Origin of the sequence: Campylobacter concisus (genome assembly GCF_002913745.1) — a bacterium.
Classification (GTDB): Bacteria; Campylobacterota; Campylobacteria; order Campylobacterales; family Campylobacteraceae; genus Campylobacter_A; species Campylobacter_A concisus_R.
Genome location: NZ_PPCG01000020.1, coordinates 1 through 86,640, shown reverse-complemented (window position 1 = coordinate 86,640; position 86,640 = coordinate 1). Strand labels below are relative to the sequence as shown.

The window sequence follows — 86,640 nt, the reverse complement described above, 5'->3', positions numbered from 1 at the left end:
CCAAAAATGGTGTCCTGCGTTGGATTCGAACCAACGGCCCCCTCATTAAAAGTGAGATGCTCTACCGACTGAGCTAGCAAGACATGATTATTTAAAAAAGAATTGAGATTATACAAAAAACATTATTATATGTCAAGAAAAGAGCATTTGAATTTTAAAATAAGTTTTTGATTTTATTTAGTTACATTATTTTAAAATAAAAAATAAATTCTAAAAAATTTATTTTATATAATTGTCTATTTTTTACAAAATTTTGAGTTATAATCCATTTTAGCAACAAATAAGGAGCAAGTATGATCATTATAAATTCACGCCTACCTACTCAAAATTTAAAAATAGCAAAGTCTTTATCTAAGCTCATACAAGGCTATATTTATAGCTATTTGCCAAAAGCTGAACATGACGGATACACACATAAAGAGAGTGGAAAAAATTTTAAAAGATCAAATTTTGATTTTAGATTAAATGGCTTAAGTTTAGAAATAAGATTTAGCTCGTTTGTGCCAGAATTTGAAAAAACGATCGCTTTTGCTGTACTAAAAGATGGATTAAAACTTGGCAATATTTGTTTGCTTGACACGTCTGTGTCAGTAAAAGAGCATAGAATTTCACAAAATGAGGCTACTTTTCAAGGATGCGTAGTGTGTTCGGTTGTTGGACTTTTGGGATACAAAGTACATCTTGAGCCGCAAGACTCTAGACATCTTGAAATGATGAAAACAAACGCGCTACAAAGATTTGAAACACTTATTGGGTATAAATATGAGGGCGAGTTTGAGCTAAATTTGCTTTGGCAAAATTTACAAAAACCTTTTTATTTTTACTATGGCAACAACAATATGCCAGTCAAAGCTTGGCCTGCAAAATGGCATATCAAAGCAAGGCCAGAGCTTATAAATTTGATCCTTGATGTGGGAGTTGGTAGTGGATGTATGAACTATGGAGTAGGTTTTATAGAGATAACAAAAGAAAAAGAATAAGGTTACAAACCATTAAAACAATAATTTCAAATCCCAGCGGGAACCTTATTCTTTAATATGTATTATAGTACATTTTTTGTCAAAACAAAAATCATTTTAACCGTTAAAACAATATAACTTGAAATATATTTTATTCTGTATTATAATGATATGCAAATAAAAAAGATTTGGGAGGGTTATATTTGAAAATTAAAAAGCTTTTTAATCGCACAAGAAAATATATATTGTGCTTTTTGTTTATATTTTTTAGTCTTATCGTAGACATTAAAATTTTTGACATAAATTTAGAATGGATAGAGTTCAGTATTTACTGTAGCTAATACAAGCATAATAAAAAATACTTGATTTATATTTTTATTTTTTAAACTTGCAAAATAAGCTTAAATTTAGAGATATTTAAGTCGAGCATGCATAAAATTAAAAAATATTTAAAATTTTAAGTTAAATAAAATAAGGAAAATATTTTGGCTGATATAGTTAAAATTCTTGCTGACATAGGTGAAGTATATGAAAAAGAAGAGCTTAAGCTCAAAAATGGCGCTCACAAATACGACAAGATCAAAGTCTATCTCTGCGACATAGCGACCAAGCAGATCGAGCCAAATTTCAATATAAGTAAATATGACTTAATAATATGTAGATTTGGCGTTGGAGCAAATTCTGGCAATCTTTTCCCAAATTCTCAATTTTTATCCAAAGAAATAAATAAAGACGAAGCTAAATTTATAAGAGGCATTTTGAAATCTATTTCAAATTTGCTCTCCCTTTTTGAGCCAAGCATTATAGAAAAAGACGCTATTTTATCCATACTATCAAGCATAAATGAAGAGTATTTTGTTGGTATTATAGATGAGATCAAAGGTCTAGATGAGCTAAAAAACGAAAAAGGTAAAAAAGTCGCTACTTTTTTCTCGCTCTCATATAATGGCAAGCCGGTTTCTGCATATTTTAAGCAAATTTTTGAAAATCATATCAGCGTAAAAGAGCAAAAATCATCTTACGGGTACGATATTTTGACAAATGAAAAGGGTATCGGCGGCGATGCAAATTTAGCATTTTGCTCGGTATATGAGATGCCTGCTAATATGCAATTTATCAAATCAAAGCTCCTGCCACTGAGCGCCAATAGTGCAAAAAAGGTAGAAAATGGCTTTAAAGCGATAAAAGATAAGCTATCGCATAATTTTTATGGTATGAAAATGGCGATTTTACCGACTATTTTGAGTAGCTCAGTAAATTTAGAAGAGATTGTAAAAATACTTGAAGAGACTTCAAAGAGCGACATAAAAAATATTGAAATCGCCGAGGAAGCCATAAAATTTAGCATAGATTATTATCTCGAGACAACAGCTAAAAAGCAGGAAAATTTACCTGTTTTAAATACGATTTTATTTTACACGCAAAGCAACGCTGCTATCGATTTGAAGCTTGCGATAGACGATGTTTTACCATCTTTTATCTCTCGCATCTCAAATTTAATGAGCCGTTTTAACATAAAAGCCTTCTATGAAAAAAATAGCGGCACAGATGAGACGATCTATCTGCAAAATTTATTTGAAAGCAGGCTTGGTGTGATGAGCTTTTTGCTATCAAGAAATAAATTTGATTTAGAGATTATGATAGAAAGATATAGCGATCTGATTTATTATGGTAGCGTCAATAAAAGTTACGCAAAAAAGTTGGAATGGAGCAAATACTTTAACGATTTTTATAAAGAAAGAAAGTTTGAAAATATTGCAAAATATCAAAATTTCTTTAATGAGACCAATGTCTTAAACAAAAAACTAGTCTTTCAAAAGGAGTGCGATTTGGAAAATTTAACCGATAAAAAAGAACTGATCAAAGAGCTAATCAAAAATAGCGAGTTTTTACATCAAAACGATGCGCTCATTAGCGCTTATTTGCTCGGTATGCTAAGCGCGGCCATGATAAACTGGCAGCTTGGCGTGAACGGCGGCGTATCTTTTAGCAACTGGCTCAATGACTGCGAATCAATAAGTATGGAAAATTTGGAGCGAATTTGGACAAAGTGCGATGAGATGATTAGAAAGCTTAAGGCTGCTTCTGGCAAGCCAAATGCTAACATTGAAAATATAAAAGAGTGTTTGATCGAAATTTTACCGCAGGTCTTTTCTAAGGAGAGAAAGATAGTAAAAACCTCACATACTACGCTTGCCTTTGCTATGGGTGGAAGCGACTATCGTAAATTTATAAAAGAAAAAACAAAATAAGGAGAATAAAATGCAAAAAAAAGAGATACTTTTTTTATGGGACGGAGAGAACTGGAACCCAAATGGCGACATGCTAAAGGATAACGCTCCTAGGCGAGATGATGAGACCGGCATAGCCGAGGTGACGGACGTGCGTATAAAAAGGACTATTAGAGATGAGATCATGAAAAAAGATGAGGCGTCGATTTTTATAAAGGAGTATAGGATAGAGGATGCCCTGCTAGACGCTAAAACGGCTATCAGACAAAGTATAAACATAAAGCAAAACAAAAGCGAACTGCAAAGAGAAATTTTGTCTAAATTTATCGATATCCGCGCATTTGGCGGAGTTTTGCCTATTTCAGATAAAGACGAGATGAAACAAGACAAAGAGATAAAAACCGCAGGCGTCCAATTTACTGGACCAGTGCAGTTTAGACTAAGCAAATCCCTAAACAAGGTCGAAGTAGAGCATGTTAAAGGAACTGGCGCTTTTGCTAGCGACTACGATCAAAATGATCCAAAAAAACAAAAAGATCAAGCGACTTTTAGAGAAGAGGAATTTATAAAATACGCTATTTTTGCTACTTACGGCATCATAGATAACTATAATGCAGCAAAAACAGGCTTTAACGAAGCCGATGAGGCTAAAATTTTAAAAGCTTTGTGGCACGGTACTAAAAACCTGACAACTCGCTCCAAAATCGGTCAAACTCCAAGATTTATGCTAATCATCACATACAAAGACGATACGTTTGCAGGCGATCTAAACAATAGCATAAGCCTAAAAAGCGAAAAAGAAGATAGAGTGATAAGAAGCATCAACGAATACACTATCGACTTTACAAATTTAAAAAATAAACTCGCAAGATACGCTGCAAATATAGAAAAGATAGAGTATATGAGCGATTATGATTTTGAAGCGATAAATAAAGGGAATTTTGACAGCAGTTGGAAAAAGATAGAGGCATAAAATGAGCATTGTTGCTTTTAGATTATTTGGCGATTACGCTCATTTTTCGCATCCGGCGACGATTTATTCTAGCTTAACCTATCCAGTGCCACCAAAGACCACTATAATGGGCTTTTTAGGCGCCGTTATAGGCGAAGAAGAGTACTTTAAGCTATCAAGCATCCAATACAGCGTAAAAATAGATAGGCAAATTTTAAAAAAGAGCTTTGTTTTTAACGGCATAAAATTTGCCCTATCAAGTAATATACACATAGAAGAAGGCTATCAAAACGCAAAAGAGAAAAAGCAGTTTTACAGAGAACTAATCTGCTCGCCATCTTATGTCATATTTTTAAATTTAGAAAATTTAGAGCAATGCTATCAAGATAAAATAATCTCAAATTTAAAAGAGCATAAAACCGCCTTTACGCCCTATCTTGGGATAAATTTTTGCATAGCGGATTTTAGCTGGATAGATATAAAAATATGCGAAAAAATATCGCAAGATGAAAGCTTTATAAACACATTTATGCTTATGGATGACTTTGTTTTTGAAGGCATTGATGAAAATGTGAAATTAACTACGGCAAGAATGCCTTGTGGCTGCGAAAATGGACGAATTTTTAAAGATTTTAAAGACTTTGTTATGGAGATAAACGGCAAAGAGCTTATAAAATCTAAAAATCATGGAAATATTTATCAGATAAATGATGAAAGAGTCTATTTTATTTGACGAGTTTTGGTCTCATCCAAATAAACTTTTAGAAAATCATATAAAAAATATGATCTCGCCTGACGACGATGAGCTGGATAAGCAGGTCAAACTCTATCACGACATCGCAAAACTGAAAAATAATTTTCAAATTTATATCAGAGATACTTCAAACGACAAGCTAGATAAAAACCACTCGCTCTTGTCGGCATATTTTTTCTTGCTAAACTCAAAATTTGATGAGATGCCAACCCTGTTTGGCTTTCTTGCTATCGTTTCGCACCACGGCGACGTGGTAAATTTAATGACGCTAGCCAGAGAAGCTAATAAATTTTTCAAAAACCAAAAAGAGCTAGAGCAGTGGGATGAAGTGGCTGGCGCTGCTAAAAACATTAAGATCTATTTGGAGTTATCTACAAAAAAAGATGAGTTTTTAGATAGAGCGGAAAAGCTTCGTCAATACTTAATTTTATCGCAGTACAGGCACAAATTTACCTATGAGGACTTTATAAATTTTAAGAGCCTATATTCAAATTTGATTTATAGCGATAAATTTGAGGCGATCTTTAGCATGCCAAAGCAGCAAAGCAAAGATATACCGATAGATGTTTTAGAGAGTGATATCAAAAATTTGCCGCCAAATGAAAAGAGAGATGCGTTTAGAAATTTCGTCTTAAACAACTTTGACAAAGAGCGCAAACTTTTTATTTTGACTGCACCGACTGGCTACGGCAAGACCTTGACGGCATTAAACTTTGCATTGAAATTTAAAAAATCACGCATAATTTATGCGCTTCCATTTACCTCAATAATCGATCAAACCTATGATATATTCGCGAAAATTTATAAAAATAGCGATATTTTGGTCAGCAAGGCTCACCACAAAACAATGGTAGATGAAGAAAATTTAACCGACGAAGACAGATACTCAAAGATCAAATTTCTAATGGAATCTTTTAGCGGCGAGATAAACGTGACTACGCTTTATCAGCTGATATTTGCGCTATTTGGTAACAAAAACAAAGACAACGTTAAATTTAATCAGCTAAAAAATAGCGTCGTTATCATCGATGAGGCGCAAGCGATCCCATATAACTTTAGAAAAGATTTTATCCTGCTTTGCGAGATCGTTTCGCAGCGACTTGGCACTATTTTTATATTTATGTCAGCGACGATGCCGGTCATAAAAAGCGAAAAATTTAAAGAAATTTCAAATTTAGACTATTTTTCAAAGCAGGATAGATATGTCATAAAATGGCTTGATATAGGCGGCGAAGATGAGCTTTTAGAAAAGATTTGCGAAACCGCAAGCGATAAAAATACTCTAGTCGTCGTAAATACGATCAAAAAAGCGCAAGAGCTATTTGCTAAACTAAGGGATAAATTTAACTGCTTTTGCCTAAACGGATATATGTATGATGATCACAAACGTGCTACTATCGAGGCTGTAAGGTGCGCGATAGATAAAAACAAAGTTGATCCGCTCGCAAGCAAAATTTTACTTATCTCCACGCAGTCCATAGAAGCTGGAGTGGATCTTGACTTTGACATTGGGTTTCGCGAAGTCTCGCCCATTAGCTCTATCATACAAACAGCAGGGCGCGTAAATAGGCATTTTGGAGCAACAAGGGGCGAGCTATACGTCTTTCCTGAAATAAGCAAATTTACAAATTTGATTTACGGCGATCTATATAAAGTAAGTGGAACTATTTTGAGCGATCTTAAGCAAAAAGAGGTGCGAGAGAGCGAAATTTTAGAAATTTCAAATTTGTATTTTCAAAAGATAAGCAATCAACTGGAAAATTTGCATATAAAAAGCGAGATAGAAAAGCTGGAATTTGAAAATATAAATCAAAAAATCGAGGATATCATGAACGACAATTACAAACAAACCATAATAATCGAGCCTGAAGAAAATTTCATTAAAGATTTTGAAGCTAGAATTTTTGAGATCAAAAATAGTCCAAATGAGAAATTTACCATAAGAGATCTTTTTAAAAACCACATCAGAAAGTTGTCGAAATTTAGCATAAATGTAACGTTAAAAGATATAAATAAGCTAATGCCGAATTTAAAACAGATAAATGGGCTTAATGATATGTTTTATCTGCCGTTTGGCTCGTCTTATTTTTATAGTGCCGAGTGCGGCCTTAAAAAGGATACAAATTTAGACATAACCGACGAGGTGTTTGACTAATGTTCTCAAAAGATCAGATCACTGGTACACTTGTGAATTACTACGTCACCTGTAAGCGCGAGGCGTGGCTTTACGCACATCAGATCCACGCGGACCAAGAGGATGAAAACGTGCTGATGGGCAAGGCTTTGGCTGATATCAAAGAGCGAGATCTACAAGAATTTGCCTTTGGCAACCTTAAATTTGACAAACTCTCAAAGCAGCACGGCCACTACCTCATCACGGAATATAAAAAGAGCCTAAAAAACGAGCTTGCAGGCAAGATGCAACTACTTTTTTACATCTATCTTTTAAAAACGGGCTTAAATTTAAAAGAGGTAAAAGGCAAGCTAATAAGCGGTAAAAAGGTGATTTTAGTTGATGACACCAGCGAAAATTTTGCTCTAATGGAACAAATTTTAAGTGAGATAAGCGCACTTGCAAATTTAGAGAAGCCGCCAAAATTTACGCATGGTAAATTTTGCCAAAACTGCGCATATCACGACTATTGCACTGCTTAGGAGACAAGATGTATGTGATACTTTTTTACGACATCGCAGGGTGCGAGCAAAAAGAGCGAAATAACGCAAATCGTATCAGAAAAGCGGTCGAGAAGTTTCTGCCTCGCGTGCAGTTTTCAGTCTATGAGGGCGAGATCCGCGAGAGCGACTTTAAAAAGCTAAGCAAGACGCTGCAAAAAGAGTGCGTAAGCGAGCTAGACTCCATCGTCATCTATACATTTAACTCACTAAAATACTCCGAGCGCATCGTCATTGGCGTAGATAAAAATAGCCCGGTATTTAGCTAAGGAGCAAATATGCAAAAGAGCGACAGAACGCACTTTATACTTAGTCCAGGTAGGCTTTACAGGCAAGATAACAATATCTACTTTGAAAAATTTGACGAGACGGGCGCGCTTATCGCTAGTAAAATTTTGCCAATAAACGCGATCGATGAAATTTACATGCTGGCAAAGGTGCAGATCGACACCTACACCATCGCATTTTTAGCGGATAATAACATCCTTTTGCACATCTTTAGCCCGTATCAGAGTTTTCGCGGGAATTTCTACCCAAATACGCCAAACTCTGTAAATAAAAGCGGCTTTGTGTTGCTGTGCCAGCTCCGCTCTTTTGACGATCCGATCAAACGTGCATATATCGCGCGCGAGATAACTCGAGCCCACATTATAAACGACGCGGCAAACTGCAAAAGACACGGCGTGAAATTTGACGCACAGCCATACTTAAAGGCACTAGATGCCGCCACTAGCGTGCCTGCAATAATGGCGGTAGAGGGTGCATTTCAAAAGCTCTACTACGAAAAGTGGAACGAGATCATCTCAGATCAGCGAAGCTTTAAATTTACCGTCCGCTCAAAACGCCCACCCGCTGATAAGATCAACAGCTTCATAAGCTACGCAAATACGCGTATCTACAACATCTGCCTAAGTGAAATTTACAAGACCGAGCTAGATCCTCGCATCGGCTTTTTGCACGAGCCAAACTACCGCGCGCTAAGCCTACATCTCGATCTTGCGGAGATTTTTAAGCCGATCTTGGGCGATACGCTGATTTTTAACTTGCTAAATAAAAAAGAGATCACCGTAAAGGACTTCCAAACGGACGCCGGCAGGATAAAATTTAGCAACGACGCCGTGCAAAAGATCGAGCTAAAGATGATCTCGCGCCTTTGCGAGACGCTCACGGTGGGCGGTAGGGAGCTAACGTGGAGGCAGGTGATCCGCCGCGAAGCAAATAAGCTTAAAAAGTGTATCTGCGAGGATGCGCCTTATGAAGGATTTAGGTGGGAGTGAAATCGCATTTTAATAAAGCGTTTTTTAAGATTTTAAAAAGCTTGAAATTTAGGGCTTGGCGTATTTGCACATGGCTAAATTTTAGTCAACTTTAAGGCGAAAAAATATAGACTTCTTGCACTAGAATGCCTATAAAATAGGCTTTTTGGTGCTATTAGAATTTACTCCGTTGGAGTTTGAAACATCAAATACCTAGCGACAATACAAACCTAGAGTGGGATTAGAATTTACTCCGTTGGAGTTTGAAACGTGCAGTGATTGACAAAGCAATAAACAAAAAGATAATTAGAATTTACTCCGTTGGAGTTTGAAACCTCGTGATGAAGCCTTGAAAGAGTTAGGGCTAACATTAGAATTTACTCCGTTGGAGTTTGAAACTAGTAATACGTCCCACTTTTTAAATTATTCCAATAAATTAGAATTTACTCCGTTGGAGTTTGAAACGATAAAAAAGGAATGGCCGTGAGGCGAGAATTTAATTATTAGAATTTACTCCGTTGGAGTTTGAAACATAGCCAAGGCTTTGAACGTAAATGAAAGCCTAGATTAGAATTTACTCCGTTGGAGTTTGAAACGCAACGGCGAGGTAAGCGTTACGTGGAGCTATTTTATTAGAATTTACTCCGTTGGAGTTTGAAACACACTAATAGCAACGCTTATCTAAGAAGCGCCAAAATTAGAATTTACTCCGTTGGAGTTTGAAACGTGCGAAGTATCTAGGCGTCAGGGTTGAAGATATATTAGAATTTACTCCGTTGGAGTTTGAAACCCGTATCTGATCTCGCGGTAATAACCAAAACGCTCAATTAGAATTTACTCCGTTGGAGTTTGAAACATGATTGAAGTAACAAGCCGTAAGATAGGCACGTTTATTAGAATTTACTCCGTTGGAGTTTGAAACCCGCCAAAGATATGATAGGTAGTGGCGTAAGTTTAAAATTAGAATTTACTCCGTTGGAGTTTGAAACCTCTTTTGGCTATGAGTTTTAACGGTGAACGCTTTATTAGAATTTACTCCGTTGGAGTTTGAAACCGTATTTGATCACACCGATGCGCTTCTGGTTTTCAATTAGAATTTACTCCGTTGGAGTTTAAAACAGCATTCCAACTGGTGTTTGCGCTATTCATGCACGATTAGAATTTACTCCGTTGGAGTTTGAAACTCGCCGTCGCTGACAAAATATGGCTTTTCTTTTGCTATTAGAATTTACTCCGTTGGAGTTTGAAACTGGCGATAGGGCGTTCATTGTTTATCTTGTATGGTATTAGAATTTACTCCGTTGGAGTTTGAAACTTTGAGGTTAGCACCAAATGAACGCAAAGGGCAAAATTAGAATTTACTCCGTTGGAGTTTGAAACGTGTTTTTATGCTCTGCGTTTTTCCTAATATATGCAATTAGAATTTACTCCGTTGGAGTTTGAAACAATATAGGGTCAAAGGGAAAGATGCATTTAATCCCAGTATTAGAATTTACTCCGTTGGAGTTTGAAACTAGCTAAAATAAGGGAACTGCCACAAGACGAATTCATTAGAATTTACTCCGTTGGAGTTTGAAACTTAATAAAAACTTACCTTTTGTTTTTATGCTGGCTGAATTAGAATTTACTCCGTTGGAGTTTGAAACACTTCAACGTGCGCGAGGCAAAGTTCGATAACATCATATTAGAATTTACTCCGTTGGAGTTTGAAACTTTCCTAAATTTACTATTTCGTCATTTTGCAACTTGAATTAGAATTTACTCCGTTGGAGTTTGAAACTTGGTTTTGCTCTCTCTTTTCATCTTTTAGCACGATTAGAATTTACTCCGTTGGAGTTTGAGATAATTTTAAAAGACAACTTTACACATTAGAGTAAAAATAGTTGCTACACTATTATTTTTACAAAAATTACTTACTATGATCTTTGTTTAAAACGTCCGCAAGGCAAAGAATTTATTTTTGATCCACATAAAGAACAATTTGCAGATAAACACTATGATGAAGATAATGCAGCAATATTCAATATTCTAGAACATGAATATCAAAAAAAGGATCAAAAGAAATTCTTAATAATACAGATGCCTCAGAAATGGCTTCATTTAAATCAAATTTAGATACTCCGAGTTGTCAAAATGTTTCTATATGGAAGTTAGAAAAAGATACATTTTTCATGGTTGGCGACAACCGCAATCACTCTTTTGATAGTCGTTTTTTCGGGGCAGTTCCATATAAATTTTTAATTGGTAAAGTTAGATGGCAGCTGTTTTAGCACAAATTAGCAAAAACCTTAGCTAAAGATTATAATGAAGCAAATTATCGGATTAATGAAATTTAAAAAAGGTTGTGAATTTTTTTGTCAACTATAATTAAAACAAAAAATATATGAATTTTTAAAACCTACTTGTAAAAACAAGCAGGTTTTAAAATGTTTTATTTCTCTAGTTTTTCTTTTTTAGATTTAGCTTTTGAAACAGCTTTTTCTTTCTTTTCTTTTACTTTGTCAACAACTTTGTCTTTTTCATCTTTTGCTTTTTCACTCATACTAGTTTCATCTTCTTTATTAGAAGTTAGCTCTTCTTTAGTTTTAGAAGCTTTCTTTTTAAATTTATCTTTTTTATCAGAGATTTTTTCTTTCATCTCGTCTTTTGCCTCATCCATTTTCTTCTTACCAGCTTTTGCTTTTTCGCTTATTTCGCTCTTACCAGTAGTAGAAATTTCACCTTTTAGGTTATCAAAAGTTTTATCGCCGATGCCATTTACATTTTTGAGATCGTCGATTGAGTTAAATTTATTTGCTTTTCTATACTCGATGATAGCATCTGCTTTTGCACTGCCGATACCATCAAGACTCATAAGTTCCTCTTTTGTAGCTGTGTTTAGATTGATTGCTGCCATAGCCAAAGACGCAATAGCTGCAAGTGAAATCAAAATTTTTTTCATTTCCATTCCTTAAAAGTAAATTTGAGGTAAAATTCTAGCAAAGAGTGATTAATGAAGTATAAATATGAAGTAATATAAAAATGATTTTAAATATAGCTTATAGTAGAGAATCCCTGAAAATTTCAGGGAAAAGTTTTATTTTCTAAGTTCGCGGATCTTAGCAGCCTTACCACGTAGTTCGCGTAGATAGAATAGCTTAGCTCTTCTAACACGACCTTTTCTAAGAACCTTTATCTCTTCGATAGAATCGCTAAATATTGGGAAAATTCTCTCAACACCAACACTGTTAGCGCCGATTTTTCTGATGATAAATGTTTCACCAGTACCGCTACCACGTCTAGCTATACAAATGCCTTCAAAATTTTGAATTCTCGTTTTGTCTCCCTCGTGAATACGAGTAGCCACACGCAATGTATCTCCTGCACGGAAGTCAGGGATATTCTTACCAGCAATTTGAGCATTTTCAAACGCTTCAATGTATTTATTTCTCATGTTTTTCCTTATTTATGTGGCTTTAGCTTTTGATATAAATCAGGGCGAAAGTACCTTGTTTTGCAGTGAGCCATCTTGTTTTTTAAGTTGTGGATTTTAGCATGATTACCCTTTAAAAACTCTGAAACCACAAAGATGGATTTAAAATGATCAGGTTTTGTAAAAGATGGGGCTTCAAGCAGATTGCCTTCAAAACTCTCCACTTCAAGGCTCATGTCGTTTCCTAAAACTCCGGGCACATTTCTTGATATCGCGTCACTCATACAAAGTGCGGGTAACTCTCCGCCAGTTAAAATAAAATCACCTATACAAAAAACTTCATCCGCCCAAAGCTCAATAACTCTCTCATCAAGACCTTCATATCTACTGCAGACAAAACAAATATGATCTTTTTTAGAAAGCCTTTTTGCGTCATTTTGACTAAATTTTTTACCAGCTGGCGTCAAAAAAATAACATGGGCATTTTTGTCTTTTTCTTTTAGAAATTTGATCGACTCATCCAAAGGCTGCGGAAACATCAAAAGGCCTGCTCCACCTCCTATCATATAGTCATCAACTTTATTATGCTTATTGTTGGTAAAATTTCTTGGATTTATGAAATCAATTTCTATACATTTATTGTTAATCGCGCGTTTTAAAATAGAATCGCAAAAGTAAGGTTTGACTAAATTTTCAAAAAGTGTAATAAAAGTAAATTTCATGAATTTTCTAAGATATCTTTAGCGCCTTTTACCAATATCTCTCTACTATCCAAATTTACGCTTTCGATAAAATGCTCCAAATATGGAATGTAGAAATTCTTTGGTTTGCCAGCTGCGATAAGTCTTTCGTCAGTTTTTATGTATAAAAGTGAATTTGCAAAATTATCTTGGATATCTTCTACAATACCTAAAATTTCGCCATTTTCTACAACTTTTAAACCAATGATATCAAAGTGAAAAAATTCATCTTTTTTTAGTTTGCAGTTTTTTCTAGTAAGTTCTTTTGTGGTATAGATAGTTTTGTTTACTAGTGTTTTAGCAAGGTCTAAGTCATCAAATTTTTCAAACAAAACCAGCTCTTTTTGTCTGTTGTAGTCTTTTATGATGAGCTGATTATCGTTTTTATCAAAAAAGGTTGTGCCTTTTTTAAATTGCTCTGGGAAGTCGCTCTTGTTGCGAAGCTTTAAATAGCCTTTTAAACCAACACATCTCCCGATGGTAGCGACTTCAACAATATCACTATTCAATAGCTTTTACCGTTACTCTATAACTTGTATTGTCTTTGGCTTTACAGCCAATAATAACGGTCTTTATAGCATTTATCATTTTGCCGTCTTTACCGATAAGCTTTCCAGTATCAACCTTATCAGCACTTATAATGATCTCGACAAAATTTTCACCAAGCTCTTGACGCTCAATAGTCACCTTTTCAGGAAAATCAGCTATAAGCTTGGCGTATTCGTATAAAAAATTTTCAACCATTATTTTGTAATTTGTGCAACTCTGTCGCTAAGTTTAGCACCGACGCTTTTCCAGTAATCCAATCTCTCTTTGTTGAAATTTATAACATTTGGCTCAACCATAGGGTTGTAATAACCAATGCTCTCTATCCAACCGCTATCGCGTCTTTTTCTGCTATCTGTAACAACTATACGATAAAAAGGTCTTTTTTTACGTCCCATTCTTGTTAGTCTTACTACTGTTGCCATATTATATTCTCCTCTTGTTTTTAAATAAAGCTTAAATTTAGATAATAAATATCCAAATTTAAACCCTTTTATCAAACAGGTCTTTTTAAATTTGCTTGTGAAAGCATATTTGCAAGTCCTTTTGCTCCGCCTTTTCCTGAAAATTTCTTAGCAAGCTTTGAGGCATTTTCAAACTGCTTCAAAAAGCGATTTACCTCTACTTGAGATAGTCCAGAACCAGCTGCCAAACGCCTTTTTCTACTATTGTTTAAAAGGTCTGGATTTTCACGCTCTTTTTGTGTCATAGAATTTATCATAGCCTTAATATGCAAAATTTCTTTTGAATTATCAAGGTCTATATCTTTTATCTGGTTTGCAATATTTGAAAGTCCAGGTATCATACCCATCAAAGATTTCATACTACCAAGCTTTTTAACGCTTTCCATTTGATCCAAAAAGTCATTAAAGTTAAACTGACCTTTTTTTATCTTTTGATTTAGACGCTTCGCCTCTTTTTCATCGATAATAGTCGATGTTTTCTCAACCAAAGTAGCTAAGTCGCCCTCACCCATTATACGGCTTACAATACGATCTGGTATAAAACTCTCGATATCAGCTACTTTCTCGCCAGTACCGACAAATCTAAGTGGGATATTTAGCTGTTTTGCGATACTAATAGCTACGCCGCCCTTTGAGTCAGAGTCAAATTTAGAAAGGATAACTCCAGAAATTCCCAAAATTTCATTAAAACTTGTAGCTGTTTTTACGGCGTCTTGTCCGCTCATAGCGTCAGCTACATAGAAAATTTCATGTGGATTTATCGCATTTTTTACATCTTTTATCTCTTGCATCAACTTTTCATCGATCGCAAGACGACCAGCGGTATCCACCAAAAGCACGTCATAAAGGCCGCTTTTTGCTTTTTCTAGTGCTTCTTTTGCTACTTTTATGGGGTTGTTTTCGTTTTCTATATAAAAAAGATCGATCTCATTTGCAACGCAGAGCTGCCTTAGCTGTTCAACCGCTGCTAATCTTTGCAAATCACAAGCTGCAACTAAAACTTTTTTCTTTCTTAGTTTTAGATAGTTTGCAAGCTTGATAGTTGTCGTTGTTTTACCGCTGCCTTGCAAGCCAGCCATCAAAACAATGGTCGGTGCAACTGGCGCATAGACAAAGCCTTGATTACCAGGAGCTGTTAAGATAGTCGTTAAATTTGACTTGATCGCATCTAGAAAATTCTTTTGGCCAACACCAGTTTGCTTTAGTTCGCTTTCGATAGATGCAAGCAAATCTTTGGTGACTTTATGGTGAACATCAGCTTTTAAAAGAGCTTTTTTGAGCACGTCAAGTGCGTTTTTTAGAGCTTTTTCGTCATCTACAAAACGTATCTTGCTAACGGCTAATCTAAAAGACTCGCTAATTTGCTCGAACACTAATCACCTTTCTAAGTTGTTATTAAAGGGCGTATATTACTAAATAATTTCTTTATTGCTCTTTAAATTTCAAATTTATTAGAAAGCTCAAATCCAAGAGAGTTAAATTCTTTTGGGATCGGCGCTTTAAATTTATAGTCTAAAAGAGCGATAGAATAGGCATGCAAGAACATTCTATTTGCCATATTTTTACCGTACTTTTCATCGCCAACGATAGGTAAATTTAAACTAGCCAAATGCACTCTTATCTGGTGCGTCCTGCCTGTTTTTATGGCAACTTTTACCAGCGTTTTTTTACCAGCAACCATGAGCGGTGAAATTTCACTGATCGCCTCTTTGCCATCTTTTGAGATCTTTGAAAAGGCGCCATTTTTATTTTTTATCGTTAAGATCGGCTCATTTACGACGACCTCCTCGCTCATGATGCCCCTAACTGCAGCCACGTAAATTTTCTCAACCTTCATCTTTTTAAACTCATTTATGGCAAGGCTCGCAAATTCGTCATTCTTTACAAGAAGCAGCACGCCGCTTGTGTCTTTATCGAGCCTGTGAAGGAGTGGAAATTTATACATTTGGCTGATTTTTTCGCTAGTTATGGCAGCAGGTTTGTTAATGGCTATTAAATTTTCATCTTCAAAGATAACGCTTGGCTTTGGTATCTCTTCGACGCTAAATTTAGTATTTTCGCTCATTAGCGCACGAGCGATCATTACCTTTTGCCCCTTGGCATAGACTAGTCCGCTGTCAATTAGCTCCTTTGCCTCGTTGTTTGAGATATTTTTTTGCTTGGCTAAAATTTTATACGCTTTTTCTTCACTCATAAAGTGCTCCTTATATCTTCTATGATCGCATCAGCGCTTGCTTGCACGGCGATCTTGCTCTTTTTGGCGTCACTACCCATTATGCCGCCGATCTCGCTAGCCTTTGCGATATAGATGTTTTCAACTAGGCTAAATAACGCCTTTTGGTTAAATATAAACTCACCGCTAATTATCACTGGGTTAAATTGCGCGCACTCGATTGGATTATGCCCGCCGATATTTGGCACAAAACTGCCACCAAGCACGACTACATCGCTAATAGCATAGACATTTACAAGCTCACCTAAAGTGTCAAGCAAATTTACTTTAGCTTCAAATTTATGCCTTTGGCTAAATTTAGCAAAGCTAAAATCATGCTTTTTAGCGTACTCGCTAGCTAGCTTTTCCACCTCTGCAAATCTCTCAGGGTGGCGTGGTGCGATGATTAATAGATCGTTTTCTTTTAAATTTAAATTATCTAAAATCATCTCTTCTTCGCCAGTATGCGTGCTTGCTAGCACGATCACTCTAGCTTTTGGCTTTTCATAAATTTTACTCACACTTGGTAAAAACGCAGCTTTTATGTTGCCAACGACCTCTATTTCACCTGCTCCAAGCGACTTTAGCCTCTCTTTATCAAGCTCACTTTGGGCATAAATTTTATCTATAAATTTAAAAAGATATCTGTAAAAAAAGCCAAATTTCAAGTAGCTTTTGTAGCTTCTATCTGAAATTCTTGCATTTATCAGTATCACGCGGCTGCCTTTTAGCTTTGCCATGAAAACTAGCATGAGCCAAAGCTCAGCCTCAAAAATGACTAAAATTTTGCTCTTTTTTAACCAAAATGGCAAGAAAATTTCAAATGGCAAAAGTCTCGTGTTAGCACAAATTTTACTCGCCGCTTCAAAGCCCGTATTTGTCACAACGCTTATGGCTTTGCTGTCAAATTTTTGCACCAAAGGCTTAAGCGCTTGCACCTCGCCAAACGAGCAAGCGTGAAAATGCACATCTGCGTCTTTAAATTTAGGATTATCAAAGAGAAAAAAACGTGCTGGGATCGATCTATGGTATTTTTTTTTGAAACTTAACAAAAGTAGAAAAATAGCCCCAAAAAAGTAGAGTATTGAGGCTAAAAAATAATATATTATTATCACGAAACGTGTTATTGCTCTTGTTTATATAAAATTCTGCCACAATGCGGGCAAGTAACGATATCTTCGCCTTTTACAACCGCAGAGAAAGTTTTATCATTTATCTGCATAAAGCAGCCATAACAAGCTTGTTTTTTAACAGGCACAACGGCTGTGTTGTGAGCCCATTTTCTGATCTTTTCATAAAATGCTAGGATTTTTTGGTTCATCGCAGCGACAAGTTTATCTTTTTTAGCATAAACCTCTTTGCGCTCTTTTTCGATCTTTTCAAGCTCAGATGAAACCTCGCTTTTTATCTTTTCTAAATTTCCCTCAAGCTCTGTTTTTTTAGCATTTAGCTCATCTTTTTGAGCATTTTTATTGTCTATTAATTTTTCAAGTCTAGCGATCTCTTCGTTTGCTGCTTCAAGTTGCTCTTTTGCGATATCTTCTTCAAGACCTAGCGCTTTTATCTCTTTTTCGCTTTTTGCACTTGAGCTTTTTTTAGCCACGTCTTTGATCTTTGCGCTAAATTCTGCGATATGAGCGTTTGTGCCTGATTTTTGTGATTTTAGATCATTTACCTCTTCGTCAAGTCTTTCTACATTAACCGCTATAGTTTCACACTCTTCTTCTATGCTTTTATAGGCTTTTTCTACTTCTTGTATGCGTGGAGTGAAACCATCTATTTGTTTGTCAAGATCAGATAATTCAACTAATTGTTGCAAATATTTATTCATAATGTTTCCTTTTTTGTTAGCAATATGTAAATGGGTTTTTAGAATTGCTTATTATAACTTCAATTTTTAGATTTTGCAAATATTTTGCTAAAAAATCACTAAAATAACGCTCACTTTCATAGTGGTTTATGTCGATCAAATTTAGTCCATTTTCCTTTGCATAAAGGGCTTGGTGATACTTTAGATCGCCCGTTAAAAAGGCGTCTGCTTTGACATCTTGCATGAGATCTGCGCCGCTTCCAGTGCAGATGCAAATTTTAAAAATTTCATCTTTTGCATGAACGGCTCTTAAATTTTCTAACCCAAGTTTTTCTTTTATAAATTTGCAAAGCTCGCTAAATTTCATATTCACATCAGCGTAGACCAAAAATCCCTCTTTGCTTGAAATTTCAAGCCCCAAAACCTGCGTTACAAATTTTTCATTTAAAAATGCAAGGTCAGCATTTGTGTGAAGCGAGATGAGTGAGATGTTTTTTATCATCATCTCTCTTATGAGCGAGCTTGGATAGAGGCTGTAGTCTAGGCACTTTAACCCCTTAAAAATGAGCGGATGGTGGGTGATGATGAGCGAGTTTGGCAAGACATTTTGCAAAAGCTCGCTATCAATATCAAGGCTTAGATAAATTCGCTCAAATTCGCTGTCAAATGAGCCAACTTGCAGGCCGCTATTATCCCAAGACTCTTGGCTTGCAAATGGGCAAATTTCATCTAAGATTTTATAAATTTCAGCTATTTTCATCAAATTTTACTTTTGCTCTAAGCTCTCTTTATATGTTAGCGCGCACTCTTTTGCAAGCTCGCGAATTTTTAAGATGTAGTCTTGTCTTTGCGTCACGCTGATCGCTCCGCGCGCATCAAGGACGTTAAATGTATGAGCTGCAAGCATGCAGTAGTCGTAAGCTGGCAGTGAAATTTTAGCCTCCAAGCAGCGTTTGCACTCGTTAAATGCATTTTCAAACTGGTTAAAAAGCATATCAACGTTTGCCACTTCAAAATTATATTTACTCCACTCATACTCGCCTTGTTTATGCACGTCAGCGTAGGTTACGATGTTGCCATTAGAGTCGTCCCAAACGATGTCGTAGACGCTATTTACGTCTTGTAGATACATAGCTAAGCGCTCAAGGCCGTAGGTTATCTCGCCAGATATGAGCTCGCATGCGATGCCACCCACTTGTTGAAAATAGGTAAACTGCGTTACTTCCATGCCGTCTAGCCAGACCTCCCAGCCAAGTCCCCAAGCGCCCAGCGTCGGGCTCTCCCAGTTGTCTTCTACAAAGCGAATATCGTGATTTTTCAAATTTAAACCAAGTCTTTCAAGGCTTTTTAGGTAAAGCTCTTGGATATTTTCTGGGCTTGGTTTTATGAGCACTTGAAACTGATAGTAAGCGCCAAGGCGGTTTGGGTTTTCGCCGTATCTACCATCAGTCGGACGGCGGCTTGGAGCTACGTATGCGGTCGCCCACGGCTTTGGTCCAAGGCTTCTTAAAAATGTCGCTTGATGATATGTGCCCGCACCTGCTGGCATGTCGTATGGCTGAAGTATGACGCAGCCTTGCTCTTGCCAATAGTTTTGAAGCGTTAGTATTATTTGTGAAAATGTCATTTTTTGCCTTTTATTTTATTGATATATAAATTTCTATTTTATCTTTTAGGTATTTTTCAAAGTCCGTTTTATAGGCTCTTTCTAGCTCACTACTTTCAAAATATCTCCAAATTTCACCCCAAAATTTTGCAACATTTTGTGGCTCATTTGCAAAACTAAAAAGAGCGTATTTTCCACTTTGTATCTTTAAATTTTCATCACCTTTTTGGTGCGATCTTATGCCGATGAAGTTATCGTAATGTCCATTAAAATCACTTTCGTAGTTACAGTAAACACTATAAATTTCACTCTTGCCATCATAGTATTCACTCATAAATTTGGACCATAAAGCTGGAATTTTGCCGTTGCCGTCCATTTCATCTTCATTTTTAGTGCGAGTTTTTACTCCATAAATTTCAAAGCTATCATCTAAATTTATAATCTTCATAAACTACTTTTGTCCGTTAAAATTTTCAACCGCTTGGTTCCACATAAGCTTGTATTTTCGTTTTAGAAATTCAACTTCATCTTGTGAAATTTTAAGCTGTTTTGTAAGCGTCTCGACCGTTTTTCTATCTTCGTCATAGAGCTCTTGCATCGAAATGAGCGCCTCTTTTAAAAATTTATTCTCATTTCTTAAGGTCTCAAGCGTCTCATCTTTTGCGTCAAGCACTTTTTCATGTAAATTTAGTATCGTGCCAATCGTCTTTTCGACAAAGCTAAAACCATCTTGGCTTTGCGGCTGCAAGGATAAATTTTGCGAAACGCTAGGCACCACGCTCATCGTTCCCTCGCTCGCTTCTATCAAAATTTCTCCATTTTCCTCTTTGGTCTTCAAAACGCCACGATTTATCATATCCTCGATAACTTCGCGCTCCAAGTGCACAAGTTTGCAAAATTCATCAACTCCAAGATAGGTCTGCACCGCTTCTCCTTTTATAGTATCACTTCAACCTTTGAAGAGTCTTCCTCTAAAGCCTTTATCTTTGCCTCTCTGTCGGCTTTTAGCACACTTGCTAACCCCTCATCTTCAAGGGCTAAAATTTGCACCGCAAGATAGGCTGCATTTATTGCGCCAGCCTTGCCGATAGCTAGGGTCGCCACTGGCATGCCACTTGGCATTTGCACAGTTGAGTAAAGTGCATCAACGCCGCTTAAAGCCGATCCTGCCATTGGTATGCCGATCACTGGCTTTGTTGTGTTTGCAGCGATCGCTCCAGCTAGGTGAGCCGCCATACCAGCAGCTGCGATGAAGACTTTTGCGCCCTTTTTCTCGGCATTTGCGACGTACTCGCTAGTTCTTTTTGGGCTTCTGTGGGCTGAGCTGATTATCAGTTCATATTTTACGCCAAATTTCTCCAGAGTCTTTGCCGCCTCGCTAACGATCTCATAGTCACTTTTACTTCCCATTATAATAGAAACAAATTTCATATTTTCTCCCTTAAAAAACTAAATTTTGGCAGCTTAACGCCGAGGTTTATCTCATTTTCATTGCCGCTGTGAATTTCGCTCATGACCTTGCCTTTTTTGGTGATGAGTTGCTTAAATTTGATAAATTTCTTGCCATCTTGCGAATAGACCTTAGAAATTTCATTTTCACTATCATCTATAATAGCCCCAGTCGGTGCTACGATCTCGTAGCCCTTATCTGGGAAAATTTTATACTTACACTTAAAAAACTCACCATCTTCGCTTATGGCATTTACCTGATGAGTGCCCTCTTCTAGGCTGCTAACGTGGTTTTGCGTATCGGTTCGCTCATAAGGTCTATGCACCAAGTAGCCGTCCGTAAAGCCACGATTTTTCAGCGTATTTATCTCATTTTCATAAATTTGCGCGTCAAATTTATCATCCATAGCGTCATCTATTGCCATTTTATAGGCTCTTGCCGTGCAGGCTGCGTAGTACTCGCTCTTTGTGCGACCCTCTATCTTAAAGCTATCAACAACACCGCTATCAACAATCTCTTTGATGTGTGAGATGAGGCAAAGATCCTTTGAGTTCATAATGTGAGTGCCGTTTTCGTCCTCTTCTAAACGGAAAAGCACGCCGCTCTCTTCGTTTTTGGCGTAGAGTTCATACTTAAATCTGCAGTCATTTGCGCAGCTGCCGCGGTTTGACATACGTCCGCTTTGCACTGAGCTTACTAGGCACCTGCCAGAGTAGGCAAAGCACATCGAGCCATGGACGAAAATTTCGATATCAAGGGTTGGAATTTCCTCTTTTATCTTTATAACATCTTTTAAATTCATCTCTCTAGCCACAACAATGCGTTTTGCGCCCATGTCGTGATAAATTTTAGCATCCAGCACGTTCATAACGTTTGCCTGAGTGGAGAGGTGTATCTCGATATCTGGAGCGATCTCTTTTGCTAGGCTCATGACGCCTGGAGTTGCGATGATAAAGGCATCTGGCTTCATCGCTGAGATGGTTTGTAAGTGCCTTTTTAGCGGCTCTATCTGAGAGTTAAAAGGAAAAGCATTTATGGTCGCATAAAATTTCTTTCCCTTTTCGTGTGTGTAGTCTATTGCCTCTTTGAATGTTTCAAGGTTAAACTCTCTTGCTGATCTAGTCCTTAGCGAAAAGCTAGCCACCGAGCCATAAACAGCGTCGGCTCCGTATTCAAGGGCGATTTTAAGTTTTGTTAAATTTCCAGCTGGAGATAAAAGCTCAGGCCTTTTTAGCACTATTTTTTACCCAGACTTTCTATCAAGGCTTCGATGTCGTCGTTGCTGACTAGGTTTTCAGTCGTTGTATCGCCTGCGATATGAACAGCAGAGCCAACACGTTTTTCATCGTCTATTTTACCTTCAAACAAGGTATTCATATACTTGCTTAGTGCTCTCATAACGTTGATAACACGCTCGATCTTTTGCCTGTGGATGTCTTGATACTGCATCATATCCATAGCCATCATGATCTCATCTTGTCCCATTTGTAAATTTGAGATGATGTTATCAACTGTGCCAAGAAGTGCGTTGTTTTTCTCCAAAGCCTCGCTAAATGCAGCGATATTTGGAAATTTCTCACTTAGCGTCGTAAATAGCTCAACGTTTGAGTTTATAGCGTCTTTTAGGCTGTTTGAGTCGCTCTCAGCGTCCATAAAAAAGTTATTTATCGTCTCAAGCTTGTCAAACATCTGAGTAGCTTTCTCTTCGCTATCTCTTGTCACATCATCAAGCTGGTGTACCATTTTGTGGTCTTCAGTCGGTGGTGGCGGTGGCCAAACGCCGTCTGCACTCACTCTGTAGTTTTCGCCCTGTTTTGAGCTACTCTCTGACTTTGCTTGTGGCTCATCTGCTTTAGCACTCATTGCCTCTGCAACTTCTGCTACCTCGTCTGTTTCCTCTTTGACGTCCGCGACCTCTTGGCTGGCATCTTTAGTATCACCTAAATCATCCTCTAATCCGCCCGCCATAAGCGCGTCAAGTTCCTCTTGGGTCATAAAAGCTCCTAATAAAATTTGCCTTGATTATATAAGATTTAAATAAAAAGAAAGTTTAAAAAGTATGCGTTTATCTTTAAATTTATCAAATTTTAGGTAGCATTTTTGAAAAATAAACGACTTTAAAAGGCAAAAAATGACCGTCGATCTTCACAACCACACACCGCTTTGCAACCACGCAGTTGGCGAACCGCTAGAATTTGTGAGATGCGCCATAAAAGCTGGCACAAAATACTTTGGCTTTAGCGATCACGCGCCGATGAACTACGATGAAGCTTATAGGATGAAATTTGAAGAGATGCAAAGCTACGAAGACGAAATTTTACGTTTAAGAGATGAATTTAGTGGTGAGATAGAAATTTTACTTGGCTATGAGATGGACTTTTTAGATGGCTTTATGGACGAGCGAGTTTTTGCTAGAAAGGTTGATTATCTAATAGGCTCTGTGCATTTTTTTAACGGCTGGGCGTTTGACAACCCTGAATTTATCGGTGGCTACGAAGGCAAAGACCTGGATCAAATTTGGCAGGAGTATTTTGACCACATAGAAAGATCGGCTAGGCTTGGTAAATTTGACATCATGGGGCACATCGATCTTTTAAAGCTATTTAAATTTTTACCCAAAAAAGATGTCAGGATCTTAGCCCAAAACGCCATAAAAGCGATAAAAGAGGCAAATTTGGTAGTTGAGATAAACGCAGCTGGCTTTAGAAAACCTATCGGCGAGCAATATCCAAGCGTAAATTTACTAGAGTTAATCGCTGAAAATGACATCACTATCACCTTTGGCTCAGATGCTCATGCCAAAGAAGATATCAGCAAAAACGGCGAAATTTGCGAGCAGATAGCTAGAAATTTGGGGTATTCAAAGTGTGCGATATTTAAAAACAGAGATAGAGAATTAGTAAAATTTTAGTTTGGGGTCAAATAAAATATAAAAATAATCTTAAATATAAAATTTTGTGATACAATACGAAAATTAAAAACCAGAAGGAGATAAAAAATGGGAAAATTTGTCCAAAACATCGATCATTTTTTTGATTTTTGCAAAGAAAATGAAGTTAAATTTGTAGATTTTAGATTTACCGATCTAAACGGCGCTTGGCACAGCATAAGCTACAACATAAAAGCTGTTACAAAAGAGAATTTCACAAACGGCATCCCAATGGACGCTAGCTCGATGAATGGCTGGCAGCCTATCGACAAGAGCGATATGATAATGAAGCCAGAAGCGACATCTGCGTTTTTGGACCCATTTACCTCTGATATCACAGTCGTCGTTTTTTGCGATATCTACGACATTTACAAAGGTCAAATTTATGAAAAATGCCCTCGCTCGATCGCAAAAAGAGCGATGCAATATGTAAAAGATAGCGGACTTGGCGATGAGGCATATTTTGGCCCTGAGAATGAATTTTTTGTATTTGACAACGTAAAAATCATCGACAGCCCAAACTGCGCGATGTATCAAGTAGATAGCGAAGAAGGCGAGTGGAACGACGCTGCGGACTTCAAAGATAGCTACAACACAGGTCACCGCCCACGCAGAAAAGGCGGCTACTTGATGACCCAGCCGATCGACAGTATGGTCGATCTAAGAGCCGAGATGATGCAGGTTTTAGAGCAAGTTGGTCTTGAAGTATTTTTAGGACACCACGAAGTCGCACAAGGTCAAGGCGAGATCGGCGTGAAATTTGGCAACTTAGTTGAGGCTGCTGACAACGTTCAAATTTACAAATACGTCGTTCGCATGGTCGCTCACCTAAACGGCAAGACAGTTACATTTATGCCAAAACCACTCTACGGCGACAACGGCAGCGGCATGCACGTGCATCAATCAGTCTGGAAAGATGGTAAAAATTTATTCTACAAAGAGGGCAACTACGCAAATTTAAGTGACTTTGCAAGGCACTACATCGGCGGTGTTTTAAAACACGCAAGAAGCGTTGCAGCCTTCACAAACCCAAGCACAAACAGCTACAAACGCCTAATACCAGGCTTTGAAGCGCCATCTATCCTAACCTACTCGAGCCAAAACCGCTCAGCGAGCATCCGCATACCTTACGGAGCTGGCGAGAAGTCAGTTAGAGCTGAGATGAGATTTCCAGATAGCACAGCAAACCCTTATCTAGCCTTCTCAGCGATGTTAATGGCAGGGCTTGACGGCGTTAAAAACAAATACGAGCCAGTTGGTCCGATGGATGAAAATTTATTTAAACTTCACCTAGATGAGATCAGAGAGCGTGGCATCGAGCAGCTCCCACACACACTTCGTGGCAGCCTTGAAGCGCTTATCCGCGATAACGAATACCTAAAACCGATAATGAGTGATCTTTTCATCGACACTTATCAACACATGAAATTTGAAACTCAGGTTTGGCCTTACGAAGCACGCCCAACCGCTTATGAGTTTAAAACCTGCTTCTCTTGCTAAAACGCGATCTCCAAGCTCATTTTGAGCTTGGAGACTTCTTTAATCAAATTTAAAATATAAGATCCTGCGATTATTAAATTTAGAGCTAAATCCAATAAACATTATCGCTTAGTTTTTTTTAACCACAACAGATAAATTTTTTAAAAATATAAAATCTATATAGTTAAATTTTGGGCTAAATTTGGCTTTACGCACAAGAATAAATTTTAAATTTAATAAGCCCAAACTCATGAAAATTTAGAAATTTAAAACTTATGCATAAAAATAGTCATAGCAGATAAATTTGAAACTCCAAATTTAACATGGCGGTTAAAATTTGAGCTAAATTTGATTTTGCAAACAAGGGTCAAATTTACCAGAGTTTTAAATTTATCTGCCTCATTAAAAGTTCAAATTTAACAAGTCCTAGCTCTTTTAAATTTGCAATATAAATTTGAAATTTCATTTAGTCAGGATGGCAGCAGATAAATTTATTAAAAACCAAATTTGACCACTTTTATTTAGAAATTTACAAAAGAGCCAAATCCCTAACTATTTTGCACTTCAGGCTGCCCAAAGAGCCTATTTGCCTCTTTTATCACGCCCTCTTCTCTTTGCTTTTTAAGCTCCTCTGGGCTTTTGCTCTGACTTAGCGACATTAGCTCTTTTGCAAAGTCATTTCGCGGCTGAGATAGCGTATTTACCTTAGTTTCAGGCATTACCTCTGGCTTGCTTGCTGGCTCATCTTTTTGCTCGTCTTGCTGCCTAGCCTTTATCTTGGCGATCTCATCGTCAAGGTAGCTATATTTATCCTGTGGCTCTTGTGACTTAGTTTGAGGCTCTGGCTTTGGGGCAGGAGCTTGGGTTTTAGCATTTACGATCTTTATTTTTTTACCAAAAATTGTATGTAAAATTTCATGCATTACGCCCCAGCTTTTTTTGAAAAAAGCCAACTCATCGCCAGTTGCATTTACGATTAGCCCAAGCTCATTTTCATTTAAAAAGCTAAAACTTATGTGATTTTTAAAAATTTCACCAAGCTCAAAACTTCTATCATAAATTTTTGCCACAAACTGCTCGTATGGCGTCTTTGGCGCTTCTTTTATGGCTAAAATTTGCTCACTCACGCCAGCTTTTGGCTCGATCACAGCCACGCTAGGCTCGCTCTTAGCAAGCTTTATGGCTTCATCGATATCTTGCAGATTTAGCGCCTCTATCATCATAAAGAGCATAAGCATCAGCACAAAGCCATTGTCGCTTGATACGCTTAGCATCGACTTTGCCTGCGCCAAAATCCTAAAAAATCTCTCATATATAAGAAGTGAAAATTTTGGGTCGTTATCTAAAAATCTCTGCTTTAAATTTGCCAAAATTTCATCTATGATCATCTCTGGCTCATAGGTCTCAAGCTCGGTCACAAGCACTCTAATGGCGTTTTTATCGGCATTTGCGACGTGCTCAATGATCTGCTCGATCCTACTTGGATCAAGAAGTCCGAGCATCGCTGCCACGCTTGATTTTGTGATATTACTAGCGCCATAAATGATAGCTTGATCAAGCAGCGTTAGCGTATCTCTTAGCGAGCCGCCGCCGCTTCTAGCTAGTATCTCAAGCGCCTCCCTCTCGTAGCTCACGCCCTCTTTACTAAGGATAAATTCAAGATGTTTTACGATCTCATATCTGCTGATTTGCTTAAATCTAAAATGTTGCGTCCTTGAAAGCACCGTCGTTGGAAGCTTGAGCGGATCAGTGGTCGCTAAGATAAATTTAACATAGCTTGGCGGCTCTTCGAGCGTTTTAAGAAGGGCATTAAACGCCTCTTTTGTTAGCATATGCACTTCGTCGATGATAAAAATTTTATATCTAGCAGCCGTAGGAGCGTATTTTGTCTGCTCGATGAGCTCCCTTATGTCGTCGATCTTTCTATGGCTAGCTGCGTCCATCTCGATGATGTCCATGTGGCGCGACTCGTTTGCCATCACGCACTGCGCACAGACCTCACAAGGCCTAGAAGTTGGCCCTTTCTCGCAGACCAAAGCCTTTGCAAATATCCTAGCACTCGATGTCTTGCCGCTTCCCCTAAGTCCTGAAAATAAATAGGCATGGCTCACTCTGTTTTCGTCAAGTGCGTGGGTTAGGCTCTTGCTTACGGCTTCTTGTCCGATGAGCTCGTCAAAATTTTTTGGTCGATATTTTAGGGCTAGTGCTTGCAACTGCTTTCCTTTTTGCAATTTTAATTTGCAGATTTTATAAAAAAAGGCATAAATTTATGGTTATGATAAAGTTAAATTTTGCTAAATTTAAGCCAAACTTTAGCTAGAAGGATAAATTTGCAAGCATTTTTGTCTGGATTTTTCACCTCTTTATCGCTCATTTTAGCCATTGGCGCGCAAAACACATTTGTGCTAAAACAGGGCATCAAAAGAGAAAATATCTTTATCATCTGCCTCATTTGCGTTATTAGCGACGCCCTCTTGATCTTTGCAGGAGTTTTTGGGCTTGGTAGCCTCGTGCAAAACTTCCCCATCATCAAGGAAATCGCCCTATATGGTGGCTTTTTATTTTTACTATTTTACGCGCTAAAGAGCTTTCACACGTGCTTTTTTAAGGACCTTAGCATGGATACCAGCGGCGAAAACGCCAGATCAAATTTAAAGAAAAATATCCTTTTAACGCTCGCATTTACTTGGCTAAATCCTCACGTCTATCTTGATACGATGATCCTAATAGGCTCTGTTTCTACTAAATTTAAAGATGAAAATTTGATATTTGGCGTGGGAGCCTGCCTTGCCTCATTTTGTTTTTTCTTTACACTTGGCTATCTGGCTAGGTTTTTAGCGCCCATTTTTGCAAGGCCCATCTCTTGGAAAATTTTAGAGTTTTTTGTCGGCCTCATCATGCTCGCCCTTGCTTTCATGATCATTTTTGCTAGCTTCTAGCCTCTTTTTTAGAGCCTCTTTTTTGCGAAGTTCGAGCGCATAAGCTTCATTTAGCGCATCTTCATCGTCCAAATTCGCTCCGTCTAAAAATTTGCGGTAGTCTTCAAACTGCCTATTTTTTATCCCCCAAAGCACGCCAAAAAGCAATGCCGCCCCCATCAAAACCGAGATAAAAACAAGCATCGCAAGAGTCGTTGTATCCACTATTTGTCCTTAAATTTTCTAACTATAAAAAGCGAGTTTAGTATGACGCTTAGCGAGCTTGCCGACATGAAAAGCGCAGCAAATAACGGCATGACGTAGCCACACACGGCAAATGGCAGGCTAAGTGCGTTATAAAGCAGGCAAAAGAGTAAATTTTGCTTTATCGTTTTATAAGTAAATTTTGAAATTTTCACCGCTTTTGCAAGGCTTTGCAGGCTATCATCAAGTAGCACCACGTCACTTTTCTCTAAGCTCACCGCAGCGCCACTTCCCATGCAAATAGCCACGTGAGCAAGGCTAAGCGCGGCTGCGTCGTTTATGCCATCCCCCACCATCAGCACCTTTTTGCCCTGCTGCTTAAGACCGGCTATAAATTTAGCCTTTTCATCAGGTAGCATCCCTGCTCCAAACTCGCTCACGCCAAGCTCATCTGCCACATTTTTTACCACATTTTGCACGTCGCCACTTAGGATACACACCTTCATGCGAACGCTCTTTAGCTCGTCCATCAAAGCCTTTGCCTCAGGCTTTACGCTATCTTTTAGGTAAAATTTAGCCACCAGCTCGCCCTGCTTGCCCACAAAAAAGCTCACATTTTCTTCGTTCTCTTCAAATTTCACCCCATTTTCAGCCAAAAAGCGCCTACTTCCAGCCACAAAACGCTCACCCAAAATATCAGCGCTAACTCCCTTTGCCACGCTTAAATTTGCATTTTCAAGCTCGACTTTTTTTGCACCCTTTTGCTTTAAAAACTCAGCTACCGCCACGCTTATTTGGTGGTTTGAGATAAGGCAAAGCGAGTAAATTTTATCTATACTCACGCCCTCTTTTATAAAAAACTCGCCAACTTCAAATTTAGCCTTTGTGAGCGTCCCAGTCTTGTCAAACACTGCCACATCGCACTTTGCAAGGCTTTCAAAAAATTTAGCCTCCTTAAAAAGCACATTGTTTTTAAAGGCAACCCCAAGGGCGCAAACGCTGCTAACTGGCGTGGCAAGGGCAAGCGCACAAGGGCAAGCGATCACGATGACGCTCACAGCCGTTACTACCGCTTCTGAAAAGCTAAATTTAAAATACCAAAACCAAAATGTGAAAAATGCCAGAGTTAGCACACCAAGAGAGAATTTCGAGGCGATTTTATTGACTGCTAGCTCGATATTTGGCTTTTTTAGCTCTGCGTTTTGGAGTAAATTTATAAGCTTATTAAGATATGAGTTTTTAAAAATTTGCCTTGCCTCATAGACGATCTGCCCGTTTAGACAGACGACGCCACTTTTGACCTCGCCGCCACAGCTTAGCAAAAGTGGCAAGCTTTCGCCTGTTAGGCTTGAGCTGTCCACGCTCGCCTCACCGCTAAGCACCACCCCATCAAGTAGCGCCCTCTCGCCCGATCTAAGCACGATCTTTTCGCCTAAATTTACATCCTTTGGCTCTTTTAAAACGTCCTTGCCATCCTCTAAAACGCACACTTTTGCAAGCAACATATCACTTAAGAAATTTGAAGTCTCAAGCGCCTTTTTCTTGCCTAAAATTTCTAAAAATTTACCGATAAAAACAAAGGTTATGATCATCGCTACCGAGTCAAAATAGCTCTCACCACTTCTTGTAAGCATCGCAAAGATCGAGTAGATATATGTTATGCTAGCCCCTGTGATAACGAGCAGGTCCATATTTGGCGAGGCGTTTTTAATGGCGATCTTCGCCCCTTTAAAAAACTCGCTGCCAGTGTAGAAAAGCACTGGCGTTGCCAGCACAAACTGCGCGAAGCTTAGCAGGTCCTTCACGTCGCTTCTGATACCGCTAAAGTAGCCGCCATACTGCGCGATCGCTAGCCACATGATATTCATCGTGGCAAAGACGCCAACAAGCGCTTTTGCGTAGAAATTTCGCCTTTTTTTGACTAGTTCATCCTCTTTTTGGCTCGCTGCGTAGGCCTTTGGAGTGTAGCCAACGGCGTAAATTTTCTCAATTATTTGCTCCACCAAAAGCTCTTGCTCATCGTAAACGATGACCGCCTTTTGGCTAAGCGAGTTGATATTTACCTCTAAGATACCAGGCAGGCTAAAAAGCGCCTTTTCAAGCAGCCAGATGCACGCTGAGCAGGTTATGCCGTCAATGAGAAGTGAAATTTTAGAAAACTCGCCCTCTTTTGTCACTAGCTCGCTAAAATTTGCCGCTAAATTTTTGACGTTTGCACCGCTACTTGCAGGATTTAGCGTGTTTTTGCCAAGTCGTTCATAAAACTCGCCAAGACCACTTTCATTTAAAATTTCATAGACACCTTTGCAGCCAACACAGCAAAACTTGAGCCCGCCCTTAGCCTCTATCATCACGCTTTCATCAAATATTGATCTACAATGAGCACATCTACTTTGTGGCATTTTTACTTTCTTCTATCTAAAATTTTTTACCAATATTATTGCATCACATGCCTATTACGCACCATATAAATTTGAAGCAGACAAACTGCAAAAAATAGGCACAAATTTCTTCTTTTATTATCCTTATAAAATGGCGAGATTATAGCAAATGAACCATCTTTGAGCAAAAATTTTATTTTATGCCATTTCTTGACAACAAAGTTTTATTTTTATAAAATGCCAAAACTTTCAAAAAACTTTTGAAACTTAGAAATTCTGCAATCTTATCCCCGCATTTAAAGAGGAAAAATGGAAAACAACAACCAAACCGAGCAAAGTGCTGCTCAAAGCGCAAAAACTACAAAAAAACATCAAGCATCAAGAACTCACGTACCAGTCGATGGACACAAGATCGAAGAGCTAAGAACGCTTAGCTTAGATGAACTAGTGCAGATCGCAAATGGCGTTGGCGTCGAAAATCCACGCGAATTTCGCAGGCAGGATTTGATATTTGAGATACTAAAAACCCAGACAAAACAAGGCGGCTTTATACTATTTACTGGAATTTTAGAGATCACAAACGAGGGCTACGGCTTTTTAAGGGCTGTTGATGCAAATTTAAGCGACAGCTCAAACGACGCTTATGTTTCAAACTCGCAGATCCGCAAATTTGCACTTCGTGTGGGCGACATCATCACTGGCCAAGTAAGAGAGCCAAAAGATCAAGAAAAATACTACGCCCTTTTAAAGATCGAGGCGGTAAACTACATGCCTCTAGCAGACGCAAAAGAGAGGCCACTCTTTGACAACTTAACCCCACTTTTCCCAACTGAAAAGCTAAATTTAGAGTATGATCCGATGAAGCTAACGGGCCGTGTGCTTGACCTTTTCACGCCTATTGGCAAGGGTCAGCGTGGCCTCATCGTCGCACCTCCAAGAAGTGGTAAAACTGAGCTTATGAAAGAGCTAGCTCATGGCATCGCTAAAAATCACCCAGAAGCCCAGCTAATGGTGCTTTTGGTTGACGAGAGACCAGAAGAAGTTACCGACATGCAGCGCTGCGTAAAAGGCGAGGTATTTAGCTCGACATTTGACCTGCCAGCGCTTAACCACGTCCGCGTAGCAGAGCTAGTCATCGAAAAGGCAAAACGTCTAGTTGAAATGGGCAAAGACGTCATCATCTTGCTTGATAGCATAACCCGTCTAGCACGCGCCTACAACACAGTAACCCCACCAAGCGGCAAGGTGCTAACAGGCGGCGTGGACGCAAACGCACTTCACAAGCCAAAACGCTTCTTTGGCGCAGCTAGAAACATCGAGCACGGCGGCTCTCTAACCATCATCGCAACTGCTCTTATTGACACTGGCTCACGCATGGATGAAGTGATATTTGAAGAGTTTAAAGGCACTGGAAACAGCGAGATCGTGCTTGACCGCAACATCTCAGACCGCAGAATTTACCCAGCTATCAACGTGCTAAAATCAGGCACCAGAAAAGAAGAGCTACTTCAAAAACCTGACGAGCTTCAAAAAATTTGGGCTATCCGCTCTGCGATCGCGACAATGGACGACGTCGAAGCGCTTAAATTCTTATACGCAAAAATGCTAAAAACAAAAGACAACAAAGAGCTTCTCTCTATCCTAAACGAGTAAATTCAACTGAGCTTGAAGCCCTTGCTTTGAGCTCAAATTTTTACTTAAAATATAAACTCTAGCTTTTCTAGCCAAAAATATCTTAAAAATTTTGAATTTTCTAGCACTTGCAGTTATAAGAAAGATTACGATTATTTACTAAATTTTTCTATATCTTGATTGATTAAATTTTCATATTCGCAAAGCTCGTTGCAAGTCTTTTTGCTCTGCTCGATAAGCTCGTCAAATTTAAATCCAAGCATCACGATACGATAAAGGTTAGGCTTGTGTTTTCGCCAGTTGTAAAGCGTTGCGACATCAACGTCTAAATGATAAGCCATATCACGTTTTGTCATCTTAGCCACTTTACACTCCTTCTTTTTGAGTGATTTTATAAATTTTATTCTGATAAGAAAACAATTGAATTATTTTATGTTTTTTATTATTTTAATTGAATATTTAAATTTTATTTAATATAAGAAAATTTAAAATAGCCACGTAACATTTTTTAAATAAGGAGTAAAAATGAAAAATGTAGTTTTAAAAGTTGCTTTAGGTTTAAGCCTAGCTAGTGCCGTCGCTTTAGCTCAAGGAGCCTTTGTAGGATTTGAAGGAGATTATTCTTTTAACTCAAATTTAACAGCAAAAAGTGACAATGGCAAATCAAAAGCTAAAAAAGCACAACCCGGTCTTGGCATAAAAGCTGGTTATGACTTTGATGTGGCTAGAGTTTATGGAGCATACATATATGATTTTAAAGTTAAGAAAACAGCAAATGACGAAGATAAAAGCGTAGCTGAGTGGAAAACTCATAAATTTATAGTTGGAGCTAACTATACTCCAAGCGTAGCAAAAGATCTTAAACTAGTTCTTGGTGGCTACACTGGTTTTTCAAAGCTTAAACTAAGAGGTGGCGATGCTGAAAATCCGATGGAAAGTGCTAGCACGAACGGCTGGATACTAGGTGCAAGAGTTGGTGCAGAATACTCTATAAATGAAAACAATACAGTTGAGTTTGGTTTAAAAGCTGATAGAACGAAATATCGCTCTATAGCAAAATATGATAATGCAAAAATAAAAGAGACAAATGTCGGTCTTTATATGGGATATACATATAAATTTTAATAATTCACAAGCTCAAATTTCAAAGCAAATTTGAGCTTTTAACTAACTGCCCTACTTTTAAAATAAGCTATAAATTTAATAAATTTTCTAAATTTTCGCCGTCTAAGCGGTAGGTTCTCCACTCAAGAGATTGATTATTAGCGCCCATGCTTTCATAAAATTTGATGCTTGGCTCATTCCAGTTTAGGCAGCACCACTCAAGCCTTTTTAAATTTTCATCCTTGCAAATTTGAGCTAAAAATTTAAAAAATGCCTTGCCGATGCCTTGATTTCTAAACTCTTTTTTGACGTAGATGTCCTCAAGATAGATCCCGCCAAGCCCCAAAAATGTGGAAAATGTGTAAAAATAGATAGCATATCCTATCGCCCTGCCCTCACTCTCGCAAATAAGGGCTTTTGCGTGATTTTTATTAAAGATGGAGTCTGCAAAAATTTCATTTGTAAAAGTAACTTGATCGCTCATCTTTTCATAGCTCGCAAGCTCTCTTACAAGCTCGCAAATTACATCTATATCGGCTCTCGTTGCTTTTCTTATTTGAAATTTCATTAATTATCTCCAAAGAGTGCTTTTAGGTCTTTAACCATTTCGCCATTTTCGCCGCTGCTACTAGTTTTTAAGCCAAGCTCATTTAGCTCGATCTCATAGCCAGTTAGCATGCTTGCTAGGCGGATATTTATGCCATTTTTACCGATCGCCTTACTCTTTTGTTCGCTTGCAAGTGTCACGATCGCCTTATTTTCTTCGATCTTTACAGATGTGATGATCGCAGGTGCCATAGCGCGAGCCACCAAGATCGCTGGCTCTGTGGTGTATTCGATCGCGTCGATACTCTCGCCATGAAGCTCTTTACTTACGGCATTTATCCTAACGCCCTTTGTGCCGACCGTTGCGCCGACTGGATCGATATTTGGAGTGGTCGAGATGAGCGCTACTTTAGCCCTTTCGCCAGGGATTCTCGCACTTCCTTGGATAATGATGCCGCCATCTTTTATCTCAGGCACCTCTGAAGTTAGCAGCGCTTCAAGAAATTTAGGTGATGTCCTTGAAAGTTCGACCTTTATGCCTAAATTTTTATCTGTAAAAACCTTTCTAATGACCGCTTTTACCACGTCGCCTACTTTAAATTTCTCGCCTTTTATGCGGTTTTTACGTGGCAAGATGGCACGAAGCTCGTCTATCTCGATAAATGTGTTTTCATCGTTATCGACCCTTACAACTGGACCAAAGACCATGTGACCGCTCATCTCATTATATTTTTGTAAAATTTTCTCTTCTACTAGGCGCTGGATGTGATACTCAAGCTCTTTGTGAAGCGTTTGAGCTGCGGTTCTGCCAAGGTTATCAAGGCTTAGCTCGTAAGTGAGCTCATCGCCGATCTCTACGCCACTATCTATCTTTTTAGCCTCTTTTAAGCTTAAAAAGTGCTCATTGTCTTCAGCAAGCCTCTCATCGTCGTTTGCTACGATTGAAATTTTTTGATAAAGCTTTAAATTTTTATTTGCATCGATGCTCACGTCATACTCATAATTTTCGCCATAAACCCTTTTTGCAGTGTTTATCAAGGCTCTTATGACGCGCTCTTTTACATCTTCTATCTCTAAATTTTTCTCATTGGCAATTGACTCTATAATGTCTGATATTCTTTCCATTTTTTCTCCATTGTGACGATAAATTTCGGGGATTTTTCGTGAAGTTTTGAAATTATACATAAGCCATACTTTTAATAACTTTAAGCTTGTTATTAACTTTTATTTAATCCTTTTTTTATGATGATTTGGGTATATTGACCGATTAAAATTTAAGATTTTGAAAGGATTAAAAATGGAGCTAAAACTTGCAAGAGCCGAATTAGACGCAAAACCAAAAACGATTTCACTAGAAAAGATAGAGGCAGCTGTCGAAAAAGAGGGTCAGAAAATTTTCTATTTTGATAAAGAAAACACACACAAACAACTAATCGCCCTAGTAGAGCATTTTGAAGAAAAAGGGCTAAGCGTTTATCACAGAACCGTAAAATACGGGCTTGATGATAGCGATTATATGTATGAAGTGCATATACTTTAATGAGTAAAAAACTCTTTATCCAAACTTTAGGTTGTGCTATGAATGTTCGTGACAGCGAGCATATCATAGCCGAGCTCTCACAAAAAGAAGACTACTCCTTAACACAAAACATCGAAGAAGCTGATTTAATCCTTATAAATACCTGCTCAGTTCGTGAAAAGCCAGTTCATAAGCTTTTTAGCGAGGTCGGAGCCTTTGAAAAAGCCAAAAAAAGAGGTGCTAAAATAGGCGTTTGTGGCTGCACTGCAAGCCATTTGGGTAGTGAAATTTTCAAGCGCGCGCCTTATGTTGATTTTGTTCTTGGCGCAAGAAATGTCAGCAAGATCACAAAGGCGGTAAATACGCCTAAATTTATCTCAACCGACATCAACCACGACGAGAGCGAATATGCATTTGGCGAATTTAGAGGCTCACCATACAAAAGCCACATCAACATCTCGATCGGCTGCGATAAAAAATGCACCTACTGCATCGTCCCACACACCAGAGGCGATGAAATTTCTATCCCTTCAAGCCTCATCCTAAAAGAGGTAGAAAAGGCCGCAAAAAGCGGCGCAAAAGAGATATTTTTACTAGGGCAAAATGTCAATAACTACGGCAAAAGATTTTCAGGTGTGCAAGAAAATATCGATTTTAGCGACCTTCTAGTAAAGATAAGCGAGATAGAGGGCGTTGAGAGGATAAGATTTACAAGCCCACACCCACTTCACATGGATGATAAATTTCTTGAAATTTTCACAAATAACCCAAAAATTTGCAAGTCTATGCACATGCCACTTCAAAGCGGAAACACAAAAGTTTTGCGTGAAATGAAGCGTGGATACACAAAAGAGTGGTTTTTAGACCGAGCGCTAAGACTTAGAAAGATGTGTCCAGACGTGAGCATCTCGACTGATATCATCGTCGCATTTCCAGGCGAGAGCGACAATGAATTTGAAGATACGATGGACGTGCTTGAGCAAGTTAGATTTGAGCAAATTTTTAGCTTTAAGTATTCGCCTCGTCCGCTTACAAAGGCAGCTACTTTTACAAATCAAATAGACGACAAGACCGCTTCAGAAAGGCTAACACGCCTGCAAAATCGCCACAGCGAAATTTTAGACGAGATCGTGGCGGCGCAAAAAGATAAAATTTTTGATGTATATTTTGAAGAGCTAAGGGCAAATGGCGGCGTTGCTGGGCGAAGTTTTAACAACTTTTTAATTCAAGTTGATGGCAGCGAGGAGCTTCTTGGCACTACGCAAAAAGTAAAGATCACAAATCCAAAACGAATGGTTTTGTATGGCGAGCTGCAAATTTAAAAACACCCTTGAAAAGGTTGCCCTAAGTGTTGGCGTCTTTTCCATCTACATTTTGATGTGGCTCATTTTTCTAACCTGCAAAAAGAGCTACACTCCAAATTTCTTACCACAAAATGGCTGCGTCGTCGTCTTTTGGCACGGCAGACTTAGCTTTATGAGCTTTGCTTACAGACGCTGGTGGAGCAGTCAAAACAGAAAACAAGGCAAGGTGATAATAAGCGACCACAAAGATGGCGAGCTCATCACCAGAATAATCAATTTTTTTGGTATCGGCACCATTAGAGGCAGCAGCTCAAAAGGCGGTGCAAGGGCGCTCATAGAAGCCCTAAGAGAGATAAAGCAAGGCCACGACGTCATCATCACGCCAGATGGCCCACGCGGACCAAGACACAGCGTCGCAGACGGAGCTGCAGTGATCGCACAAAAGTCATCTTGCGAAATTTACGCTCTAAATTTCGAAGCAAACTCGTTTTGGGAATTTAAAAGCTGGGATAAGATGATACTTCCAAAGCCATTTTCAACTATAAATTTTAGCCTCTCAGCCCCTTTTAGCGTGGCAAATTTAGATCAAAAAGAGGCAAAAGAGAAGATACAAAACGAACTTTGGCAGGCCTCGCAAAACGACGGTGGTAAGAGCGTGGAGCAAAATCAAGAAGATTTTAGATCAAATTTAAAAATTTGGTGGAAAAAGTATGCTCATAAAAATCCACAAATAAGCGACGAGATAAAAGAAATTTTGGACGAAATTTATGAAAAATAAACTATCTATTTTTATAGCCATCTTTCTAATTATTTTATTTGGGCTATTTTTTTACAGCGACAACTCCTATAAGCTCGCTCTTGAAGCAAAATTTTTATACGAAAACAAAGAGTACGAAAAAGCCTTAAATTTAAGCCAAAAAGCACTTGATATAGATATTTATAACAAAATGGCAAATACTGTGCTAAACCAAAGCAAGGCTGCTATCAAATTTAGCTCATACATAAAAAATGGCAAAGAGTATCTTGAGCGCATCAAAAAAATGAGCCAAAGTAGCGTCAGCAAGGCTGATAGTGAACGCATTAAGATGATGTGTGATGTGATGATAGAGGATTTTGACGACCTTAAAAACTCAGCCCTACTTGATAGTGAGCTAAAAAATGAAGCTTTAAATACAAAAGAGATTTTCGTTAAGCTTAAAAACGAGCTGTTTTAAACTTATTTAATCCCTTTTTAGCTACCATAACAAAAATTATGCACTAAATTTAGGAGAGTTATGTCTTTTAGCATCAAAAAGCTTTTTTCAAACCTTTTCTTAAGCGCCGTGATCGAGGGCAATGAGTGCGTTTTTTACGGTCAGGTCTTTAGAAATGGCAAGCTTATAAAAACCATAAATGCTAAATTTACAGACATAAGCATCGATAGTGTCGATGAAAAAGTTTTAAAATACATAGAGGAGCAAGAAAAGGCCTATTTTGGCGTCTATGTTTCGCTCTTTTTTAACGACGACTCACAAGGTGCGCTGCCTACTGCTAACTTTGACGAGTACAAGAAATTTAACATCAACACGCAAAATTTAACCAGCCTTGTGATGCAAGATAGCTGGAGTATATATGCAAATTTAAATGCTATAAGAAGATATAAAAACCTCTTTGGACAAGGTAGTGTCGATCTTATCTACTCGCCTATCGCCCTGCTCTTTCACGAGCTTTTAAAGCGTGGAATTTCGCCAAAAACCACACTATATCTCTACATCCACTCGCACTCTTTTGCGCTTGCGATATTTAAAGACAAGCAGATGAAGCTCTCGACGTTTTTAAATATGGGTGACGCTGAAGAGGGCAACGAAGAGATCGAAAGCCTAAAAGAAGAGGATATAACAGACATAGATAACCTTATAGTTAAAGAAGAAGATGGCGCAACTGTGCTTGATGATTTTAAGAGTTTGGATGATTTTTTAAGCGATGATAAACCAAAAGAATTTGAAGATCTAAACTACGAACTAAACATGCCAGCTTCGACCAATGTCGAGAAGTCAGTGGCGATCTTTGGGCGCGATATGAAGATGTTTGACTACATCGCAAAAGCTATGAAAGAATTTTATGAAAATCCAATCTACGGCGGCGATTTTATCGAGCAGATCATCGTTTTTGAAAACACAAAGACAAGCGCAACCTTTTTACAATACCTGCAATCAGAGCTATTTGTGGAGACATCAAGCTATCCGATCAACACAAATCACATCATGAATGAGATCATGCAAGAAGAGATAACACTATGAAATTTAGCTTCATCACTCCAGAACCAAGACCGCTTCTATCTATCTTTAGCAAGCTCTGGCTAAGCCTTATTGGCTTTGTCTTTGTGGTGCTTTTGGTGGCAAATTTCTTCATCGTTTATAAAAACTACTCAACCAAAAAAAATATAGAATTTCTAGCAAACGAGCAAAAAGAGCTTAGCCAAAAGATAGTCACTACGGATGAAATTTCAGCTAGGCTTGGCGTGCAGATAGACTCGGCAAACGACATCTTTACGTCAAATTCTATCCTAAAGCAAAGCTTGCACAACCTTTTTGACCTTGTGCCTGATAGCATCACGCTTGAAGAGGTCTTTATGGATAAAAATTCACTCATCATCCGCGGTATAACGCCCACAAAGGATGTCTTTAACCAGCTTTTAGCGTCGCCACTAAGGTCGATTTTCACCACGTCAAACACTAGCTTTTATCAGAGCAAAAACGGCTGGTACGGCTTTATAAGCACAAATAAGATTGATAATTCTGAGGGATATAATGAGTAAAAAAGATACAAGCTTAGAAAAAATCGACCCTGTAAAGCTTTTACTTTTTATATTTGCTTTTATCATAGTTTGCTTCATTATGATATTTGGCTTTATCGTGCCAAACATAAAAGAATTTAAAAGCCTCTCAAGACAAAACTACTCGCAAACCTCATCATATACGAAAGTAAAAAATGAATTTGAAGCTAAATTTAAAGCACTTGAAGCGACAAGACAAAAAGATGGCGCTATCATCTTGGCTTATGATACAGCTTTTGATAAGGATAAATTTATAAATTTCGCATCGCAATTTTTTAGCGAAGTGAGCCTTAGCAAGATAGAAGAAGGCGAGAATAACGCAACCGAGAAGTTTTTTAGATACCGCCTAAACGTCACTAGCTCGCTTAAAACCCCGCAGAAATTTTATGACTTTTTAGATGCACTTAGCAGCTACGACAGCATCATAAAAGCCGAATTTCCTATCGTCATGAAAGGCGAAAACGATAAGATCCACACAACCTTTAACATAAAAGTTTTTGGGTTGAAGTAACCAAATTTAATAAATTTCTCCACATAAAATTAAAATCGCACTGCTCTTAGCAAATACTTGGATATAAAAAAGCTAGAGCCATCTCTGCTAAGGTGCCAAACAAGCTCTTACACGCGTAGATGCTGGCACACAAAGCGAGATTATAAAACTATGTAAAGAACTTCAAACCACGATCATAATGGCGACAAAAGATCTTTTTGAAAGCAGGATCAAATTTAAAGAAATTTACGAATACGATATGAAGAGCAAGCAGCTTTTCAAAAATGGTGAAGAGGTGCAAATGCCAAAAAATGAGGCAAAACTCTTCTTTTTGCTTGTGAGTAATATAGAAAAAGTTGTAAGTTACGAAGTGATCGAAAACTATGTCTGGGGTGAAAAATCGATGAGCAACGAAGCGCTTAGAATGACTATCAAAAAGATAAGAGCAAAAACTGACGCCGACCTCATCAAAAACATCTCAGGCGTGGGATATAGACTTAGCGGAGCAAATTAAATTTAACTTTGTGTAGCTTTTATAAATTTAAGCTACACAAATTTTTACTTTTTATCCACGCATTTGCCAAGTTGGCAGGCTCTTTTATAAAGCGCATCTGCCTTTGTTTCATCGCCGCTTAGCTTTGCAAGCAAGAAGCACGACTGTGCATACTCAAGCTCGCAGCTCTTTGCCAAAAGCTTTAAAACTCTAGCCTCGGCCTTAGTTCTATCTATCTTATGAGTTTTTAAATTTTCGCTTTCGATGTAGGATTTTAGTCCCATTGCCTCGTTGTAGCAGCCAACGCCGTCGCCACTATCGCAAGCTAGTTTATAAAGCTTTAGAGCCTTTTCGATATCTTTTTGCTCATCGACTAGCCCTTGCTCATAAATTTGACCTAAATTTGAGCAAGCAGTCGCAAGCCCAGCGTTGCAAGCCTTTTCGTAGTAGCCTTTTGCCTTTACGAAGTCCTTTTCGTTGCTAAAATTTACAGCTAGGTTGTTGCAGTCGATGCTATTTCCGCTCTCGCAGTTTTGCACCATTTTCTCTTTTTCAAGCTCAAGACGCTCCGCCCTAGCCTCTTCATCACTTTGCCAAAAGCCAAAGCTCACCATCTTTTGCCACGACCAGCAGCCACTTAGCATAAAGCTAGCAGCTACGATAAGCCCAAAATTTAAAACTTTTTTCACTTAATTTCCTGCTTACATGCCAAGCTTTGCGCCAAGTCTTTTCATCTGTGGGCACGCCTTATTTAGACCACGAAAGCAAGCGACTTTGTAAATCCCATAAGCTCTCTTTTCGTCCTTGTTCATACCAAGACCTAGCTCATACATCGCGCCGATATTTGCGCAGCTTGGCAGATCTCCAGCGTTGCAAGCGTTTGTGTAGGCCTCCATCGCTAGATAGTAGTCTTGTTTTACGATCTCGCCCTTGCGGTAGGCGTTTCCTAGGTGGTAGCAAGCTTGTACGCCGCCACTGTTGCAGCTATCTTTGTAAATTTCGACCGCTTTTTTTGGATCTTTTTTCACGCCAAGGCCGTTTTCATAGAGCGTGCCAAGATTTGAGCAAGCAAGCTGCACTTTCGCATCGCAAGCCTTTTTGTAGTTTGCATAGGCATTGTCATACTCTTTCATAAGCTCAAAATTTACACCCAAGTCGTTGCAAGCTTCAGCATCGCCGCTCTCGCATTTTGGTGTTAAAAGATCGATGGCATTTTTTGAAATTTGCTCTTTGTTTTGCACCACCTTTTCGTCCTTTGGTTGCTGCCATGAGTCATCTTGCTTTGGCATATCCCCGATACCAATCACGTTTAAGCAACCTGTGAAAAATAGAGCAGTTAAAAGTAGTAGATATTTTTTCATTTTTATCCTTTTAGTATTGTCCAAACAAGTCATTTAGGGCTTCACTGATGCTTGGATGAGTGAAAATTTGGTTTTTAAAGAAATTTGCATCTGCTTTTAAATTCATAGCGATCGCGATCTCGTTTATGATCTCATTTGCGTAGATGCAGTGAAAGCTTGCCCCTAAAATTTCGCCACTACTAGCTTCAACGATCGCTTTTAGCATGCCCACATCGTGATTTAGCACCTTTGCTCCTGGCACTGCTGCCATGCTAAGCTTTAGCTCCTTGAAATTTAGCCCAAGCTTGCTAGCCTCTTTTGCACTCATGCCAACTCTTGCTAGCGGAGTGTCGGTAAATAGCACGTTTGCATGGATGCTTCTGTTTTGTGTAGTGCGTTTTTTATCGCCAAAAATTTGCGAGAAAACTATCCTAAAATCATCCAAACTAGTGTAGGTAAAAAGCTCTCCGCCGCGCACGTCGCCCACTGCGTAGATGTTTGACACATTTGTTTGAAGGCGCTCATTTGTCTTTATAAAGCCTTTTTCATTTAGCTCGACGCCAGCTGCTTTTAAATTTAGATCATCTAAATTTGCTACTCTGCCAAGCGCTACTAAGAACGCATCTGCCTTAATGATCCTGTCTTCACCATCTTGTTTGAAATTTAGCGCATTATCTTTTAGGCTCTCTATCTCGCAGCCCTCTAAAATTTCGATGCCCTGCACGTTTAGCGCATCTTTTACGCTCTTAGCTATATCTTCATCTTCGTTTTTTAGAAGTTTTGAGCGTCCGACGATAGTCACTTTTGAGCCAAAATTTGCAAACATCGATGCAAACTCGATGCCGATAAATCCACTACCAACGATGACAAGATGTTTTGGCATAGTTTTTAAATCAAGCAAAGTTTTACTTGAAAAGACGTTTGAGTTTGTTATCTCAAATGGCGCATACGCCTCTTTTGAGCCAGTGTTTATGATGATAAACTCGCCTTCAACGACTTTTTGCTCGCCGTTTGAGGTTGTAACTAGGACGCTATTTTTATCTTTAAACGAGCCAACACCATCGATCACGTCGATATTTTCTTTATCATTTAGCATCGCATAGTTTTTAGAATTTAAAGCTGAGATTAACTTATTTTTATTTTCGATGCTAAGCGTGTAATACTCGTTTTCAACGCTATTATCTGCATATATCGCCTCTTTTGCAGCTGTGATTAGACGCTTTGTCGGTATGCAGCCCACGTTTATGCAAGTGCCTCCATACATCTTTGGCGATCTCTCGATTAGAGCGACTTTTTTGCCAAGCGCAGCAGCCTTTACAGCTAGCGTCTTGCCAGCCTTACCAAATCCAATAATAACAATGTCATATTTCATTTAATTTTTCCCATTATGTAGTATGTAGTTTCGTTTATCTTTTTGATATCCATTTTGTATTTATTTGCCCAGCTTTTGATGATCTCATCAACACGCTCTTTTATCTCTTTGACGGTTGCGACGTTTTTTATCTTTAGCCTATCCTCACTCCCGCTCATCGCCACAAAGCAAAGGTGTGGCTTTAGATGATCGTTTAGCTCGATCACACTCTTTGGCAAAAGGCCGTCAGTGTTATTTAAAATTCTACGCATATGCTCAGTGGTCGTTTCATCTATGTTGTAGCCAAGCTGTGTCAAAAGTGCGTTATGATCCATATCGTTCCTTTTTGCTTAAATTTGCGATCATTATAAGATAAAATTCGATAAAATCGCCTAAATTTTCAAGGACAAATATGAAAAAATTTATCATTTTTCTATTTAACATTTTGCTATTTTGGGGCTGTTCAGCAGAGCAAATTTCGCAAAATTTAGGTCTTAGCGAGCCACCACTTAATCCTGAAGTAGAGCAGATAGCAGACGCCATCTATCTATATAACGAAGGCAACTATCCAAAGGCTTGCAAGAGATTTTACGACTACGCAAAAGATGGCAATGTCCTAGCCATGCAGCAAACTGGCGTTTGTTTTCGTGACGGCAAAGGCTTTAGCAAGGATATCTTAAGGGCACTTTTTTGGTTTGAGACAGCTGGCAGATACGGCAACATAGACGGGCTAAGAAGCGCTGGATATATCTACGAATACGGCCTTGGGGTCAATAAAAATTTAGAAAAAGCGATATATTTTTATGAAAAAGCCACAAGCCTTGGCTCAAGCGAGGCTAGCTACGATCTAGGGCTCATCTATCTTGGCAAAAATGACTATAAAAAAGCTAGAATTTATCTTGATGAGGCTTGCTATCACGGCAAAGAAGAGGCCTGCACGAAGCTAAAAGAGATGAAATTTTAGCTCTCATCTCTTTTAAATTTACTACGCCTCAGCCTTTTGAGCGATCAAAACGCCCTCTATCATCTTTTTGATATCACCATCAAGTATCGCGTCAGTTTGCGAGTATGCTTCGCCACTGCGGTTGTCTTTTACTTGCTGATATGGGAAAAGCACGTATGATCTTATCTGATGTCCCCAGCCGATCTCGCTCTTTTCGACGCTGTTGCTAGCCTCTTGCTGTTTCATCAGCTCAAGCTCATAAAGGCGCGACTTTAGCATCTTCATCGCTGTGGCTCTGTTTTTGTGCTGGCTGCGGTCGTTTTGACACTGCACGACGATGCCAGTTGGTATGTGCGTGATACGGATGGCTGATTCAGTCTTATTTACGTGCTGACCGCCTGCGCCACTAGCTCTATAAGTATCTATCTTTAGATCTTTCTCTTCGATCTCGATCTCGATATCATCATCTACTTCAGGGCTCACCATGACACTAGAAAAGCTCGTGTGACGGCGTCCTGCGCTATCAAATGGACTTGTGCGAACAAGCCTATGGATGCCGTTTTCTGCCTTGAAATAACCATAAGCGTTTTCACCTTTTACGATAAAGCTCACATCCTTTAGCCCCGCCTCTTCGCCCTCTTGAAAGTCCAGAGTCTCGACCTTAAAGCCCTCACGCTCGCAAAATCTAAGATACATCCTATAAAGCATGCTCGCCCAGTCGTTACTCTCAGTACCGCCAGCTCCAGGATGGATCGATACGATCGCATTTTTGCCATCATCTTCGCCGCTTAAAAGCATAGAAATTTCAAGATTTACTATCTTTTCATCTAAATTTTTAGCGTCATCAAAGAGAGAATTTATAGTCTCTTCATCATTTTCAGAATTTGCTAGTTCAAAAAGCTCCTTTGCATCGCTTACTGCCTGATTAGCATCGTTAAATTTTGCAAGCATATTTGAAATTTTTGTCTTTTCTTTATTTAGCGCCCCTGCTTTAGCGATATCTTGCCAAAAGCTAGGGTCTTGCTCTATAGCCTCGATCTCTTTTAGTCTAGCCTTGATCTCTTCAGGCTTTACGATAGAGCCTATGTTTTCAACTTTTGTTTGTAGCTTCTTTAAAAGCTCGTTGTATTCGTAACTATCCAAGTTTTTCTCCAAAAATTTTTGCCGATTTTAGCCAAAAGTTGCTTACATTTTTAAATTTACGCCCTTTTAATCCTTTTTTGTTACAATGCCAAGTTAAAATTTCAAACAAAAAGAGTCAAAAATGCAAATCATAAGAACTATAAAAGAACTTGAAAATTTCGTCTCTAGCACAAGCGCAAAGATCGGTTTTGTGCCGACCATGGGCGCACTTCATGACGGACATGTTAGCCTTATTAAAAAATGCGTGAACGAAAATGAGATAAGTATCGTCTCAACATTCGTTAATCCAACTCAATTTTTACCAGGCGAAGATCTAGACAAATATCCAAGAAACGAGCAAAACGACATTAAAATTTGCGAGCAAAATGGCGTTAGTGCTATTTTTATCCCAGATGCTAACGAACTTTACTTTGAAGATGAGCCTCTAATCGTAGCTCCAAAGAAATTTTCAGCCATCTTAGAGGGCAAAACTAGACCTGGACACTTTGACGGCGTCTTAAGAGTGCTAAACAAGCTATTTCGCCTAACTCGTGCAAATAGCGTTTACATGGGCAAAAAAGATACGCAACAACTAATCATCGTGCAAAACATGATAAAGACATTTTTTCTAAATGTCAGCCTAGTGGCTTGCGATATCGTTAGAGAGCCAGACGGCTTAGCGCTTTCAAGTAGAAACGTCTATATCTGCGACGAAGATAAATGTAATGCTCTAAGGCTTTCAAGATCGCTAAATAAAGCACAAAATTTGATCCAAAACGGCGAAGAGGACGCAAGCGAGATCAAAACAAAGATGCTTGAAGTGCTAGAGCCACTAAAGGTTGATTATGTCGCAATTACGGATAGAAATTTAAATGAAATTTCCAAAATAGAAAAAAATAACACCATCATTTTAGTAGCAGCTTGTGTTGGCAAAACTAGACTAATAGACAATATCTGGATATAAAAATGCCAAAGCTTCACTTAATTTCACTTGGCTGTAACAAAAATTTAGTTGATTCAGAGATCATGCTTGGCAGATTGCAAAACTACGATATCACGGACGATATCAGCGACGCCGACGTCATCATCGTAAATACCTGCGGCTTTATCAAATCCGCCAAAGAAGAGAGCATCCAAACCATACTTGAGATGCACGAAGCTCGTAAAAATGGCTCTTTGCTGGTAGTGACTGGCTGTCTTATGCAGCGCTATAAGGATGAGCTCATAAAAGAACTGCCAGAGGTCGATCTCTTTACCGGCGTGGCGGATTATGACAAGATCGATGAGATAATCTTGAAAAAGCAAAATTTATTTAGCCCAGAAACTTATCTGCAAGCAAACGAAGAGCGCGTGATAACTGGCTCAAACTACCACGCCTACATCAAAATTTCAGAGGGCTGCAACCAAAAATGCAGCTTTTGCGCGATACCAACATTTAAGGGCAAGCTAAAATCGCGCTCGCTTGAAAATATCACAAATGAGGTTAAAAATTTAGTCAAAAAAGGCTACTACGACTTTAGCTTTTTGTCCCAAGACTCAAGCTCATACATGCGCGATCAGGGCGTTAGCGACGGGCTAATAAATTTAATAGCCGAGATAGAAAAGATAGAAGGCGTAAGGAGTGCTAGGATACTTTATCTCTACCCAAGCACGACCAGCAAGGAGCTCATTTCGCGCATCATCGCTTCGCCTATCTTTCACAACTACTTTGACATGCCTATCCAACACATCAGCGAAAATATGCTAAAGATAATGAAGCGTGGAAGTGGTGCTAAAAAGATAAAAGAGCTTTTAAATTTGATGAGAAATGCCGAGAATTCATTCTTACGAACCGGCGTCATCGTGGGACACCCAGGCGAGAGCGAGGAGGATTTTGAGGAGCTTTGCGAGTTTTTAGAAGAGTTTAAATTTGATAGAATTTCCGCCTTTGCCTACTCAAAAGAAGAGGACACAGCCTCTTTTGAAATGGAACAAATCCCAGCAAAAATCATCTCAAAAAGGCTAAGCAAGATAGAAAAGATCACCAAAAAAGCGATAAACGAGAGCTTGCAAAAAGAGCTTGGCAAGCAAATTTACGCATCGCTTGAGGGCATTAGCAGCGAGGGCGAGATGTTTTACGCTGCCAAAAAAGATATCTGGGATAAAGATATAGACGGTGAAATTTTGATCAATGAAAGCGATGTAAAAGAGCTTGAGATCGGCTCGCTCTACCTTTGCGAGGTCAGCGACGTGGTTGATCAAAAACTAGTCGCCACCATCATTAAAAAAGCAAAATGATAAGCCAAAATGTGCTTGATAGGCTAAGCTTGGGTGCAAACCTGCTTGCCTTCTCGCACGGCATCGATAGCACCGCACTTTTTTACATTTTGCAAGAGGCTGGGGTTAAATTTGATCTAGCCATAGTCGATCACAACGCCAGAGAGCAGAGTAAATTTGAAGTTGAAAGCGCCAAAGAGCTTGCCAGCAAATTTGGCAAAAAAATCTACATAAAAAGCATAAATTTAGGTAAGTCAAATTTTGAAAAAAACGCGCGCGAGGCGAGGTATGAGTTTTTTGGTGAAATTTGCCAAAAATTTGGCTATGAGAATTTGATCCTAGCTCATCAATTTGACGATAAATTTGAGTGGTTTTTGATGCAGCTTGGCAAGGGCGCTGGACTAAAAGAGCTCTTTAGCATGAGCGAGCTTGAGAGCAGAGAGCACTTTTGGCTGGTTAGACCGCTTTTAAATTCACGCAAAAAAGAGCTTCAAAACTACCTTGACGAGCGAGGTTTGCGCTATTTTGTCGATGAGACAAATTTAGAAGGCAAGCTTAAAAGAAGCTTTGTTAGGCTAAATTTTAGCGAGCCGTTTTTGGACGAGTATTTTAGTGGTGTGAAGAAAAGCTTTGAGTTTTTAGAGGCTGATAGGCAAAAATTACTGCCAAATATCACAAAGATAGATGATGAAATTTTCATTATAAAAAATGATAGTAACGTCGTTCGGGGTGTCGATATGGCGGCAAAAGAGCTAAATGTGCTTTTAAGCAAGGCTCAAAAAGATGAGCTAAGCGCAAATTTAGCAAAGCAAACAAGCGTGGTGCTAAGTGGCAAGATCGCCGTTGGCTACGCTGATGGATACATCCTAGTAACGCCATTTTGCAAAGCCATAATGCCAAAAATATTTAAAGAAAAAGCTAGAATTTTAAAGCTCCCAGCGATAAATAGAGGCTATCTATTTGCAAGCGGCATTCAAATAGAAAATCTCTCTAAATTTTTTAGCAAATAGAGCGTTTTTGGGCTATAAATTTGATCTACTAAAGGCTAATTTAAACTTTTTATCACCAAATTTTTTACAACAATCTTAACAAGTCTGCAAAAATTTAAAATTTCTATCTGAAAATTTGATCTACAAAGGTCAAATTTAAAACTAAACTTTGCTTCAACCCTTGAACTAAAGAACCAGCTAACATTGGTATTTAGAGAAAGACTGCGAATTTGACTTTATTTTCTCTGATATAAACTGCTTTTGCATTTAAATGTAGAGCATAAAGGCAACAAATCTAACCAACAAAAGAGCAAATTGAAAATTTCTATCGGTAAATTTATTTATTTTTAGTTTATTGCAACTATTTTTTTGGGCTTAAATTTGGCTACAAATTTGATCTTATAAGTAAAAATTTAAAGCCTTAAGCAGCAAATTTACTCAAGATCTCAAGTAAATGCCCACTTCAACCTTGGCAAAAACGGCACTAAACCTAAAAAATTTCTATACTAAAAGTTAAATTTATAGTAGAGACTAGTAAATTTATTAAATGCAATCACATCATTTGTGATGTAAATTTTCAAGCACCAAACCAAAAAACTCTAAATTTATATAAATCTTTTTTATCAGCCAACTGCCAATTTTTAGCCTTAAATTTAAAAATCACAGCGTTCTTGCGGCTTTGAAATCGCGTATAGAAATTCGGCTTAACAATATTCATATTACTTGTAAACCATTAAAACGTAAATTTTATATATGAAACTAAGTTTTATAAACGAGATAATGAATTTTGTGGTTCATTAAATTTAAACCCTCATGCAAATTAAGCCTCAACCGATCTGCGATATCAAATTTTTACTCGGCACCAGTTACAGCAAAAGCCAGCCCATAAAACAAATTTAGACAAACCAGCGATTTAAATTTTACCTCATCAAAGCCATTTGCATAAAATAATGCGTAAAATTTTATAAATTTTATTACGCACTAGGCGAGGATTTTCTCTATAAGCTCTCTTTTTAGCACAAAGTCATAGCTAAAAGCATCCACCACGACACCAGCATAACTGCTCTCTTTTAGCATCGCAAGATACTCCTTTAGCCCTATCTCAATGCTCTCTTGCTCGCTGTCGTTTCGCCAAAGCTTCATCGCCTCTTTGCTTGTAAATGCTGGAAAATAGCTAAGCTTCTCGCCCTCATCTTCAAGCAGGATAAATTTGATATTTGAGCCCTCCTCCTCATAAACGACACCACCATCAGGCTTTGCGAGCGCTTGGTTTAAAAGCACAGGAGCAAAAAAAGTAGCCTTTTTTAAAGCCGATATCAAATTTATCTCATTTTTCTCGCTAGGATCACTTAAAAATTTATCCATCGCTTCTTGCATTTTAACCCCTAAAAGCCTCATCTACGGCTTGACAGATCGTGTGTATAAAAAATATGTGCGACTCTTGAATTCTTGCTGTATCGCTTGAGCCAACGACTAAATTTAGATCACATCCTTCATTCATCGCGCCACCGCCTTTACCACTAAGTCCGAGCACTGATGCGCCCATTTTCTTGGCACTTTTTATAGCTTCAAGGACATTTTTGCTGTTGCCACTCGTTGAGATAGCCACGAGCAAGTCACCTGGCTGAGCTAAGGCCTCAAACTGACGTGAAAAAACATAGTCAAAGCCGTAGTCGTTGCCAATGGCTGTAAGCGCCGAAGTGTCGGTAGTTAGCGCGATGCCTGGTAGTGGCTGGCGCTCGCTTTTATATCTGCCAGTTAGCTCGGCTGCAAAGTGCTGAGCGTCCGCCGCAGAGCCGCCGTTGCCGCATATTAGCACCTTTTTGCCATTTTTTAGCGTATCAGCCACCATCTGGCAAGCACGCTCCAAGCTACCTAGCAAATTTACATGCTCGCTAAAGGTCTTTTGGTGAGCCTCGAGCTCATTTTTTATCATTGTTTTTATCATCTTTTATCCTTTTTATTATCCCAGTTGTGCTTTTGCCCTCGACAAAGTCAATCAGCCTGACCTCTTTTACGATCTCACTGCCAACGACCTCTTTGCCCTTATAATCAGCCCCTTTTACAAGCACGTCTGGTTTTATCTTTGTTATTAAATTTAAAGGTGTATCCTCATCAAAAATCACGACATAATCAACAAATCCAAGCCCGCTTAGCACGCAGGCTCTATCATCTTGCGAGTTTATAGGTCTTGTCTCGCCTTTTAGCCTCTTAACTGAAGCATCAGAATTTAGCCCAACGACCAAAAGATCGCCAAGCTCTCTTGCGCGCGCTAGGTATTTTACGTGTCCAGCGTGCAAGATATCAAAGCAGCCATTTGTGAAAACGACCTTTTTCTTGCCCTTTTGGCTCAAAATTTCTTCTAGCTCCTCAACGCTTTTAAGCTTGTGCTCGAAATTTGCCCCAAATGAGCTATTTAGCAGCTGTTCGATCTCGCTAAAGCTAGCCGTTGCACTACCGATCTTTGCCACGACGACGGCTGCTGCGAGGTTTGCTATCTTTATCGCCTCTTTTATATCAGCTCCATTTGCCAGCATATAGCCAAGTGTGGCAAGCACCGTATCTCCAGCGCCAGTGACGTCAAAGACCTCTTTTGCTTTTGCAGCAAAGATATGCAATTTGTCATCATATAGCGCGATGCCCTCTTCTGAGATCGTGATGATCGAATAGGTCAAATTTAGCTCGTCTTTTAACTGTTTTATCGCCTTTTCAAGCTCAGCCCTATCTTTTATCTTTAAATTTGTAGCCTCGCTCGCCTCTTTTTTATTTGGCGTTAGAAGGGTCGCGTTTTTATACTTTGAGTAGTCGCTGCCTTTTGGGTCTATGAGAACTGGTATTTTTAGCCTCACGCACTCGTTTATGATCTCTTGGCAGACCTTCTCGCTAAGCACGCCCTTGCCGTAGTCACTTAGCAAGACGGCCTTGAAATTTGCAAGATTTTCTTTGACCCTTAAGACGAGCTCATCTTCTAAATTTATCTTGACAACGCTCTCTTTATCGATCCTGACAACTTGCTGGTGAGATGCCATGATGCGGCTTTTTATCGAGCTCTCACGCCCTTTTTCAGTAAGGATGAGCTCATCTTTTACATTTAGCTCAGCAAGCTTCTCTTTTATCTTTTTGCCAGCCTCATCATCTCCTAAGACGCTAGCCACACTCACATTTGCGCCAAGAGAGAGTAAATTTCTCACCACGTTACCAGCGCCACCAAGCGTGTAGGTTTCGTTATTTATCTTTACGACCTGCACAGGCGCTTCAGGCGAGATGCGCTCGCAACTGCCCCAGATATAGTGGTCCAGCATGAGATCACCGACGACTAAAATTTTAACTCTCTTAGCCATTTAGCTCTTCCTTATAAATTCTCTTTATCTCTGGCAAATAATCTTTTATCGCCTCTTCTAAGCTCCAAGTAGCGCTAAAACCAAATGCCTCGCGAGCTGGGGCTACGTCGGCCTCTGTGTGAAACTGATAAGAGCCGATAAATGGATTTTTGATATATTCGTTGCCTAAATTTACGCCGATCTCGCGCTGCAAGATGTCAGCGATATCTTGAAAGCTTCTAGCTTTGCCAGTAGCCGCGTTATAGACGCCACTTGGCGCGTCAAGTGCTTTTATATTTGCGTCAATGATATCTTTTATATAGACAAAGTCGCGTTTGATCTGGTCGCTGCCCTCAAAGAGCCTTGGGGTCTTGCCAGCTAAAATTTGAAGTCCAAACTGAAGCACCATCGAGGCGGTTTTGTTTTTAAAAAACTCGCCCTTGCCAAAGACGTTAAAATATCTCAGCCCAACCACGCTTACACCGCGTTTCGCGTAAATTTTATTGATATTATCCATGCTTAGTTTACTAAAGCCATAGACGTTATTTGGTGCTTCGCAATCGCCGACTGTTTGTGGGCTCTTTGCGTTGCCATAAGTCGCCCCTGAGCTAGCGTAGATTATCTTTGCGCCCAAACTCTCGCAGATATCAAGCAAATTTACAAAGGCATTTACATTTGTTTTTATTAGCTCGTCTTGCTCTTTTACGGTCGTATCTGAGATCGCTGCTTCGTGGTAGATGACGTCTGGGCGAAAGCTTTTTATCTTCTCAAGCGTGCTCTTATCATTGATATCGCCAGCGTAAATTTCACCCTTAAAGCCAAGTAAATTTTTAAAATGGCCAAAGCTTTTTAGATTGCCGTTGCTAAATGTCTCGTCGTTTCTAAATTTATCCACGACAAGCACGTGAGCATCTTTATAGTTTTCATCAAAATAGTGCGCCAAAGCTGAGCCGATAAAGCCAGCGCCGCCAGTTATAACTATCTTTTTTCCGTTTAAATTCATAGTGATTTTTCCTTTTTTAGCTTATTTAAAACATCTCTTACATCTTTAAAATTTATCCCATCGAGCAAGAAATTTCTGCCCACTCCTGCTCTTTTGCCAGCCTCAACGTCGCTTGGTTTATCGCCTATCATTAGCGAGTTTTCAAGGTCTATGTCAAACTCTTTGCAAGCATCAAGTATCATTTTTGGATTTGGTTTTCTGCAGGTGCATTTTTGCTCTGGAGCATGCGGGCAAAAATAGACTTTGGTGATAAAAATCTGCTCTTTTTTAAAGCTTTCAAGCATAAATTTATTTAGAGCGTCAAACTGCTCCTGCGTATAGTAGCCCCTGCCGATGCCTGATTGATTTGTCACGACAAAGAGCTTGTAGCCAGCCTTAACAAATTCTCTTAAAGCATCAAAAATGCCATCAATAAATTTGAAATCTTTGATCTCGCAAACGTATCCAGCGTCTTCATTTATGACGCCGTCTCGGTCTAAAAAAAGTGCTTTGTTGGCTGTTTCTCTTATCATTTGGTGATTATAGCCAAAATATTTTAACCCGCCCCTTGCAAATTTACATTTTTGTATTATAATGCCGGCACGTTTTTTAAAAAGGATGACAAATGAAAAAACTACTAATCGTTTCAAGTGTTGCAGCACTACTTTCAACTGCTGCTTTCGCTGCAGATGGCGCTACTATCTATAAAAAATGCATTGCCTGTCATGGCGCTAAAGCTGAAAAAGTTTTCAATAACAAAGTTCCAGCTTTAACATCACTTGACGCAGCAGCTATCGAAGCAGCTCTAAAAGGCTACAAAACAGGAGCAAATAAATTTGGTCTTGGTGCTATGATGAAACCTATCGCTACTCCAATGAGCGATGAAGATGCAAAAGCAGTAGCTGAATACATCCAAACTTTAAAATAATCATAGGGGCGCTCGCCCCTTTTTCTACAAATTTAAACTCACACCAAATTTTAAAAGCTCTTTTTACAGATAATCGTCTAAATTGCCAATCTTGTCGTTATCTATCTCTATTAAATTTAAATTGTATTTTTTATAAAGCTCTATCTTTTTCTCTTTTCTTTTTATATACGCCTCATCATATTTTAAGCCCCAAAACTCTATATAAATCTTGCCTTTTGGTATGTAAAAATCACAATAGACATCTTCTTTTATCGGCACTCTTTTTTCATAAGCGTAGGCTATGCCCTCAGCAAAAAGCCAGTTTGCTATAACTAGCTCAGCCCTACTTCTTACGTAGTGACCGTCGTTTGTTCGGTATTCAGCCTTAAATTTCTCTCTAAAGTCTTCTTTTTGCTCTTTTTTGCTAGATTTTTCGCCAACTTTTACGATCTCGTTTATGAAATTTTCATTACAAAGTAGCCTCTCGTCCCACCTAACGCTTGCTTTGCTCATGTAGTAGTTTTGCATGCCTACATAGTATCTGCCAACATCTGTCACGTTGTAGCCGTTGTCACATTTTTTTATAAAGCCTAAATTTAACAAAACCTCATTTACATCTTTTGCGTTTTTGCCAAATTTCTTTGCTATCTCTTTTGCACTAAACGTATCAGCTATATTTCTTTGGTTAAATTTTACGTAAGATTTTTGGCGCAGCTTTTGCCTGATAAATTTTGTTATCAAATTTATTAAAATGACAAATATTATGATAGGTAGCGCAAAGCTAAAAAACGCTGGCAACATAGTGGATAGTAAATTAGCCGTATCAAAAATTTGTATTTTTATGATGCAGTGAGAGTAAATTTAAATTTTAAATGATAAATTCTGGCTCAAATTTTGTCCCATTTACCCTGACAACCCTTGCTGGTATGCCAACGACAGTTGCATTTGATGGGACGTTTTTTAGCACGACCGAGTTTGCGCCGATCTTGGCATTTTCACCGATAGTTATGGCACCAAGTATCTTTGAGCCAGCGGCGATAGTGACGCCATTTTTAATGGTTGGATGGCGCTTGCCACACTCTTTGCCAGTGCCGCCAAGTGTCACTTGATGATACATCATCACATCATCACCGACCTCAGCCGTCTCACCGATAACCACGCCCATGCCGTGATCTATGAAAAATCTCCTACCAATCTTTGCCCCAGGGTGGATCTCGATGCCTGTTAGAAATCTTGCTATTTGTGAGATGAGTCTAGCTAGAAAAAACCACTTTTTCTCATATAAAAAATGAGAAATTTTATGAAACAAAACCGCATGGATGCCAGGAGTGTTTATAAGTATCGCCAAAAAGCAACAACTATGCACCGATGGGTCTTTTTCACGAACGGTTTGAACTAGCTCTTTTAGACTCTCCCACATATTTTTACGCTCCGTAAAGCTCTGTACTTAGGTATCTCTCACCGTTATCTGGAGCTATGAAAAGCACTTTTTTGCCAGCGCCAAGTCTTTTAGCCACTCTTTTTGCAGCCACGTAAGAAGCGCCGCCACTTATGCCTATCATCAAGCCATCGCTCTTTGCGATCGCTCTAGCTGCGTTTAGTGCGTCATCGTTGCTTACTTTTTCTACTTCGCTAACTAGGCTCATATCCATTGTATTTGGTAAAAATCCAGCTCCGATGCCTTGAATCTTATGTGGTCCTGGGTTGCCGCCACTTAAAACTGGTGATGCTTCAGGCTCTACTGCGATGATCTTAGTGTCATAGCCTTTTTCTTTTAGAACCTTTGCCACGCCGCTTATCGTGCCGCCTGTGCCAACGCCAGCCACAAAGGCATCAAGCTTGCTAAAGTCAGCCACGATCTCAGCAGCTGTTGTTAGCTCGTGAGCTTGTGGATTATACTTGTTTTCAAACTGGCTTAGCATTACGTGATTTGGCTGAGAAGCTAGCTCAGTAGCTTTTGCGATCGCTGCTTTCATACCGCCAGCTGCAGGAGTTAGCTCAAGATGAGCGCCATAAGCTGCAACGATCTTGCGTCTTTCGATACTCATGCTCTCAGGCATGCAAAGGATCACTTTAAAGCCAAGTGCAGCACCGCACATAGCTACGCCGATGCCTGTATTTCCGCTTGTTGGCTCAACGATAGTGTCGCCATGTTTTAGTGTGCCATCAGCTAGCATTTTTGTGATCATATTAAATGCGATCCTATCTTTTACAGAGCCGCCTGGGTTAAAAAACTCTAATTTTACGTAAATTTCAGCCTCGTCAGCACCTGTTTTAACCTTTACGATAGGTGTATTACAGATCGTTTTTACGATGTTATCGTATATCATCACTCCTCCTAAAATAAATTTCTCGTAAATTTAGCATAGAATTTAAAATAAAACATAAAAAGTCCTAATTTACGCTAAATTTAAAATAAAAATTTAATTTTTAATGTTATCAAGCACCTCTTGTCCGCTTTGGCTTAAAATTTTACCTTTGAAATTCTCTTTGCAAAACTCCAAAATAAGTGCATGATAGAGTTTTAAAACCTCAGTCTCGTCAAATTTCTCGCTATCAAGAAATTTATAAATTTCATCATAATCAAGCGAGCTAAACCACTCAGCCGCCTCGTCGTAGCTCTCAAAAATGTAGTCAAAATATGCCATTATCCTAAGCGCATAAGCATCAACGACCATGTAAGGCTTGCCGCAAGCGTAAGCAAGTATCGCATCACAAGTCTCAGAGCCAACGCCTTTTACGCTTATGAGCCACTCGCGACTTACGTTTTCTTTAAAGTTTTCAAAGTCACCAAATCCATTTTTTATAGCTAGACAAAGCGTCTTTAGCCGTTTTGCCTTTGTGTTGTAAAAGCCGCTTGGCTTTATGAGTGTGGCAAGCTCGCTGTTTTCAAGCGTGCAAATGCCTTGCAGGCTATCTTTGCTCGCTTTTTTTAGATTATCTAGCGCTTTTTCAACGTTTTTCCAGTTGGTATTTTGCACCAAAATAGCGCCCAAAATAACCTCAAAAGTGCCCTCGCCTGGCCATTTTAGCTCGTCAAAATTTCTACTTTTGTGATTTAGCAGGGCTAAAAACAGATCAGTTGATCTCATTTTAAATTTTCTTTAAAAGTTAGATAAAACTGCTTTGCTGTCCTGCCACTTCTGCTGGCTCTTAGGGTGGCGAAATTTTTAGCAAGCGTGTGAAGCTCATCTTTGTCACCAGTGTAGTCTTTAAAGTAAAAATCAACCATTTTTAGATACTCGTCGTAGTTGCCTTGATAAAAGCTGACCCAAAGACCAAAGCGATCTGAGAGTGAAATTTTCTCCTGAGCTGCGTCGCTGTAGTGAATTTCTCCGTCTATTAGCTCTGAGTTTTCATTTTTGCTTTTAAACTCGCTTATTAGGTGGCGGCGGTTTGATGTGGCGTATAAAAGGACGTTTTTTGGCGGCTTTTGAATAGAGCCATCCATGATAGGTTTTAGAAATTTATACTCATTGCTACCATTTTCAAAGCTTAGATCGTCGCAGAAAATGATAAATTTAAACTCGCTCTTTCTGATCTCGTCGATGATGTCGCCAAGGTATTTTAGATCTTCGCAGCCGATCTCAATGATGCGAAGTCCCTCTTTATAAAATTTAGTAAAAACAGCCCTTACAAGGCTTGACTTGCCACATCCTCTCTCACCCCAAAGAAGCACGTGATTTGCCTCGTCGCCAGCTATAAAATTTCTAGTGTTTTTTAGCAAAATTTCTTTTTGTTTCTCTAGTCCATAAAGTGAGTCGATATCGACAAAATCGATATCCTCAACTGGTTTTAACATCCCTTTTGTGCTCTTATAAATCGCTGCGTACTTCACACCCCAATCTATCATCTCTTATCCTTTCTTAGATAGACCAAAATTTCAGCCAAAACATCGTTATCGTCCTTGCTACGTGACTTTAGCCTGATCTTCTCCTCATCATTTTTTGTTATTAGTATATTTTGTTCGCTGTTTGAGATCGTCTTTATGCCAGCTTTTAGAGCTAAAATTTTGATGATGATAAGGTCTAAAAACTGCTTTGTAAATGTATCTATCTTGCCAAATCTATCCTCAAGCTCGCTTTGTATCTCATAGACTTCAGCGACCTCTTTACACTTGCTAAGACGCCTGTAAATTTCAAGCCTTAGCCTATCTTCTCTTATAAATTCTTGATTTAAAAAGGCGCTCACACTAAGCTTTAGATCGATCTTGTCTAGCTTTGCGGAGTCTTGATTTAGCAGTTTATTGATCTCGTCTTCTAGCATCTTTAGATATAGCGAGTAGCCGATAGCCTCGATGTGGCCGCTTTGCGCCTCGCCGATGATGTTGCCACCACCTCTTATCTCAAGGTCGTGATATGCTAGCACTGAGCCAGCGCCCAAAAATGAGTTGCCTTCAAGTGCCATGAGGCGTTTTAGCGCGTCCTTGCTAATGGCATTTTTATCTTCCACCAAAAAGTAGCAATAAGCCTGCTTGTCGCTTCTACCCACGCGACCACGCAGCTGGTGCAGATCAGCCATGCCAAATTTATTAGCATTTTCTACGATTATAGTGTTTGCATTTGGCAAGTGGATGCCGCTTTCAACGATGCTGGTGCAAAGCAGCAAGTCATACTCGCCCCGCTCAAATTTCATCATCTCATCTTCAGCGACTTTTGCATTTATCTTTGAGTGAAGTATCAAAATTCTAAGCTTTGGCAAAATTTTTCTTAGTTCATTTGCTGTCTGCTCGATGTCTGCGATGTGGTTGTGGATATAAAAGGTCTGCCCGCCACGTCTTAGCTCACGCATGATCGCCTCTTTGACGACCTTTTCGTCCCACTCTCTCACGCTTGTTCTCACATCCAGCCTCGAGCTTGGCGGAGTGGCTAAAATGCTATATGTTTTTATCTTGCTAAGCGCCATATTTAGGCTTCTTGGTATCGGCGTGGCGCTCATACTTAAGATGTGAGAGTGCTGAGAAATTTCTTTTAGCTGCTCTTTTTGCTTAACGCCAAATTTATGCTCTTCATCAACCACTATAAGCCCTAAATTTTCAGCCTTTACGCCAAGAAGCGCATGCGTACCCACGCAAACTATGGGCTCATTTTCTTTTAGCGCTTTTTGTAGGCTTGATTTTTCTTTGGCACTTGAGAAGCGATCTAGCCTAAAGACCTTTATGCCAAATTTGCTAAATCTCTGGCTTAGCGTCTTGTAGTGCTGCGAGCTAAGAAGCGTCGTTGGCACAAAGAAAAACGCGCTAAAGCCTGATTTTATGCAGGTAAATATGGCATTCATCGCAACTTCGGTCTTGCCAAAGCCAACGTCGCCACTAAGCAGCCTATCCATCACCTTGCCGCTTTTTAGCTCATCTTTTATATCATTTACCGCTTTTTGCTGGTCGCTCGTGTATGAAAAGCCAGCGTCTTGGACGAAATTTAGATAAGAGATATCCTCTTTTTGTAAAATTTTGCCTGCGATTAGCTCTCTTTTTGCCGCCATCGCCACGATCTTTGAGGCGATCGCAAAGAGTTTTTCTCTAACCTTCTCTTTTATCTTTGCGAAATTTGCCTTGCCTAAGCGATCAAGCACCGCCATAGAGCCATTTTGCGCGATGTAGCGGTCTATCAAATTTAGATGTTCAACTGGCAAAAGAAGCTTGTCGTCATTTTGGTATGCAATAACCACAAATTCCTTCGTCGCGCCCAAAACCTTGATCTTTTCAAGCCCCAAAAATCTGCCTATACCATAATCTTCATGCACGACATAGTCATTTACTTTTAGCTCGTCCACCACGAGGCTTGAGCGTTTAACTCGCCTTTTTTTCTCAAATTTATTAAGTGATACTACGATCTTATCGCTTGAGGTTAAATTTACTACAAGGGGCGAAATTTCAAGCTTGACATTTGCAAAGCCATCAAGCTCATAGCCCTTAAAAAGCCCCTCATTTCTTGAAAGAACGGTTATGCTTTTGCTCTTATTTAGCTCAAAAAAATCAAAATTTAAAGTAACTTCTAGGTCTTTATAGACCTTTGGCTCAGGCAAAATTTCTATGCCCTTAAATTTATCTTCAGGCGCATCATAAATTTCAAAATCGATCTTTTTAACAAGCTTTGAATCAAAAACTTTCAAGTAGTCGCTAAAGCTATCTATCGCCCAAAATCCAAGCGAATTTAGATCGCTCACCAAAGCGTCGCTTTGCATATCCTCGATCTTTTGGCTAACTTTTTCAAACTCATCTTTGCTCAAATTTGCGATAAACGGCACGATCTCGGCTTCGCTTAGCTCATTTTTGTTGCTAATTTGCGTGGCGGTGTTGTAGTTTCTGATACTCTCCACCTCATCGCCAAAGAGTAAAATTCTAACAGGATCGTCCATATTTACGCCGTAAATGTCGATCACTTCGCCGCGTATGCTAAACTCGCCAACGCTCTCAACGATATCGACGCACTCGTAGCCAAATCGTATGAGCAAGTCGGCAAATTCGCTTAAATTTAGATTGTCTTTTAGCTTGATCGTTGAGCTCTCTAAGTTTTTTTGCGTTGGAAGTGGGTTTAAAAGCGTGCTAAATGGGCTTATGATGATCTTTTTGCCATCAAATTTATAGTATTTACTAAGAACGGATGAAATTTCAAAAAGCTCTTCGTTAAAGCTTCTTAGATCATCGCCCTTTTTAGCTCTAAAATCAGGTAGTTTAAATGCGCTAAAGCCAGCAAAACTGGCCGCATCAGCGCAGAGTGCCGCTTCTTTGTCATCTTCGCAGATGAGAATTTGTGTGGCATGTGCTAAAAGATACTCATAGACCTTTGCTTGCATAGTACTCTTTTAAAAAGGCTTCGGCCAGGTGAAACGAGCCAAATGCTAGGTAAATTTTGCCGTTTTTTGCCTCTTTTATATCGTTCATATCGCTTGGCTCAAACTCTCTATGCGAAATTTCAAGCTCATTTAACGCTTTATTTATGAGCTCTCCACCAAGCTCCCTGCCCTCGCAGTGGTAGTGATAAAGTAGCACGTCCTTGACAACTGGCTTTAGAGCTGCCAAAACCGCCTTAAAGTCTTTATCTAAAAATGAGTTATAAACTAGCGTTAGCTTCTTGTCGCTAAACTCTTCTTGACTAAATTTCTTAGCCACAGCCTTTGCGCCAAGCTCGTTGTGACCGACATCCACGTATAAATTTGAAGCGATCTTTTCGCATCTGCCACGAAGTGATAGAGCGCCAAGCTTTTTGATATCTATGCTACTATCTAAAATTTTAGCCGCGGCGTAGGCTAGAGTTAAATTTGAGCGCAAAAACTCTGGAAGATTAAATTTATCTGCATAGTTTGCGATCTCGTTTAAATTCTCTTTGGTCAAAATTTCTCTTGGAAAGCTCAGAGTTGCGCCTTTTTCGCTTGCGATCTCTTTTGCGATAGCCACACTTATCTCGTTCATCTCATCATTTAAAATAGCTCTTTTGCCCATAGCTTCAAATTTCGTGCGTGAAATTTCTTCTAAGCTATTGCCTAATATCGCCGTGTGATCAAAGCCGATCGGAGTAAAGATGCTTAGCTCTTTTTCAAAGACATTTGTCGCATCCAGCACGCCGCCCATGCCAGCCTCGCAGACAAAGTAGTCGCAACCCTCAAAAAGCACCGCAGAAAGCAGTGTCATATACTCAAAATAGCTTGTTTTTATCTTGTATTCATCACTCAAAAGAGCTTGCAAACGCTCATGAGCTACCTCTAAAATTTCATCGCTAGCGACCTCGCCATTTAGCCAAAATCGCTCGTTAAATTTAAATATATGTGGGCTCGTGTAGTGGCCTACTTTCGCGCCATTTTGGCTTAAAATTTGCGCTAAAAAGCGACCCGTGCTACCTTTGCCATTTGTGCCGATGATGTGGATTATCTTAAAAGGCTTTAGATGGCCTTTGATCGTATCATAAGCCCTTATGATCCTGCCATAGTCGATCTCTTTGTAGTAAAGTGGCTTGCCGTCAAGAAATTTCGCTAGGCTCATTTTTCCTCGATTATCTTTGGCATGACTTGGTTTCTGCCGCCCTCTTTTGAAAGATAGAGCATCTTATCAGCACCCTCAAGCGTCATCGTGTCACTTAAATTTGCACTTCTTGTCGCCACACCAGAGCTAATAGTAACTTTGATACGCTCGTTTTTATAGATAAATTTGAAATTTTCGATCATGCTTCTTAGCTTCTCGCCAAATCTAACACCATCTTTTAGGCTCGTACTTGGTAGCAAAATGACAAATTCCTCGCCGCCATATCTACCGACAAAATCCACCTTTCTAGCATTTTTCTTAAGCACCTGAGCCACTGCTGAAAGGATCACGTCGCCAGCTTCGTGTCCGTAGGTGTCGTTTATCTTTTTAAAGAAGTCAATATCAACAAAGCATATCGAATAGTCTGTGCCGTAGCGTTTATAAGCCTCTTCAATACACTGAATTTCTCTCATCAAAGCTCTTTTTGTAGCCACTTTTGTTAAAAAATCTTCTCTACTCTCAAGTTTTGCAGCTTCAAGCTCTTTTTCTAAACTTGCAACTCTGTTTTGAAGCTCTAAGATAGTAGTCTGCTTACTATTCATCTCAAGACCAAGCTCTTTGCTCTCTATCTCAAGCGCACCAGCTATCTCTATAAGCATATTCTTTATATGTTCAATACTATTTGTATTTAAATTTACATTTTTAAGATCATTTTTGATATTTTGAACTTTTACAGAGTTACTTTGAGAGCTAGCCGCAATATCTGAAATTCTCTCACCTATGTTTTGTAAGATATTATTTAATGAGCCAACCTTTTCGATGATCTCGGTTCTATCTTCTTCGATCCTGCGATCGACAAAGGTTTTTATCTTCTCTTGAAATTCTTTGCTATTTAGGCTTTGTGGATTTTGTTTCAAAACACTTCTAATAGTACTAAGCTCTTCGCCAAGCTCTTTTGTTATAGAAGGCTCAAGGGCAAAATTTAAAAGCTCGACTAAAGCGTTTTCTTCTGCGCTTCCATTTTTTTGAGACAAGAATTTCTCAAGCTCAGCGCTCATAGTTCTTAAATCATCAAAGTCTCTCACGCCATAATATTTCAAAAAATCCAAAAATTCAGTGTCGTAGGAGCTTACAAGGTCAAACCATTTAAGGCACATCTCCTCAAGATTTTTCTCATCATATCTTCTAGCAAGTAGCCGCATGCTCTGCTCTGCTAGAGCTTTTGCATCTTTGTTGTGAAGCATAGAGATGGCTTGGAGGATTCTTCTTGCAAAGGCATTTAGTGACTTTAGTTTTTTATCATCGACATGGGTTGCGCCATTTTTAGCACCATGAGAGAGCCTAGCGGTCATAAAAGCTACAAACTCATCAACCGTTTTTATATGAAGGCTTATAGCTTGCGCTTTATAGTCATCACCGAGCCTTGAGATATATTTTTCTATCTTTTTGCTCTCTTCAGTTGTAAAGCCATATTTTTTAGAAATTTCATTATAAACTTCGGTGTAATTTTCTGGCGTTAGCATCAAATGGCGATCTTTTATCTCGCTCAAGGCCTCCTTGACTATTTGACTAACGGTTACTGCTGCCATTTTTATATCCTTTTACAGCTAAATTTGCGATGTACTCATCAAACGCCTCTTTTGAAGCCTCTTTTATGGCTTCATATTTTTGAGTATCGCTAAGAACGCTATCAGCAAATCTTACATCTTTTTGACGTCTTGCCACACTAAAATCATACTCGCCAGTAGCAGGTATATCTACGACATGGCCATCTTTAAATTTGGTTTTATAGTTTAGAATTAAAAAAGCTTTATACGATGTGATATAGCCGTATTCATCATAGATTATCGCTTCATAGGTTAAATTTTGCACTGAGACAATTATTGAAGTATCAGCGCTATCTTTGCTTGATAGTGATTTATGTAGCCTTGCGACCATGCCCTCTTTTACTGCATCTTTTATCCAGACACTATTTTTTGGCTCTTCTTTGCTGATGATAACATCAACATAAACTCTATCTCCAACCAAATCCTGCGAGATCTTTGAAACTGGTTTATAGCCACATCCGCAGATAAATATAGCAATAAAAAACGCTAAAAAATATCTCAAAATTTATCCTTTAATGACAAAATTTACTAATTTGCCTTTTATATAAATCTCTTTTAAAATTTCTTTTCCTTCAAGCCATTTAGCCACATTTTGCTTAGCTTGTTTTAAAATTTCACTCTCACTCTCGCTTGCTGCTACTTCAAACTCAGCCCTTTTCTTGCCATTGACTGTAACTGCAAGAGCGATGCTATCTTTTACAAAGACCTCTTCTTTTACAGCTATCTTTGTGAAATTCTTTCTGCTAAAAAGCTCTTCGCTAAGCTCATTTGCGATATGCGGCACGATTGGTTCTAGTAAATTTAAAATGATAAAAAAGCCCTCAGCATTTACATCGTCATTATCCTGCGCATTTATAGCGTTTAGTGCCTCCATGCAAGCAGCGATTAAAGTGTTAAAAGCAAATGTATCGCCAAAAACCTCGGTTGATTTTTTAAGTGCTTCATAAATTTTAAGCCTTGCAAATTTCTCATCTTTATTTAGACTTTCATGATCTATCTCAGGCAATTTATCTATCTTTTTGATAGTTTGCGCCTTCTCCCAAAGCCTATTTAAAAACCTAAATGCTCCCTCAACTGCGCTGTCATTCCACTCAAGCTCTTTTTGAGGAGGAGCAGCAAAAAGGATAAAGAGCCTTGCTGTATCGGCGCCGTATCTATTTATGATATCATCAGGATCTACGACGTTGCCCTTGCTTTTACTCATCTTTTTGCCATCTTTTAAGACCATGCCTTGAGTTAGTAGATTTTCAAACGGCTCATCGTCTCTTAGATAGCCAAGGTCTCTTAAGACCTTTTGGAAAAATCTAGCGTATAAAAGGTGCAAGATCGCATGCTCGATACCGCCGATGTACTGATCTACGTTCATCCAATAATTCACGCTCTTTTCATCAAGTGCTTTTTGCTCCCAACTCTTTTCATCACTAGCAAATCTAGCAAAATACCAGCTACTCTCCACAAATGTATCCATCGTATCAGTCTCTCTGATCGCGTCTTGGCCGCATTTTGGACACTTTGTAAATTTCCAAGTTGGATGTTTATCCAAAGGATTGCCCTCGCCTGTGATCTTGACATCTTCAGGTAGCGCGATAGGTAAATTTTCCTCTTTTTCAGGCACTACGCCACAGCATTTGCAGTGCACGACAGGTATCGGCGCACCCCAGTATCTTTGGCGAGAAATTCCCCAGTCTCTTAGCTTGTAGTTTGTGATCCTTTTACCAAGGCCATCTTTTTCAAATTTCTCTATTATAAAGCTTTTGGCATCCTCTGAGCTAAGGCCGTTTATAAGCTCAGAATTTATAGCAACACCGTATTCTGAGTACGCCTTAGAGCCATCACTCTCACCCTCAAGTGGCTTTACGACTGGTTTTATAGGTAGATTAAATTTACTTGCAAACTCGAAGTCTCTTTGATCATGAGCAGGAACAGCCATGATGGCGCCACTGCCATAGTCAGCTAGGATGAAATTTGCAACCCAAACCGGGATCTTTTCATTTGTGAGTGGATGAACGACGTAAATTCCTAAAAATTCTCCATCTTTATCGCTTGCTTGACGCTCTCTTGGGCTTTGATTAAGTATTGCTTTTATCTTTGACTTTTTGCTTTCATCAAATTTATCACTTTCAAGAAGCGCTTTTACGATAGGATGCTCTGGCGCAAGGGCTGTGTAGCTAACGCCATAAATCGTATCAGGTCTTGTTGTAAATACCTCAAAACCATCAAATTTACCACCTAAAATCTCTTTTGAAGCCTCATCAAGGCTAAATTTAAACTCCAAGCCATAGCTTCTGCCGATCCAGTTTTCTTGCATTGTGATGACTTGATTTGGCCATTTGCCCTCAAGAAGTTTTAGATCTTCAAGTAGCTCGCTAGCGTATTTTGTGATGTTAAAGTAGTATCCTGGAAGCTCTTTTTGCACAACATCATTACCGCATCTCCAGCATTTTCCGTCTTCAACCTGCTCGTTTGCAAGCACGGTTTGATCGTACTCACACCAATTTACGATGGCATTTTTTCTATAAACAAGCCCTTTTTCAAACATCTTTATAAAAAAGCTTTGCTCCCACTTTGTGTAAAGCGGATCAGATGTGGCTAAAATTCTCTTTTTAGAGAATGAAAAGCCAAGGCTTGCAAGCTCCTTTTTCATATAGTCGATATTTTCGTAAGTCCAAATTTTAGGGTGAATTTTATGTTTTATGGCTGCGTTTTCAGCTGGCATACCAAAGCTATCAAAGCCGATAGGATGAAGCACGTTAAAACCACTTTTTCTATATGATCTAGCCAGCGCATCGCCGATAGAGTAGTTTCTCACATGCCCCATATGTATGCGTCCGCTTGGATATGGAAACATACTTAGGATATATTTTTTTGGCAAGCTTAGATCATCTTTTGGTTCAAATTCTTCATTTTTATCCCAAATTTCTTGCCACTTTTTTTCTATCTTTAAAGGCTCATATTTTCTCTTCTCAGCCATTTTTTCTCCTAAAATTCTTCTTGTGATTTGCTTGATTCTATTAATACCAAGGCTAGTGAAAATATATTTGCAATGACTGCGCCAATAGCTAGTGAATAGCTAAGCGTTGCATTTTCAGAGACTTGCAAAATAACAAAAGCTGGTATAAGGTGCAAATCAGCAACCAGCGAGCTAGCAAAAAGCTCAGCTGATAGTAAATTTTTAACACCGATCTTAAGTAAAGTTGAAACCAAATTTATACTAGCTGCCACAAAAAGGGCGATCTCATTTTTATCATATAAAAACTCCGCCGTAGTCGTAAGACTCATCAGCGCAAAAAATATGTAGATAACTTTTCCCCAGTTCATTATCCCTCCTTATACAACGCCTTTTTCAAACATAGCACGCTCTTTATCACGCTCTTTTTTGATCCTTTGCTTCTCGGCCTCTCTAGCTCTAAAATGCTCGACGCTAAATTTAAACCAGATAAGAAATGGTGATGAGATGTAGATCGAACTGATCGTTCCTATAACGATACCAACGATAAGGATAAAAGAAAATCCATGTATCATATCTCCACCAAATAAAAATAACACAACAACAGTCATCATCGTAGTGGCTGAAGTTAGGATAGTCCTTGAAAGTGTGGCTGAGACTGACTCATTGATAACGCCCTCGATATCAGTTCTCTTGCTCTCTTTTATGCCCTCTCTGATCCTATCAAAAATGATGATCGTATCGTTTAGCGAGTAGCCAAGCACCGTTAAAACAGCCGCTAGTGTGTCCAAATTTACATCGATATTAAATAGTGAAATAGCACCAACAGTTATGACTATATCGTGAATTTCAGTTGCGATCGCAGCAAGCGCAAATCTCCACTCAAATCTAAATGTGATATAGATCAATATGCCAATTAGCGAAATTCCAAGAGCCATTAGACCTTTTTCTCTAAGCTCGTCACCAACCTTTGGACCAACGATATCAACACGTCTTACCTCAAAATTTCCAGTATCTTTTAAAATTTGCTTTATCTCAGTGCCGATGTCACCAGTTAAATTTGAACTTGATCCTGAAAATCTAATAACAGCCTCATCTTCGCTTCCAAACTCAGTAACAGAGGCGTTTTTAAGCACTTCATTTGCGCCAAAAGCGTCGCGAATTTTATCAAGTGGCGCTTTGGTGTCGTATTTTAGCTGTATAAGCGTACCACCAGAAAAATCAATGCCGTAGTTTAGACCCTTTGTTGCAAGCAAAAAGATCGAACCAACAAATAAAAATATAGAAAGTGCGAGTGACACAAATCTAAACCGCATAAAATCATAAACTTTTGCCTTAGTAAAAATTTGCATCTCTAGCTCCTTTTATAACCAAACCAAAGTCTGGTATTTCCGCTTTTTTCTATCTTGTCCATGACTGCATCAAACATACCATGTGTGCCTAAAATGGCCGTTAGCATCGAAGCCATGATACCTATGGCCATTGTCACAGCAAAGCCTTTAACTGGGCCAGTACCATAAGCATAAAGCACTGCAACCGTGATGATAGTAGTTAAGTTTGAGTCGATGATCGCACTCATAGCGTGCTCATAGCCCTTTTGAACGGCTGTTCTTATCGCCACACCTTCACGCAAAAGCTCACGTATACGCTCATTTATGATGACGTTTGCATCAACTGCCATACCAATCGTTAGCACAATACCAGCCATACCAGGTAAGGTAAGTGTCGCTCCAAAAAGCGCCATGACAGCTACTAATATAACAACATCTGCAACTAGCGCGATATTTGCAAAAATTCCAGAAATTCCATAATAAACTAGCATAAATAGCACGACTAAAATAGATCCAGCAGCAAGAGCTACCATGCTTTGATTGATACTCTCTTGTCCCAAAGATGGACCGACACTTCTTTTTTCTAGCATCTTAACAGGTGCTAAAAGTGCGCCACTTCTAAGCGCGATCGCTACGTCGTGAGCCTCATCAAGTGTAAAGCCACCGCTGATCTGGCCGCTGCCGCCACCTATTCTTTCATTTATAACTGGAGCTGAATAGACCTTGCCATCAAGCACGATAGCAAGCCTTTTACCGACATTTGCACCAGTAAAATCACCAAAAATTCTAGCGCCTTCTGAATTTAGTGTGAAATTTATGATCGGTAGGTTATTTTGCTGAGAAAATGCGACTTTTGCGTCAGTTAGCATCGAGCCATCAAGCACTGGGATATTTTTAACGACATATTTCACGCGGTCATTTTTGGCATCCTTAAAGATCACGTCACCATAGCTTTCAGCCTCGGCCTCGCTCATAGTATTAGCCTGATCTTGTCTTTTATCATCAACTGCCATAAGCTGCAAGTGAGCAGCCTTTGCGATGAGATCTCTCGCTCTTTGCTCGTCTTCTTCGGTTTTTATGCCAGGAAGCTCGACTAGGATATTGTCTTTGCCTTGTCTAGCGACTGTTGGCTCAGCTAGACCAAACTGATCAAGCCTGTTTCTAATGGTCTCAACAGCTTGTGAGATCGCATACTCGATCGTATCAAGCCTCTCTTGCTCTGTAAGAGTGATATGATAGTTTAGGCCATCTTTTTTGATATCAAGCCCTTTTATCTCAGCCAAAGCCTTATCAACCTTTGGAGCCTCGTCACTATCAAGTAGCGCAAAATCAACACTATCTTCTTTTATCTTAAATTTATCAATAAGCACATCTTCTTTTTTAGCGTAATAATTTATGCTTCCAGCGACCGACTTGATCTTAGAGTGGATGGCTTCGTTAGTTTCAACACCAAGAAGCATATGAAGACCGCCTTGAAGGTCAAGTCCTAGCGAAATTTTAGCTCCGCTTTGGGTCTGAAAGAAAGATGGCACCGAAAAGCCAAAACCAAAAACCAAGGCTAATATTAATATAATCAGCCTATATGTAACTCTTGCGTTACGCATTATTTATCTTCGATCTTTTTAGCTACAAACTCGCGTGCTATACGAACGATTACATCATCGTTAAGTTTAACTTTGATAAAATCATTTTCGGCTTTAATCACTTCGCATATAAGTCCGCCATTAGTTACTATCTTATCGCCTTTGTCAAGAGCTGCAAGCATTGCTGCGTGGGCTTTTTGCTGTTTTTGTTGAGGTCTGATAACCAAAAAGTAAAATATGGCGAAAAGCACAACAAGAGGTAGTAATGATGTTAAAAAATCAGCGTTTTGCATGGATTTCCTTAATTGTAAGATTTTTAAACGGACATTTTAGCACTAAAATTATAATAAAAGCCTTTGTCGGTGCTTTTTTGCTTTCTAATTTTATTTTTTTAGCTATGGCTGAAAATCAAATTTTAAATTTCATCTCACCTTTTCTCACACTAGCTGGAATTTTCGTCTTAATAAATTTAAGCAGGGCTGGCTTTTTCGCAGCTGGATTTTTCACTGGGATTTTGTGGTTTTACTGGATCGGCTTTAGTTTTATCTACTATGAGCTTGTCTGGCTTATCCCATTTGTCATCCTCTTTGTAGCCCTTGTTTATGGACTTTTATTTTGGATAGCCTCTTTTCCAAGCTTTGTAGCGCTAAGAGCCGTTTTGTTATTTTTAATAAGCTACGTACACCCATTTGGCTTTAACTGGTTTAACCTTGAAGCAACGCTTGTTTTAGGCGCTTTTGAGCCAAATACTAGAGGGCTTATATTTATATTTTTAGCAGCCATTTCTTTGAGTTTAAAAGGTAAATTTTTAAAATTTGGCCTAGCTTTTATCTGCCTAATCGCCGCTTTGCAGTTTAAAAGTAACGAGGCAAAAACTCTGCCATTTGACGTGGAGCTAGTAAACACTGATGTCGCTCAAAGGGTGCGCTGGGATAAAAATCTTCGTATGGAATTTACAAATGAAAATTTAGACTTGATAAGCAGCGCCATAGCCGAGCAAAAACGCCTTATCGTACTTCCAGAGAGTGCGTTTCCATTATTTATGACAAATGAGCCGCTACTTGTTGATGAGCTAAAAGAACTTTCAAAGCAGATAACTATCGTAGCTGGCGCGCTTGCTTATGAAAATAATCAAATTTATAACTCTGCATTTTTGTTTCAAGATGGCACTCTTAGACGAATGGATAAAAAATTTTTAGTGCCATTTGGAGAAGAAATTCCTTTGCCAAAATTTATGCAAGATGCGGTAAATAAGCTATTTTTTGGCGGAGCTAGCGACTTTAAAAAGGCTGAAAATTTTAGTGACTATGAGATAGATGGGGTTAAAATCAGAAATGCTATCTGCTATGAGGCGACAAGAGAGGAGCTTTATAAGGGCGAATTTGATGTGGTCGTAGCAATCACAAACAACGGCTGGTTTGTGCCAAGTAGCGAACCTGTGCTTCAAAGAGTGCTTATAAAACATCTCGCTACAAAGTATAATAAAGCAGTCTATCACAGCGTAAATGGCTCAAAAAGCGAGATCATAAAGCCTAAAAAAGCGTTTTGGGATGAGTTTTAAAAGAAATTTAAAGTGGCTTTTAGATAAAGCCACTTTTTTGATTATTTTTTCAGTAAAGCCTTGAAAGTATCGACTGCATCAAGCTTTTCCCAAGGGTATTTTGCATTTCCCACTTGACCTTTTGCAGCTACTTTTGCATATAAAAATGTCTCTTTGCTTGGTTTATCAAGACCAAATTTATTTGTTATCCAGCGAGGTGTTAGAGGAAAATGCTCGCTTACAAAATTTGAAAGCATATCGTCATTTACGCTGTTTGCGTGAGTTCCCATGGTATCAACGCTAACTGAAGTTGGCTTTGCAACGCCGATCGCGTAGCTTATCTGAACGATACATTTTTTAGCAAGGCCAGCTGCAACGATATTTTTAGCTATCCAGCGCGCTGCGTAAAGTCCGCTTCTATCAACCTTTGTGTAGTCCTTGCTTGACTGAGCACCACCACCTATTGGGCTATATCCGCCAAAGCTATCGACGATTAGTTTTCTGCCTGTTAGACCACTATCGTGAAGTGAGCTGTGATTTACATATCTGCCTGTTGGGTTTATATAGATGATCGTTTTTTCTTTATTATATAGCTCTTTTGGAAGGCCAGTTTCGTCTATTAAATTTTGTATTAATGCGCGAAGCTCTTCTATCTTCATGCTCTCCACGCAAGGGGCTGAAACGACGATGGTATGGATACTTTGAGGTTTGCAGTTTTCAAAGTTGTCTTTACTACCGTAATCAATCGTAACCTGTGTTTTTATATCAACACCAAGTTTATCAGGGTTTGCTTTGGCAAATTTATATACTTTTTCACAAAGCATTCTTGCGTAAGTTATAGCTGCTGGCATAAATTCTTTCGCTTCGCAACTTGCAAAGCCAAACATGATGCCTTGATCTCCCGCTCCAATCTCGCCATCACTTTGATCAACACCTTGATTTATATCTGGACTTTGTTGATTTAAGCAGACTTTGACCTCGATATCGTCTGGATGCAAGCACTGCTCTTTTGTAAAGTTGCTCTTTCCGTCATATCCAATATGCGCAAGAGCGTCTTTTACGATCTTTTCGTAGTCTTTATAAGAGAGTTTTACCTTTGAGTTTATCTCTCCGCCTATTACTATATTTTTTCCGGCTACAAAAACTTCGCTTGCAACGCGTCCATTTGGATCTTGCGTTAAAATAGTATCAACAATGCTATCAGCGATGATATCAGCGCATTTATCTGGATGACCTGGACTTACAACTTCAGAAGTAAATAGATACATTTTCGTCCTTTTCCTTGGTTAAATTTTTGTGTAATTGTAACAAATCCATATAAAAAGCGAATTAATCTTTTTAAATTTCTTTATATTTAAAAATCATTTAGCTAAAATCAACAAAAAACTAATTTATTAAGGTGTCAAATGAATATGTTTAAAAACATTGCAAGAAGATACGCCGATGGAAATTTGATCATTCAAATTTTAGTCGGTATCATCCTAGGTGCCCTAGTTGGCTTTTACACACATTATCAAGCAGCCCCTTACAACCAAATCTCAGCTAAAATTCAAACCATCCAAAAAGAGAGTGGCTTAAGCATAGATGAAGTCATAAAAACTCGCCTTAGCCAAGATGAAGTAAAACAACTTGATGAGGCCAAAGAAAAGGCTAGTTCGGCTGATTCTATTGCTGCTTCAGCCTCAGTTTTAGGAGATTTGTTTAAGGGCGCTCTAAAAGCAATCGCACCTATTCTTGTATTTGTTTTAGTTGCAACCTCTATCATTTTAAAAGATTTTGGCCACACAAAAGGCATGCAAAAGATCATCACACTCTACCTTGTTGGCACCTTTTTAGCAGCTGTTGTGGCAGTAATTGCAAGCTTTTTATTTCCTATCGAGATACCGCTAAAAGGTCTGCAAAGCGCTGATATGTCAGCACCTCAAGGCATCACAAACGTGCTAAAAGATCTTATCTATAAAATGGTAGAAAATCCAATAACCGCCCTAGCAAACGGCAACTATATAGGCATCATCACATGGGCGATAGGTGGTGGTATTGCTATGAGATATGCCACACCTGAGACAAAAAAAGTATTTAAAGATATAAGCGACGGCGTAACTCATATCGTTAAATTTATCATCAGACTAGCTCCATTTGGCATATTTGGCATGGTTGCTATCAGCATTCATGACACTGGATTTGAGGCACTTGCAGGATATCTAAAACTGATCTTAGTTCTTGTTGGAGCGATGCTTGTAGTAGCATTTATCGTCTATCCAGCGATGGTTTTTGCACTAACTAGGAAAAATCCTTATCCACTTGTGATGATCTGCCTAAAAGAGAGCGCGATCTCAGCGTTTTTTACAAGAAGCTCAGCTGCAAACATCCCTGTAAATATGGCGCTTTGCAAAAAGCTTGGACTAAAAGAGGAGCTCTACTCGATCTCTATCCCGCTTGGTGCTACTATAAACATGGGCGGTGCTGCAGTTACTATTAGCATCCTAGCGCTTACTGCGGTAAATTCTATCCCATCTATAACAGTTACATTTGGCGATGCGCTTCTTCTTTGCTTCATCTCAGCTCTTGGCGCGTGCGGCGCATCTGGCGTGGCTGGTGGCTCACTTCTTCTAGTGCCATTAGCGTGCGGACTTTTTGGTATCGGTAACGATATCGCTATGCAGTTTGTAACAGTTGGCTTTACGATAGGCGTCATCCAAGACTCAGTTGAAACTGCACTAAATAGCTCATCAGACGTGCTTTTTACAGCCGTAGCCTCAGAGACTTCAGAATAATCCTCAGTAAAATTTCAGCTAAATTTTGACTGAAATTTTACTTTTATCCATTTTTTTGTAAAATGTCCCAAAAATTTAAAGGATAAATATGCAAATTTGGGATCTAAAAGCACTTTTTGCAAATGAAAAAGAGTGCAAACAAAACGCACTAAATTTACAAAAAGAGTGCGAGAAATTTAAAGATAAATACCTTGAAATTTATGAAAAATTAAAAACAGAGGAGTTTTTAAAGGCTTTTTGCGAATATGAAAGCTTGATAGCTAAAATTTCAAAGGTAATGACTTACGCTTTTTTAAATTTTGCCAAAGATACAAGCAAGGGCGCATTTTACGCAAAGATCGATGAGATAGCGACAAAAGCAAATGAGAATTTGATATTTTTTGAGATCAAATTTAATGAGTTTGCCCCTGAAAAACAAGAAGAGATCATCAAAAGCTCCAAAAAATATGGCTACTATCTAAGCAACCTCGCCAAAGCAAAACCGCACCAACTAAGCGTTGCAGAAGAGAGAGTGCTACTTCGCACGGCAAGCACCGGAGCTGAGGGCTTTTCAAGGCTTTTTGATGAGAGTATGAGTAAGATGAGGTTTAAATTTAAAGGCGAGCTTTTAAACGAAGAAGAGATTTTAGCCAAGCTTCATGAGAGCGACCAAAGCGTGCGAAAACTGGCCGCCAAAAGCCTTTCAAACGAGCTTAGCAAGCACCAGCACCTCCTTGGCTACATATATAATATGATAAAAACTGATCTAAAAACGAGCTGCGAGCTGCGAAATTTCAAGCTTCCTGAAGAGCCAAGACACCTTGAAAATCAAATCAGCAAAAAAAGCGTTGATTCGCTAATTGCTGTAACGGAGAAAAATTTTGATCTAGTCTCTAAATTTTACGAGCGCAAAAGAGAAATTTTAGGCCTTAAAAAGCTTTATGATTACGATAGATACGCGCCTCTTAGCAGCGAAAGCGAGTATAAATTTGAAGAGTGCAAAAAGATAGTTTTAAAAGCGTTTTGGACATTTTCACCCAAATTTGGCGATATAGCCAAAAGTGCTTTTAGTGACGGCTGGATCGACGTTTATCCTGCGCCAAACAAGCGAGGTGGAGCATTTTCACACTCAGGATCAAGCGACACGCACCCTTATGTTTTGCTAAATCACACAAACCAGCGAAGAGACCTTTTTACGCTAGCTCACGAGCTTGGTCACGCTGTGCATCAAAAGCTATCATATAGCGTAAGCTACCTAAACTCAGACACCCCGCTGACCACGGCTGAGACGGCTTCAGTCTTTTGCGAGATGTTAGTTTTTGATCACATAAAAGACGGCCTTAGCAAAAAAGAGAAAATTTCACTGCTCGCTGGCAAGATCGAGGATATATTTGCCACGCTTTACCGCCAGATAAATTTCACCACCTTTGAAAGGGCTGTGCACGCACACGAGGGCGAGATCAGCCTAGATGAGCTAAATAAAATTTGGCTAAAAGAGAGCAAAAAGATGTTTGGCAAAAGCGTCACACTAAATGACTACTACAAAATTTGGTGGAGCTACATCCCGCACTTCATCCACACGCCATTTTACTGCTACGCCTACTCTTACGCACAGCTTCTTGTGCTTGCACTTTTTGGGCTTTACAAAAGCGGCAAATGCAAAAATTTTGTCGAAATTTACACCGAGTTTTTGAGCCTTGGCGGGAGTCTTAGCCCAAGGGAGCTTGTGGGTAAATTTGGCTTTGATATAGATGATAAAAACTTCTGGCAGATAGGCATAAACGAGGTCAAAAAACTAGTAGATGAGTTTTTAGAAATTTCAAAGGATTAAGATGTTAGACGAAATTTTAGACGATGAGAAATTTGCGCTTTTGATGAAGATGCACGTCTATGAGTGCATTGATTTTTTACTTGAAAAGGGGCTAAATTTCTCAGTTATGGCAAATTTGCCTCTAGTTAGCTTTGAGCCTAGCTTGCCAGATGAGATAAGCAGTGGATTTAGCATGCCAGTCATTATGTTCTCGCTTGGTGGCTACACGCTTGAAAGTGCTAGGCTAACGCAAGATGAGCTTAGCTTTGAGGCTGGCTTTGGCAGTGAAAATTTTGCCTCAGTGGTATCGTTTCCACTTGGCGCTGTGGTTCAAATTTTGGTTGAAAATAGCCCGATCCTTGTAAATTTCTCCATTTATAAGCCAAAAGAGAAGCAAGTCGATCACGCTAAAAAATCAGCCTCAGTCTTTTTGCAAAACCCAAAAAATAAAGATATATTTAAGAAAAAATAGTAATTTTAAGCATTTTTGGCTAAAATCAAAAGAAAATTTAAAAAGCGAAAAATGGAAAATTTACTATCAAATTTAAACGAAGCCCAGCGCGAAGCAGCCACCCACATAGATGGCCCGATGCTCATACTAGCAGGTGCTGGCAGCGGCAAGACAAAGACTATCACGACTAGGCTTGCCTATCTCATCGGCGAGGTTGGCATAGACGCTGCAAACACGCTAACTCTTACTTTTACAAACAAAGCGGCCAACGAGATGCGCAGCAGAGCCATGGCGATGCTAAGCCAAAGCGGCAAAAACTACTCGCCGCTTCTTTGCACATTTCACAAATTTGGACTTTTGTTTTTAAAGCTCTACATAGAAAAGCTTGGCAGAAAAAACAACTTCGTCATCATCGACACAGACGATAAAAAACGCATCATCAAAAGCTTTGAAAGTCCAGTCGCCACTGCTATTTTGTCAAGTGAAATTTCAAACTATAAAAACTCACTTTTAAGCGTCGAAGAGGTCTATAAAAATGCAAATTTCTCTTCATTTGATAAGAGCAAGGACAACTTTTACAAACAAGCAGCGCAAATTTATGAAAAGTACGAGGACTATTTAAAGGCAAACAACCTTGTTGATTTTGACGATTTGCTAGGGCTTACATATAAAATTTTAGACGAAAACGAAGATCTTGCTAGAGAAATTTCAAACCGCTACAAATATATAATGGTCGATGAGTATCAAGACACAAACGATCTTCAGTATAAGCTCCTAAAAAAACTCTGTCTATGCCACGAAAATATCTGCGTGGTGGGCGATGATGACCAGAGTATTTATGGCTGGCGCGGTGCAAAGATAGACAATATCTTAAATTTCAAAGATCAGTTTAGCAACGTAAAGATCATCAGACTTGAGAAAAACTACCGCTCGAGTGAAGCGATACTAAAGGCTGCAAACGAACTGATAGATCATAACCGCAACCGCCTTGGCAAGAAGCTTGTGGGCACAAAAGGCGAAGGCGAAGCTGTAAATTTGATAGAGAGCTTTGATGAGAGCGTCGAGGCTGGCAAGATCGCAAAAAATATAAAAGAGCTTTTAAGCAAAGGCGTGCAGGCAAAAGATATCGCGATCTTATACCGCATAAACGCTCTCTCGCGCTCACTTGAAGATGGGCTAAACAAAGAGCAGATCGCCTATAAAATGGTCGGCGGTGTTAAATTTTACGAAAGAGCCGAGATCAAAGATATCATAAGCTACTTAAGGCTGATAAATAATCCAAACGATGACTTTTCAATAAGACGCATCATCAACCGCCCAAAACGCGGTCTTGGCAAAGTAAGCCTTGATAAGCTTGAAAAGATGGCATTTGAGGGTAAAATTTCAATTTTCGAGGCGATCTCAAACATCTCTGATAACGACGAAGCCTTTAGTAAAAAGGTAAAATCAGCCCTTCTTGAGTTTGCAAACAACCTAAAAGAGCTTCAAGAAAGCAGCTCAGTTTTTGACCTCATAGATAAATTTGAAGCTAAATTTGGCGTGAAAAAATACTACGAGAGCTTGCCAGATGGCGCTGAAAGAGCAGCGAACATCGACGAGTTTTACGCTGTTTTAAAAGATCAGATCAAGCAAAATCCAAGCTTTGATCTAGAAGAGTTTTTAAACGAGATCACGCTAACAAGCGAGCAAGACGGCATTAGCGACGAGGCTATTAGCATTATGAGCGTGCATGCTAGCAAGGGGCTTGAGTTTGAACACCTTTTTGTGATCGGCCTTGAAGAGGGATTTTTCCCACTCATTGGCGATGGTAGCGACATCGAAGAGGAGCGCAGGCTAGCTTATGTGGCGATAACAAGAGCTAAGAGGACACTTAGCCTAAGCTTTGCAAATTCGCGCTTTTATAAAGGTCAGCGCACGAGGCTAAATAAGAGTAGATTTTTAAGCGAGAGCGGTATCACGCATGGCTCGCTAGTTATCGAACAAAGCAATGAATTTAAAAAAGGCGACCTTGTTAAACATAAAATTTTTGGTATCGGCAGGGTGAGCGCGGTTAGCAAGATCAAAAAAGAGTTTAAACTGACTATAAATTTTGGTGGCAATGTAAGAGAGATCATGTCAAGCTTCGTGGAAAAGGCCGTATGAACGCCATTTTCGTGGCAAACAAGCCTGCTGGCATGAGCTCAAACCACTTTTTAGGACGACTAAAGAGAAAATATGGCGTTAAAAAAGCTGGATTTTCAGGCACGCTTGATCCATTTGCGAGTGGCTGTCTGATAGTCGCTTTTGGCTCGTATACGAAATTTTTTAGATTTTTAGACAAAAGCCCAAAGGTCTATGAAGCGACGATCTGGCTTGGAGCTAGCAGTCCTAGCATGGATAATGAAAATATCACTGAAATTTCAAATGTAAAAGAGCTAAATTTAGAAAAACTTGAAGCCATAAGAGGCGAGCTAACTGGTAAGATAAGCTATGTCCCGCCAAAATTTAGCGCCAAACATGTAAATGGCACAAGAGCTTACAAGCTAGCAAGAAGTGGCGAAGAATTTGAGCTAAAGCCAGAGACAATGGAAATTTATGAGAGTGAAATTTTGAATTATTCACACCCTTTTTTGACACTTCGTTTAAGTGTAAGTGAGGGGAGTTATATCCGCTCTTATGCAGAAATTTTTGGGCAAAAAGTTGGTTATAATGTAACTTTAAGCTCATTAAAGAGGGTAAGCGAGGGTAAATTTCGCTATGAAAATGAAAAATTTTTAAATATTTGCAATTTTTTAAATATTGAGCAAAACACGTATTTTGGGGACATTAACAACATACTTGACGGCAAGAAATTAAAAATTAACGATTTTGAAACACAAACACAAGGAATTTATTTGCTAAATTATGATAAATTTATGAGCGTAATCCAAATCATGGATGATACTATAAATTACACTTTAAACAAGGTAGAAAAATGTTAATCTTAGCAAGAAAAGAAAACGAAGAAATTTTACTAGGTAACGACATAAAAGTCGTCGTAGTAAGTATCTCAAAAAGCACCGTTAAGCTTGGTATCGAAGCCCCGCGCAACACAATGATACTAAGAAGCGAGCTGGCAAACGATATCAAAAACGAAAATATCCACGCCACCAAAAAAGCAAGCGAAGCCGATATCCACGAGCTTGCGAAAAAAATCGAGAAATGAAAAGCTTTGCAAAGATCAACGTATTTTTGAAGGTAGTTGGCACCAGAGGCAACTACCACGAAATTTTGTCACGTTTTGTTCTTTGCGAGCAGCTTTTTGATGAAATTTATTTTGAAAAGTCAAATTCTTTTGCTATCGAATGCGACAACAAAGAGATAAAAGAAAACATCATCCAAAAAGCGATAGACGAGCTAAAAAAAGCTGGCTTTTCAAACGAGCTAGATGAGTTTTTTAGCTCTCATAAAATCATCATCAACAAACAAATCCCAATAGGTGCTGGTCTAGGAGGAGGCAGTTCAAACGCCGCCACCTTTTTACTTATGGTAAATGACGAGCTAAATTTAAATATAAAACGCGAAAATTTGATGCAAATAGCCTCCAAAATCGGCGCAGATGTGGCCTTTTTTGTAAGCGGTTACAAGGCAGCAAATGTAAGTGGCATAGGCGAGATCATAGAAGAATTTGACGATGAAGTGCCAAATTTAAATATTTTCACGCCAAATGTTTTTTGCTCCACACCGATGGTTTATCAAGAATTTAGAAGCAATTTCTTACAATACATAGACGTTAATGCTGCAAAAAAGATGCAAAATTTAAAGAGCAAAGAGCTACTTGAAATTTATAAAAACGAGGAGCTAAACGATCTTTTTGCCCCATGCTTTAAGCTCTATCCACAGATGAATGAGTTTAGGGATAAATTTCTAAGCGGTAGCGGCAGTAGCGTATTTAGCGTAAAATAAAAGGTAAAATTTTGATAAAAGATCTAGCAAAAAACAAAAAAGCTTTGCATGACTTTAGCATACTTGAGACCTTTGAGGCTGGCATCGTTTTAAAAGGCAGCGAAGTCAAGGCTCTAAGGGCTGGCAGAGCAAATTTAAAAGATAGCTTTGTGCGCGTCATAAAAGGTGAGCTTTTCTTACTAAACGCCCATATCAGCTATCTTGAAACCACACACAGCGCATTTCGTTTAAATGAGCGAGCAGCCAGAAAACTTTTGATGCATAGAAAGCAGATCGATAAAATTTTCGGTCAAGTCTCACAAGATGGGCTTGCTCTAGTTGTTTTAACACTTTATCTAAGCGATAAAAACATCGTAAAAGCAAGGCTGGCCCTTGCAAAAGGTAAAAATTTGCACGACAAGCGCGAGACTTTAAAAAGACGCGAGGCAGACAAAGAGGCAAGAGCTGCCATAAAAAGATATGTTTAAGGGATAAGATGAAAAATTTACTTGTTTTAATAATCGCTTTATTTGCTTTTTTTGGTTGTGGCGAAGAAGAAAGCAGCAGTGCAAATTTTAAAGAATTTAGCCCAAACGAAGAGATTAAGCTTGTAGATGTAAGCGGCAAGGAGCTTACTTTAGTTAGAAAAGATCATGGCTTTGCTATCAAAAATGATGAAAATAAGGTTTTAATGATCGACATTTTTGGCACATTTTGCCCACCTTGTCAAAAAGAGGCAGCCGAGCTTACAAAATATCAGCTTGAAAACAAAGATAAATTTACGCTAATTGGACTAACTCACTTTGAAAATGTCACAAATGAGTATGTTTTGCATGAATTTATGCAAAAATTTAATGCCTACTACTTCATAACAAACGATCAAAAGATAAATGACAGGCTTGCCGAGCAAATCGTAAGAGATATCGAATACAAACACGAGATCGCACTACCTTTTAAAGTGGTGATAAAAAACGGCGAATATCAAATTTTAACAGACGTAGATAGCGGACAATACGGAGTTAAATACTATCTTGGCGGCATAAAAGTCACAAAAATGAAAGAAGATTTGGCAAAAATCTATGAAACAAAATAAATTTGCCTTATATTTGGAACATCATTTGCTTATAAATGTGTGAAATTTTAGAAGGACTTTAAATGTTTGTTTTAGATAGATCAAAATCTAGCCCACTCGTCGAATCAGCCCTTGCAGGCAGAGAGCTACGCCAAAAGCTCATCTCTGGTAACCTTGCAAATGTTGATACGCCATTTTACAAGGCTAGAGATATAAGATTTGAAGATGTTTTAAGAGAAAAAGCAAATGAAATTTACAACGTTTCAGAGAGCAAAAAACTAAATTTAGCTAAAACAAACGAAGCACACATGGCTGCGGTTGATTTCCCAAAAAGTGACACAGCTCAAATTTTCTTGCGCGATGGCCACATGGCTAGAAACGATGCAAACACGGTTGATCTTGATGTTGAGACAACAGAAATGGGCAAAAATACAGTTATGATAAACGCCCTTGATAGCGCATACAAGGCCCAGGGCAATATCTTTAAAAGCGTAATAGACGCAAGTGCTAAGAACTAGGAGAGATGATGTCATACTTAAATGATTTTGATATTAGCGGATATGGACTAAGCGCGCAACGCTTCAGGATGAACGTCATCAGCTCAAACATAGCAAACGCTCAAACCACAAGAACGGCTGAGGGCGGACCTTACAGAAGACAAGAGGTCATTTTTAAAGAGATGAACTTTGATAAAATTTTAAACGATCAGCTTAAAAGCTCACAAAGTCTGCTTGACTATGAAAATCCACTCGATGATCCAAGCTCACCTAAAAACGCTCACCCTGCCCTAACTAGCGTGATCGTAGATAAAGTGGTGCGTGACGACAAGGACTTTCAACTAAAATACGACCCAAGCCACCCAGACGCAAATGCAAATGGCTACGTCGCATTTCCAAATATAAATCCAGTCATCGAGATGGCTGACTTGCTCGAGGCAACAAGGGCTTATCAAGCAAATGTAGCGTCATTTCAAAACGCAAAGACAATAGCACAAAGTGCGATATCACTTATTTCAGGACAAGCATAATGATAAATAGCATAAATTTAGATAAGTTAAACAAAAACGAAAATTCAAGCAAAATAGCAAAAGCAGGCGAAGAAGGTGGCTTTGAAAACGCACTAAACGACTCTTTAAAAGAGCTAAACAAGGTTCAAATAAATGCCGATAAAGCCATAGCTGATCTCGCAACTGGCGAGGTAAAAGACTTGCACCAAGCAGCTATCGCCATAGGCAAGGCGGAGACCAGCATGAAGCTTATGCTAGAAATTCGCAACAAAGCGCTAAGCGCATACAAAGAAATTTCAAGAACGCAAATTTAAGCCATTGAATGAATTCCAGAAAATCAAAAATAACCATACTTTTTTTATTAATTACTTTTGGAATTTCAATCTTTGTGCTCGTTATATTTTATAGAGCAAGCATCGAGCGAAAGCTTCCTAAGCTTCAAACAAGCGACGTAAATACCGCAATCCGCGGCAATATCGTCACAAAAGACGGCTTTAGCATCTCATCAAGCCAAAAACTCTACAAAGTGATGCTTGACACCAGAAACATCGATCCAAACAAAAAAGAGATGTTTATCAAGCTCTACTCGCTTTATAGCGGTGACGATCCAAACAAAGTAAGAAAGATCATAAATGGCACAAAAGGCCTTGTCACGCTCTCTTACAGCATCGACGCAAAGGGCGCTACCTACCTTCAAGAGCTCTCTAGAAAGCTAAACCGCAAGGGCATTTTGATCTCATATCTTGACCCAAAGACTGGGCTTGCCTCGTTTCAAGGTATGCGCGTAATGGAGAGCGGTCAAAACCGTAAATTTATGTCAAAAGACGCCTTAACGCCAGCTATTGGCTACGTGAGCAAAACAGAGAGCGACGCACTTACCAAAAGTAAAGGCGTAAAAGGACTTGAGAGATACTACGAGGACTATCTAGCTCCGATACAAAACGCCAAAATCCTTGGTCCGCGCGATATCGGCAACAATATAATCCTAACCAGCGATTCAAATTTAGCAACAAGGGTCGATGGCTACAACGCAGTGCTCTCTATACCGCTTAAATTTCAGACCAAGTTAGAGCAAATTTTAGACGAAAAGCGTGAATTTTTAGACGCAAAAGAGTTAATCATCTGCATTATGAATAGCAAAAATGGCGAAATTTTAGCCCTAGCTTCTAGCTCAAGATACGACCCCTCAAACATAAGAAAGCAAGATTACAGCGCACTAAATTCGAGCGCAAGCGAGTATGCATACGAGGTTGGATCGGTTTTTAAGCCATTTATCTTCTCCATACTGCTTCAAGAAAAAAAGGTAAATCCTTTTGAGCTAGTAAATACATACAACGGTCGCTATCAGCTAGGCAAAAGGATCATCAAAGATACCCACCCAGAGCCTTTTATGAGCGCTGAAGACATCATCGTGCATAGCTCAAACATCGGCATGATCCAGCTAGTAGAACGCCTAAATGGTCCTCAAATTTATCAAAGGCTTTTAAATTTTGGCTTTTCAAGAAAGACCGGCATCGATCTGCCATACGAGCAAGTAGGTATGATGCCAACGGTTACTAAACTAAACTCATCAACCTATAAAGCGACAGTTAGCTACGGATACGGCCTTCAAGCGACATTTATGCAGCTTTTAAAAGCTTATAACACCTTTAACAACAAAGGCATCGAGGTGACGCCGCACATGGTGGCATATTTGGAGCGAAACGGCAAGCGCTACGATCTGCCAAAAGCAGAGCCAGCACAGGTCATCTCGCAAGAGACCGCAAAGATAATGAAGAGAATTTTGATAAAAACAGTTGAAAAAGGTACTGGCTTAAAGGCATTTACACCAGGTCTTGAGATAGGCGGTAAAACTGGCACCGCACACATCGCTTCTGGCAAAGGCGGATATAGCAACACCTATAACGGCTCGTTTTTTGGCTTCGTAAACGACACAAGAGGCAACAGCTACACCATAGGCGTTTTAGCAAGAGACCCTAAAAAACCTTACTACTACTTTGGTGCGCAAAGTGCGTTGCCGACATTTAAAAAGGCCGTTGATCTAATGGTTGAAGATGGCTATTTATTCCCAGATCCTAATGTCATAGCTGAGTTTGAAGCCAAAAAAGACAAGCTCAAAAACGACAAAGCAAAACAAAAACCGGCTTTAGATTAAATTTAACTTCTAAGATATAAATATTAAATTTCAAATTTAGAGTTTAAAGTAGAAATTTGGATCTAGGCAAGTGGCCTAAATCCAAAATTTATGCAAGTCCAAGTTCATTTAAGACAGAGCTTAAATTTACAGAATTATTTGTATTTTTGCCAAGGCTATTTTGCTTCTCAAGCAGTGTTTGGCTCGTAAGTGCCATGTTTAGCTCTTTGCGGTAGTCACTTAAAATTTTATCCATGATTTTAAGTAGCTCATTTTTTTGATCCTGCGTTTTAGTCGGATCATTTATGCTTAAAAGCTCGGTTAGCTCCTCTTTTTTCTGAGCTATTTTCTCTTCTATTTTGTTTGAATTTAGCTCATTCACAAAGCCAGCAGCACCGATCTCTGTAAGCCTTTTCTTAAACTGCTCAAGCTTGTCTGAAACCTTTGCCTCGCTTGTGATCTTATCAAGCGTTAGACTTAAAATTTCATCAAAACTATTTTTTTTATCTTTAGTTTTGCTTGAGCCTGACTGCAACAAATAATCGATAATATCGTTATTTTGAACCTTCATACATCTCCTTTTAAATTTGAGATGCTTTTTATAAGCAAGATTTATTCCTAAAGGCTAAATTCTCTAGTGTTTTTTGACTTTTCTAGGATAAAACTAGCAAATTCATCGCTAAAATTTGGACACTCTACCACTTTATAAAAGCTAAAGCTTAGCTCTTTTGCAAGCTTAGCGTACTCGATAACTAGCTCAAAAATGGTCTCAGAGTTGTCTATGCAAAAAGATAGTGGATAGATAAGCGCTTTTTTATTTTCGCACTTTGCCAAAGCCTCATTTAGCGATGGTTCTAGCCATTTAACTGGGCCAAGACGCGACTGATAAGCAAGGCTCACACCTTTAAAATTTAGCCCCTGCTCTTTTAGCATTTTGCTTAAAATTTGCACATGTTCGTTTATGTGTTTTTCGTAGATATCGCCCTTTTCAATGATCTTGCGAGGTAAAGAGTGAGCTGAAAAGATGAGGCTAACATCGCTTATATCGGTATCTTTTACCGCTTCACGGATGTGGGAGATAATGATCTTATTGTAAGCGTCATCATCATAAAATGGCTTACAAAGTGAAATTTTAGCTTTTAGATTAAGCTCCTCTTTTGCCTTTTTAAAATCAGCTAAGCTCGAGGTTATCGTAGTTTGTGAGTGGTGAGGATAGAGTGGTAAAAGCACTATCTCATCAAATTTTTCATACTTTTTTAGCACATCTTTTACAAATGGCGAAGTGTAGTTCATCGCAAAATCAACCGCGTCAAATTCGCTTTTAAGGCTTGAAATTTTCTCACAAAGCTTAGCTGTAAGCTCGCAAAGTGGCGACTTTCCGCCTATTTGCTCGTAGTTGCGCTTCGCAGTTTTTAGCCTGCCTTTTGTGATCATGAAAGCTACAAATTTTCTTAAAAATTTATTTTTTATACCCAAAATATATGGGTCATTAAACATATTTGTTAAGAAAATTTCGACATCGTCAAGGCTGTTTGCACCGCCCATATTTAAAAGCAAAAGAGCTTTTTTCATCAAAATAGTTCTCTTATTTTTATCGCGTCATCAATGTTTGAAAGTTCGCTGCTCTCGCCACTTTGGCAAAGATCGTAAAAGGCCTCGTATTGCGCTTTTAGTTCGCTACTATTTGTATCTATCTTTAAATTCATCTGTCCATTTTCGCTCACTTGATGAAGTTTGTGATCGATAAGATCGCCAAAATAGACGCCATTTTTCGCATTTACCTCTATCTTAAAGCGCTCTAGTGAGCCACAAAATGAGTCAGTGATATGCACTAGAATTTGATTTTTACTTTTAAAGCTTATCGCCGCGTTATCGGCACTTTTGGCATTTGTCTTGTTTGTTTGAGTGTAGTAAAAGTCGCTGACTTCAGAATTTATGATATTTTTTGCTAGGTCAATGTCAGAAACTGAGAGCTCATTTATGATATTTCCGTCACAAAGTGGCTTAAAATGAGCTATAGAAATGCTATAAATTTCCTCTTCTTTTAAAAGTGCTTTTTTAAGTGACAAAATAGTTGGATTAAAACGCTCCGAAATGCCTGTGCAAACCCTAGTTTTGTTTGTTTTGGCGGCATATTTTATCTCTTTAAGATCTGCGATACTTTTAAAAACTGGACGTGAAATGAGGATATTTTGACAATATTTTGCACACTGGCAAAATGCCTCCACCATCTCCTCTCTTGGCGAGCAAAGCACGACTGCTTGAGGCTGGGCAACCTCTATAAATTCTTTAAAATCAGTATAAAAATCAGCTCTGCAAAACTCATCAACATTGTCTTTGTCAAAAATGCCACAAATTTCAAACTCGTTTGAGCGTCTAAGCTCTAAATAATGTTTTTTACCTGTGCTGCAATAGCCAATAATGCCGATTTTTAGCTTCACATTCACCCTTTAAAAC

At 38.9% G+C, this 86,640-nt stretch carries 92 protein-coding genes, 1 tRNA gene and 1 CRISPR repeat array; of the genes, 41 read left to right on the top strand and 52 right to left on the bottom strand.

The annotated features are described in order from the left end of the window. Nucleotides 1-7: 7 nt before the first annotated feature. Nucleotides 8-83, bottom strand: a tRNA-Lys gene (locus CYO90_RS02415). 210 nt (nucleotides 84-293) lie between these two features. Between CYO90_RS02415 and CYO90_RS02410 the strand changes: the two genes are divergently transcribed. The 9 genes from CYO90_RS02410 to CYO90_RS02370 all read left to right on the top strand — a co-directional run bounded on the left by CYO90_RS02410 (nucleotide 294) and on the right by CYO90_RS02370 (nucleotide 11,095). Beyond that, nucleotides 294-980 carry a CRISPR-associated endoribonuclease Cas6 gene (locus CYO90_RS02410; protein ID WP_103578312.1) on the top strand — a complete coding sequence of 229 codons (687 nt, stop codon included), beginning with the start codon at nucleotides 294-296 and terminating at the stop codon, nucleotides 978-980. 464 nt (nucleotides 981-1,444) lie between these two features. Beyond that, nucleotides 1,445-3,211: a TM1802 family CRISPR-associated protein gene (locus tag CYO90_RS02405; RefSeq protein ID WP_103578311.1), complete on the top strand. Its 1,767-nt coding sequence runs from the start codon at nucleotides 1,445-1,447 to the stop codon at nucleotides 3,209-3,211. A gap of 10 nt (nucleotides 3,212-3,221) precedes the next feature. Beyond that, nucleotides 3,222-4,163, top strand: coding sequence for a type I-B CRISPR-associated protein Cas7/Csh2 (cas7b, locus tag CYO90_RS02400; protein ID WP_103578310.1), 942 nt, complete (start codon nucleotides 3,222-3,224; stop codon nucleotides 4,161-4,163). 1 nt (nucleotide 4,164) lies between these two features. After that, nucleotides 4,165-4,875: a CRISPR-associated protein Cas5 gene (cas5, locus tag CYO90_RS02395; RefSeq protein WP_103578309.1), complete on the top strand. Its 711-nt coding sequence runs from the start codon at nucleotides 4,165-4,167 to the stop codon at nucleotides 4,873-4,875. Continuing rightward, nucleotides 4,853-7,051: a CRISPR-associated helicase/endonuclease Cas3 gene (locus CYO90_RS02390; protein WP_103578308.1), complete on the top strand. Its 2,199-nt coding sequence runs from the start codon at nucleotides 4,853-4,855 to the stop codon at nucleotides 7,049-7,051. Before cas5 ends, CYO90_RS02390 begins: the two co-directional genes overlap by 23 nt. Further along, entirely contained in the window at nucleotides 7,051-7,551 is a 501-nt protein-coding gene (locus CYO90_RS02385; protein ID WP_103578307.1) for a CRISPR-associated protein Cas4, read from the top strand. The genes CYO90_RS02390 and CYO90_RS02385 overlap by 1 nt, the downstream gene beginning before the upstream one ends. 8 nt (nucleotides 7,552-7,559) lie before the next feature. After that, complete coding sequence (cas2, locus tag CYO90_RS02380) at nucleotides 7,560-7,838, top strand: CRISPR-associated endonuclease Cas2 (RefSeq protein WP_012139911.1); 279 nt, start codon at nucleotides 7,560-7,562, stop codon at nucleotides 7,836-7,838. 9 nt (nucleotides 7,839-7,847) lie between these two features. Further along, nucleotides 7,848-8,846: a CRISPR-associated endonuclease Cas1 gene (gene cas1 / locus CYO90_RS02375; RefSeq protein ID WP_103578306.1), complete on the top strand. Its 999-nt coding sequence runs from the start codon at nucleotides 7,848-7,850 to the stop codon at nucleotides 8,844-8,846. A gap of 153 nt (nucleotides 8,847-8,999) precedes the next feature. Next, nucleotides 9,000-10,669: a CRISPR direct-repeat array (repeat unit 30 nt; unit sequence ATTAGAATTTACTCCGTTGGAGTTTGAAAC). 246 nt (nucleotides 10,670-10,915) lie between these two features. After that, nucleotides 10,916-11,095, top strand: coding sequence for a S26 family signal peptidase (locus tag CYO90_RS02370; protein ID WP_103578305.1), 180 nt, complete (start codon nucleotides 10,916-10,918; stop codon nucleotides 11,093-11,095). A gap of 161 nt (nucleotides 11,096-11,256) precedes the next feature. Here the strand turns inward: CYO90_RS02370 and CYO90_RS10750 are convergent, their stop codons facing one another. From CYO90_RS10750 to CYO90_RS02285, 17 genes are all read right to left on the bottom strand, one after another. After that, the gene (locus CYO90_RS10750; RefSeq protein WP_103578304.1) at nucleotides 11,257-11,766 is read right to left on the bottom strand and encodes a helix-hairpin-helix domain-containing protein; all 510 of its coding nucleotides are present in this window, start codon (nucleotides 11,764-11,766) and stop codon (nucleotides 11,257-11,259) included. A 135-nt stretch (nucleotides 11,767-11,901) separates the two neighbouring features. Then, nucleotides 11,902-12,258 (bottom strand): 50S ribosomal protein L19, encoded by a 357-nt coding sequence (gene rplS / locus CYO90_RS02360; protein ID WP_002941851.1) that lies wholly within the window; start codon nucleotides 12,256-12,258, stop codon nucleotides 11,902-11,904. Nucleotides 12,259-12,266: 8 nt separating this feature from the next. Further along, nucleotides 12,267-12,959: a tRNA (guanosine(37)-N1)-methyltransferase TrmD gene (gene trmD, locus CYO90_RS02355; RefSeq protein ID WP_103578303.1), complete on the bottom strand. Its 693-nt coding sequence runs from the start codon at nucleotides 12,957-12,959 to the stop codon at nucleotides 12,267-12,269. Then, complete coding sequence (gene rimM / locus CYO90_RS02350) at nucleotides 12,956-13,486, bottom strand: ribosome maturation factor RimM (RefSeq protein WP_103578302.1); 531 nt, start codon at nucleotides 13,484-13,486, stop codon at nucleotides 12,956-12,958. Before rimM ends, trmD begins: the two co-directional genes overlap by 4 nt. Further along, on the bottom strand, nucleotides 13,479-13,721 hold the full coding sequence (locus CYO90_RS02345; RefSeq protein WP_009293991.1) for a KH domain-containing protein: 243 nt from the start codon (nucleotides 13,719-13,721) through the stop codon (nucleotides 13,479-13,481). The genes rimM and CYO90_RS02345 overlap by 8 nt, the downstream gene beginning before the upstream one ends. After that, nucleotides 13,721-13,948, bottom strand: coding sequence for a 30S ribosomal protein S16 (gene rpsP, locus CYO90_RS02340; RefSeq protein ID WP_009293992.1), 228 nt, complete (start codon nucleotides 13,946-13,948; stop codon nucleotides 13,721-13,723). The genes CYO90_RS02345 and rpsP overlap by 1 nt, the downstream gene beginning before the upstream one ends. Before the next feature lie 71 nt (nucleotides 13,949-14,019). Beyond that, nucleotides 14,020-15,360, bottom strand: a complete 1,341-nt coding sequence (gene ffh / locus CYO90_RS02335; protein ID WP_021085569.1) for a signal recognition particle protein — start codon at nucleotides 15,358-15,360, stop codon at nucleotides 14,020-14,022. A 62-nt stretch (nucleotides 15,361-15,422) separates the two neighbouring features. Beyond that, nucleotides 15,423-16,181 (bottom strand): RluA family pseudouridine synthase, encoded by a 759-nt coding sequence (locus CYO90_RS02330; RefSeq protein WP_103578301.1) that lies wholly within the window; start codon nucleotides 16,179-16,181, stop codon nucleotides 15,423-15,425. Then, on the bottom strand, nucleotides 16,178-17,314 hold the full coding sequence (gene waaA / locus CYO90_RS02325; protein ID WP_103578300.1) for a lipid IV(A) 3-deoxy-D-manno-octulosonic acid transferase: 1,137 nt from the start codon (nucleotides 17,312-17,314) through the stop codon (nucleotides 16,178-16,180). The genes CYO90_RS02330 and waaA overlap by 4 nt, the downstream gene beginning before the upstream one ends. Nucleotides 17,315-17,322: 8 nt before the next feature. Then, entirely contained in the window at nucleotides 17,323-18,030 is a 708-nt protein-coding gene (locus CYO90_RS02320) for a zinc ribbon domain-containing protein (protein ID WP_002941798.1), read from the bottom strand. A gap of 16 nt (nucleotides 18,031-18,046) precedes the next feature. Continuing rightward, nucleotides 18,047-18,769, bottom strand: coding sequence for a Nif3-like dinuclear metal center hexameric protein (locus CYO90_RS02315; RefSeq protein WP_103578299.1), 723 nt, complete (start codon nucleotides 18,767-18,769; stop codon nucleotides 18,047-18,049). A gap of 6 nt (nucleotides 18,770-18,775) precedes the next feature. After that, nucleotides 18,776-19,636, bottom strand: coding sequence for a glycine--tRNA ligase subunit alpha (glyQ, locus tag CYO90_RS02310; protein ID WP_021084368.1), 861 nt, complete (start codon nucleotides 19,634-19,636; stop codon nucleotides 18,776-18,778). 10 nt (nucleotides 19,637-19,646) lie between these two features. Further along, nucleotides 19,647-20,063, bottom strand: coding sequence for a GyrI-like domain-containing protein (locus tag CYO90_RS02305; RefSeq protein ID WP_103578298.1), 417 nt, complete (start codon nucleotides 20,061-20,063; stop codon nucleotides 19,647-19,649). A 3-nt stretch (nucleotides 20,064-20,066) separates the two neighbouring features. Continuing rightward, nucleotides 20,067-20,540 (bottom strand): DUF3972 domain-containing protein, encoded by a 474-nt coding sequence (locus tag CYO90_RS02300; protein ID WP_002942132.1) that lies wholly within the window; start codon nucleotides 20,538-20,540, stop codon nucleotides 20,067-20,069. An 11-nt stretch (nucleotides 20,541-20,551) separates the two neighbouring features. After that, on the bottom strand, nucleotides 20,552-21,046 hold the full coding sequence (purE, locus tag CYO90_RS02295) for a 5-(carboxyamino)imidazole ribonucleotide mutase (protein WP_103578297.1): 495 nt from the start codon (nucleotides 21,044-21,046) through the stop codon (nucleotides 20,552-20,554). Continuing rightward, nucleotides 21,043-22,302: a peptidase U32 family protein gene (locus CYO90_RS02290; protein WP_103578296.1), complete on the bottom strand. Its 1,260-nt coding sequence runs from the start codon at nucleotides 22,300-22,302 to the stop codon at nucleotides 21,043-21,045. Before CYO90_RS02290 ends, purE begins: the two co-directional genes overlap by 4 nt. Beyond that, a complete protein-coding gene (locus CYO90_RS02285) occupies nucleotides 22,302-23,060 on the bottom strand; it encodes a chemotaxis protein (protein WP_103578295.1) in 759 nt (252 codons plus the stop codon). Before CYO90_RS02285 ends, CYO90_RS02290 begins: the two co-directional genes overlap by 1 nt. Before the next feature lie 136 nt (nucleotides 23,061-23,196). Between CYO90_RS02285 and CYO90_RS02280 the strand changes: the two genes are divergently transcribed. Then, the gene (locus CYO90_RS02280; RefSeq protein ID WP_103578294.1) at nucleotides 23,197-23,976 is read left to right on the top strand and encodes a histidinol-phosphatase; all 780 of its coding nucleotides are present in this window, start codon (nucleotides 23,197-23,199) and stop codon (nucleotides 23,974-23,976) included. Between the two features lie 87 nt (nucleotides 23,977-24,063). Next, nucleotides 24,064-25,494 (top strand): type I glutamate--ammonia ligase, encoded by a 1,431-nt coding sequence (glnA, locus tag CYO90_RS02275; RefSeq protein WP_009294014.1) that lies wholly within the window; start codon nucleotides 24,064-24,066, stop codon nucleotides 25,492-25,494. A 527-nt stretch (nucleotides 25,495-26,021) separates the two neighbouring features. On the opposite strand, the gene CYO90_RS02270 is transcribed toward glnA, so the two are convergent. Further along, a complete protein-coding gene (locus CYO90_RS02270) occupies nucleotides 26,022-27,686 on the bottom strand; it encodes a DNA polymerase III subunit gamma/tau (protein WP_103578293.1) in 1,665 nt (554 codons plus the stop codon). Between the two features lie 117 nt (nucleotides 27,687-27,803). Between CYO90_RS02270 and CYO90_RS02265 the strand changes: the two genes are divergently transcribed. Continuing rightward, entirely contained in the window at nucleotides 27,804-28,412 is a 609-nt protein-coding gene (locus CYO90_RS02265) for a LysE/ArgO family amino acid transporter (RefSeq protein ID WP_258030626.1), read from the top strand. Here CYO90_RS02265 and ccoS read toward each other — a convergent pair. Next, the gene (gene ccoS / locus CYO90_RS02260) at nucleotides 28,347-28,616 is read right to left on the bottom strand and encodes a cbb3-type cytochrome oxidase assembly protein CcoS (protein ID WP_103578291.1); all 270 of its coding nucleotides are present in this window, start codon (nucleotides 28,614-28,616) and stop codon (nucleotides 28,347-28,349) included. The genes CYO90_RS02265 and ccoS overlap by 66 nt on opposite strands. Beyond that, the gene (locus tag CYO90_RS02255) at nucleotides 28,616-30,997 is read right to left on the bottom strand and encodes a heavy metal translocating P-type ATPase (protein WP_103578290.1); all 2,382 of its coding nucleotides are present in this window, start codon (nucleotides 30,995-30,997) and stop codon (nucleotides 28,616-28,618) included. Before CYO90_RS02255 ends, ccoS begins: the two co-directional genes overlap by 1 nt. A 288-nt stretch (nucleotides 30,998-31,285) precedes the next feature. Here CYO90_RS02255 and rho point away from each other — a divergent pair, with 288 nt between their 5' ends. Continuing rightward, complete coding sequence (gene rho, locus CYO90_RS02250; RefSeq protein ID WP_009294026.1) at nucleotides 31,286-32,629, top strand: transcription termination factor Rho; 1,344 nt, start codon at nucleotides 31,286-31,288, stop codon at nucleotides 32,627-32,629. Nucleotides 32,630-32,760: 131 nt separating this feature from the next. Here the strand turns inward: rho and CYO90_RS02245 are convergent, their stop codons facing one another. Further along, on the bottom strand, nucleotides 32,761-32,973 hold the full coding sequence (locus tag CYO90_RS02245) for a transcriptional regulator (protein WP_002941953.1): 213 nt from the start codon (nucleotides 32,971-32,973) through the stop codon (nucleotides 32,761-32,763). Nucleotides 32,974-33,133: 160 nt separating this feature from the next. Here CYO90_RS02245 and CYO90_RS02240 point away from each other — a divergent pair, with 160 nt between their 5' ends. After that, nucleotides 33,134-33,733: an outer membrane beta-barrel protein gene (locus CYO90_RS02240; RefSeq protein WP_103578289.1), complete on the top strand. Its 600-nt coding sequence runs from the start codon at nucleotides 33,134-33,136 to the stop codon at nucleotides 33,731-33,733. A gap of 67 nt (nucleotides 33,734-33,800) precedes the next feature. Here the strand turns inward: CYO90_RS02240 and CYO90_RS02235 are convergent, their stop codons facing one another. Next, a complete protein-coding gene (locus tag CYO90_RS02235; RefSeq protein ID WP_103578288.1) occupies nucleotides 33,801-34,280 on the bottom strand; it encodes a GNAT family N-acetyltransferase in 480 nt (159 codons plus the stop codon). After that, complete coding sequence (gene nusA, locus CYO90_RS02230; protein WP_103578287.1) at nucleotides 34,280-35,383, bottom strand: transcription termination factor NusA; 1,104 nt, start codon at nucleotides 35,381-35,383, stop codon at nucleotides 34,280-34,282. Before nusA ends, CYO90_RS02235 begins: the two co-directional genes overlap by 1 nt. A gap of 172 nt (nucleotides 35,384-35,555) precedes the next feature. Between nusA and CYO90_RS02225 the strand changes: the two genes are divergently transcribed. The 8 genes from CYO90_RS02225 (at nucleotide 35,556) to CYO90_RS02190 (ending at nucleotide 40,900) form a co-directional block, all read left to right on the top strand. Then, nucleotides 35,556-35,798, top strand: coding sequence for an HP0268 family nuclease (locus tag CYO90_RS02225; RefSeq protein WP_002941786.1), 243 nt, complete (start codon nucleotides 35,556-35,558; stop codon nucleotides 35,796-35,798). Next, nucleotides 35,798-37,099: a tRNA (N6-isopentenyl adenosine(37)-C2)-methylthiotransferase MiaB gene (miaB, locus tag CYO90_RS02220; RefSeq protein ID WP_103578286.1), complete on the top strand. Its 1,302-nt coding sequence runs from the start codon at nucleotides 35,798-35,800 to the stop codon at nucleotides 37,097-37,099. The genes CYO90_RS02225 and miaB overlap by 1 nt, the downstream gene beginning before the upstream one ends. After that, nucleotides 37,080-37,859, top strand: a complete 780-nt coding sequence (locus CYO90_RS02215; RefSeq protein WP_103578285.1) for a lysophospholipid acyltransferase family protein — start codon at nucleotides 37,080-37,082, stop codon at nucleotides 37,857-37,859. Before miaB ends, CYO90_RS02215 begins: the two co-directional genes overlap by 20 nt. Then, nucleotides 37,849-38,295, top strand: coding sequence for a hypothetical protein (locus tag CYO90_RS02210; RefSeq protein WP_103578284.1), 447 nt, complete (start codon nucleotides 37,849-37,851; stop codon nucleotides 38,293-38,295). Before CYO90_RS02215 ends, CYO90_RS02210 begins: the two co-directional genes overlap by 11 nt. Nucleotides 38,296-38,355: 60 nt before the next feature. Next, nucleotides 38,356-39,360, top strand: coding sequence for a hypothetical protein (locus tag CYO90_RS02205; RefSeq protein ID WP_103578283.1), 1,005 nt, complete (start codon nucleotides 38,356-38,358; stop codon nucleotides 39,358-39,360). After that, nucleotides 39,357-39,878: a hypothetical protein gene (locus CYO90_RS02200; RefSeq protein WP_103578282.1), complete on the top strand. Its 522-nt coding sequence runs from the start codon at nucleotides 39,357-39,359 to the stop codon at nucleotides 39,876-39,878. Before CYO90_RS02205 ends, CYO90_RS02200 begins: the two co-directional genes overlap by 4 nt. Beyond that, nucleotides 39,871-40,407 (top strand): hypothetical protein, encoded by a 537-nt coding sequence (locus CYO90_RS02195; protein WP_002942078.1) that lies wholly within the window; start codon nucleotides 39,871-39,873, stop codon nucleotides 40,405-40,407. Before CYO90_RS02200 ends, CYO90_RS02195 begins: the two co-directional genes overlap by 8 nt. A gap of 178 nt (nucleotides 40,408-40,585) precedes the next feature. Next, on the top strand, nucleotides 40,586-40,900 hold the full coding sequence (locus CYO90_RS02190) for a winged helix-turn-helix domain-containing protein (protein ID WP_103578281.1): 315 nt from the start codon (nucleotides 40,586-40,588) through the stop codon (nucleotides 40,898-40,900). A gap of 44 nt (nucleotides 40,901-40,944) precedes the next feature. On the opposite strand, the gene CYO90_RS02185 is transcribed toward CYO90_RS02190, so the two are convergent. The 4 genes from CYO90_RS02185 to CYO90_RS02170 are packed head-to-tail and all read right to left on the bottom strand — an operon-like array spanning nucleotide 40,945 to nucleotide 43,905. Continuing rightward, entirely contained in the window at nucleotides 40,945-41,568 is a 624-nt protein-coding gene (locus tag CYO90_RS02185; RefSeq protein ID WP_103575803.1) for a tetratricopeptide repeat protein, read from the bottom strand. 12 nt (nucleotides 41,569-41,580) lie between these two features. Then, a complete protein-coding gene (locus CYO90_RS02180; protein WP_103578280.1) occupies nucleotides 41,581-42,240 on the bottom strand; it encodes a tetratricopeptide repeat protein in 660 nt (219 codons plus the stop codon). Between the two features lie 10 nt (nucleotides 42,241-42,250). Next, nucleotides 42,251-43,591, bottom strand: coding sequence for a dihydrolipoyl dehydrogenase family protein (locus CYO90_RS02175; protein ID WP_103578279.1), 1,341 nt, complete (start codon nucleotides 43,589-43,591; stop codon nucleotides 42,251-42,253). Next, nucleotides 43,588-43,905 (bottom strand): hypothetical protein, encoded by a 318-nt coding sequence (locus CYO90_RS02170; RefSeq protein WP_002941809.1) that lies wholly within the window; start codon nucleotides 43,903-43,905, stop codon nucleotides 43,588-43,590. The genes CYO90_RS02175 and CYO90_RS02170 overlap by 4 nt, the downstream gene beginning before the upstream one ends. 77 nt (nucleotides 43,906-43,982) lie before the next feature. Here CYO90_RS02170 and CYO90_RS02160 point away from each other — a divergent pair, with 77 nt between their 5' ends. Next, on the top strand, nucleotides 43,983-44,534 hold the full coding sequence (locus CYO90_RS02160) for a tetratricopeptide repeat protein (RefSeq protein ID WP_103578278.1): 552 nt from the start codon (nucleotides 43,983-43,985) through the stop codon (nucleotides 44,532-44,534). A 21-nt stretch (nucleotides 44,535-44,555) separates the two neighbouring features. Here the strand turns inward: CYO90_RS02160 and prfB are convergent, their stop codons facing one another. Continuing rightward, nucleotides 44,556-45,656 carry a peptide chain release factor 2 gene (gene prfB / locus CYO90_RS02155; RefSeq protein WP_103578277.1) on the bottom strand — a complete coding sequence of 367 codons (1,101 nt, stop codon included), beginning with the start codon at nucleotides 45,654-45,656 and terminating at the stop codon, nucleotides 44,556-44,558. Between the two features lie 121 nt (nucleotides 45,657-45,777). On the opposite strand from prfB, the gene panC reads away from it, so the two are divergent. The 3 genes from panC to tilS are packed head-to-tail and all read left to right on the top strand — an operon-like array spanning nucleotide 45,778 to nucleotide 48,901. Continuing rightward, the gene (gene panC, locus CYO90_RS02150; RefSeq protein WP_103578276.1) at nucleotides 45,778-46,599 is read left to right on the top strand and encodes a pantoate--beta-alanine ligase; all 822 of its coding nucleotides are present in this window, start codon (nucleotides 45,778-45,780) and stop codon (nucleotides 46,597-46,599) included. Between the two features lie 2 nt (nucleotides 46,600-46,601). Then, complete coding sequence (rimO, locus tag CYO90_RS02145) at nucleotides 46,602-47,912, top strand: 30S ribosomal protein S12 methylthiotransferase RimO (RefSeq protein WP_103578275.1); 1,311 nt, start codon at nucleotides 46,602-46,604, stop codon at nucleotides 47,910-47,912. Further along, nucleotides 47,909-48,901 carry a tRNA lysidine(34) synthetase TilS gene (gene tilS / locus CYO90_RS02140; RefSeq protein WP_103578274.1) on the top strand — a complete coding sequence of 331 codons (993 nt, stop codon included), beginning with the start codon at nucleotides 47,909-47,911 and terminating at the stop codon, nucleotides 48,899-48,901. Before rimO ends, tilS begins: the two co-directional genes overlap by 4 nt. Nucleotides 48,902-49,861: 960 nt before the next feature. Here the strand turns inward: tilS and CYO90_RS02135 are convergent. Genes CYO90_RS02135 through gmhB form a run of 5 tightly spaced genes read right to left on the bottom strand, consistent with a single transcriptional unit; the run spans nucleotide 49,862 to nucleotide 53,715 of the window. Next, on the bottom strand, nucleotides 49,862-50,257 hold the full coding sequence (locus tag CYO90_RS02135; RefSeq protein WP_009294047.1) for an SseB family protein: 396 nt from the start codon (nucleotides 50,255-50,257) through the stop codon (nucleotides 49,862-49,864). Between the two features lies 1 nt (nucleotide 50,258). After that, on the bottom strand, nucleotides 50,259-50,828 hold the full coding sequence (gmhA, locus tag CYO90_RS02130) for a D-sedoheptulose 7-phosphate isomerase (RefSeq protein ID WP_103578273.1): 570 nt from the start codon (nucleotides 50,826-50,828) through the stop codon (nucleotides 50,259-50,261). Continuing rightward, nucleotides 50,803-52,221: a D-glycero-beta-D-manno-heptose-7-phosphate kinase gene (rfaE1, locus tag CYO90_RS02125; RefSeq protein WP_103578272.1), complete on the bottom strand. Its 1,419-nt coding sequence runs from the start codon at nucleotides 52,219-52,221 to the stop codon at nucleotides 50,803-50,805. The genes gmhA and rfaE1 overlap by 26 nt, the downstream gene beginning before the upstream one ends. After that, a complete protein-coding gene (rfaD, locus tag CYO90_RS02120) occupies nucleotides 52,214-53,203 on the bottom strand; it encodes an ADP-glyceromanno-heptose 6-epimerase (RefSeq protein WP_103578271.1) in 990 nt (329 codons plus the stop codon). Before rfaD ends, rfaE1 begins: the two co-directional genes overlap by 8 nt. Continuing rightward, nucleotides 53,200-53,715: a D-glycero-beta-D-manno-heptose 1,7-bisphosphate 7-phosphatase gene (gene gmhB, locus CYO90_RS02115; RefSeq protein WP_103578315.1), complete on the bottom strand. Its 516-nt coding sequence runs from the start codon at nucleotides 53,713-53,715 to the stop codon at nucleotides 53,200-53,202. The genes rfaD and gmhB overlap by 4 nt, the downstream gene beginning before the upstream one ends. A gap of 92 nt (nucleotides 53,716-53,807) precedes the next feature. Between gmhB and CYO90_RS02110 the strand changes: the two genes are divergently transcribed. After that, nucleotides 53,808-54,110 carry a c-type cytochrome gene (locus tag CYO90_RS02110; RefSeq protein WP_103578270.1) on the top strand — a complete coding sequence of 101 codons (303 nt, stop codon included), beginning with the start codon at nucleotides 53,808-53,810 and terminating at the stop codon, nucleotides 54,108-54,110. A 63-nt stretch (nucleotides 54,111-54,173) separates the two neighbouring features. On the opposite strand, the gene CYO90_RS10425 is transcribed toward CYO90_RS02110, so the two are convergent. From CYO90_RS10425 to yajC, 14 genes are all read right to left on the bottom strand, one after another. Further along, nucleotides 54,174-54,890, bottom strand: a complete 717-nt coding sequence (locus CYO90_RS10425; protein ID WP_258030624.1) for a hypothetical protein — start codon at nucleotides 54,888-54,890, stop codon at nucleotides 54,174-54,176. 67 nt (nucleotides 54,891-54,957) lie between these two features. Continuing rightward, complete coding sequence (gene epsC, locus CYO90_RS02100; protein WP_103578269.1) at nucleotides 54,958-55,509, bottom strand: serine O-acetyltransferase EpsC; 552 nt, start codon at nucleotides 55,507-55,509, stop codon at nucleotides 54,958-54,960. A gap of 4 nt (nucleotides 55,510-55,513) precedes the next feature. Further along, nucleotides 55,514-56,419, bottom strand: a complete 906-nt coding sequence (gene cysK, locus CYO90_RS02095; protein WP_103578268.1) for a cysteine synthase A — start codon at nucleotides 56,417-56,419, stop codon at nucleotides 55,514-55,516. A 93-nt stretch (nucleotides 56,420-56,512) separates the two neighbouring features. Then, on the bottom strand, nucleotides 56,513-57,181 hold the full coding sequence (locus CYO90_RS02090; RefSeq protein ID WP_103578267.1) for an endonuclease III domain-containing protein: 669 nt from the start codon (nucleotides 57,179-57,181) through the stop codon (nucleotides 56,513-56,515). After that, nucleotides 57,178-57,942 carry an ATP-binding protein gene (locus CYO90_RS02085; RefSeq protein ID WP_103578266.1) on the bottom strand — a complete coding sequence of 255 codons (765 nt, stop codon included), beginning with the start codon at nucleotides 57,940-57,942 and terminating at the stop codon, nucleotides 57,178-57,180. Before CYO90_RS02085 ends, CYO90_RS02090 begins: the two co-directional genes overlap by 4 nt. Next, nucleotides 57,939-60,884, bottom strand: a complete 2,946-nt coding sequence (gene mfd / locus CYO90_RS02080; protein WP_103578265.1) for a transcription-repair coupling factor — start codon at nucleotides 60,882-60,884, stop codon at nucleotides 57,939-57,941. Before mfd ends, CYO90_RS02085 begins: the two co-directional genes overlap by 4 nt. Beyond that, complete coding sequence (locus tag CYO90_RS02075) at nucleotides 60,865-62,067, bottom strand: Mur ligase family protein (RefSeq protein ID WP_103578264.1); 1,203 nt, start codon at nucleotides 62,065-62,067, stop codon at nucleotides 60,865-60,867. Before CYO90_RS02075 ends, mfd begins: the two co-directional genes overlap by 20 nt. After that, nucleotides 62,064-63,635 (bottom strand): GGDEF domain-containing protein, encoded by a 1,572-nt coding sequence (locus CYO90_RS02070; protein WP_103578263.1) that lies wholly within the window; start codon nucleotides 63,633-63,635, stop codon nucleotides 62,064-62,066. Before CYO90_RS02070 ends, CYO90_RS02075 begins: the two co-directional genes overlap by 4 nt. Next, entirely contained in the window at nucleotides 63,616-64,155 is a 540-nt protein-coding gene (lptE, locus tag CYO90_RS02065; RefSeq protein ID WP_103578262.1) for an LPS assembly lipoprotein LptE, read from the bottom strand. Before lptE ends, CYO90_RS02070 begins: the two co-directional genes overlap by 20 nt. A 3-nt stretch (nucleotides 64,156-64,158) precedes the next feature. Then, nucleotides 64,159-66,624 carry a leucine--tRNA ligase gene (gene leuS / locus CYO90_RS02060; RefSeq protein ID WP_103578261.1) on the bottom strand — a complete coding sequence of 822 codons (2,466 nt, stop codon included), beginning with the start codon at nucleotides 66,622-66,624 and terminating at the stop codon, nucleotides 64,159-64,161. A gap of 8 nt (nucleotides 66,625-66,632) precedes the next feature. Then, nucleotides 66,633-66,971, bottom strand: coding sequence for a DUF6394 family protein (locus CYO90_RS02055; RefSeq protein ID WP_002942000.1), 339 nt, complete (start codon nucleotides 66,969-66,971; stop codon nucleotides 66,633-66,635). A gap of 9 nt (nucleotides 66,972-66,980) precedes the next feature. Next, on the bottom strand, nucleotides 66,981-67,952 hold the full coding sequence (gene secF, locus CYO90_RS02050) for a protein translocase subunit SecF (protein ID WP_103578260.1): 972 nt from the start codon (nucleotides 67,950-67,952) through the stop codon (nucleotides 66,981-66,983). A gap of 2 nt (nucleotides 67,953-67,954) precedes the next feature. After that, on the bottom strand, nucleotides 67,955-69,535 hold the full coding sequence (gene secD, locus CYO90_RS02045; protein ID WP_009294063.1) for a protein translocase subunit SecD: 1,581 nt from the start codon (nucleotides 69,533-69,535) through the stop codon (nucleotides 67,955-67,957). Further along, nucleotides 69,535-69,807, bottom strand: coding sequence for a preprotein translocase subunit YajC (yajC, locus tag CYO90_RS02040; protein WP_002941849.1), 273 nt, complete (start codon nucleotides 69,805-69,807; stop codon nucleotides 69,535-69,537). The genes secD and yajC overlap by 1 nt, the downstream gene beginning before the upstream one ends. Here yajC and CYO90_RS02035 point away from each other — a divergent pair. Next, nucleotides 69,783-71,075 carry an apolipoprotein N-acyltransferase gene (locus CYO90_RS02035; RefSeq protein WP_181000201.1) on the top strand — a complete coding sequence of 431 codons (1,293 nt, stop codon included), beginning with the start codon at nucleotides 69,783-69,785 and terminating at the stop codon, nucleotides 71,073-71,075. The two genes, yajC and CYO90_RS02035, sit on opposite strands and share 25 nt — an antisense overlap. A 41-nt stretch (nucleotides 71,076-71,116) precedes the next feature. Here the strand turns inward: CYO90_RS02035 and metK are convergent, their stop codons facing one another. After that, a complete protein-coding gene (metK, locus tag CYO90_RS02030) occupies nucleotides 71,117-72,322 on the bottom strand; it encodes a methionine adenosyltransferase (RefSeq protein ID WP_103578258.1) in 1,206 nt (401 codons plus the stop codon). A 138-nt stretch (nucleotides 72,323-72,460) separates the two neighbouring features. On the opposite strand from metK, the gene sstT reads away from it, so the two are divergent. The 13 genes from sstT to CYO90_RS01965 all read left to right on the top strand — a co-directional run bounded on the left by sstT (nucleotide 72,461) and on the right by CYO90_RS01965 (nucleotide 84,204). Continuing rightward, on the top strand, nucleotides 72,461-73,828 hold the full coding sequence (gene sstT, locus CYO90_RS02025; RefSeq protein WP_429827812.1) for a serine/threonine transporter SstT: 1,368 nt from the start codon (nucleotides 72,461-72,463) through the stop codon (nucleotides 73,826-73,828). Between the two features lie 88 nt (nucleotides 73,829-73,916). Continuing rightward, on the top strand, nucleotides 73,917-75,638 hold the full coding sequence (locus tag CYO90_RS02020) for a M3 family oligoendopeptidase (protein WP_103578257.1): 1,722 nt from the start codon (nucleotides 73,917-73,919) through the stop codon (nucleotides 75,636-75,638). A 1-nt stretch (nucleotide 75,639) separates the two neighbouring features. Continuing rightward, a complete protein-coding gene (locus CYO90_RS02015) occupies nucleotides 75,640-76,089 on the top strand; it encodes a hypothetical protein (RefSeq protein ID WP_021085502.1) in 450 nt (149 codons plus the stop codon). A gap of 51 nt (nucleotides 76,090-76,140) precedes the next feature. Beyond that, nucleotides 76,141-78,210 carry an ATP-dependent helicase gene (locus CYO90_RS02010; protein ID WP_103578256.1) on the top strand — a complete coding sequence of 690 codons (2,070 nt, stop codon included), beginning with the start codon at nucleotides 76,141-76,143 and terminating at the stop codon, nucleotides 78,208-78,210. Continuing rightward, the gene (gene truB, locus CYO90_RS02005) at nucleotides 78,207-79,028 is read left to right on the top strand and encodes a tRNA pseudouridine(55) synthase TruB (protein ID WP_103578255.1); all 822 of its coding nucleotides are present in this window, start codon (nucleotides 78,207-78,209) and stop codon (nucleotides 79,026-79,028) included. The genes CYO90_RS02010 and truB overlap by 4 nt, the downstream gene beginning before the upstream one ends. Further along, entirely contained in the window at nucleotides 79,022-79,252 is a 231-nt protein-coding gene (gene csrA / locus CYO90_RS02000) for a carbon storage regulator CsrA (RefSeq protein ID WP_002941828.1), read from the top strand. The genes truB and csrA overlap by 7 nt, the downstream gene beginning before the upstream one ends. Next, on the top strand, nucleotides 79,249-79,992 hold the full coding sequence (locus CYO90_RS01995; RefSeq protein WP_103578254.1) for a 4-(cytidine 5'-diphospho)-2-C-methyl-D-erythritol kinase: 744 nt from the start codon (nucleotides 79,249-79,251) through the stop codon (nucleotides 79,990-79,992). Before csrA ends, CYO90_RS01995 begins: the two co-directional genes overlap by 4 nt. A gap of 14 nt (nucleotides 79,993-80,006) precedes the next feature. Then, entirely contained in the window at nucleotides 80,007-80,459 is a 453-nt protein-coding gene (gene smpB, locus CYO90_RS01990; RefSeq protein WP_258030627.1) for an SsrA-binding protein SmpB, read from the top strand. 8 nt (nucleotides 80,460-80,467) lie between these two features. Beyond that, nucleotides 80,468-81,064, top strand: a complete 597-nt coding sequence (locus tag CYO90_RS01985) for a thioredoxin (RefSeq protein WP_103578252.1) — start codon at nucleotides 80,468-80,470, stop codon at nucleotides 81,062-81,064. Nucleotides 81,065-81,126: 62 nt separating this feature from the next. Then, on the top strand, nucleotides 81,127-81,561 hold the full coding sequence (flgB, locus tag CYO90_RS01980) for a flagellar basal body rod protein FlgB (RefSeq protein ID WP_103578251.1): 435 nt from the start codon (nucleotides 81,127-81,129) through the stop codon (nucleotides 81,559-81,561). 8 nt (nucleotides 81,562-81,569) lie between these two features. Then, on the top strand, nucleotides 81,570-82,070 hold the full coding sequence (gene flgC, locus CYO90_RS01975) for a flagellar basal body rod protein FlgC (protein ID WP_103578250.1): 501 nt from the start codon (nucleotides 81,570-81,572) through the stop codon (nucleotides 82,068-82,070). After that, nucleotides 82,070-82,363, top strand: a complete 294-nt coding sequence (gene fliE / locus CYO90_RS01970) for a flagellar hook-basal body complex protein FliE (RefSeq protein ID WP_021089607.1) — start codon at nucleotides 82,070-82,072, stop codon at nucleotides 82,361-82,363. The genes flgC and fliE overlap by 1 nt, the downstream gene beginning before the upstream one ends. 8 nt (nucleotides 82,364-82,371) lie before the next feature. Then, nucleotides 82,372-84,204 (top strand): peptidoglycan D,D-transpeptidase FtsI family protein, encoded by a 1,833-nt coding sequence (locus CYO90_RS01965; RefSeq protein ID WP_103578249.1) that lies wholly within the window; start codon nucleotides 82,372-82,374, stop codon nucleotides 84,202-84,204. A gap of 88 nt (nucleotides 84,205-84,292) precedes the next feature. Here the strand turns inward: CYO90_RS01965 and CYO90_RS01960 are convergent, their stop codons facing one another. Genes CYO90_RS01960 through CYO90_RS01950 form a run of 3 tightly spaced genes read right to left on the bottom strand, consistent with a single transcriptional unit; the run spans nucleotide 84,293 to nucleotide 86,624 of the window. Continuing rightward, nucleotides 84,293-84,754, bottom strand: a complete 462-nt coding sequence (locus CYO90_RS01960) for a response regulator (protein WP_103578248.1) — start codon at nucleotides 84,752-84,754, stop codon at nucleotides 84,293-84,295. Nucleotides 84,755-84,801: 47 nt separating this feature from the next. Continuing rightward, nucleotides 84,802-85,755, bottom strand: coding sequence for a ferrochelatase (gene hemH, locus CYO90_RS01955; RefSeq protein WP_103578247.1), 954 nt, complete (start codon nucleotides 85,753-85,755; stop codon nucleotides 84,802-84,804). Further along, complete coding sequence (locus CYO90_RS01950) at nucleotides 85,755-86,624, bottom strand: Gfo/Idh/MocA family protein (protein WP_103578246.1); 870 nt, start codon at nucleotides 86,622-86,624, stop codon at nucleotides 85,755-85,757. The genes hemH and CYO90_RS01950 overlap by 1 nt, the downstream gene beginning before the upstream one ends. Between the last annotated feature and the right edge of the window lie 16 nt (nucleotides 86,625-86,640).

Coding starts and splice junctions, on each gene's coding strand:
- CYO90_RS02410 (WP_103578312.1), top strand. CDS start 294: ATGATCATTATAAATTCACGCCTACCTACTCAAAATTTAAAAATAGCA.
- cas7b (WP_103578310.1), top strand. CDS start 3,222: ATGCAAAAAAAAGAGATACTTTTTTTATGGGACGGAGAGAACTGGAAC.
- cas5 (WP_103578309.1), top strand. CDS start 4,165: ATGAGCATTGTTGCTTTTAGATTATTTGGCGATTACGCTCATTTTTCG.
- CYO90_RS02390 (WP_103578308.1), top strand. CDS start 4,853: ATGAAAGAGTCTATTTTATTTGACGAGTTTTGGTCTCATCCAAATAAA.
- CYO90_RS02385 (WP_103578307.1), top strand. CDS start 7,051: ATGTTCTCAAAAGATCAGATCACTGGTACACTTGTGAATTACTACGTC.
- cas2 (WP_012139911.1), top strand. CDS start 7,560: ATGTATGTGATACTTTTTTACGACATCGCAGGGTGCGAGCAAAAAGAG.
- cas1 (WP_103578306.1), top strand. CDS start 7,848: ATGCAAAAGAGCGACAGAACGCACTTTATACTTAGTCCAGGTAGGCTT.
- CYO90_RS02370 (WP_103578305.1), top strand. CDS start 10,916: ATGGCTTCATTTAAATCAAATTTAGATACTCCGAGTTGTCAAAATGTT.
- CYO90_RS10750 (WP_103578304.1), bottom strand. CDS start 11,766: ATGAAAAAAATTTTGATTTCACTTGCAGCTATTGCGTCTTTGGCTATG.
- rplS (WP_002941851.1), bottom strand. CDS start 12,258: ATGAGAAATAAATACATTGAAGCGTTTGAAAATGCTCAAATTGCTGGT.
- trmD (WP_103578303.1), bottom strand. CDS start 12,959: ATGAAATTTACTTTTATTACACTTTTTGAAAATTTAGTCAAACCTTAC.
- CYO90_RS02345 (WP_009293991.1), bottom strand. CDS start 13,721: ATGGTTGAAAATTTTTTATACGAATACGCCAAGCTTATAGCTGATTTT.
- rpsP (WP_009293992.1), bottom strand. CDS start 13,948: ATGGCAACAGTAGTAAGACTAACAAGAATGGGACGTAAAAAAAGACCT.
- CYO90_RS02330 (WP_103578301.1), bottom strand. CDS start 16,181: ATGAGTGAAGAAAAAGCGTATAAAATTTTAGCCAAGCAAAAAAATATC.
- CYO90_RS02320 (WP_002941798.1), bottom strand. CDS start 18,030: ATGAATAAATATTTGCAACAATTAGTTGAATTATCTGATCTTGACAAA.
- CYO90_RS02315 (WP_103578299.1), bottom strand. CDS start 18,769: ATGAAAATAGCTGAAATTTATAAAATCTTAGATGAAATTTGCCCATTT.
- glyQ (WP_021084368.1), bottom strand. CDS start 19,636: ATGACATTTTCACAAATAATACTAACGCTTCAAAACTATTGGCAAGAG.
- CYO90_RS02305 (WP_103578298.1), bottom strand. CDS start 20,063: ATGAAGATTATAAATTTAGATGATAGCTTTGAAATTTATGGAGTAAAA.
- purE (WP_103578297.1), bottom strand. CDS start 21,046: ATGAAATTTGTTTCTATTATAATGGGAAGTAAAAGTGACTATGAGATC.
- CYO90_RS02285 (WP_103578295.1), bottom strand. CDS start 23,060: ATGACCCAAGAGGAACTTGACGCGCTTATGGCGGGCGGATTAGAGGAT.
- CYO90_RS02280 (WP_103578294.1), top strand. CDS start 23,197: ATGACCGTCGATCTTCACAACCACACACCGCTTTGCAACCACGCAGTT.
- glnA (WP_009294014.1), top strand. CDS start 24,064: ATGGGAAAATTTGTCCAAAACATCGATCATTTTTTTGATTTTTGCAAA.
- CYO90_RS02255 (WP_103578290.1), bottom strand. CDS start 30,997: ATGCCACAAAGTAGATGTGCTCATTGTAGATCAATATTTGATGAAAGC.
- rho (WP_009294026.1), top strand. CDS start 31,286: ATGGAAAACAACAACCAAACCGAGCAAAGTGCTGCTCAAAGCGCAAAA.
- CYO90_RS02240 (WP_103578289.1), top strand. CDS start 33,134: ATGAAAAATGTAGTTTTAAAAGTTGCTTTAGGTTTAAGCCTAGCTAGT.
- CYO90_RS02235 (WP_103578288.1), bottom strand. CDS start 34,280: ATGAAATTTCAAATAAGAAAAGCAACGAGAGCCGATATAGATGTAATT.
- nusA (WP_103578287.1), bottom strand. CDS start 35,383: ATGGAAAGAATATCAGACATTATAGAGTCAATTGCCAATGAGAAAAAT.
- CYO90_RS02225 (WP_002941786.1), top strand. CDS start 35,556: ATGGAGCTAAAACTTGCAAGAGCCGAATTAGACGCAAAACCAAAAACG.
- miaB (WP_103578286.1), top strand. CDS start 35,798: ATGAGTAAAAAACTCTTTATCCAAACTTTAGGTTGTGCTATGAATGTT.
- CYO90_RS02215 (WP_103578285.1), top strand. CDS start 37,080: ATGGCGAGCTGCAAATTTAAAAACACCCTTGAAAAGGTTGCCCTAAGT.
- CYO90_RS02210 (WP_103578284.1), top strand. CDS start 37,849: ATGAAAAATAAACTATCTATTTTTATAGCCATCTTTCTAATTATTTTA.
- CYO90_RS02205 (WP_103578283.1), top strand. CDS start 38,356: ATGTCTTTTAGCATCAAAAAGCTTTTTTCAAACCTTTTCTTAAGCGCC.
- CYO90_RS02200 (WP_103578282.1), top strand. CDS start 39,357: ATGAAATTTAGCTTCATCACTCCAGAACCAAGACCGCTTCTATCTATC.
- CYO90_RS02195 (WP_002942078.1), top strand. CDS start 39,871: ATGAGTAAAAAAGATACAAGCTTAGAAAAAATCGACCCTGTAAAGCTT.
- CYO90_RS02190 (WP_103578281.1), top strand. CDS start 40,586: ATGGCGACAAAAGATCTTTTTGAAAGCAGGATCAAATTTAAAGAAATT.
- CYO90_RS02180 (WP_103578280.1), bottom strand. CDS start 42,240: ATGAAAAAATATCTACTACTTTTAACTGCTCTATTTTTCACAGGTTGC.
- CYO90_RS02175 (WP_103578279.1), bottom strand. CDS start 43,591: ATGAAATATGACATTGTTATTATTGGATTTGGTAAGGCTGGCAAGACG.
- CYO90_RS02170 (WP_002941809.1), bottom strand. CDS start 43,905: ATGGATCATAACGCACTTTTGACACAGCTTGGCTACAACATAGATGAA.
- CYO90_RS02160 (WP_103578278.1), top strand. CDS start 43,983: ATGAAAAAATTTATCATTTTTCTATTTAACATTTTGCTATTTTGGGGC.
- panC (WP_103578276.1), top strand. CDS start 45,778: ATGCAAATCATAAGAACTATAAAAGAACTTGAAAATTTCGTCTCTAGC.
- rimO (WP_103578275.1), top strand. CDS start 46,602: ATGCCAAAGCTTCACTTAATTTCACTTGGCTGTAACAAAAATTTAGTT.
- tilS (WP_103578274.1), top strand. CDS start 47,909: ATGATAAGCCAAAATGTGCTTGATAGGCTAAGCTTGGGTGCAAACCTG.
- CYO90_RS02135 (WP_009294047.1), bottom strand. CDS start 50,257: ATGCAAGAAGCGATGGATAAATTTTTAAGTGATCCTAGCGAGAAAAAT.
- gmhA (WP_103578273.1), bottom strand. CDS start 50,828: ATGATAAAAACAATGATAAAAAATGAGCTCGAGGCTCACCAAAAGACC.
- rfaE1 (WP_103578272.1), bottom strand. CDS start 52,221: ATGGCTAAGAGAGTTAAAATTTTAGTCGTCGGTGATCTCATGCTGGAC.
- rfaD (WP_103578271.1), bottom strand. CDS start 53,203: ATGAATTTAAACGGAAAAAAGATAGTTATAACTGGCGGCGCTGGCTTT.
- gmhB (WP_103578315.1), bottom strand. CDS start 53,715: ATGATAAGAGAAACAGCCAACAAAGCACTTTTTTTAGACCGAGACGGC.
- CYO90_RS02110 (WP_103578270.1), top strand. CDS start 53,808: ATGAAAAAACTACTAATCGTTTCAAGTGTTGCAGCACTACTTTCAACT.
- CYO90_RS10425 (WP_258030624.1), bottom strand. CDS start 54,890: ATGTTGCCAGCGTTTTTTAGCTTTGCGCTACCTATCATAATATTTGTC.
- epsC (WP_103578269.1), bottom strand. CDS start 55,509: ATGTGGGAGAGTCTAAAAGAGCTAGTTCAAACCGTTCGTGAAAAAGAC.
- cysK (WP_103578268.1), bottom strand. CDS start 56,419: ATGATATACGATAACATCGTAAAAACGATCTGTAATACACCTATCGTA.
- CYO90_RS02090 (WP_103578267.1), bottom strand. CDS start 57,181: ATGAGATCAACTGATCTGTTTTTAGCCCTGCTAAATCACAAAAGTAGA.
- CYO90_RS02085 (WP_103578266.1), bottom strand. CDS start 57,942: ATGATAGATTGGGGTGTGAAGTACGCAGCGATTTATAAGAGCACAAAA.
- mfd (WP_103578265.1), bottom strand. CDS start 60,884: ATGCAAGCAAAGGTCTATGAGTATCTTTTAGCACATGCCACACAAATT.
- CYO90_RS02075 (WP_103578264.1), bottom strand. CDS start 62,067: ATGAGCCTAGCGAAATTTCTTGACGGCAAGCCACTTTACTACAAAGAG.
- CYO90_RS02070 (WP_103578263.1), bottom strand. CDS start 63,635: ATGGCAGCAGTAACCGTTAGTCAAATAGTCAAGGAGGCCTTGAGCGAG.
- leuS (WP_103578261.1), bottom strand. CDS start 66,624: ATGGCTGAGAAGAGAAAATATGAGCCTTTAAAGATAGAAAAAAAGTGG.
- CYO90_RS02055 (WP_002942000.1), bottom strand. CDS start 66,971: ATGAACTGGGGAAAAGTTATCTACATATTTTTTGCGCTGATGAGTCTT.
- secF (WP_103578260.1), bottom strand. CDS start 67,952: ATGCAAATTTTTACTAAGGCAAAAGTTTATGATTTTATGCGGTTTAGA.
- secD (WP_009294063.1), bottom strand. CDS start 69,535: ATGCGTAACGCAAGAGTTACATATAGGCTGATTATATTAATATTAGCC.
- CYO90_RS02035 (WP_181000201.1), top strand. CDS start 69,783: ATGTTAAAAAATCAGCGTTTTGCATGGATTTCCTTAATTGTAAGATTT.
- yajC (WP_002941849.1), bottom strand. CDS start 69,807: ATGCAAAACGCTGATTTTTTAACATCATTACTACCTCTTGTTGTGCTT.
- metK (WP_103578258.1), bottom strand. CDS start 72,322: ATGTATCTATTTACTTCTGAAGTTGTAAGTCCAGGTCATCCAGATAAA.
- sstT (WP_429827812.1), top strand. CDS start 72,461: ATGAATATGTTTAAAAACATTGCAAGAAGATACGCCGATGGAAATTTG.
- CYO90_RS02020 (WP_103578257.1), top strand. CDS start 73,917: ATGCAAATTTGGGATCTAAAAGCACTTTTTGCAAATGAAAAAGAGTGC.
- CYO90_RS02015 (WP_021085502.1), top strand. CDS start 75,640: ATGTTAGACGAAATTTTAGACGATGAGAAATTTGCGCTTTTGATGAAG.
- CYO90_RS02010 (WP_103578256.1), top strand. CDS start 76,141: ATGGAAAATTTACTATCAAATTTAAACGAAGCCCAGCGCGAAGCAGCC.
- truB (WP_103578255.1), top strand. CDS start 78,207: ATGAACGCCATTTTCGTGGCAAACAAGCCTGCTGGCATGAGCTCAAAC.
- csrA (WP_002941828.1), top strand. CDS start 79,022: ATGTTAATCTTAGCAAGAAAAGAAAACGAAGAAATTTTACTAGGTAAC.
- CYO90_RS01995 (WP_103578254.1), top strand. CDS start 79,249: ATGAAAAGCTTTGCAAAGATCAACGTATTTTTGAAGGTAGTTGGCACC.
- CYO90_RS01985 (WP_103578252.1), top strand. CDS start 80,468: ATGAAAAATTTACTTGTTTTAATAATCGCTTTATTTGCTTTTTTTGGT.
- flgB (WP_103578251.1), top strand. CDS start 81,127: ATGTTTGTTTTAGATAGATCAAAATCTAGCCCACTCGTCGAATCAGCC.
- flgC (WP_103578250.1), top strand. CDS start 81,570: ATGTCATACTTAAATGATTTTGATATTAGCGGATATGGACTAAGCGCG.
- fliE (WP_021089607.1), top strand. CDS start 82,070: ATGATAAATAGCATAAATTTAGATAAGTTAAACAAAAACGAAAATTCA.
- CYO90_RS01965 (WP_103578249.1), top strand. CDS start 82,372: ATGAATTCCAGAAAATCAAAAATAACCATACTTTTTTTATTAATTACT.
- CYO90_RS01960 (WP_103578248.1), bottom strand. CDS start 84,754: ATGAAGGTTCAAAATAACGATATTATCGATTATTTGTTGCAGTCAGGC.
- hemH (WP_103578247.1), bottom strand. CDS start 85,755: ATGAAAAAAGCTCTTTTGCTTTTAAATATGGGCGGTGCAAACAGCCTT.